The organism is Myxococcales bacterium, from assembly GCA_016712525.1.
Taxonomy (GTDB): Bacteria; Myxococcota_A; Polyangia; order Polyangiales; family Polyangiaceae; genus JAAFHV01.
Genome location: JADJQX010000001.1, coordinates 2,317,501 through 2,432,843 on the forward strand (window position 1 = coordinate 2,317,501; position 115,343 = coordinate 2,432,843).

Consider the following 115,343-nt stretch of genomic DNA (forward strand, 5'->3'; position numbering starts at 1 on the left):
TAGCTGAGCTAGCTCCGAGCTCGAGAGGCGACCGACGTTGGCGCCAAGTGTCGGACTTTCCTCGTGATTGAGAAGCGGGGGAGGGGGTGGGGCTTCGTGTGCGGGTGGGAGGAGCCGCTCTGCTGAGGGACGTCGTTCTCGCGCGGCCGCTCGAGGCAACGAAGGAGCTCCCCCTCCCTCGCGAGGGTGACGTGGACCTCCCCTGGTTCGTATCCTCGGTCGCCTCCGCCCCCGCCGCCGAGCCGACCGACGTTGACGCCAAGTGGCTGACTTTCACCGCGATCAGGATCGCGGGGCGTGGCGGGCCCCCCAAGCTGGCGAAGGCCCACCCCTCCCTCGCGGCGGGCGAGCCCCCGCTCGCCGAGAGGCCCAAAATCCCGAAGCGTGACCTTCGCAGGGCTTCGCGGTAGCCTCGTCCTTCTCCAAAGCCCACCCCGAGGGGAACATGAAACGCCTGACCATCAGCGCCGACGCCTGCACCGAAACCCTCGTCTTGCTCATCATCATGGCGTGGGCCGACGGAAAGCTCGAAGACCGCGAGAAGGAGGGCGTCCGCGCCGCCGCCAGCGTCTTCAATCTCTCGAAGGAGCTCCGCGGCCGCCTCGACAGCCTCATGGAGAACCCGCTCCCGGTCGACGAGCTGCTCGTCGAGGCCCTCTCCGATCGTGAGCGCGCCTTCGCCTACGTGGCGGCGGCGTGGGTGTCGGGCGTCGACAACGACGTCGATCCGAAAGAGAAAGAGCTCCTCGATAGGGTGGCCGATCTTTTCGGCTTCGACGACGTCCGCAAAGACGAGCTCACCACCATCGCTCGCGACCTCGAGCCCGGCCGCGCCTCCGAGGTGAACTGGGCCGCCGAGATCGAGCGCCTCTTTCGGGCCATTCCCCCGCGCCTCGAGCACAAAGCCGAAGGCGAAGACGTCGAGGTCGCGATCGGCTGACCGTTCCTTCAATCTTTTCGACGTGTTACGGGCGTGCCACTCGCAACGGGGGGGCGCGCCCGTTTCCTTTGGATGCACGAGGGCCGCGCCTGCTCGACCCGCCGAGAAATTCGATCCCGACCCGCCGAGCGTTATGCTCTCGCCGCCGTGAAGCTCCGCCTGTCCCGTCGCTCGCTGGCCATCGCGCTCGGGGTCGTCCTCGCGCTCGGGGGCATCGGCCTGCTCGCTACGCCCCCGATCGCGCGGGCCAAGGCGCGCAAGGCCGCCGAGGCGCAGCACCTCGACGTCACGATCGGATCGGTGAGGCCGGGTTTTTTCGCGGTCACGCTGAAGGACGTGCGTGTGGCGCCGGTGGGCGAGTCGGGCATCACCGCCACGTTCCCCGAGGTCCGAGCCTCCCTCTCGGCCGGGCTCTCCCTTCGCCGCGTCGAGGTCCACGGCGGTGAGGTCCAGCTCGAGGGCCCCCTCGAAGACCTCGAGAAGAAGCTCTCTCGATGGCGCGAGGCGCGTCCGAAGCCGACCCACGAAGCCGAGAAAAAGGGGCCCGAGCGTGAGGTCGTGGTCGACGGGCTCGCGCTCACGTGGGGCTCCCCTTCGACGGGCCACGACCTCCGCGTTCGTGGGGCGAGCGTCGTCGTCGACGGAGAGCGCCTCGAGGTCCGGGCCGAGTCGATCGAAGCGAAGGCCGCCGAAGGAGAGCTCGTCGTGTCCGGTGCGACCGTCGAGCTCGACGGGCAGCGCCGCTTGAAGCGCGTCGAGAGCTCCAAGGTCCTCGTCGCCGTCGTCGGAAAAGCGGCCAAGCCCGAGACCCCTGCGGCTGCGGTCGGAGCCGTCCCCGAGCCACCCCCACTCCCCGTCGTGCCCCCACGGAAGCTCGCCAAGGGTTCGAAACCATTGCCAAAAGCGGCTCCGGTCGAGGCCGGGCCGTTCGTGCCTTTGGTCCCGTTTCCCGATCTCGAGGCGCTACGCGCGAAGGTCGGTCTCGTCACCCGCACGATCGCGGAGAAGCTCCCCGAGGGGAGCGAAGTGAGGCTCCCGCAGGCGACGTTCGAGATGCGAGGCGCGACTCCATTCTCCGTGGGCCCGGGTGCGTTCACGCTCTTGCGCGGGAAAGAGTCGGTCGTCTTGGCGTTCCGCTCCACGGGCGAAGGGTCGGGGAGCACGCCGCTCTCGATCGAGCTCGTGTCGCCGACGGGGACAGGCGAACCTTCGCTCACGCTCGCGGGAGGGCCGATCCCGCTCTCGGTCTTGGGGCTCCGTGAGGGCGCGCTCGGGCTCGTGGAGACCTCGCGGGCGATGCTGTCGGCGAAGGGGAGGCTCGCGCTCGACGCGGCGGGCAAGAGCGCCACGTTCGACGGGGACGTGAAGCTCTCCGACGCCTCCATCAAGCAGCCGAAGCTCTCTCGCGAGACACTTCGCAAGGTGACCGTGGGCCTCTCGGGCAAGGGGCTCCTCACGAGCCAGGCGCTCCGCGTCGACGATGGTCGCATCGAGGTCGGCACCACCCACGTCGGACTGCGGGGCACGCTCGAACAAGACGCCTCGCACCTCGTCGCGAGCTTCTCGTTCGACCTGCCTACCGTGTCCTGTCAGGATCTCGCGCAGAGCGTGCCCGAGGGGCTCATGCCGACCGTGCGCGCGATGCGCTTCGCGGGGGCGTTCGGTGGGCGTGGGCGCATCGCGTTCGACACCAAGAACCTCGACGCCCTCGACCTCGACTACACCATCGACGATCGCTGCCGCGCCACCGAGGTGCCGAGCACGCTCTCCCGCGAGCGGTTCACCACGGCGTTCACACACACCATCACCCACCCCGACGGCACGCTCGGCGAAGCGCGCACGGGGCCCGGGAGCGGCAATTGGACCGAGCTCGGCGGCATCAGCCCGTACATGCCCGTGGCCGTGCTCACCACGGAGGACGGCAGCTTCTTCCGCCACCATGGCTTCAACCACACGGCGATCAAACAGAGCGTGGTCGCCAACGTGAAGGCCCGCAAGTTCGTGCGCGGCGCGAGCACGATCACGATGCAGCTCGCGAAGAACTTGTTCCTCGTGCGCGAGAAGACGCTCTCTCGAAAGCTCGAAGAGATCGTGCTCGCCGACTACCTCGAGCAGATCTTCCGCAAGGACGATCTCATCGAGCTCTACCTCAACGTGGTCGAGTTCGGCCCCGACGTGTACGGCATCACGCAGGCCGCGGCGCACTACTTCGGGCGTACGCCGCTCGAGCTCACCCTCTCGGAGTGCCTCTTCCTCTCGTCGGTGCTGCCCTCTCCCGTGCGCTCGCACCACCTCGCCGAGCACGGTGAGCTCCCGGAGCACTGGGGCAAGCACCTCCAGGCGCTGATGCGGATCGCCGAGCGCACACGCCGCATCTCGCCCGGCGAGCTCGAAGAAGGCCTCGCCGAGACCGTCGTGTTCCACAAGGCGGGGACCCCACGGCCGCCGCCCCGAGCGCCGCGCAAGATCCGGGGAGACCGAGATGGCGACCCCGAGCCCGAGGACGACTGGCACCGGCTCGACTAAGGCGATCTGGAGATCATGGATATTATGAGGCTTTTCGCGGCAGTCCTTGGCGCTGCCGTGCCCCGCGAGAGAAATCGTTGACACGGCGAACGAGGAGAGTATTCTCCGCCGCGCTCGATCACCAAGGTCGATGCACCCATAGCTCAGCTGGATAGAGCACTGGTCTACGGAACCAGTTGTCGGAAGTTCGAATCTTCCTGGGTGCGCTGAACGAAGAACCGAATCATGCGCGGCCCCAAAAGGCCGCGTTTTTCGTTTCGAAGGACACGCATGACCGACCTTCTCTCCGACGTCGACGAGGCCATGATGGCGCTCGCTCTCGCCGAGGCCGACGTCGCCGCGGAGACGGGCGAGGTGCCCGTCGGGTGTGTCATCGTGAAGGATGGCGTGGTCCTCTCGCGTGGGCACAACCTGCGCGAGGCTCTCCAAGATCCCACGGCCCACGCCGAGATGATCGCCATCCGTGCGGCTGCGTCGGAGCTCGGGACGTTTCGCCTCGAGGGCACGACCGCGTACGTGACCCTCGAGCCGTGCGCGATGTGTGCTGGCGCGCTCGTGCTGGCGCGGGTGCCGCGTGTGGTCTGGGGCGCCCGTGATCCGAAGGGAGGCGCGGTCGCCACCCTCTTCGGCGTGGGGACCGATCCCCGCCTCAACCACGTGTTCGCGACCCGGGAGGGCGTGCTCGCGGACGCGTCGGCCGCGCGCCTCCGAGCCTTCTTCGGGTCGCTTCGGGCGCGGGGCAAGAAATAGCGTCGAGAGAACCATGCCAACCTCGCAAAGTTTGCGATCTGCGCGGTCTCCCTGACCCGTGTGTCCGGTGGTCCCCGCCGGGAAACGACCGACGTTGACGCCAACTGATGGAAATGACTGAGTTCTTGGTGGTGGTACGCTCGGTGCTAAGGGGAGGGCACCGCACGACGCTTGCTTCGTAGAGCTTCGCTTCGTCGTCTTTCGTGCGGTCCTAGAACGAGCTTCGCTTCGACTTCTTTCCGCCCCGCTTCGCTTTTCTTGGTTTTGCGGTCGGGCTGGCCGCGTGTGCGTCGCCATCGTGTGGCGCCTTGCCTTGCTTGTCTTGAGGAGCTTCGGGCCGTGAATCGTGTCCTTCGGGGCGCGTCGAGCGTGACGAAGCCGTGGGAGCGAGCTTGACCGTGGCGTGGCACCGACGAGGGTCGCCGCGCCACGTTGCTTTCGAAGGGCAGCGGCTTTCGTCGCGAGGCACGGACCGCTACCTTCGAGGAGTGCTTCGACGCGCTCTTCGACCTCTCGTGATGTCCTCGGCTCTGGCGGTGCTCGCGACGCTGCCCTCGGCCGCGTCCGCCGTCGAGCGCCCGGGATGGCTCGGTGTCGCCATGGACGAGACGACGACCGGCGTGCGCGTGGCCCACGTGGTGCGAGGCTCCCCGGCCGCGCAGGCGGGGCTGGAGCGGGGGGATAGGCTCGTCTCGATCGACGGGGCGCCCGTGAAAGACGCCGCCGAGGTGGTCCGCGCGGTCTCGAGCCACGCCGCCCAGAGCGTCGTGCCCATCGTGGTCGTGCGCGCCGACAAGCGCCTCACGCTGCGCGCCGAGCTCCGTGAGAACCCGGGCTCCGAGAACGTCACGCGCATGGAGCACGTGGGCGCGCAGGCTCCGCCGTTCGACGGCGCGATCCCCATCGGCGCCGCCCCGAAGACGATCGCGTCGCTGCGCGGCCGCGTGGTGCTGGTCGATTTCTGGGCGTCGTGGTGCGGCCCGTGCCGCATGATCGCGCCGCGCCTGTCCGCCCTCCAGGACAAGCTCGGCGCACAGGGGCTTCGCGTCGTAGGCATCACGTCGGACCCCGTCGAGAAGGCCGCGACCTACGTCGAGCTCGCGGGTCTCAAATACCCCACGCTGGCCGACCCGGGCTCGTTCGTGTCCCGCGCGTACCACGTGAACGGGATCCCCTCGCTTTTCGTCATCGATCGGCGCGGCGTCGTGCGCGACGTGATGGTGGGCTTCGATCCCTCGCGCGACGCCAAGCTCGAGGCGTTGGTCACGGCGCTCCTCGCCGAGCCCGATCCCGGGGAGCCGCCCGCGAAGACGGAAGCTCCCTCGAAAGCTCCGTAGTGGCCGCCGACACGAGGGCGCTCGTTCGTGTTCTGAGTGAGCTCTCGTGGACCCTTCGCCGCGAAGGGTTCGCGATCGCGCCGAGCCAAGCGGTCGACATCGCGCGCGCCGTCGTCCTCCTCGGGTTCGAGCGAAAGAGCGACATCCGCGACGCCATGGCCGCGATCGTCGGCGTGCGGCCTCGGGAGCGGGCGCTCTTCGACACGACGTTCGACGCCTTCTTCGACGCAGGATCGCGCCTCGGCCTCGACGAGCGGCTCGTGCGCGCGGGCGCGACCCCCGAAGAGCGCGAGATGATCCGCTCGTTCCTCGATGTCCTCGCCGACTCGCACGACGACGCCGCCCTCGTGGCGCTCCTCGAAGGAGGAGGAGAGCTCTCGCGCCTCCTCTCTGCGAAGGGAACGCGGGAGCTCGTCGCGACGGCCGACTCGTCGCTCCGGTCGGGCGTCGTGCTCCATCGTGTGATCGAGCGCCTCGGGTACAAACGGGCCTACGACGAGCTCACCGAGCTCAAGGCGCGGATCTCGGGCGCGTTCGGTGAAGATCGCGCGGCGTTGCTCGACGCGGCGCTCCGCGAGGCCCTCGCGCGGACCCAGGCCGAGCTCCGCGCGCACGTGCGCTCTCGAGCCGAGCGCGCCGAACGAAGGCGCGTGCCGACCGGCCTCGACGACACGCCGTTCGAGGCCCTCGACGCCGCCGAGGTCGACGAGGTCCGGCGCGCCGTGCGAAGGCTCGTCGAGCGCCTCCGAGGGCGGAACGAGGTGCGTCGGAGGCGCGCGCGTCGCGGACGGATCGCGTCGGGGCCCACGGTCCGTCGTGCGTTTCGTACGCTCGGGGTGCCGGTGGCGCCCGTCTTCCGCGCCCGAAAGCTCCGCAAGCCGCGCCTCGTCGTTTTGTGCGACATCAGCGAGTCGGTGCGCGGAGCTGCCCGATTTCTCTTGGAGTTCTCGTATCTTGCGCAGTCCCTTTTCGAGGACGCGCGTTCGTTCGTGTTCGTCTCGGAGCTCGGCGAGACCACGCGCCTCTTCCGCGAGAAACCCATCGCCTCCGCGCTCGCCGAGGCGTTCGGTGGAAGGGTCGTCTCGGTCGCCTCGAACTCGAGCTACGGCCGCGTGCTCAAGTCGTTCGTCGCCGCTCACCTCGACGCCGTCGACCGAAGGACCACCGTGGTCGTGCTCGGTGACGGGCGCACGAACTACCTCGACGACGGCGCGCCCGAGCTCGCGCGCATCGCGGGGAGGGCGCGGACGGTCCTATGGCTCTGCCCCGAGCCTCGCGCGGCGTGGGCCCAAGGGGACAGCGCGATGGAGCGCTATGCCAAGCACTGCGCCGCGGTGCTCGAGGTGCGGTCCGCGAGCGAGCTCGAGCTCGCCCTTCGTCGTGTGGTCGGCTGAAGGACCGAGCTTCCCGCGCCGTTTTTCATCACGCTCATGGGCCATCGGTGGGGGGCGCGGTGAGCCGAACTTTTCCTTCGAGGCGCTTCGAGATCCAGAGGTGGTTGTGCGCGTCGACGATGACCGCCCCGACGCCCTCGAGGCTCTCGACGAGCGCGAGCCCCTTCTCCGGACCGAGCACGAACACCGCGTCGTCGATCTCGTCGGCGAGGAGCGCGGTGGGGGCCCAGATCGTCACCGAGCGGCATGCCTTCGCGGGGTATCCCGTACGAGGATCGATGATGTGATGGTACCGGCGCCCGTCGATCACGTAGCTCCGCTCGTAGTCGCCCGCCGTGCTGAACGCGTGGTCCGTCAGCGGGAGGAGCGCGAACGAGCCCTTGCCTCGAGGATCGCGGATGCCCGCCGACCACTCGGAGCCGTCCGGTTTTTTCCCTCTCGCGAAGAGGTCGCCGCCGGCCTGAACGAAGAACGACGTGAGCCCCGCCTTCTCGAGCACGGCGACCGCCTTGTCGACGGCGTACCCCTTCGCGATCCCGCCGAGGCCGATCTTCACGCCGGGCTTGGCGAGCCCGATCGTGCGCTTCTCGGCGTCGAGCTTGATGTGCCGGTAGTCGAGGAGCGGGAGCTTGGCCTTGATCTGGGCCTCGGTAGGGGGATGTGGGTCGAGGTCCTCGTCGAACTTCCAGAGGCCGTGGAGGCTTTCGAAGGTGATGTCGAACGTCCCGGAAGAGAGCTCGGCCGCACGCACCGACTCCTTCACGAGGTCGAAGGTCTCTTGGCTCACGGCGACGGGAGCCGAGCCCGCGGAGGCGTTGACGCGCGTGATTTCGCTGTCTCTCCATGTGGTCATGAGCCCTTCGACGCGCTTGATCTCGGCGAGCGCTTGTTCGAAGGCCCGGCCCACTCCCGCCTTGTCGACCTTCGGGGTCGTGTAGGCGGCCACGCCGATGTGGGTGCCCATCGCGGTCCCTTCGTTCCAGACCCGCTCGGGGACGAACGGCGCCGGCGGCGGCTCGGGAGCGCGAGGCTCGGACGCGGTGGCGGCGGGTTGCGGGCCGGCCGAGGCCACGGCTTGAGGGGGAGGCGGTTGGGTCTGGCAGCCGGAGAGAAAAACGACGAGCGCGGCGAGGGACCCTAACGCCACACGCACCTTCGAGGTCATGCGCCGATGGTAGTCAAACCTGCGCGAAAGTCGCGAGGTTATGCCGCTGGGCGCGGCGTTGTGAGATACTCGACCGGTGACGTCCGAAGAGAAATCGTTGGCGAAGGGCTCCCTCGAGGGAGATGGCGGTGGTGGGGCCGCGGCCGTCGACGAGCCGCACGCCCCTTCGCTCGCGCTGACGATCGGCGGCGGAGAGCTCGAAGGGCCCTCGCTCGCCCTCCAGCTCGGTGGTGGTGAGCTCCCTCACGACGTGCACCACGGCCTCGAGCCCGACGAGCGCGGCTCGATCAAAATCGAGATCCCGGCGGGGCTGCTCGCCGAAGGGTTGCCTGGGCCCCTCGCGCTGCAGCTCGATCGCGAGGCCATGAGCGAGACGCTCACGGGCGCGCTCCCTCCCGCCGACACGGAGGCGCCCCAGCTCAAGCTGCCGACGGGCCCCGAGTTCAAGGTGCGCGGCGCCTTGTGGAAGGCCTCGAACAACGTCGACGCGGCGAAAAAAGGCTCATTTTTGGGCGAGATCCTCGTCGCCATGGGCGCCGTCACCACGGCGGACGTGGACCGCGCGCTCGCGGCACAGGAGGAACGCGGCGGGCAGCTCGGGCGCATCTTGGTGTCGTTCGGCGTGTGCACCGAAGAGCAGATCTCGAAGGCCGTCTTCGAGCAGGTGCGCCTGCGCGCCGAGACCGGGTTCGCCGACGTGTCCACCGCCGCGCGCACGAACCCTGCCGCTGCGGGGCTCAAGGTGCTCTCGCGGCCGTGGCTCACGTCCCTCGTGCTCTTCGGCGTCGACGCGTTCTCGCTCGTTCTCGCCGCGTTCCTCGGCGTGGTGGTCGACTTCTTCCTCGCCGACGGGTTCGTGCTCTGGCGCGAGCTCTACGTCGTCGCGCCGACGCTGCTCCTCTGCCTCGTGGTGTACGCGTTCCTCGACCTCTATTCGCCCCTCGCGAAGAGCGCGCCGGACGAGCTCCGCGAGATGGTCCTCGGGACGTCGCTCGTGCACGCGGCGATGTTCATCTTGTCGGTGAGCGGCAACCTCGCCACCCGCTGGCACCTCTCGTCGAAGCTCGTGTGGTGGGGCGCGACCCTGGCGCTCGTGCCGCTCGTCCGGGCGATCGTGCGAGGTCGCCTCTCGCGCACGGGGTGGTGGGGCATCCCCGTCATCGTGCTCGGCGCCGCCAAGACGGGGCGCCTCATCGTGCGGACGCTCCACTCGCAGCCTCGCAACGGGCTGAAGCCCGTGGTGCTCCTCGACGACGACCGCGCGAAGCACGGCACGCTGCTCGCGAGCCAGGTGAACGGCCGCGACGTCGACGTGCACTCCATCAACGTGCATGCTGCAAGCTTCTTGACCGAGGCCTCGCGCGCGCGCCTGGCCGACGAGCTGCTCGGGCCCGACGAGTCCAAGGTCCCGAGCCCGCGCGTCGTCGGCGAGGACCTCGGCGAGATCGGCTCGTACCCGCCGCCGAACGCCCCGATCGACATCAAGACGCCGGGCCAGTCGATCCCGGTGAAGAGCTCGATGTGGCCCCGCGGGAAGTTCGCCGAGGTCGAGGGCGTGCCCCTCGTGGGCGACCTGTCGCTCGCGCCTATCTTGGCGAAAAAACTGAAGATTCCGTACGCGATTGTGGCCATGCCGGGGCAGCCCTCCGACACGCTGCTCTCGGTCGTCGAGCGCGTCGGCGGTCAGTTCTCGCACCTCCTGGTCATCCCGGATCTGTTCGGGTTCGCCACGCTCGGCGTCCCCGCGAAGAGCGTGGGCTCGGTGCTCGGCGTCGAGGTGAGGCAGCAGCTCCTCTTGCCTTGGCCGCGCCTCGCGAAGCGCATCCTCGACGTCAGCTTCACCGCGCTCGGAGGGCTCTTCGTGCTGCCCTTCCTCGTCATCATCGCGCTCCTCATCAAGCTCGATTCGAAGGGGCCGATCTTCTACATGCAGAAGCGCCTCGGGCGCGGCGGCAAGTACTTCAAGGCGTGGAAGTTTCGCACCATGCACGGCGACGGCGAGGCCCGCCTGAAGCAGGTGCTCGACTCGGACCCGGCGCTCCGCGAAGAGTACGAGGTCTATCACAAGCTCCGGAAAGACCCGCGCGTCACGCGGATCGGTCGTGTGCTGCGCAAGTACAGCCTCGACGAGTTCCCGCAGCTCTGGAACGTCATCAACGGCGACATGAGCCTCGTCGGCCCGCGGCCCTACATCGAGCGCGAGATCCCCGAGATGGGCGGCAACGAGAAGCTCATCTTGCGCGCGACGCCCGGCATGACCGGCATGTGGCAGGTCTCCGATCGCAACGCGTCGTCGTTCGCGTGGCGCGTGCAGGTCGACGTCCACTACGTGCGAAACTGGTCGCCCTGGCTCGACATTTACATCTTGGCGAAGACCGTCGGGGTCGTCGTGAGAGGATCGGGGGTGTGATGGCGAACGTGCTCTCCAAGGTTATCTCCGATGCGGTGGAGCTCACGCGTGCGGCGCAAGGCCAGACGGGGCGCGGAGGCGCACCCGACACCAAAGAGGTGCTCAAGATCGCGGCGAGCCAAGACGGCTACCGCGTGCTCTTCTTGAACCGCCTCCGCGAGGCCGCGCGAGGGCGTGTGCCGGGCGTGAACCACACGCTCCGCATGGTGCAGACGGCGCTCTTCGGCATCGAGATCGGCAAGGACGTGACCTTGGGTGAGGGCGTGAACTTCACCCACACGCTCGGCATCGTGATCGGGGGCGACGCGAAGATCGGCGCGCGCGTGAAGTTCATGGGCAACAACACCGTCGGCACCGCGAAGGACAACGGCTATCCCATCATCGAGGACGACGTGGTGGTCGGCTGCGGCGCGCGCATCCTCGGGCCCGTGCGGGTGGGGGCGAGGTCCGTCATCGGCGCCAACGCCGTCGTGCTCTCGGACGTCCCCCCCGACACGGTGGTGAGCGGTATCCCCGCGAGACCACACAAGAAAAAGCCAGACGCCTGACCTGGGCGCGTTGCCTGCGAAGCACGCCGCGAAGTCGCCCTGGCCGAGCTTTGGTGCTAAGCCTCTGCCGATCTAGCCTTCGTTCGAGGAGAGCCATGAAGACGTTCGCACCGCTGCTTTTCTTGTCGCTCGTTCCGTTCTGCGTCTACGCCTGCTCGAGCGACCCCGAGGGGACGACCGACGGCGGCGTCGACCCTGGCGTCGACTCGTCGACCACGCTCCCCGATGGCGCGACGCTCGAGGACGGCGCGGTCGCCGACACGTCCATCCCCCCCTTGCCCGACGGGGCGCCGCTCCCCGACGGCGCACCCGATCCGAACCCGCTCGCCGGCGTGACGCCGGTCGTCCACCTCGCCGCGGCCGACATCCAGCTCATGGGTGCACAATACATCGATGGCCTCATGTTCGGGGACGGTGCGCTCTTCTTCACCGATCCGTTCGCCGAGGCGTCGACGGGGCACATCTGGCGTCTCCCGCGTGTGGGCAACGCTCCCGCGACGGTGCGCCCGTCGGCTCGCACCGTCGGCCTTTGCTTCGACAAGGCGAACGGCGGCTCGATGGTGGTCACCGAGACGTCGCCCTCGGCCATCGCGCGCCGCAAGCCCGACGGCACGACCCGCGAGGCCATCGCCGGGACGTTCAACGCCCTCGCGCTCAACGCTCCGAACGACTGCGTGGTGGTCGCGAACAAGGGCATCTACGTCACCGATCCCGACTACCTCGGCGCGACGCAGCCGAAGGAGCGTGTGTACCGCATCACCGGGACGCCCGCGGTCGTCACGTCGGTCGCCGAGTACGATCGGGGCAAACACCCGAACGGCATCGCGGCCACGGCCGACGGGAGCACGCTCTACATCGGGCTCACGGGCGAGGCCGAGATCGTCAAGGTGGCGCTCGGCGCCGACGGCACGCCCATGGGCGCTCCGGTCGCCTTCGCGAAGACGGGCCCCGCGCCCGACGGCATTGCGGTCGACACCGAGGGCAACGTCTTCGTGGCGACGCAGGCCGGCGTCGAGGCGTACTCGCCCGCGGGGCAAAAATGGGGCACCGTCGTGCTCCCGGGCACGCAGAAGGCCACGTCGATCGAGTTCGGCGGCGCCGACAACAAGACGCTCTACGTCGCGTCTCTCGCGAACGGCCTTGGGGGTGCGGGCAGCCCCGCGATCCACAAGCTCGAGCTGCGTGTCGCGGGCGTGAACTGAGGGTTTCGTGGGGTCTCCCCCGCGGCGAGCTTGCTCGCCGTTTGGGGGAGACCGCAGGCGCGCAAGGCGCGGAGCGCCGAGCACCTGCGAGTGGGGGCACCCCTGCTCGTGGCTCGAGCGGCTTCGTCGGTGACGCGCGCGCTTCGAGGGGAGAGGGGGATTGGCTCAGAGCTTCGAGAAGAAGTCCCAGGTGGCCTTGTGGGACTCGGGCCAAATGGTGTGACCGAGGCCGGGGACGAGGCACCACACCACGGGCTTTCCTGCGGCGCAGCCATCGACCGACGCGCAGGGAGAAGGGGCGACGGAGGTCGTCTTGGTTTTGTCGGGGCACTCGTTCGCGCGGGCGAAGTGATCGAGCGTCTTCTGGCCTTCGGTGGGGCTGTCGTTCTGGCCGTGGAAGATGATCGTGGGCACGCCCGGCGTGGGGCAGGCGAGGTTGCCCTTCGCGTCGTATTTGGCGCCCGCAGCGCCGTAGGGGCCGCCCGAGCCGTTCGACGCGGCGGCGCGGATGACGTCGCCTTTCCAGCACGCGAGCTGGTTCGCGAAGTATCCGCCGCGGCTGAAGCCCGTCACGAAGATGCGCTTCTTGTCGACGCAGTGGGTCTCCGAGATGGAGGTCACGAGGGCGTCGAAGAGGTCGGCGTCGGGATTGTCGGTGGGGGCCGAGTCGAGGTTCCAGGTTTTGTTGAGGCCGTCCGGGTAGACGACGATCGCGTTGCCGCCCGAAGCCTCTTCGAGCTTGATCGACGATCGGATCTGCGCGCCGGTGCCGCCGTCTCCGTGGAAGACGAAGACGAGAGGGTAAGCCTTGGTGGCTTCGTAGGTGTCGGGCACGCCGACCGCGTACGTTCGCGCGCGCGAGGTGACCGTGAGCTTGAGGCCCTGAGTGAAACCCGGCGTGACACCGGACTTGCCGCAGCCGATGGAGCCGTCGGTCGGGACGGTGACGACGCCGGTCGCGGTGGACGTAGGCGCGGTGCCGTCTTGGCCTGCGTCCGTCGGGTCGGCCGGAGCAGGTGTGGTGCCCCCACACGCGAACACGACCGCGACCGCGCCGAGCACAAAAAGCGGATAGGTTACGCGGGCTTGTCGCATCATTCGACGACGATGAGATCGCCGGGCTGGAGGGTGACGTTCGTGGTCACTCCCGAGCGCAAGTCGGAGAACTTGAAGCGCACGCGCTGGGGGAGGCTCTTGCGGACGAGGAAAATCTTGTCGCCGTCGGCGTAGTCGTTGAGGCCGCCGGCGCTGGCGATCGCGTGCAGCACGTTGGTGCCGGGCTCCATGTTGAACGTCCCGCTTTGGCGGACCTCGCCCGTGACCGAGACGGGGATCTGCACGGGCTGCTCGAGCACGATCGTGACGTTCGGCTCCTTGAGCATGTTCTTGAGGCGCGTCTCGATCTCTTTCGCGACCTCGTCGGGGCGTCGGCCGCGGGCCATGACCTCGCCGACGACCGGGACGGAGATCTTGCCGTCGGGGCGGACGTGCTCGCGCGTGGAGAACGTGTCCTCGCGGAAGACGCGCACGTTGACGATGTCGGTGCTTTGGATGGTGGTGACGTTGACCGTCGGGGCCTCGGGCGGGAGCGTGGACGCCCACACGAACGGGCCCGTGGAGGCGCATCCGGAGAGCGCGAGACCGAGAGCAACGAAGGCCGAAAGCCCGAAGATCCTCATGGTGGACATCACCCCCAGCATACACGCATTCGTTTCCCTGGTGGAGACGAGTTCGAGGGCCGTTTTTGCCGAAAAAGTGGCGCTCATGGGCGCGCCTTTCGGGCGGTGACGTCGGGCTTGGGGGCCGCGACGAGCGATCGCGGCGGCACGCTCTCGGAGAGGACGCACCCGGCCATGATCTTGCTGCTCGCTCCGACGGTGATGGGGCCGTAGAGCGTCGCGCCGACGCCCACGTGCACGTTCTCTTCGAGCGTGGGCGCGCCGGCGGTTTTTCCCTCGGCGTCGAGGCCGTAGCCGAGCGTCACGTGCTGGAATAGGATGGATCCGCGGGCGACCTTGGCCGAGTGGCTGATGGCGAGCCCGAACCCGTGCACGATCATGACCCCCGGCGCGAGCTCGGCGTCCCAGTGGATGTCGGACGCGTAGAGGTGGCGCATGAGGCGGCTCGTGAACTGGGCTGCGAGCAGGTTCCCGCGGGCGCGGAAGAGGCGCATGAGGCGGTACGCGACCAGGATCTGGAGGCCGATCTTCTTGACGCTGTCGGCCGGCAAGCTGCCCCCTCCGCCCTCGCCTTGACCGTATTTTCCCTGGTAGGCGCGCATCACGGCGTGATCTTCGCGAACGGCCGCGACGAACGAGGCGTAGGTCGCTTCGCCGGGCGACGCGCTGCCCGAGCCGTCGTTCTTCACGTCGCGGAGGGCCTCGCGGAAGGCCTTGTACTCGGCGACCACTCCGCCGAGGCTCCCCGACTCCTCACGGACGCCGCGGTAGAACTGGATGCCGTACACCAGTGTGGCGCCGGCCACCGCGAGGCGCTCGAGCCCGAGCTTGTCTGCGCCGATGGCGGCGGTGACGGCGAGCTTCGCGATCGGCTCGGCGAGCTTGGGGAGGCCGAGGCCGAGGCCCAGGAAGGGCATCGACACGGGCGAGATGTGGGCGATGTGGCGGAAGGGGCTCGCGTCGGCCACGTCGCGATGCTTGCGCCCTACACGTACCGCGTATTTCCCGTCATTTTGGCTCCGCGCGAGCCATTTTTCGACCTCGGTCTTGTCGGAGCCGTGGATGCTCTCGCCCTTGTCGGAGAAGAGCAGCGTGGCGCCGGCCTTCTCGAGGCGGATGCCGAGCTCCTCGTCCTCGAGGGCGCGGAAGGCCGGATCGAAGCCTCCGACGCGCAAGAAGAGCTCGCGATCGACCGACACGTTGCCGGTGTAGACGCCGTGCCCGCGGAGCTTCGCGCGCCCGGCAAAGAGCTCGTCGGCTTTGTTCGAGAGCATGCGCGCGAAGAACTTCTCGAAGAGCGGCATGCTCGCGATGTCGGCGTCGGGTCGGAGCTGGCCGAGCACGACGGTGCCGGGCTTCTCGTGGTGCGCGAGGTGGCCTTCGAGGAAGCCTTCGCCGACGCGCATGTCGTCGTCCAGGAAGACGACCACCTTGCCTTGGGCGAGCTCGGCGCCGCGCTGGCGCGCTTTGGCGGCGCCCGCGTTCTCTTGCCGGTGCACGACGAGAGAGAACGGGTAGGCCTTCGGATCGAGCACGGTGCGCACGTCGACCTTCGAGCCATCGTCGACGACGACGACCTCGAACCTCGTAGGCGAGAACGACTGCGCCGCGAGGTCGCCGAGGAGCCGCTTGACGAGATCCGGGCGGTTGTAGTTCGCGACGACGACGCTGGCGACGACGCCGTCACCCAGGAATTCTTCGGCAGTTCGGGGGAGCATGGGCCTCGAGATCAGCGGTTCAGGACGTACGAGCGCACGAAGCTGCGAGGGTGCTTCGCGAAGTGTTTGAGCCACGCGGCCGCGTCGACCACGGCGGGCATGCGGTCTTCGCGGTCGAGCACGGCGTCGGTCACGCGGGAGCGGTTGTCGCGCAGCCACGTGCGCCACTTGTGGACCTCGTCGCGGGACATTTGGCCGCTCATGCCTTGGAGCGACAGGACGAGGTTCAGCATCATCTCGTGGCAGTACACGTAGGTGCCTTCGCCGCGCCACGCGGTGGCCTTGGCGAGCTCGCGCGACGCCTCGTCCGTGCGGCCCTCGCACACGAGCGCGATCACGTACGGGAGCGGGTTGCCCCGGGCGATGTCGAAGCCCATTTGGCTGTAAAATCGGGGGTTTACGTCGATGAGCATGCGGCGGTCGCCGTCGGCGATGAACTCGGCCTCGAACGCGCCGCGGTAGCCCACCTTGGTGAAGAGCGCGCGGAGCTGCTCGAGTACACGAGGCTCGGGCTCGCGCCCTTCGAAGCACAATCCGATGCCCACCTTGCGCGGACGTTGGAGCACCTTCATCGCCGAGCGCGTGACGAGGTGGTCGTCGTCCACGTACCCCGAGACGCTGAAGATGCTCGTCTCGGCGGCCGTGTGGTACGCCTGCAGCATGGGCCGCGTGACCTCGGGGTGAGGCTTCGCGAGGGCCGGGTTGAACCGGACGAGCGCGTTGTACCGCTCGAGGGTCTCGGCGAGCGCGGCGTGGGTCTCGACGAGGGAGCCCTTGATGCCGCTCTCGAGGTAGATCTGCGTCCGCGGCTTGATGAGCATCGGGAAGGTGCCCTTCTCCTTCGCGAGGGCGACGAGCTCCGCGTCGGTCTCGGCGTAGAGCGTCTGGGGCACGTCGATGCCGAGCTCGCTACACACCTCGGTGAGGCGGCCTTTGTCGAGCAGCGAGAGGGTGACCTCTTCGCTCGGGTGCATGACGCGAAAGTGCCGCGAGAGCTCGGTCCGGTGCGCGGCGAAGAGCCACGCGAGGTGGTCGTTGGTCGGGTAGAGCACCGTCCCGGGGTGCTCGGCGCCGAACCGGACGAGCCAGCCGAGCAGCGCGTCGACGTCCCCGAGGGGCGGGTGGACGAGCTTCTCTTTGACGTACTTGGAGTAGAGCGCGCGCCCGTTCGTGGATTCGTCGGCGACGTAGACGGTCACGCCGCGCTCCCCGAGGCAACGCACCGCGGCCAAGGTTCCGTAGTAGTCCGCGCCGAGCAAGAGCACCTTCATGACGCCCCATGAGACGCGAAACCCGCGCGCGGGGGAAGGGGCCTCGTCGCGGGCGACGACCCTTGCTAGCGTGAGAAGATGGCGTGCGGGCTTCGGAGCATGGTCCTCGTGGGCGTCGCCTTGGGCGCGGTGGTCGTGGCGTGCACCTCGTTCGGGTCCGACACGGGCGACGCGCCCGATGCCTCGGCCGACGCGGCGGTCGGAAGCGATGGGGGCGTCTCGCTGCCCGACGGGAGCTCCTCCGACGCCACGCTCGAAGCGGGCCCTCGGCGAGCGTGGAAGGCCATCTTCGTGAGCCGCGGCACGACGACGGGCGACTTCGGCCTCCGAGAAGACAGGTTCGGTCGCGCCGACGCGATCTGCCAAGGCGAGGCCAACGACGCCCGCCTCGTCGGCTCGTTCGTCGCGCTCGTCCGGCCCGGTCCGAGCGGCGCGCTCGTCGATCGCGCGAAGGTAGGGAATGGTGAGAGCGGAGAGCGCTTCGTTCCACTTCCGGGCGCCGAAAAAGGTCGACTCGGGATCCGGCTCACGCCGCTCGACGTCCCTTCCTTCCAGGTGCGCGCCTACGCCGACGGTGCCGAAGTTCGCGAGCCGATCTTCGTGTGGACGGGCGGGATCGACCCGCAGAGCCGCCCGGGCACGTGCCGCAAGAACGACGCCGAAGACTGGCGCGACTCGACCGAGGATGGGTTGGGTCTCGTCGGCGACCCGCTACAGAACGGTAAAGCGGCCCTCGAGCTCGCCGGAGACTCTGGCTGCGACGAGTCGCATCACCTCTACTGCGTCGAGCGCTGACGCGGGCGGGAGACGAACCTCCCTCCCGCGCGCGTGTGTGCGGCGTCAGCCGTGGAACTTCTCTTTGAGCTTCAAGAACGGGCTCTCGAAGAACTTGAAGCTGAGCTGGCCCGCGCCCCAGATGAGCGTGATCGCGACCGTGATGAAAGCCACGTTGAGCCCCACCTGCGCGCCGACGCCCATCTTCTCCTGCGCCGCCTTCAGGTAGGGCACCGCGAAGGCGAGCAGCGGCCAGTGGAAGATGTACATGCCGTACGACACCTTCCCACACGACACGAGCACCTTCGACGACAGGAAGCGGCGCATGCGATCGGAGATGACGTCGTCCGAGCACATGGATACGGCGCTCGCGAAGAAGAGCGAGAGCAAGAGGTAGCCCGCGGCGATGACGCGGCGATCGTAGCCGTTCAGCCCCTTGGCGACGACGTGGAGCCCGAGGATCGCGAGCCCGGTGAGCACGAAGATCGGGAAGCGGAGGCGCCGCCACAGGTGCGAGAGCGAGTGGGACGACTCGCGCTGCAAGATCGCGACGAGCGCGCCGAGGAGGAGCCCGTCGGCGCGAGAGAAGGTCGCGCGGTAGGCGAACTTCACGATGGTGAGCGGATCCCACATGTGGCTCTTCAGCGTGAAGCCCGCGCGGAACACGATGCAGGCCACGATGAGCCCGACGGTGAGGCCGATGAGGCGACGCTTCGGCGTGAGCAGCGCGATCGCGGGCCAGACGAAATAGAACTGCTCCTCGATCGCGAGCGACCAGAAGTGAGCCGTCCAGCGCAGCTCGTGGTCGTCGAAGGCGAGCGTGTAGTTCTGCATGTAGAGCCAGTAGGCCGGCCCCGGGATCCACCCGCCGAGCGCGAGCCCGATGATCGAGCCCACGATGATAAATGCATAATACAACGGAAAGATACGGAGCACGCGCCGCATCCAGAAGAGCTTGAGGCGCGTGCCGATGGGCTTCTTGGACGGGGCGACGAGGCCGCGCGTGATGAGGAACCCCGAGAGGACGAAGAAGAGGTCGACGCCGATCCAGCCCGTGAAGAGGAGCCGCTTCACCTGCGTGACGACGAAGCCGCCCTCGGGGAACTCCCACGCGAAGTGGAAGACGAGCACGAGGAGCACGGCGATGCCGCGGAGGCCGTCCAAGGTCTGGATGTGGTTGTGCCCGTCGGCGCTGGGCCCGGGCGTCGGCTCGGGGGCGTTCTCCTCGAGGGAGGCGAAGCTCTCGCCGTCCTTCGAGGTGGCGAAGACGAGCCCGAGCGCGAGCAGCGAGAGCACCGCGGCGATGCCGAGGTCGTTGCCCTTTACGGGCTCGGGGAAGGTGAATTTGGCCTTGGTGAGCACCTCTTCGAGCTCGGCTACCGTGTCGACCGTCGCGCCGACGAGCGCCGGGTCGACGCCGGGGGCGCCGTCACGGAGGAGCATCTCGTTCGGGAGCTTCTTGAACCCGAGATCGTCGATGTACTTCTGCTCGGCGTCGTTGAGATCGACCGGCTCGACGATGAGCTGCGATTTGCGGGTCCCGAGGCTCCACTCGTAGTCCCACTTGTCGTGACCCGGGGAAAATACACCCTTCGGGAGGAGCCTCGCGATGTGCTTGTCGTTCTTGCCGAGCAGGTCTTCGGTCGGCCTGCGCGAGAAGTACGGGGTGGCGCCGGCGGCGGCGACGGCGATGCGGTGATCGTCGGGCGTGGTCGCGCGGAGGAGGAAGCCGAGGCGCGTGTAACGAGCCTCGTCGAGGTACTGCGCCGCGTTCTGCGTGGCCCAACGCCCGAGCGCCGTCGCGTGCGACGGGAACCACACGAGGGCGACAGCGACGAGCGTGGCCGACACGACGGTGGGCCGCGTGGCGACCCGTGAGCGCAAGAAGCCGAGCGCCTCGACGATGCCCACGCGCAGATCCTCGAGGAAGTAGAACGCGAGCCCGAGGCCCACGAAGGCCCCGCCGAGCGCGAAGGGCGTCTTGCTGAAGTAGATGGTGCGCGCGACACCTACCTCGGGGCGCAGCTTGCCGTAGACGTTCAGGGCGACGAGCACGAGGCCCATCGCGGCGATGCCGAGAGCGAAGCGCTTCGCGGCCTTCTCGTGCTCGTCGGCGCCCTTCTTGACGAGGTCGTCGATGCACACCGCGACGAGCACGATGAGCGCCGGCATGCCCACGCACGCGTAGCGGTTCGCGTAGAGCATCCACTCCCACGCGTCGCCTCCGACGTACGTCGCGTAGCCGATTTGTGCGAAGAAGAGGGCCCCGAGCAGCACGCGGCGGCGCGTCGCCTTGTCCTTGTAGAAGGCTTTGTCGGGAGCACCGAGCCGCGCGGCCACGATCGCGAGCGGGACGGCGAGGTGCATCGCGAGCACCTCGAGCGCCACGTACACGCCGCGCTTGATGCGCGCCGAGAGCGGGATGCCGATGAGCTTGAGGTACGCCGTGTTCGGCAGGCGGTCGTGGAAGTACTTGATGCGGAACGCCGTCTGCGCGCCCACCGCACCGCCCGCGCCGGCGGCGAGCGCCACCGCGAAGAGCACGCGTTTTTCGGCCGTATAGAGGCCGTAGAGGCCGATGAGCCCGATGGGGACCACCGAGTCCGAGCGCAGCAAGAGCGCGCTCGCCGTGAGCACGCTCATGAGCACCGTCCGGCCCATGGAGAACTTCTCTTCGTTCTCGAGCACGAGCCAGAGGAGCGTGTTCACGAGCAGCGTGAGCGCGCCGACCTCCATGCCTCGGAGCGTCCAGAAGACGAGGGGATAGTCGAACAGCGTGGCCGCGAGCACGGCGAGGGGCACCCAGGACGCGTCCGTCAGGCGCCGCGCGACCTTCGCGACGACGAGGCCGTTCGCCAGCAAAATGCACACGCCCGTGAGCATGATGAAGAGCGAGATCTTGGCCTCGGACAGGCCGAGCTTGTGCCCGACGGCCATCCAGAGCACCCAGAGAAGGTTCGTGAACCCCTCGATCGGCTCCTCGCCCACGTTCCACACGAGGCCGTGACCCTCGGCGAGATTGCGTGCATAGCGCATCGAAATCATGGCGTCCTCGAAGAGGACGAAGATGCGCGTGCCGGCGAGGACGAAGCTCGTGCGGTAGAGGAACACCGCGTAGAAGACGAGCGCGGCGAGCGCTACACCGAGGCGACTTTTGCGACTATCCACTGTGACGCGAGAATAGACCACCTCGCGAGCGCGTGAACCCGCTATGTGCCGAAGGGCCTCGTTTCGCGCCGAGCGCCTACGGCGTGCGCGTGGCCTCGCGCGGGGAGATCCCGAGCGCGTCGCGGAGGACGCCCTGCGCTTTCGCGAGGCCATGCTCGCGCTCGAGGAAGTCGAACGCGTTCTGCCGCAGTGTGCGTTGAAGTGCGACGTCTCCGAGGAGCGTAGCGACGTGCCGCGCGAGCTCCGTGGGGTCGTCGGACACGAGCAGCTCGCGACCCGACTCGACCGGGAGCCCCAGCGCGCCCGCGGTGGTGGTGACGAGCGGGAGGCCCGCGCGGAAGCCCTCGAGGAGCTTGATGCGCACGCCCGAGCCCCCGAGGATCGGCGCCAAGAACACGCTCGCGTTCGCGTAGTGCGGAGCGAGCTCCTTCGCGAACCCGTGCACGACGATGCCAGGCGCGAGCCAGTTCTTCGGCACGATCTCCTTGCCGTTCGCGTCGCGGGGCAGGCCGGAGCCGATGACGTCGAGGACGACCTCGGGGACGAGCCGCCGCACCTCGGGCCACGCTTCTTTCACGAACCAATCGAGGCCCGCGACGTTCGGGTGCCACGAGAGGTTGCCCACGTAGACGAGCCGCGGAGAAGCTTTGGGCTCCCACTCGGTTCGCTCGAAGCGAACGACCTGAGGCACGACGTGCGCTCGGATGCCGGCGAGCATCTCGAAGGCGTCGCGGTCGGTCGACGAGATCGCCACGACCGCGTCGGCCCGCCGCATGGCATCCCGTTCGAAGGTGCGCGCGCGTGCCGTCTCGAGCTCGGCCACGAGCCTCACGATCCCCCGCTTTTTCTCGGCAAATTGGGCAAAAAAGTCGCTCTCGACGTTGTGCTGGCCGAGCACGATCCGGACGCCCGGGACGAGCCGCGAGAGGAGCCGCTCGTAGACCATCATGCCCAGGTGATCGACGTAGACCACGTCGGGTCTTCGGGCGCGGCACGCCTTCACGATCGCCTTCGCCACGGCCACGCTCGCCCACTTGCCGGCGAGGTACGGGTACCCGGGCACGACCCTGAGCGCGGCGACGAGCGGCAGGTAGTGGGGGAACTTCTTCAGGTGAATGGGGTGGAAGATCGGGCCGAGGAGCCGAGCTTTGGGGAGCTTCTCCGCGACCTCGCGCAAGGCCTCGGGCGGAGAGGGCTCTTCTTCGAGGCAGAGGAGATCGACCGAACGAACCTCGGGGAGCGACTCGAGCAGCGTCAGGTCGGCGGCGGTGCGTACGCGCCCACCGCTCACGGCGGGGAACGGTAGCTCGGTGGTGAGGTAGAGAACGTGCATGGCGAACCGGCTCCTCGAGCGTGAGATCGAGGAGCCTACCTGGCTCGCGAGGCCAAATCAGCGGTCATGACGTCGGAAGGCCGTGGGCACCCCGCACGACCGCCGCGCTCACGTGGTGCGCTGGCTCGTCGGCGGCGTGCGCGGGATCTGGCCGAGGGCGTCGAGCATCTCTTGGGCCGTGCCGTAGCGGTCTTGAGGCTTTCGCATGAGGCCCTTGGCGATGACCGCCGCGAAGGCCATGGCGGTCGCGTCGGTGCGGCCCGTGGGCACGGGGGCGGCTTCGTCCGTGAGCTTCTGCCGGAACGACGACATGTCGAACGCGGGGTGACCGGCCACCGCGTTGAAGAGGATCGCGGCCACGGCGTACACGTCGGCGGCCTCGTTGGCGCGCCGGGCATCGACGATCTGCTCGGGGGCCATGAACGGGATCGTGCCGATCGCCGAGCCCATGGTGGTGAGCGCGCCTTGGGGCTTGCCGGTCTCGTCTTTGCCGTCCTTGAAGCGGCTCAGGTTGAAGTCGAGGATCACGGCGCGCCAGCCGTTCTGGATCGGGCGCAGCATGACGTTCGCGGGCTTGAGATCGCGGTGGATGATGCCGTGCGTGTGCATCTCGGCGACGCCGCGGAGCATGTTCTGCCCGAGGTAGATCGTGTCCTCGACGCCGAGCTTCGTGCGCTTGAACACGTTCGAGAGGAGCTCCCCCTGGATGTACTCCATGACGAGCGCGAACCCGAAGGGCGGCCCCACCACGAACTCGTACATGCGCGCGATGTGCGGGCTCGAGAGCTGCTTCAGCGCGCGTGCCTCGCGGCGGAAACGCTCGACGCTCTCGTGGGAGACCGCGGCCTGAGGGTGGAGCACCTTGATGGCGACCTTCTGGTCGAGGGCGCCTTCACGGCCCGCGAGCCACACGACGCCGAATGCCCCGACGCCGAGGGGGCGTTCGAAGACGTACGAGCCGAGGCGAGCTCCGGGGACGATCTGCACGACGAGCCGAGCTTATCGCGAAGCGCGTGTTTTTACCTGAAAAAAGCGCCGTCGCTCCGTCACCAGCCGACGATCGGGGTCAGCCAGCGAGATTGCGCCGGTTCCGAATCATGCCGATCACGGCTTTCACGTCGGCGACACGGACGCCGCGCGTCGCGAAGAGCACGATCACGTACACGAGGCCGTCGACCACGAGGGTCGCGTCCTTGAGGTGCGGCGTGAGCGCCTTGTGCGTGCCGTAGGCGGCGCCGTAGGCCGCGAGCGAAGCGACGAGGGCGAACACGAGGCGTTTGTCGATCGCGCGTCGCCCGAGCGTCGCCAAGAAGACGATCGACACGTAGAGCTCGAGGAACGTGAAGCAGAAGGCGTCGCCGATCCCGGCCCCGCCGACGCCGAGCTTTTTGTGAGCCCACGGCACCACGAGCCACATCAGGATCGGCTGCAGCATGAGCCGCGAGAGCGAGATGAGCGTCACGCTCCACGAGCGCTTCATGATGATGAGCGCCGTGGCGAAGAGCACCGCCGCGTACGTGAAAACGAAGGAGGGGGCGAGCTGCTGGAGCGCGGCGGCCGCGTCGAGGTATTTCGAGCCGGTCGTGAGGCGCACCCAGAACGGCGCGCCCAGGCTGATCATCATCGTGGCGGGGATCGCGACCACGAGGATGCCCTCGACCGCGCGCCGCAGGATCGCGAAGAACTCGTCTTCGCTGCGTTTGAGGGCGCGTGTGAGGAGAGGTGTGATGACCCAGCTCTCGAGCGGGGCGAGGAGCATGGCGAGCGAGGCGAGGTTCTGCGCGGCGCCGTAGAGGCCCACCTCCACCTTGGCGGCTTGCGCGGCCTCTTCGACGCCTTTGGTCGCGTCGGTCGCGAGCGACTTCAGGAGCGCCACGTCGAGCTTGTTCCCCATCGTGTACGAGATGGTGTTCACGAAGAACGGGATGCACGTGATGAGCACGGCCTTCGTGACCTTCGCGTCGACGCGGAGCTCGAGGCCGACCTCTTTGCGCACCGAGGGCCAGAGCACCATGGCCTTGAGGAGCTCCGAGAGGAACATCGGCAGCGCCAGGAGCGGGTACCTGTGCGTGACCTGCACGACCGCGACCACGCCCACGCCCCACACGAGCTTCGCGGCGACGTTGGCGACGGCGAGCTTGCCCACCTTGGTGCTCGCCTGGAGCAGCGCCGCGAGCGACTCGTTCGTCACCATGAGGGCTTGCGTGAGCCCGAACACGACGACGGCGAGGTGGACCTCCGGGTCGCGCTCGACCCCGAGCGCGTAGCCATAGAGGCTCAAGAAGAGCAGCGCCATCACGGTGAGCCGCGCGACGAGCACCCCTCCGAAGAAGTCGGACGCGTGCGACGGCTTCACCGACACTTCGCGTTGGATGTACGTGTTGAGCCCGAGGCCCGCGAAGATGAAGGCGAGCGCGGCCGTGCTCTCGGCCCAGGTGTACTGACCGAAGCGCTCTGGCCCCAAAAACCTGGGCAGAATGAAGCGAACACCGAGCGCCACGGCCCACGTCGCCATGAGCGACAGGCCGAGCTTCACGGCGTTTCGCATGGCCGTCGCCACGTCTTTTCGGGCGGCGTGCTCTTCGTGATCGTGGTGCTCGGCGCCCGCGGTGCCTTCGGGCTCGGCCTCCGTCGGTGCGCTCGCCGCGGCCCCGGTGGAGGCCTCGGGCGTGTCCTCGCTCATCGAAACCTCAGAGGCGAAGGGGCGGATCGCTCGCGACGGTGATCCCGCCGAAGAGCATGATTTGCTGGGTGTCGAAGCGGCGCTGCGCGTTCGAGAACGATTGGCTCGTGAGGCGCACGCCGATGTCGGCGGAGACGTGACGGGTGAGCTGGTACGCCACGCCCGTTTGCCCGGTGGCGAGCAAGTAGGTGGAGATCACGTCGGTGTTGCCGACGATGCCGCCCACGGTCGCTTGGGCGCGCAGCGTGGTCTTGTCGATGCGGTGGTTCACCGCGAGGATGCCCTCGGTCTTCTGCTCTACGTCGCCGGAGAGGAGGTTGATCCACGGGCCGAGCCGCCCGACGACAGCGAACCGCGTCTCGGACGTGCGGTGCTCGACGCCGTACGTGGTGCTCACCTCTCCGCGAGGGTAGAGGCGCGCGCCGAACGTCGGGTTCTGTGCCGTCTCCGCGCCTGCGGCGATCTCGCTCGTGGCCTTCTCGGACCACTTGTGGACGAACCGCTCCTCGGCCTCGACTCGGACGGTGGGCGAACCCTCTCGGCCGCCGTCGAAGAGCGCCGGAAACGTGTATCCTCCACCTATCGACGTCTTCACCGTGTCGACGGCGGAGGTCTTCACGTCGAGCGTGAGGCGACCACCGGGGCCGTACGTGAGCGGGATCTTGCCGCGGGAGACGTCGTCCGCGCCACCGAAGGCGCCCATCGTCGCGAGCGGCGTGAGCGTGACCCGCGGGGTGAGGCGGATGTTCACGAAGGCCTGCGTCTGCAAGAAGAGCAGGTTGAAGCTCGCCGCGCCGAGCGTGGGGATGATGGGGTACGGCGGCGCGGGTAACCCCTCGCCATTCCAGGGTTTTTGGACGAGGAGGGCCGTGTTCGAGATGGGGCCGTAGCCCCCGAACTGGTAGAGGCCCCAGTGGGTGCGCTTCTCGTCGTGCTCGAGCCCGAGGCCGATGTTGTGGAACGCGCCGAACTGCTGGGGAGGGTTCGTGTTGTTGAGGAACGCGTTGTTCACTTCGTCGGCCGTGGGGGTCGAGAAGCGGAGCGAGCCGATGTCGGTCGTGTCGGGGACGATGAAACGCGGCGAGTAGATCGCCACGAAGTGCGAGAACCCGTGCCGCCAGATGAGGTCGTAGCGGAGCTGCGGGGCGAGCTCGCTCTCGAGCACGGGCTTCGTGACCGGCTTGACGGCGAGGCTCGTGGTCTCGTTCGTGAACCTCCCGCGTTCCTCCACGCGGACCTGCGCGGCCACGGTGCTGAGGGTGTCCATCGGAGGGAGGAACGCGAGGGGAAGCATCGGGCGAGCTCAGTGGCCCCGGGCCGAGAGGCGCGAGGGGCCACGTCTTTTCAGCGATATCACGAGTCGCACGCCGTGTGTCGACCGGTTTCCAGCGCGTGCGCCGTTACCACTTCATCGTGCCGAACACCGGGATCCCGAGGCGATCGCGGACGTGGCGGGGCTCGAAGAAGATGCCCGAGAACCGATCGGCGATCGCCGCGGTGGCGAGCGCCGCGAGGACGGTGAGCGCGAGCCCGAGGAGGGCGGCGATGAGGCCCGATGGGCGCTTCGGCCCCGGGGGGAGCTCGGCCGGGCGCGTGACCGAGTAGCGGCGCTTGAACCCGGCTTCTTCGCTCTGGGCCTGGATGCGCGCGGCCTCGAGCTTGGTGGTGAGCTGATCGTACTTGTTGCGGGCCGTGTCGAACTCGGCCTGCACGTCGCTGATCGACTTGGGCCGTGCCGGGATACCCGCGTCGACCGCGGCCACGACCGGGATCGCGACTTGGCCGCCGGTGGGCTTCGGAGCTTCCTTCGGGGCCGCGTTCTTCTGCGCCTCGATTTGGGCGAGCACGTCGGCTTCTTGGGTCTTCAACGCGCTGAGCGCGGGCGGGTCCGCCTCGGCCGCGCGGATGCTGTCCTTCATCGCCTTCACGGAAGGGTGACCGTCGGCGTACTGCTGCTGGAGCTCTTGGAGCTGGTTCTTGAGCTGGCCGACACGTTGGGCGCGTTGGTCCTCGAGCGCCTGCTTTTCACCGCGAATCTGCTCGAGCTTCTTCACGAGCGCGGGATCGGCGCCGGGAGGGGGAGGAGCGGCCGCGGCGCGCGAGATGTACTTCTGGACGGTGGCGTCCGGCGCCTTCGTCGTGTTGATCTCGCGCTGGCGAATCGCAAGCTCGGTGGCCGCCGCGGCGACCTCGCCCTGCGCGCGGGCGACGTTCGACTCGAGGATCTTGAGCTGCTCGTTGATGGCGCCGATCTCGACGCCGTACCGCGCATCTTGGAAGTTTTTGATCGCGTTCGCGACGATGTCCCGCGCGGCCGTCGGGTCGGACCACTCGACGAAGATGCTCACGGTGGCATCGTCGACGTTGACGCGGAGCTTCGCGTCGAGCGTCTTCATGAGCGCGTCGAACTTCTGCTCGTCCGTGAAGGGCGTCCCGCCGAGCTTCGAGCCGAGCTGGTCCATGATGCGGCGGTGCGGCTGGCGCATCGAGTCCCACCGCTCGACGAGCTGCGCCTGCTTGATGAGCGCGAGGATGTTGTCGCGCGACTTGACCTGCTCCTCGAACTGCTTCGCGGTGGCCTTTTGCTCTTCGGGGCTCACGTACGCGGCAGCAGCGCCGATCAGCGTGGCGCGCGTGACGAGCACCTTGCCTTCGACCTCGTACGATTTCGGGGCGAAAATGGCCGCGACGACCGTCATCGCGAGACAGATCGTGGACACGAAGGCCGTGAGCGCTTTGCGCCGCCCCGCAGCCTTTGCCGCGTCGCGTGCGCGATCCATGAGGCTCGTCTGCTCTTCGTCGTCCTGCCGCCCGCCGCCACGACGACCTCCGCCGCCGCCGCGCCCAGGGATGTTCAGCTTGTCCGCGGTCTGGAATAGGGTTCCGTCTTTCGCCATCGCTCGGAGAGACCTCCGCGATCACGGTACCACACGCGATGACGCGCCTGGAACTTCCTCGCGGGTCGCGCTCCGCCAGCTGGCGTCACGTCCTCGGGCCCCTCACCCCGCCACCGGGAGGCCGCGGTCGCGCGCGCTCGCGGTTCGATCCACGCAGCGATAACCGCGCGAGCCTATTCGATGATTTCGATGTCGGGTGGGGTGGGACCCACGGGCTTCGGCAGGTCGGCGGGCTTCAGTGGAGCTGGCGCAGACTTGCTCGGTGCCGGCGCGGGCGCGGCGCCTTGGGGAGGTGCCCACGTGGCCTTGGGGGCGGCGGCCGTCGTGGCAGCGGGCGCGATGGGAGCGATGGCCGATGGCAGCGCGGACGGGGCCTTCGGCAGCGCCGTGGCCGAGACGCCGAGCGGCATCGGAGGCACGCTGGCCGACGCGGACGGCACCGTCGCCGAGGGATGTGAGCCGTCTCCCGCGGCGCGGCTCGCCTTCATGTACACGCCGGCACCGGCGACGAGCGCGACGAGCGCGGCGAGACCGAGGGCGACGGGCCACAAAGGACGCCGCGGAATCCCATCGGGCTCGATGGGCGTCTCGGCGCCCGAGGGGTACGAGCCATTGCCCGATTTCCCCCACTCGCCTGACTTGTCGAGGCCGGTGATGTCGATGTTGCTGCTCGAGGGAGGCTTGTCTTTCCCGTAGAAAAAGCCCGCGCGGCCCGAGTCGCTCACTTGCGGTACGGCGAGGTACTGGCCGCTCGCGGTGGCCATGGGCACCTGCCCCTCGGAGGTGCTTACGGTGGGGGCCACGAGGCCGTACGGGTTGTGCACGCCGATTTGGGTCGTCTCCAGGTCGGTCCGACGGCCGGGGACGATGTCGGGCGGGCCCGGCGGCGCTGGTTTGGCCTCGTACGCGGAGATGCCGAGCAACGTCTTCACCGGGATGCCCGGCTCGGGGACCGGAGGAGGAACGGCGCGCATCGCGGGCTCGGACGGGGCGCTGTCCATCGTCGGCGCCTCGACGTTGACGAGCGTCCCGTCGGTGTTGCGCTCGGTGGAGCTGAGGCGCGTGGTCGACGGCGGCGGCGGGCGCATGCTCGCGTTTCGCGCGAGCGAGGACGCCTCTTTCAAGGCGTTTCGCATCTGCGTGATGGTCTGCCAGCGATCGTCTTTTTTGAACTGGAGGGCCTGATCGACGACGGCGACGATTCCGGGGGGGAGCTCGGGCATGACGCTCCCGAGCGAGCGCGCTTTGGCCGTGGCCGCCGCGAGGAGCTTCTGCTGCGTGCCCTCGACCGGGTGCACGTGCTCGCCCGTGAGCATCGTGAACATGATCGCGCCGACGGCGAAGATGTCGGACCGCGAATCGACCGCCTCGCGCGCGCCGAGGGCCTGCTCGGGAGCCATGTAGGCGGGCGTGCCGAGCACCATGCCCACGAGCGACAGCTTGCTCACAGACTTCTTGTCGGAGAGCTTGGCGACGCCGAAGTCGAGCAGCTTGATTTGCCGGTCGGCGGTGAGAAAAACGTTCGACGGCTTGAGATCGCGATGGATCACGTTTCCGGCGTGCACGGCGGCCAGCACGTCCATGATGGCGTCGATGATGCTGATCGTGGTCTCGAGGCTGAGCTTCGGGCCCGCGGCCTCGCGGTAGTCTTCGAGGGTCTCGCCCTCGAGCATCTCCATGGCGAGGAACGGGCAGCCCTCGTCCGTCATGCCGTCGTCGAAGACGCGGACGATGCCGGGGTGCTTCACGACGTTGGCGAGGTACCCCTCGGAGAGGAAGCGCTCGACCACGGCGTCGTCGTTCGCGAGCTGGCCGTGGAGGATCTTGAGCGCGGCACGGGACCCGTTTCGGTGGGTCACGGCATACACGGCGGCCATCGAGCCCGCTCCCAAGAGGGAGTCGACTCGCCATTTGCCGATGACCGTTCCTATCCGCCGCTCTTCGAAGCCCATGACTTGAGGGAGACTGCGAGGGTACCACGGAGCGCCTTGACGCGCCGCATTCTCGCGGGCCTTCACAGTGACAATTCTGCAACGCCTGCGCCCGAGCTCTCTCGGACGCGCGTCAGCCTACCCCAACCTCGCCCGACCTCCAAGCTCGTGGCTGGCGAAGGTGAGCGTTTGGCTTAAATCGCTTCGCTCGGGTCGCGTTTCAGGCCGGAGCGTCCTGGCCCTTGGCCTCGAGGCGCGCCGCCGTGGCGAAGGCGAGCGAGAAGAGAATGAGCGTGAGGTAGCTGTTCCAGCCCTGGTCACCCCAGATTTGGGCGAGGGTGGCGACTACCACGCCGATCGAAGCGAGGGCCGCGGCGCGCTCCACGGGTTGCTCCGCGGTGCGGTACGCGCGGATGCCCAGGGTCATCGTGGCGGGGTAGATGACCCACAACGCGGTGAACCCGACGACCCCGCCGACCGACCAGATCCAGAGCACGCCGTTGTGGGCGATGTAGCGGTAGAGCGCGAAGAGCTTCGAGATGTCGTAGACGAGGAGCTTCTCTTTGTACTCCCAGCCGAAGCCGGTGCCCACGATGGGGCTCTGGCTCATCGTGTAGATGAGGTTGTAGTTCTCGATGTCGCGTGACTCGCTCGAGTTGTCCTTCTGATCGAGGACGCTCATGGCGAGCTTCGCGGGCTTCCACAGCGGAGAGTCGCCCTCGGCTTGGCTCCCCACGATGGTGTAGGCGAGCACGAGGCCCGCTACGACGAACGCGGCGCGCGTGACCTTGGCCTTCGTCGCGCTCGGCTTGAGCGACAGGTACATCATGGCCGGCGCGGCCCCGAGCGAGACGAACGCGAGTCGCCGGTTGTTGAGCGCCACGCCCACGAACACCGCCGCAGCGAGCGCGAGGCACCGGGTGACGACCCGCCGCTGCCGATCCTCGATCGCGTACGCAATGAGGCAGAAGATCGCGGTCGAGAAGAGGACCGTGTCGGCGTGGGTGGTGACGAAGAACCCCTCTTCCGTGCGGAATTTCCAGGCGAGCAGGAAATACGTCCCGAAGCAGAGCGCGCTCCTCGCCACGGCGACGGCCACGATGATGGTGCCGATGGCCGGCAGATCCTCGGTGCCGCGGAAGGCGTAGAGGAAGGCCATGGCCACGATGGGCAGCGTCAGGAGGTGGAGGATCTGGAAGAAGGACGGCTGGAGATTTCCGCCCCGCGCGAGGCCGAAGGCTTCGAGCGCGACCACCGCCACGAGGAAGGCCGTCAGCAGGTTCATGGCCTGCTTCGGCGGAGGCACGATGTCCTCGTTCCGGCGTGTCTCTCGCCTCGCTCGGTAGAGCAGGTAGAGCGCCCCGAAGAAGAAGAACGGGAGCGACATGCCCGGCACGCCGGCGAAGTCCTTCAGGGAGGCGTAGAAGGCCACGTCGGCGAACGCGAGCGGTGGCTTCCAGAAGGTGGGGATGTCGGTCGCGGCCTCGAGGAAGAGCGCGGCCGCCAAGAAATGACGGGCGCTTATGTGCACCGGGTAGCGCGTGAGCGCGTGCGAGAGCAGGCCTCCCACGACGAGCGCGGCGACGATGTTGAGGATGCGCGACTGCGTCCCGATCGTGTAGGTGACCGCGGCCGAGACCACGAAGAGCCCGGCGATGATGCGCAGCGTGGGCTTCAGGTGGTTGTCGTCGAACGGGTCGACGTCCTCGGCGGCGGCCTCGCGATCGCCGAACTCGCCGAACCGTTGGCCGATGCGCCGCTGCATCGCCTCGAACTGGAGCTGGGAAGACGACTTGGGGCGCTGCGGGCCGGGGCGGTAGTTGCTCACGAGCTCACCAGCACGTCTTCGATTGGATGGCCCGGACGAGCTGGCGGCCCGTGAGCTCCTGCGTCGTGGGGCTCGGGTGGCCGTCGCAGCCGAGGCCGTCTCGGGCGCTGCGCTGCTCCGAGAACTGCATGTAGTACACACGCGAGTCGCCCGAGCCCTCGACGATCGATCGAAGCGAGGCGTCGGCGCGGGTACGAATGTCGGGCCCGTTCGTGTTGCTGATCATCGTCGAGAGGGCGAAAAAGATGTGTGAATCTGGGTACTTGCCGCGGATGGTGCGGACGAGCTCCCGGCCCCTCGTGACGAACGTCGCGTCGTCGACGCCGAAGAGGTAGTCGTTCGTGCCGAGGTTCACGACCACGACCTGCGGCGCCGACTCTTTGGGGAACGTATAGGGGAGGGCGACCTCGGGGCCGCCGGGCACGCCGCGCGGGATGGTCGTCGCGAAGATCTCGGGCATGGCATCGGCGATGGTCCCCGCGACCTTCTTGGAGGGCTGCCCGCCGTCGTCGCCGTCGTCGTTGCGGGAGAGGCCCTTGCCCGACCAACACACCGTCGAGAGCTCGGCGTCGAGCGTCTCTGCGGCGATCGCCGCGTACGTGCGCGAGTGGCGCTGGGTCGCGAACGTGAACGGGCAGGAGCCGTCACTGCCGAGCACGCCGTAGCCGCAGGAGATCGAGTCGCCGATGACCTCGATGCGCCGCGGACGAACGCGCGCCGGCTCGTATTTTCCGCCTGCCGCGAGCTCGAAGCCCTCGAACCGCGCGAGCCCTCCGTTGGCCTCGAACTCGCGACGGACCTCGACCTCGTGGACGGCCGTCGGGTCGAGGCCTTCGGCGAGCACGTAGCGCGACCGCCCGGGGCGCGCCGCGAGCTCCGAGGTGACGCCGTCGACCTTGACCGTGAGCACGCGGGGCTCTCGCGCGGGGTTGAACGTGTCGGCGCCTTCGGGGAGCGCGATGTTCGCGGCCACGCCGCTGCCCGTGAACCGCGCGGTCATGCGCGAGCCGGAGTAGACGAACTCCCCGCGCGGCGAAAAACGGCCGACGAGGTGCGGCGCGGCGGGTCCCGTGAGCGTGCTCGGTCCTTCTTTGGGGCCCGCGGAGCAGTCGGCGGGGGCGCCCGTCACGTCGCCGTCGGGGCCGGGCTCGTCGGGGTCGACGATGTTCAGCACGCAGGCGCTCGATCCGAGCGCGGCGGCGAGGAGGAGGGGAAATGCGCCTGGGCGAAACACGTCTCTCGTACGTTAGCAGGGTTTCCCCCTTGCCGATCGAGCCAAAAAGAGGGTCCTATTCTCGGGGAGCGTCCGCACGCTCGTTCTCTCTTCCCTTCGGAGCGCGTCCATGGCCCATCGTATCGTTCGAAACGTCGGTCGCTCGGCGGCGGTCTTCGCCCTGGCCTCGGCGCTCGCGGCCGCCTGCTCGTCCACGCCCGACCCGGCCCCCGCCGACGCCGCGGCTCCCGATGGGGCGACCAGCTCGACCGACGCGTCGAAGCCCGACACGAGCGTGGCCGACACGGGAGCTCCCGACACGAGCCGCCCCGACGCCTCCGCCTCCGACGCGAGCGACGCCGCCCCGACGGACGCCGAGGTCCCCGACGCTGCCGACGCAGCCGATGCGGCCCCCGCGCCGATGGTGCTCACGAGCCTCACGCTGACGAACGGGGGCCGTTTCCCCGCGGCCCACACCTGCAATGGCGCCAACACCTCGCCGGCCCTCTCGTGGACCGCCGGCCCGCCCGGAACGCAGAGCTACGCCGTGGTCATGAAGGACCTCACCGTCCCGAACCAACACTGGACCCTCTACGATATCCCCTCGACTACGCTCGCGATTCCGGCGGGTGTGCCCTTTGGTTACATGCCCGGCGCCCCGGCGCCCGCGGGCTCCAAACATGGGTTCGTCACCTTCTCGACCTCGTCGTACGGGTACCTCGGGCCGTGCCCCCCGCGGCCCGGCGACCACGACTATGTCTTCACCGTGTACGCCCTCTCCGGCGCGACGCTCTCCGGCGCGGCCATGGGCGACACCCCCGAGTCGCTCGAGACGAAGATCAAGGCGCAGAAGGTGAACGCCGGCGCCGAGGCCTCGCTCGCCTCGAAATACAAGCAGCCGTGACGCGGTTCGTGCCGAGCCGAACGGCAAGTTGTCCTTTGGATGTCGAATTCCGGTAGAGTGGCGAAACCCATGACGACCCCGGGCTCCACTGGCCAGGCCGCAGCAGCGACTCTCGGCAACCCCGTCTGGCAGCGACTCTGGCTCCGCTGCCACCAATCCGACTGGCAGTCGCTCGCCCTCGTCGGCTCGAGCAAACGCGACCCCGAGGCCATGCTCGAGATCGCCCAAGGCCTCGCCCGCATCGGCAAAGAGCTCGGGCAGGAGCTGGCCGTGTTCGACGCGCGTGCCATCGGCCTCGTCGACATGGACGGCACGCTCCAACAGATCAAGGCGCTCACGGTCAAGGGCAAGCGCTGCTTGGTCGTACTGAACCTCGTCTCCGAGAACGCGACCACGGTGCCGATGGTGCAGAGCCTCGACGCCGCCTTGCTCGGGGTGTTCATCGGGGAGACCACGGTCGTCGCCGCCTCGCGCACGATCGACGAGTCCGGGCGCGCGAAGTTCCTGGGCTCGATCGTCCTCGAACAGAAATGAGCGCGGCATGAGCGCGACCCGCATCCGCATCGGGAGAGTGCCGATCGACGTGCTCTCGTTCGAGGCCGCGCTCGACGCCGTGCTCACGCTCTCGGATCGTGGCAAGGGCGGCTTCGTGGTCACGCCCAACGTCGACCACGTGGTGCTGGCCGAAGAAAACCCAGCGTTTCTCGCAGCTTACGAGGCCGCGAGCCTCAGCCTGGCGGACGGGTTCCCCGTCGTGGTCACCTCGAAGCTCATGCCGACGCGCCTGCCCGCGAAGGTGTCGGGCTCGGACCTCGTGCCCCCGCTCATGGCGCTCTGCGAGGCCAAGAAGAAGAGCGTGTACCTGCTCGGCGCGGGCCCGGGCGTGGCCGAGCTCGCGGCGAAGAAGCTCGTCGAGAAGCACCCGTCGCTCGTGATCGCCGGCGTCGACGCGCCCATGGTCGATCTGTCGAAGCCCAAAGAGTCGCGGGCGGGCATCGTCGAGAAGGTCGTCGCGGCCAAGCCCGACATCGTGCTCGTCGCCTTCGGCGCGCCCAAACAAGAGCTGTTCTGCCACGAAATCGCCGAGGCCGTGGCGCCCGCGGTGCTGCTCGGCATCGGGGCGACGCTCGACTTCATCGCGGGGACCGTGAAGCGCGCCCCGGCCTGGATGAGCCGCGCGGGGCTCGAGTGGGCCTACCGCCTCGGCCAAGAGCCACGGAGGCTCGCGCACCGGTATTTCGTGAGAGATCCGCAGTACCTCGGCATCGTCCTCCGGCAGTATCTCGGCGATCGTAGGGCGGGGCGGGGCTTCGGAGAGGTGCCCTGACATGCAGAAGCTCCTCCTCTTTTCGCTGCTCGTCGTCACCCTGCTGATCCCGCTCTTCGCGTCGAACGGCGTCACCACGAAGCAGGCCATCCAGCGCAGCGTCGGCGCGACGATCGCGATGTGCCTTCTCTACATGCTGGGCCTGCTCTTCGTGTACCCGGGGCTCGAGAAGCGCCGCCGCTGAGCCGAGCGGCCTCGCGCCTAAGCCCTTCGATTTCGCCCTCGAGCGCGAGCACCGGGCTTTTTCGGCGCGTCCCTCGTGGCTCGGCGCACCGCATTTGGTAGGCTCCGAGCCATGCTACCGCCCGATTTCGGGGCCGCGATCGACGCCGTCGTCGATCGCGAGGCTCCCGCTCTCCGGAAGCTCTGCTCCGACATCCACCAGAACCCCGAGCTGCGCTTCGAAGAGGTGAAGGCCGCCGCGTGGATGACCGATCTGCTCGCGTCGCGCGGGTTCGACGTCACGCGCGGGCTCGCAGGCATGCCGACGGCCTTCGCGGCCCGAGCCGGGCGACCGGGTGGGCCGAAGGTCGGGGTGCTCGCCGAGTACGACGCGCTGCCCGAGATCGGTCACGCGTGCGGTCACAACCTCATCGCGACCGGGGCGATCGGCGCGTTCCTCGCTGCGGCGAGCGTGGCCGAGCGCGCCGGCGGCGAGGTGGTCGTGTTCGGGACACCGGCCGAAGAAGGCGGCGGCGGAAAAATCAAAATGCTCGAGGCGGGCTGCTTCCAAGACCTCGATGCGGCCATCATGTTTCATCCCTTCGACCGCGACGTGCTCGCGCACCCCGCGCTCGCGTCGCTCTGGCTCACGTTCACCTTCCGCGGCAAGCCCGCCCACGCGGCGATCGCCCCGCACGACGGCAAGAGCGCGCTCACGGCGTGCCTCGATACGTTCCGCCTCGTCGACGGGCAGCGTGTGCACTTCCGCGACGGGGTACGCGTGCATGGCTTCGTCACGAACGGGGGCCAAGCCGTGAACATCATCCCCGAGCTCGCCTCGTGCGAGTTCGCGGTGCGCGCGCGCGACGGCGCCGAGCTCGAACGCGTCCGCGGGATCGTCGAACGGTGCGCGCGGGGCGCCGCGATCGCGAGCGACGTCCAGGTGGAGGTGGCCCTTCGAAAGGGCTACCGCGACATGCGCAACAACCTCGTGCTCGCGCGGGCGTTCGGCGCGCACCTCGCGGCCCGTGGCCGTAGGGCCGTCGAGACGACGAGCGCGGTCGGGGCCGGGAGCACCGACATGGGCGACGTGTCGCACGCCGTGCCCTCGATCCACCCGTGGCTCGCGATCTGCGACGAGGGCGAGAGCCTCTGCCACGAGCACAGGTTCGCCGAGTGCGCCGGCAGCGAGCGCGGGCTTACGACCGCCCTCGACGCCGCCAAGGCGATGGCCAAGACGGCCGTCGAGCTCCTCGTCGACGGTGAGCTGCGCGCCGCCGTGCGGGCCGAGCTCGCGGGCTAACGAGAGATGGGGGCCACCCGCGGCGGGCTCCCGACACCGGCCTCGCGTCGTGTGAGGTCTCTGTGGGGGAAGGTGGGTGTGGCATGGGCGATCGCGGCCTGTGCGCTGCTCGATTCGGGCTCCGCGGCCCGCGCCGACGAGCCCGCGGCCTCTCCGGGCACGGCGAACGTCGCTCCGCCGCGGCTCGTACGTGGGGGGGAGGTGCCTTACCCCGAGGGCGCGCACGGTGACGTGGAGATCGTGCTCGAGCTCGTCGTCGACAAAGACGGACGCGTGCAGGATGCACATTCCGTGGCCGGTGACGAGCCGTTCGCGAGCGCGGCCACGAGCGCCTCGCGCGACTTCGTCTTCGAGCCTGCGAAGCGCGGGGGCGCGCCGGTCGTCGCCAAGATCCGCATGAAGGTCGCCTTCGTCGAGGCGCACGAGCCGAGCGCGTCACCCGCCGGCCCGGCGCCACCCACGAGCGCGCCGAGGGCCGCGAAGCCGACCCCGATCGAAGAGGTCGAGGTCCGCGGCGTGAAGCGTGAAGCCGGCAAGACCACGCTCGGGCAGGCCGAGATCCGCGAGCTCCCCGGGGCCTTCGGCGACGCGTTCCGCGCGATCGAGATGCTCCCGGGGGTGGTGCCCATGGCGAGCGGGCTCCCGTTCTTCTTCGTGCGCGGGGCTCCTCCCGGGAACACGGGCTACTTCCTCGACGGCGTGCGCGTGCCGCTGCTCTACCACCTCGCGCTCGGCCCCGCCGTGATCCACCCGGGCCTCGTCGAGCACGTCGATTTCTACGCGGGGGCGCCCCCTGCGCGGTTCGGGCGCTTCGCGGGCGGGTTCGTGAGCGGCGAGGTCCGCGAGCCGGCGAAGCGGTTCCACGGTGAAGGCAACATCCGGCTCTTCGACACGGGGCTCTTGGCCGAGGCGCCCTTCGCGGGCGGGAAGGGCACGTTCCTCGGCGCCGGGCGCGTGAGCTACACGGCGCTGCTCTTCTCGGCGATCGTGCCCGAGGTCCGCCTCGACTACTGGGACTATCAAGGCCGCGTCGCGTACGACCTCACGCCGCTTGATCGTGTGTCCATCTTCGCGTTCGGGAGCCACGACTTCTTGGGCGAGGTGAACGAGGACACGGGCCGCGTGAAGACCGTCTTCGCGACGCAGTTCCACAGGCTCGACACCCGCTACGACCGCAAAATCTCGGGTGGTCGTATGCGCCTCGCCGTCACGCTGGGCGTCGACGAGTCGAGCCTCGGCGACGAGGTCGTGTCCCGCGATCGTATGCTCGCGACGCGCTTCGAGCTCGAGAAGAAGCTCTCGGACGACGTACTCTTCCGCGCCGGCGCCGACGGCACGTTCGATCGTTACGATCTGCTCGACGAGACGACCGGCTCGCGTGGCACGAGCGACTCGGTGCAGACGATCTACCCGCCGCGGAGCGATTTTGCCCTCGGAGCGCGCGCCGACGTCGTGTGGCGCGTCCACCCGCGGGTCGAGGTCGTGCCCGGCGCCAGGTTCGATCTCTTCGGCTCGGCGATCTCCGACGACGTGGTCGTCCTCGGTCCCCAGGCGGCGCGCACCACGGTGATCCCCGCCGTCGACCCTCGCCTCGCCGTGCGCACCAAGGTCTCCCCGAGCGTCACCCACGTCTCGACGCTCGGCCTCCAACACCAGACGCCCTCGTTCGTCGTGCCCATCCCCGGCCTCCAGGTCGGGCGCCTCTCGGAGGGGCTCCAGTCGGCCGTGCACGCGAGCCAGGGCGTCGAGGTCGCGCTCCCGTGGAAGCTCTCCTTGGCCCCGACGGTGTTCGTCGCGAATTCGTTCGGCCTCACCGACGCCGTGTCGACGTGCGGGACCGATTTCGACGTGGACGACCCTCGCTGCGTGAGGCGCGTGAGCGGGCAGACGTACGGCCTCGAGCTCTCCCTGCGGCGGGCCTTCGGTGAGCGTTTCACGGGGTTCTTCTCGTACACGCTCGCGCGCTCGACGCGCCTCACGCGGCCGCTCGGCTTCCGTCAGCGCGGAGGCGTGAGCTCGCTCGGGCAGCTCGGTTCGACCTTGCGCATCGCCGGCGAGTTCGATCGCACGCACGTCATGAACCTCGCGGCGTCGTACCTGCTCGGCGCGGGCTGGCGCGTGGGCGCGCGGTTCTACTTCTACACGGGGCGCCCATATTCCGAGGAGATACGCGGGGTTCCGATACCTCCCTACAACGGCTACCGGTACCCCGATTTCCACCGCTTCGACTTTCGCGTCGAGAAACGGTGGACGTTCGGCCAAACCGGCTACGTGGCCTTCGTGGCCGAGTGGCTGAACGCGACGCTCCGAAAGGAGGCCTTCTCGCTCGAGTGTGCGTCGTTCGGTGACAGCCCCGATCTCACGACGTCGCTCCCCGGCTCGCGCTGCAAGCCCCAAGAGGTGGGCCCGATCACGATCCCGAGCTTGGGCGTCGAGGGGGGCTTCTGACTACTTGTCGCCGAGGGGGCGGAGGCGCGTGACCTGCTTCTCGCGGCCTGCGGCGAGCGCTTCGAGCAGATCCGCCAGGCCTCGCTGGTCGGCGACGTCGGGGAGGCGCTCGTACTGACCGTCCCACAGCTCGAGCAAGACCCCGCGGTCGTCGAGCACCAGGCGATCGATCTGAGGCCAGGCCCAGCGCTTGAGGCGTGGCAAGCCGAACATGAGCACCTCGCGGGTCTCGATGCCCTCGTTCGTGACCACGACGCCGCGCATCCACGAGCGCGCCACGGTGCCGAGCGCAGAGACGAGGATGAGCATCGAGAGCGGCTGCGCGCCGAGCGGGCGGTTGCGGTCGCCCTCGACGATCCACACCCAGAGGCGGCTGTTGGAGCTCCCGTTGTAGGCCGCGACCACGATGGCCGCGACGACGAGCGCGAACGCGAGGTAGGCGAGCGAGGGCGCGCGCGCCTTGAACGGCGCGATGAAGGCACGCCGGACGGGCTTGTCGGGCGCGTAGGCCATGTCGAACCGCGCGACCGTGCCGTTCACCTCGGTGATCGAAGGTCTGTCGTCCTCGATGACGTCGGCGAGGTCGGGGAGATCACGCGGGGGAGGTTCTGGCGAGGCTTTTTCGCTCACGAGCTGCATCCAGGGGGGAACACGACGATAGCGCCCGGGCTTGGGTCGAGCGAGAAGGTACCGCGGAGGCGGAAAAATCCAGGGTTTCGCGCGACTCGTCAGGCGCCGTGGTCTTTGCGGTCGTGCTCTCTCCGGTGCTCTCGGACGCCGGCGATCTCGCTCTTCGTGGGGTTGATGACGAAGAGGCCGTGATCGGCGTCGATCATGGCGATGTCGCCGTCGGACGCCCAGCGGAAGAGCCCCTTCACGCCGACCACCGCGGGCACGTCGAGCAGCGTGAGGAGCGCCTTCGTGCGTGGGCCGAACGCGCGCTCCGAGAGGGCCACGCCCGCGGGCTGCGTGCGCGCCGAGACGAGCAGGTCGAACACGGTGAGCGCGTCGCCGACGAGGATCGCCTTCGACGGCAGCTCGGCGCGTTTGTCCGACACGGCGAGCATGGTGACCGCGTCGCACAGGTCCTCGACGTCCTTGGCGCGCTCCTCGAGGAAGGCGTCCCGCGTGAAGCTCGCGGCCGTGCGCGTCACCTCGCGGGCGACACGCGCGAGGGCCTGGGGAATGCCGCCGTCCTCGGCCACGAGCTCGAGCGAGCGCTCGCGGAACCGCATGTCTCCGAGGATGTCGAGGTAGGTGGAGAGGAAGCGCGCGCCGTCGCCGAGCCCCGTGACCCTCGCTTTGTCGGCGAGGGCCGTGATGGCCTTCTCGGCCACGTCGAACGAGGCGCGCAGGCGCCGCTGCTCGAGCTTCGACTCGCTCTTGTCGAGGGCGCGCTCCGAGGGCCGCGCCGCGGGGCGACGGAGGGCCGCGACCGCACCGAGCGCCTTGCCACGGACGAACGGGAGCCCGGCCAAGGTGACCTTGCGCGTGCCTCCGCCCGCCTTGCGATCGTGGCGCTCACGGCGCACATCGAGGAGCTCGGCCTGCGAGATCCCCGCCGCGAGGAGGCCCCCCATGAGCGACAGCTCGGCGATGTCGTGCTCGGTGAACGCGCCCGATCGTCGCTGGAGCACGAGCGCGCCGAGCGGCCCCCGCCGGCCTCGCACGGGCACCGCGACGAACACCGGGAAGCGCTCTTCGCCGAGCCCGTCGACATGCTTGTAGGATGCATGCGTGTGCGCCACGTCGGCCGAGATGGGCCGCATGTACTCGACGGCGCGCCCGGTGATGCCCTCGCCGACGGAGAGCCGCACCTGCCCGATGGCGCGCTCGAAGCCCACGTTTCCGCGCATGACGAGCTCGGCCCCCTCGCCCTCGAGCACGTAGAGCGAGCACACGTCGGCCCCGAAGATCTTCGCGATGCGCTGGGGGCCCTCGTCGAGCAGCGTGCCGAGGGGCATGGGGCGCGCGGCGAACGCGACGAAATCGAGCACGCCGTCGAGCCTCGCGTCTCCGCGGGCGTGGACCTTTTCGGTTTTTGCCATGGTGCGTCAATCTTCGCCCCGAGGGCGAGCGGCGTAAACTCCTAGCCGTGGTCGCGCCGCGAGGAAAGGGGCTTCGCGAAGGCCTTGCGCGGGGAGGAAAGCCGCTTCCAGCAGGCGATTTTCCCCGGTATACCGCGGCACATGTACGACTTTCCCTCGAACGAGTGGGCCCAGGCCTACAAAGACGCCATCAACGCGAACCCCGAGTACAAGGTTCACGGCAAAGACTGGACGCACGGCGTCGTGGCGTTCGTGGTGAAGGCCGATCCGGCCCTGCATATCGACCACGACACGGCGCTCTGGCTCGACGTGCACGGCGGCGAGTGCCGCGAGGTGAAGCTCATGACCGCGGAAGAGGCCCAGGCCGCCGCGTTCGTGATCGTGGCGCCCTACGCCATGTGGAAGACGATCATCAAGCGCGAGATCGATCCCATCAAGGCGATGATGCAGAACAAGGTCAAGCTCACGAAGGGCCACATGCCCACGATCGTGCGCTACGTGAACTCGTCGCGTCAGCTCGTCGAGTCGACCTCGCGCGTACCCACCAAGTTCCGCGACGAGTAAAGCGCCGAGCGTCCGGTCGCGCGCGGGATGCCAAACGGCGCGCTCGCGTGCGACCGACCTTGACCTTCGAGCGAAAGAAAACCGAAGATACGCACCATGCCAACGTCGAATCCTCTCGTGCTCATCGCGGACGACGAGCCGTCCATGCTCGAGCTGGTCGCGCGCCACCTCACGACCATGCGCGAACCGAAGCTCGAGGTGATCCAAGCCCGCGACGGCGAAGAGGCCTGGAAGCTCGCCCGCGAGCACCTGCCCGACCTCGTCGTGCTCGACGTCATGATGCCGGGCATGAGCGGCTGGGAGGTGTGCCGAAAGATCCGCGAGGACATCGCGCTCGCGCACACCGGGGTCGTCATGCTGACCGGCATCGGCGAGAACCTGAACCAGCTCACGAGCCCGCTCTACGGAGCCGACGCGTACGTCGACAAGCCGTTCGAGTTCGAGGAGCTCGACGAGAAGGTCCGCGAGACGCTCTCGGCGCGCGCGTCGCAGCGCGAGGGGATTTCCCGTCCGTCGCTGAACGGCACCTCGGGGGGCGCCAAGCCCGCACCGACCGAGGACGAAGAGGCTCCGGCTCCGAGGAAGAAGGCCGCACCAGCCAAGCCCAAGGCCGCGCCGAAGAAGGCCGCGCCGAAGAAGGCCGCGCCGAAGAAGGCCGCGCCGAAGAAGGCCGCGCCGAAGAAGGCCGCGCCGAAGAAGGCCGCGCCGAAGAAGGCCGCGCCGAAGAAGGCCGCGCCGAAGAAGGCCGGGCCGAAGAAGGCCGCGCCGAAGAAAGCCGCGCCGAAGAAAGCCGCGCCGAAGAAAGCCGCGCCGAAGAAAGCCGCGCCGAAGAAGGCTGCGCCGAAGAAGGCCGCGCCCGCCAAGAAGAAGAAGTAGCTCGTCCCCACGAACGAGCCACGAGAGCCCCGCGCGCTTCGGCCCGCGGGGCTTTTTCGTGGGGCCAGGGTCTTGCGTAGGGAAAAGTTTCGTGTACGAAAGATGTCCGGGGTGCGACCCTCGCGCCCACCCGAAGGAGTCTTTGAGCCATGTCCCTCTCCCCGTTCCGCGAAGAGCACGACCAGTTCCGCAAGACCGTCCGCACGTTCGCCCAGAAGGAGCTCGCCCCCTTCGTCGACGAGTGGGAAAAGAGCGAGTGCTTCCCGAACGAGGTCTTCAAGCGCGCCGGTGAGCTCGGGCTCTTCTCGGCGCACTACAAAGAGGAGCAGGGCGGCCTCGGCGGTGATTACTGGTTCAGCATCGCCAAGGGCGAAGAGCTGCCGCACTGCAACTCGGCCGGCGTGTCGATGGGCCTCCTCGTCCAGGGCGACATGGCCACGCCCGTCATCGGCGATCTCGGCACGAAAGAGCAGATCGAAGAGTTCTTGAAGCCGGCGCTGCGCGGCGAAAAGATCGCGGCGCTCGGCGTGACCGAGCCCAACGCCGGCAGCGACGTGGCCGGCATCCAGACGTGGGCCCGCAAAGACGGCGACGACTACGTCATCAACGGCGCGAAGACCTACATCACGAACGGCACCCGCGCCGACTTCGTGACGCTCCTCGCGAAGACCTCACCGGAGCAGGGCGCGCACGGCTGCAGCTTCTTCCTCGTGCCCACGAGCACGAAGGGCTTCATCGTGTCGAAGAAGCTGAAGAAGGTCGGAAACCACGCGAGCGACACCGCCGAGCTCGCGTTCGACGAGATGCGCATCCCGAAGCGCTACCTGCTCGGCGAAGAGAACATGGGGTTCATGTACCTCATGCAAAACTTCCAGACCGAGCGCCTCATCGCGGCGACGAGCTGCTGCGGCGGCATGCAGATCGCCCTCGACGACGCCGTGGCCTACGGCCGCGATCGCAAGGCGTTCGGCAAGCCGATCATCAAGCGCGAGTACTGGCAGCACAAGTTCGTCGACCTCTACACGAAGCTCGAGGCCGGCCGCGCGCTCTCGTACAAGGCGGCCGAGTCGTACAACCACGACAAACACGTGACCGGCGGCCAGGTGAGTATGGAGACCGTGAAGCTCATCAGCATGGCGAAGGTCTTCGTGGGCGAAATCTCGAGCGAGATCATCGACCAGTGCATGCAGTTCCACGGCGGCGCCGGGTACATGGAAGAGTACAAGATCGCGCGCGCGTTCCGCGATCAGCGCCTCCTCCGCATCGGTGGCGGCACCACCGAGACCATGCGTTACTACCTCGCGAAGCTCATGGGGCTCTGAGCCCCGCGCGTCGACGCGCTCCCTTTCACGAGCACCCCTTCGCCCGCCCTCCGCGCTCCGGATCGGCGGGCGAAGCCGTGATCTGCGCATGAGATGGAGCCTTTGGCCCTGGCGACGGAGCCGCGCTACGCTCTTGGAATGCCGAGTCGGAACGCGCTCGCGGTGCTCGATAGGCCGCTCTCTACCCTGCCGAGGTTCGTCCTCTTGAGCGCGTTCGGCCTCGGGCTCGTCGTGGCCAGGGTGGCCTCCACGCACTCGCCCGCGTACTCCTTCCTCGCGTGGAACCTCTTCCTCGCGTGGATCCCGTACACGCTCTCGCGGGTGCTCGTGTGGGTGCGCGCGAAGAATATGCATTCTGCATGGGTCGGCGCCGTGGGGCTCGCGTGGCTGCTCTTCTTGCCGAACGCGCCGTACCTCGTGACCGACGTGATGCACCTGCGCACGGCCCACGGCGCGCCGCTCTGGTTCGACGCCGTCATGCTCATGACGTTCGGGTGGACGGGCCTCGCGCTCGGCATCGAGTCGCTCGCGATCGTCGCGAAGCTGGTCGCCGCGAAGGCCGGCGTGGCGATCGCGCGCACCTTCGTCGTAGTCGTCGCGCTCCTGTCGGGGTACGGCATCTACCTCGGACGCTTCGTCCGGCTGAACTCGTGGGACGTGGCGCGCCACCCGGGGTGGTTCTTGCGTGAGGCCGCCGAGCCCCTCGTGCACCCGCTCGACACGATGCGCGCCTGGAACGTGACCCTCGTCGTGGCGGGCCTCTTCGTGCTCGGCTACGCGACGATGCGGCGACCCGCGGCCGAGCCCGCGCCGACCGACCCTCCCGGGTGACTCAAGAACGCGAGCCGGGGAACAGGGCCTTCGCGTCGTCCCGCGTGAGCACGACGAACGTGAGCACGCCGAGCAGGGTGCCGAGCGGCATGTTCGTGCAGAGGATCCCTGCCAAAATATAGATGAATGTCAGGTGTTTACGCTGCGCGATGCATCGGCCCGCGAAGATCGTGAGGCCGCCTATCGCCGCGACGACGACGAACGCAAAGAGGCCCATCACCACGAAGACCCACCCGAGCGCAGCGGGCGGCGGGGGGCCGGCGTCGTCGAGCGCGCCTACGACGATGCTCGCGCCGAGCGCCACGTGCACCATGAACAAGAACGAGAACAGGATCGTGAGCGCGCCCATGACGTAGTACCCCACCGCGAGCTGCCCGAGGTGCTGCTCGGCTCGGGATGGTGCGAAGGGAGGCGGCGAGGGAGGGAGGGGACGAAACGGGGCCACGAGGATGAGCGTAGCCGAACCGTGAGCGCGGTGCGATTCGGCAACGACGTCCGATTTGTCGGCGCGAGGGCAGGAAGGCTCGCTACCGTGGCGTCGCCATGGATTGGATCGTTCCGCTCGTGTCGCTCATCGCGATGGAGATCGTGCTCGGCATCGACAACATCGTCTTCTTGTCGATCCTCGTCTCGGCGCTCCCCGAAGAGCAGCGCAAACGTGCGCGCGCGATCGGGCTCGGGCTCGCCCTGGTCGCGCGGCTCGTGCTCCTCCTCGGCATCCGCTGGGTGATGGGCCTGTCGACCGCGATCTTCCACTGGTCGAGCCTCGGCTTCGTACCCGAGGTGTGGGTGCAGAACCACCACGTCGACGCGGTGACGGGGCGGGATCTCGTGCTGCTCCTGGGAGGCGCGTTCTTGGTCGGCAAAGCGACGACCGAGATCCACAAGAAGATGACGGGCAACGAGGGCGAAGAGGTCGCGGCGAAGGCGAAGGGGGCGAGCTTCGGCGGCGTCATCGCTCAGATCATCGTGCTCGATCTCGTGTTCTCGCTCGACTCGGTCATCTCGGCGATCGGCATGGTGCAAGAGGTGTGGGTCATGTACGTGGCGACGCTCGTCGCCGTGGGCTTCATGGCGGCGTTCTCGGGCAAGGTGTCGAAGTTCATCGAAGAGAACCCCACCTTCAAGATGCTCGCGCTCGCGTTCCTCGTGCTCGTCGGGGTCATGCTCGTCGCCGAGGGCATCGGGTCGCACGTGGGCAAAGGGTACCTCTACGCGGCCATGGCGTTCTCGTTCGTGGTCGAGCTCTTGAACATGCGCATGCGCAAGAAGGCCAAGGTGCACGCGCCGCCGCCGGCCGAGAGCGGCTCCTGAGCGCCTCGATCGAGGTGGCCACGAACGCGCGGTGAATGGGCGAAACGCGCGGTATCCTGGGGCGCATGTCGTTCTTCCCGAAGTGCACCTTCCAGTACTTCCTCGACGGCGGCCCCGAGCTCGTCCCCGGTGAGCGCAACCAGGGCCGGCTCGTGCTGCACGTACCCGAGCCGATCGAGCGCGCCGAGCGACTGCTCATGAACCTCCGCACGGAGGCGTGGGCGGGGTACGGCTCGGGCAAGAACCGCCGCGTCGTGAGGCAGCAGCTCCTCTTGATCCCGCTGCGCGTCGATCTGCCCCCGGGCGGCATGCCCGCGGGCCGCCACGAGTACCCGTTCCACTTCGACGTGCCCGCGTGGATGCCTCCCGCATTCGATGGAAATGATTGTGGAATTTACCACGAGCTGACCGCCGAGCTCGACGTCGACTGGGCGTTCGATCCCGTGTCCAAGCTGCGCCCGGTCGTGCGCCTCAGGCCGGCCCGCGGGCGGAGGGCGCCCGTGATCTTGAGGTCACCGAACGGCTTCCACGAGAGCATCGTGCTCGAGGTGAGCCTCGACTCGGCGGTCGTCGCGGAGGACGAGCCCCTCTCGGGGAAGATCGCCGTGCGCGCGGGTCACGAGGCGCGCTGGGACGGGATCGTGCTCGTGCTCTCGCGCATGACGACGGTGGCCATGGGCCACGGAGATCGCCGCGCGCAGGACGTCTCGAGCGTGCGCATCCCCAAGGCGAGCTTGCTCTCGGGCGAGGCCGTCCCGTTCTTGTTCCCGCCCGACCCGACGAACGTCCCGACGTTCGGCTCTCCTCAGCTCACGGTCGACTACGTCGTGCGCGTCGAGGTCGACATCCCCTGGGCGATCGACCCTCAGATCGAGGTGCCGTTCACCGTCCTGCCGCGCGGCTCGGAGGTCTCCGGCGAAGGGAGCGAGCTCGAGGTCGGTGGAGCCCGCTTGCGACAGATGGCGCACTACGTGGCTCAGCAGACCGGCCTCTCCGAGGGAAAGTCCCCTGTCATCGTGCGCGGGCGTCAAGGGGCGGTCGACTTCTGGCTGACCGACGCGCCTCGCGAGGGTGGGCTCGGTGTCGACGTGTCGCTCGTGTTTCCTGGGGTCGGAGTGGACGTGCGCATGCGGCCCCTCGGTGTGCTCGACGGCTTTCGCGAGTCTCCGCTCCTCCCACGCGAGCTCCGCGACAAGGTGCTCCTTCGTGTCGACGCGCCGGAGGGGCGATACGCACGCGCGCCGCTCGGGGAGGCCGAGCTGCACGCCATCCTCGACGGGCTCGGTCGGGCCGACGCGGTCCGCATGACCGACCATAGCCTCGAGTTCCACGTGCCGACGACCGACGACGCCGAGCGCCTCGTGGAGCTCGCTCGGTTCGTCGCGCACAAGGCCGAGATCGTGGGGCGCGTGCTCGCGAAGCTCCCGTTCCCCACCGCGCTCGAGGCGCACCGTGCCGCATGGGAGAGCGCGGCGGCCGAGCGTGGTGCGTTCCTCGTGCCAACCGGGCCTCATCTCGTCGGCATGCCCATCGGGGTTCGGACGCTCGGCGGAGAGGAGCGGACGTTCGTAGTGAAGATTGGGACCGAATGGGGGGGAAAGCCTCATGGTTTCATAGAGATAAGCTGTGTCGCTGCGCCACTGCCCGGTCCCGCCGCGGCCATGCTCGAGGGGCAGGTGCCGCACGCGTTGCTCGCGCCGATCCGTGGTCGGCTCACGAGCCTCGCGCAAGAAGGGCCACACACCGTCCGTGGCCACGCGCCCGAGATCTTCGACGACCCTCGCGCGGCGATGCCGACGGTCGATGCCCTCGTCGCGTTCTGGCTCGACGTGCGCGGCGAGCGCCGGGTGGATGCGCCGTACCGGTGACAGGGTGCGCCCGGGTCTCGGTGCGCGGGTGCTCGGCGCCATCGGGGGCGCGTGAGCCTCTTTCGGCCCGAGTGCCGGCTCGCGTTCCTCTTGGACGATGGCCCCGTCATCACGCCCGGCACTGTCGTCCCGGGGAGGATCACGATCGTCGCGCCGAGGCCGATCTCGCGCGCGACGGCGCTCACCGCGAGGTACCGCTCGTACGCCTGGCTCAACGACGAGGGGGAGGGCGGGCGCCGCGAGGTGGTCCTCGCCGAGCGAACGATCCGGTTCGACCTTCGCGAGGGCCTCCCCGAAGGCCGCACCGAGCGCGCGCTCACCTTGGAGGTGCCGCGAGGGCTGCCCGAGGCGGCCGCGGGCTCGCAGTGGGCCATCGTCCACGAGCTCGCGGCGCGGCTCTCCGTCTCCTGGGCGCTCGACCCGAAGCGTACGTTCGTGATGCCGATCCGGACGCCGCCGGCCCTCGTGGTTCGCCCTCCGGTGCTCGTTCGTTCGCCGCCGGGGTTCGATCGCGACGTGGTGCTCGACGTGTCCCTCGGCGCGGGCGCCGTCGTGGTCGGAACGTCCCTCGAGGGGCGGGTCGCCCTCCGCGCGGGCGCCGAGGCAGCGTGGGAATCCGTGGTGATCGTGCTCTCCCAGGTCGTGACCGTCGACGGTGGCCTCGTGCGGCGGCGGTTCGATCTCGCGGAGGTCGAGCTGCCCCGCGGGCGCTTCCCGGCCGATCGCACGTTGATGTTTCGATTCGTGATCGACTCGGACGTCGCCCCCACCGTCTCCGACGCGCGAATAAGTGTAAGCTACATGCTTCGCTTCGCGATCTCTCGCAGGTGGTCGCAGCGCGCATGGATGGAGCTGTCGCTCGAGATTTTGCCGAAGGGCGCCGACCTGCGCGGTCAGGCTGACGTGCCGGAGCTCGGCGATGGCCGGAGGCGCCGGCTCGCCGAGGTCATCGCTCACGAGACCGGCCTCTCGCCCGGCGAGGGGGACGTGCTCGTCGAGGGGCGCGAAGGTCCCGTCGAGATCGAGATCCGTGACGCCCCGGAGGACGGCGAGCTCGGCGTGGAGGTGGCGCTCGCGTTCCCCTCGCTCGGGGTGGCGGTGCGCACGCGGGCTCCCGGTCTCTTCCGGGGGGGGCGTCGTGTGCCGCCCGAGCTCGATGGAAAGATGCACGTGACGGTCGACGTTCCTCCGAGGCGCTATGCCCGCGAGCCCCTCGGAGAGCCTGAGATCTTCGCGATCCTCGAGGGGCTAGGTGGCGCGACCTCCGTCGACCTCGCGAGCCGTTCGTTGCGGTTCCGTCTCCCCGCCACGGACTCCGTCGAGAGCCTCGTCGCGGTCGTGAGGCTCGCCAAAGCGAAGGCCCAGGTCCTGTCGAGCACGATCTCCGCGCTGCCGTTTCCCCTCGCGTTCGAGCCGCATCGGGCCGCGTGGGAGGCCACGGCAGCCGAGCGCGACGCCCACCTCGTACCTTCGGGCCCTCACCTCCTCGGCGCGGTCGTGGTCGTGCGCACGCTCCTCGGCGAAGAGCGCCGCTTCGTCGTGAACGTGAGGACGCTCTGGAAGGGCGAGCTTCGAGCGATGGTCGAAGTCTCGTGCCCCGGCCTCGGGATCCCGGCCCAGGCCTACGCGGCCCTCGACGGGGCGACTCCTCACGCGGCGCTCCTCCCCGCGCTCGCCGTCCTCGAGGGCATCCACGCGCGCGAAGAGCTCGGCCTCGCGGGCCACGTCCCGGGGCTCGTCGCCGACCCGCGGCGGCTGCTCTCGGCCGCGGAGGACCTCGTCTCGTTCTGGCTCGAGGTCCGCGGTGAGCGCCGCGTCGACGCGCCCTACCGCTGATTTCCCGGTCGGGCGACGGTCGCGCTCCGAGGCCCAACGTGTCCTCGGTCGTGTATCGTGAAGACCTCACACGTTGATCTGGGGTGCCCGAATGACGCGATCCGGCGACGACGAACACGCGCGGGTGACGAGCGAGCTGGCGTTCGCGGCCACCATCATGCCGACGGTCGAGTCCGTGAAGCCATGGACGTTGGGCACGCTCGACCACCTCCGGTCCGCTTCACCATCGGACGGCGTGGTCGCGGGCGTGGAGCTCGGGCCGGTCTTGGGTGAGGGTGGCATGGGGATCGTCCGCGCGGCGACGCAGCGCTCGCTCGGGCGAGACGTGGCCGTGAAGACGCTCCGCGACGACCAGAACCACGGGCTCGCCGTGAGCAAGCTGCTGCGCGAGGCGCTCATCACGGGGGCGCTCGAGCACCCCAACATCGTGCCGGTCTACGATCTCGGGCTCGACCCTCGTGGCACGCCGATGTTGGTGCTGAAGCGCATCTCGGGCGTCGCGTGGCGCGAGCTGCTCGAGGCCCCGGAGCTCGTGAAGCGCCGCTTCGGCGCGGCCGACCCTCTCGAGTGGCACCTGCGCATCCTCATGCAGGTCGCGAACGCCGTGCACTTCGCGCACTGCCGCGGCATCGTCCACCGCGACATCAAGCCCGACAACGTGATGATCGGCGAGTTCGGCGAGGTGTACGTGCTCGACTGGGGCATCTCCGTCTCGCTCCACGACGACGGCACGAGGCGCCTCCCGCTCGCCTCCGAGGCCACGGACATCGCCGGCACGCCGCTCTACATGGCTCCGGAGATGTTCGGGGGCGAGCCGCCCGACGAGCGGACCGACGTGTACCTACTCGGAGCGACCTTGTACGAGGTCGTGGTCGGACATCCTCCTCATCGCGGGGGCTCGATCGTCGAGATCATGTCGAGCACGATCACGCCCGCGCCGGCCCCGGAGCACGTTCCTCCCGAGCTCGTGGCCGTGTGGCAGCGCGCGATGGCGTACGAGCGTGCCGACCGGTACGCGAGCGCCGAGGAGCTCCGCCTGGCGCTCCAGAGCGTGCTCGACCATCGGGCCTCGACGCGCCTGTGCTCCGGGGCCGCCACATCTCTCGCCGAGCTCCTCGGCGAGCTCGAGAAGGAGAGCTCGGCCGAGCGCCGCGAGGCGATCTACAACTCGTACGGTGAGTGCGCCTTCGGCTTCCGCCAAGCCCTCGAGGACTGGCCCGACAACGAGGTCGCCCGCCGCGGGCTCCGCGAGGCGACCGTGGCGATGGCTCGCTACGAGCTCGAGCACGAGGACCCTCGCGCGGCGCGCGTGCTCTTGGCGAAGCTCGACCCTCCTGCCGAAGACCTCGCGCAGCGGCTCCGTGAGCTCGAGGAGCGCGTGCGTCACTCGGCCGAGCGCATCGAGGCCCTGGAGCGACTCGATCGCGAAATGGACCCGAACGCGGGCTGGCGCGGTCGCGCGGCGCTGCTCGTCGTTCTGGGCGCGCTGTGGGTCGTGGTGCCGCTCCTCGTCGGCTCGTTCTACGCGGCGAGCCCGGACTACGCGTCGCTCTTCCCCGTCCCCGCGACCATGCTCGCGGTGGTGCTCGTCGGTGCGTTGACGCTCCGGCGCTCGATGATGCGCACCGCCTTGAACCGGAGCATCGTCGGCGCCGCGGCGCTCGCGTTCTTCGCGCAGATGGCGGTCCACGTCGGCTCGTGGCTCGGGCACGTCCCACCCGACGAGAGCCAGCGGTTCATCCTGTTCAACTGGTTCCTCATCAGCGCGATGATGGCCATCACGGTCGCGCCGAGGCTCGCGATCGGTGCCGTGGGCTACCTCGCGGCGTACGTGCTCGCGTCGCGGTGGTTCGGCCTCCGCTACGTCCTCATGGCGGGCTCGAACGCGCTCTTGCTCGTCGCGGCCTTCGCGGCCTTCGGGCGCAGGCGCCCCCCGCACGACGGGCCATCGAGGCGCGGCGAAGGCGCTCGCGAGGCGCAACCTCGCGCCGCAACGGATCGCGGTTAGGCGCGCAGGTCCCGCAGGACACCGCACCCCCTCATGGGCGCCTTCCGTCCGTGTGGCTGGGCCTCGAGCCATCGGTCGGGCCTATGGCACCCATAGGGCCCACCATCCTTTCGCAACGGGGAGGTCGTCGTTTCCCTATCTCCCACGCGTCCGAGCGGTCCGCTCGCGCGTAGCCCGAGAACCTTCAAGGAGACGACCTTCATGCACGTCCGCGCCGCCACCTTCGCCCTCTTCGCCCTCCCGTTCGCGCTCGCCCCGCTCGGCGGTGCCGGTTGCTCGAGCGACGCCTCGACCTCGGACGCCGGGACGAGCTCGTCGAGCACGGGGACCACCACGTCCACGGCGACGTCCACGACCCCGAGCGCGACGGGTACGGGGACGACGCCTCCACCGGGCCCGGCGCTCAACGGATGCACGACCTACTCCGACCGCACCGGTGACGCCGCGAAACGCGAGATCGCGTGGGGGTTCTCCGTGTCCTCGACGCCCGAGGCCTGCATGAGGATCAAGGTCGGTCAGACCGTCACCTGGAACGGTGACCTCGGGAGCCACCCCCTCGCCGCGAAGGGAGGCGACTCTCCGTCCCCGATCACGAACGCCGCGACGGCGAAGTTCGACAAGGCGGGCACGTACGGGTTCGTGTGTACTCTGCACTCGTCGATGCAAGGGGCCATCGTCGTCGTGGAGTAAAGAGCGCCCGAGGAGCGCAACCCGGTGCGTCGTACGATCGGGCTGCCTCTCTTCGTCATGGCTACCTGCCTTGGGCCCCGAGCGCTCGTAGCAGGTCGAGGTCGACGCCCGAGAGGTTCGTCATGAGCCGCGCGCGGCGCGGAGCTTCTCTTCGAGGCCCATCTCGAAGAAGGCGCGCAGCTCCTCTCGCATGGCCAAGACGCGCGAGGTGCCCACGTATTTGCGCTCGATTCGCTCCGTGAACCTCTGCGCGGCGCCGTTGGCCAGGCGGTACCGCTCTCCCTCGTGGGTGCCCTCGTCGTGCACGTAGGACACGCCCTCGTAGAGCCGCCGGCGGAGGCGCTCACTCGACGCTGCCGAGAAGCCGGACACGCCGTGAGCGAGCACCACGTACTTGTCGACCTCGGCCTGGATCTCGAGCTCGAGCTGGGTCGTCTCGCGTTTTCGCTCGGCGCGCGCGGCCAGGTACACGAAGTGGCTCACGCCCTCGATGATCTGGCAGAGCGGGTCGAGCGCGCGGGTGTCCGAGTCCGCGGCGAGCTTGGGGACCCGAAGCTCGATCTCGAGGGCGTCGCCTGCGTCGCGAACGAAGACGGCCTCGCGCTCCTCTCCCTCGGCGAGGGTCACGAAGTCGCCGACGTGCGGCAGCTCGCCGAGCCGGTAGAGCCGCGAGAGCCCTGCCTTGACCCGCTCGGCGAGCGCGATCTCTCGGATGAGCCCGGCGCCGTAGCCGTCGAGCCTCCGCACGTCGTCCGTCACTGGAAGACCTTCTTGCCCTTCGGGGTAGTGAAACCGTGGGCCGACAGCGCCGAGGCCAACGTCTCGCTCTGGGTCTTCTCCCAGCGCTCGTACATCTTGAGGATCCCGGTGACGCCCTCGGCGCCGCGCGCGAGCGTGAGGTTCGCGACCTCGCCGACGAGCGCCACGAACACGTCGAACTTCCGCGCGAGCTCGGCGAAGATGTTCGGCCCCGCGTCTTCTTGGCCCCGGGTGAGGAGGCTCCCAGCCGACTCGTACGCGCGCGAGCCGATCGTGACGATGTACGTCTGGTCCACGCCCCGCCGCTCGAAGTGGTCGAGGAAGAAGCCGCCCGTGTAGAGAGTGCCGTCGCCGAGCGCGCGCAGCTTGGCGAATCGCTCGGCGAGGTCGTTCGTGTGGAGCGCCTCGTCGAGCAGGAAGGCGAGCGGCCGATCGAGCGTGGCGCCACGTTGGGCGTCCGGTTTGGCGAACTCGGAGAGCACCCCCGCCAGGTAGTGGGTGGTGCCGCTCGACGCTTCGACGCGCCGCGCCTTCATGGCGTCCTCGAGCGCGCCTTGAAAGAACCCTTCGAGCGAAGCCGTGGCCAGGATCGTCATCGCAAACCTCCTCGTGTCTCCGGCGCTTCCAGGGCGAAGCCCGGCTCCTTCGAAGGTACGGTGCGGCGCGTCGGCCGGCAATTTCGTCAACGTTCTCGATGGTTTGCCGGTGCTTTGATGGTGGCGCTCGGGTGTCGCCGCTGCCAACGGGGGCAGGGCACACACGTTCAGCCCTTGGATGGAAGAAAAGCGCAATATTTCCGACTGGATAGAGAAATCGCCCGCGCTTCGGCCGGGGTCCCTTGACGGTTCTGCGCCAGCGATTACGTTCGCGGCGCTGTCAGCACTCACACATCTCGAGTGCTAACAAACGTCACCGGCCGCTCCCGCGGGCGGGGCAACCGTCACGCTGGGAGCCGAGACCGCCTTTTTGGTGGCCGCGGCCACCGCAAGAACCCGAAACTCTCAGGAGTCACGAACATGGCCATTCGTCCCCTTCAGGACCGCATTCTCCTCAAGCGCGTGAAAGAGGAAGAGAAGACCAAGGGCGGGATCATCATCCCGGACAGCGCCAAAGAGAAGCCCATCGAGGGCGAGGTCGTCGCCGTCGGCAACGGCAAGGTGCTCGACGACGGCACCGTCCGTCCGCTCGACGTGAAGGTCGGCGACCGCGTGCTCTTCGGCAAGTACTCGGGCACCGAGGTCAAGATCGACGGCGAAGAGCGCCTCATCGTCCGCGAAGACGACATCTTCGTCGTTCTCGAGAAGTAACTCGCCCCTTCGCCGCCAGGAGGCCGTTCGCGTGCTCAGCGTACAGAAGTACGCTTCCGGGCGAAGACCTCCCCTTCCTCCCAGACTCCGTGGGCCGCATGCGCGAGGGGGAGCGCTCAAGGCTCAACAAGTTTCAGCAGAGGTATCGCACCATGGCAGCTAAAGAGATCGTCTACACCGAGAACGCTCGTAACCTCATCCTCGCCGGCGTCAACGCCCTCGCCGACGCGGTGAAGGTCACCCTCGGCCCCAAGGGCCGCAACGTCGTCATCGAGAAGAGCTTCGGCTCGCCCACGGTCACCAAGGACGGCGTCACCGTCGCCAAGGAGATCGAGCTCGAGAACCGCTTCGAGAACATGGGCGCCCAGATGGTGCGCGAAGTCGCCTCGAAGACCAGCGACGTGGCCGGCGACGGCACCACGACCGCCACGGTCCTCGCCCAGGCGATCTACCGCGAGGGCTCGAAGCTCGTCGCCGCCGGGCACAACCCGATGGAGATCAAGCGCGGCATCGACGCGGCGGTCGCCACCCTGACCGACACGCTCAAGAAGATGGCGAAGCAGACCAAGGATCCCAAGGAGATCGAGCAGGTCGGCACCATCTCGGCGAACGGCGACAAAGAGATCGGCGAGAAGCTCGCGCAGGCCATGGAGAAGGTCGGCAAAGAGGGCGTCATCACCGTCGAGGAGGCGAAGAGCGCCGAGACCACGCTCGACGTCGTCGAGGGCATGCAGTTCGACCGCGGCTACCTCTCGCCCTACTTCGTGACGGACCCCGAGCGCATGGAGGCCGTCCTCGAGGATTGCTTCATCCTCATCTCCGAGAAGAAGATCTCGAACATGAAGGACCTCCTCCCGGTGCTCGAGGCGATCGCGAAGCAGCAGAAGCCGCTCCTCATCATCGCCGAGGACATCGAGGGCGAGGCGCTCGCGACGCTCGTCGTCAACAAGCTCCGCGGCACGCTCCACTGCGCCGCCGTCAAGGCCCCCGGCTTCGGCGACCGCCGCAAGGAGATGCTCAAGGACATCGCCACCCTCACGGGCGGCCAGGTCATCGCCGAGGAGCTCGGCCTCAAGCTCGAGAACGTCACGATCTCGGACCTCGGCCGCGCCAAGCGCGTCTCGCTCGACAAGGACAACACCACGATCGTGGACGGCGCCGGCGAGAAGGACAAGATCACGGGCCGCATCTCGGAGATCCGCGCGCAGATCGAGGCCACCACCTCGGACTACGACCGCGAGAAGCTCCAGGAGCGCCTCGCGAAGCTCGTGGGCGGCGTCGCCGTCGTCAAGGTCGGCGCGGCCACCGAGACCGAGATGAAGGAGAAGAAGGCCCGCGTCGAGGACGCCCTCCACGCGACCCGCGCGGCCGTCGAAGAAGGCATCGTCCCCGGCGGCGGTGTGGCGCTCATCCGCGCGCAGGCCTCGCTCGACAGCCTCAAGCTCTCGGACGAGCAGATGTTCGGCGTGAAGATCATCCGCCGCTCGATCGAGGAGCCCCTCCGCCAGATCGTCGGCAACGCCGGGCTCGAGGGCTCGATCGTCGTCAACAAGGTCAAAGAGGGCAAGGACGACTTCGGCTACAACGCCGCGACCGACACCTACGGCAACCTCCTCGGCATGGGCGTCATCGACCCGGTCAAGGTGGTCCGCACGGCCCTCCAGAACGCGGCCTCGGTCTCGAGCCTCATGCTCACCACCGAGTGCCTCGTCGCCGAGCGCCCCAAGGACGAGAAGCCCTCGGCCGGTGGCGGCCACGAGGGTCACGGCCACTTCTGAGCCGCACGTAGGCCGTAACGCCTACGCGTGACCTGCGAGCCCCGAGAGAGAAATCTCTCGGGGTTTCGCGCATTTGTGGACCACGAAGAGATCCGTCGAAGATGTTTGTCACCTGTGGTTGACAAATGTGGGGTGGCGGGCCAGATGTTTGTCTATGAAAGGTGACAAACATGCCATCGGTCGGCGACGGTTCGTCTCGGGTGTGTGTGGGGCGCTCGGGCTCTTCGGGGCCGGCTTCGTCGCGCTCCCCGGGTGCGGTGTGTACGCGGCGGAGGAGGGAGAGGCGTTCTCTCCGTGGGACTTCCCTGGGGGTGAAGCCAGCCCCGAGCGCCTCGTCGCGCGCGCGGCCCTCCTCGCCGCGAGCCCTCACAACACGCAGCCGTGGGGCATCTCGATCGGAGAGGGGCGCCTCGGGGTCCGCGCACGCCTGGACCGTCACCTCGGCGCGATGGACCCGCTCCGCCGCGAGCTCCACGTCGGGCTCGGGTGCGCCGTCGAGAACATGGTCGTCGCGGCGAGCGTGGTGGGGCGCCGCGCCGATATCGTGTGGCTCCCTCGGCCCGAGGACCCCGCCCTCGTCGCGGAGGTGACGCTCGTCCCGGGTGCGCCGAGGAGCCCGTACGTCGATGCCATCGCGCGCCGCCACACGAACCGAGGGGCCTACCTCGACGTGCCCTTCCCGCGGGAGCTCGAGGGGATGCTGCGGGCGCTCTCGGACGATCCGGTCGTGGGGCTCCATGTCGTCTCGAGCCCCGCGGACCGTGCGCGCTTTCGCGAGGAGACCGTACGCGCGACCGAGGCCATCGTGGCAGACGCGGAGATGCTCGCCGCGAGCGACGCGTGGTACCGGCACTCGGCCGACGAGATCGCCGCGCACAGGGACGGCGTGACCCTCGACGCCACCGGGAACGGCGCGTTGACCCGCACCTTCGGGAAGGCCTTCGCGCGCCCTCGGCGGAGACCGCGGCGTCGTACTGGCTCGACTCCACGCGGACCTCGCACACGACCGGCTCCGCGTTCGTCGTCCTCTCGACCCCTGCGCCGAGCACGCGCGAGGTCGAATTACGTGTAGGACGCATCTACCAGCGGATGCACCTCGCGGCGACCCTCGAGGGGCTCGCGATGCAGCCTCTGAATCAGCTCGCCGAGCGGCAAGACCGCGAGGAGGAGCGCGGGCTCCCGGCGAGGTTCGGTGGGTACCTCGAGAGCGTCGTCGGGCGCGGACGTCGTGCGCAGATGATCTTCCGGATCGGGTACGCGTGGGACGACGCTCCGAAGAGCCCGCGCCGTCCGCTCGAGTGGGTGCTCGCGTGAGGCGCCTCGTCGCCTTGGGGTGCGCCTCCGTGATGGTGATCGTCGCGCGCACGGCGTCGGCCGATCCTGGGGATGCCCCGGTCCGGGACGTGCCGAGCGCGCCGCCCGCGCGAAGCTTCGTGCCCACGGTGGGGGTCGGCCTCGGTGGGCTCGCGGAGACCGCGAAGGTCGACGTGTTCGGGACCGAGTCCTCGGAGCGACGTGGGGACACACGCGCCGTCGTGAGCCTCGGGCTCGCGCATCGAGTCGTGAGGCTCGGCGCGCGTGTGCGGCTCGACGGGCACGCCCAGATCGGGCTCGGGCCGACCTTCTTCGGGGGGCGGTATCAGGTGCCCCTGCGCGAGGACGTGACGTTCGTGTTCGACGCGACGTCGTTCCTCGGCCTTCGTGCGGGCCTCGGGCTCGGTGTGGTCGTCGACGCCACGCGTGCCTCCATGAGCTACGGCGAGGTCGGCGTGCCCGTCGGTGCGACGTTCTTCGAGGCGATCGAGCTCGTCTATCGGCCGTACCTCGGCGTCCCCTTTTCGTCCGACGATCGCGCCACGTTCGGCGGGACCCGCGAGGTGTCGGCCGCGCTCGCCGTGGTGCCGTTCGATCTGACGCTCCGGTTTCGGATTTCGGCGCTAGGGTTCTGACCCGCGCATGGCTGCCAAGAAGAGGCCCCCTCCGAGCGTCGAGCCTCCCGTCGAGACGGACGGGCGCAAGCTCCGGCGGCTCCGCACCGAGGAGCGCCTCGTCTCGGCCGTGGGAGAGCTCCTCCGCGAAGGGGGCGTGGCCGCGCTCGGCGTGAACGCGGTCGCCGAGCGTGCCGAGGTCGAGAAGGTGCTCGTCTACCGATATTTCGGCGGCATCGACGGCCTCATGGCGGCGTACGCGGCGAGGTCCGACTTCTGGCCGACGCTCGACGAGCTCTTGGGGCCCGGGCGCGAGGTCTTGCGTGACACGGACCCAGCGCGCGCGGCGGCACGCGTGCTCGGCAACTATGCGCGTGCGCTCCGAAAACGAAAGGTCACGCTCGATCTCTTGGCCTTCGAGTGCAGCCAACGAAACGCGCTCACCGTGGCGCTCGAGGAGGTGCGCGAGCGGCGCTCCGAGGAGCTCTACGCGGCCCTCGCCGGCGCGGGGTTTCCAGTGTCGGGCCCCGTGGGGGCGGTGGGCGCCCTCTTCTCGGCGGCCATCAACTACCTCACCGTGCGGGGCCGCGACATCCGCGTGTTCGGCGGGCTCGCCGTCCGCACGGAGAGCGATTGGGACGTCATCGAGGGCGCGATGGAGTCCGCCTTCCGCGCGCTCCTCGTCGCGCGCGCCTGACCGTCGCCGCAGGGCCGTTCTCGTGCGCCGCCCGGAGCGGACCATGGATAAAATCGTCCATAGTTTCCTATATTTGTCGACGGGTTGAGGCGTCGCGCGGAGGTGCGTCGCTCAGCGCGCGCGGCGCTTCTTCTTCGGCTCTTCGCGTGTCGTCGCGATGTCCGTGTCGGCGTACTCGTCGTGGTGGCGTGCGGTGCTGCCCGAGGCCACGCGCACCCGGCCGTCGCGTGCGTCGACCCGGACGCGCTGGCCGAGCTCCGGGCGTAGCGACGAGCGCGCTTGTGCGCCGCCGAACGTCTCGATGAGGCCGGGCATGCGCCGGAGCATGGCGCGCAGCACCGCGCCCTTTTGCCACGTCACGAAGAGGATCGCCGCGAGCGAACCGAACATCACGAGCGGGATCTGCGCGTGCAAACCGAAGGGCCGGAGGAGGAGCGGGACGAGCACCCACCCGAGGCCCCACATCGTCCACATGAGGCGACGGAGGCTCTTTACGGCCGCGTCCTCGGCGGAGCGATCGATCGCGACGAGGCTCGTGGGAGGGGGAGCTACCGACGGCGCGCGCCCGCCCGCGTGCAGGGCCTCCCCGATGCTCTTCGCGCGCGTGCGTGGGTCGGGGTCGAGCATCTTCTCGAGCGCGGCGACGAGATCGGGGCTCACACGATCCCCGAGCGCGCCGCGGACGTCGACCCGTAGCCCATCGTGAGGCAAGGTCTCTGGCTCTTGCCCGGTGAGGGCGGCGAGCGCGGTGGCGCCCACGGCGTACACGTCCGTGCTGGCCTGGGCGCGCCCCTGGAACTGCTCGGGCGCCATATACCCCATCGTGCCCACGACGGTGCTCGCACCCTTGCGCAAGAGGAGCTCGGCCACGGCGCCGAAGTCGACGAGCACGTAGCTCCCGTCGGGCCTGCGGACCACGTTGCGCGGCTTGATATCGCGGTGGACGACGGGCGACGCGCGCCCGTGCAGGTACGTGAGCGCGCTGTCGGCGCTCGCGAGGAACCGGCGCACCTCGGCCTCGGAGAGGGTGCCGTCGCGCTGGCGCATGGCCTCCATCGTCTCGCCTTCGACCTTCTCCATGACGAGGTAGAGCGAGCCCTCCTCTTCGAAGTGCTCGATGTAGGTTGGCACGAGGGGGTGATCGAGCGTGGAGAGAACACGGGCCTCGCGCTCGGCGAGCTCGACGTCTTTCCATCCCCGGGCCCCGCGCACGTCGAAGCGCTTGATGGCCACGGCGCGGCCGTTTTGCAGGTCGGCCGCGTCATAGGTGACGCCCTGCGCCCCTTCTCCCAAGAGCGCGTGCGGAGCATACCGCCCACCCCGAAGCCGCTCCGGAACGTCCATGCCGCGGGCAATAGCAAACGCGGCGCGCGCGAGCTAGGGCACGCGCGTCAACGTGCCGTACGCGGGACTGCACTCGGTCGCCGCGGTCACCTCGGCGCGCATGGACACGTCGATCGTCCAAGCGCCCGCCGGTGAGGCCGGGTAGCGCAAACGGAGGACGTCGCCGGTCACGGGGGCGGGCTCCGCGCTCGTGTCGTAGCGGACCGTGACGGTCCCAGGCCCGCGTGTGTCGCCGAAACCCCCATCGACGGCCGGTTTGGCCTCTGCGGGCCGCTCTTCGACGGTGATCGACGTGCGCTTGGCCACCTCCCCGCCGCACGTGGCGCCGAGGCATACGTAGAGCTGGCTTGCGTTCGTGAACGTGACGATGGGCACGGTGAAGGTGCCCGTCAGCTCGGGTCGGACGTAGCCGCCGCTGCTGCACTCGGGGGTGGTGCTGCCGCAGCCCGAGAAAACGAGGGGAGCCAGCAAGGCGACGAGAGAGAGGAGGGGAGCGCGCACGGTGACCTTTCGCGGGCACGGAAGGAAGCCCCGCCTCGTGCGGAGCCCCTCGTGATCCTCACGTCGTCGATTCTATCCGTAGTCGCGCTGAACAGCTAAGCCGAATTGCGTAGCTCGTTATCCCAACACGGCGAAGGTCTGTTGGTTGAGGCCGACGAGCTGCCCCGATTCCGTGTAGAGCTCACGAATCTCGGCCACGTAGCCGTCGTCGTTTCCGAGCGCGCGCGCCGCGTGGAAGAGCGGCGCGTCGGGGTCGAGGGTGCGCGGGTCGACGAGCGCTTGGAAGGCGAAGGTGATGGTCGCCATGGGGCGCGGCGCGGCGAGCCGGGTGAAGACGGCGGGCCAATACGCGTCAGCGAGGCACACGAGGTCGGCGAAGCGGAGGACGGCCCCGCGCTCTCGTACCCTCACCCACCCTTCGCACACGGCGGGCTCGACGCCCGTGAAGGGCAGGGGGCCCGTGGGGCGGTACTCGAGCATCGTCGCGAAGCGTGGCCCGAACGGCGGCCCGACGGGGACCTCCTGGGCGCTCGCGAACGCGGGTGGGGGTGGCCTCGCCGGCGCGAGCGTCGCTTCGAACCCTCGCCCGCGACCGAGCACGCCCGTGGCGACACCGCACACGACCCCGTCCGCCTCGATGCGGGCCATGACCGTGGAGGCGCCGCTCCCGCGGCGAACGGGGCTCACGACGATCGTCGCGCGGCCCACCGGGAGGGGCGCGGGGATCTCTCCGGTGAGCGATCGGAGGAGGCGTGTGTCGTCGTTCTCGGAGGCCACCATGGCGTTCGCCAGCGCGCCGAGCACGAGCCCGCCGTATGCGCCGCGGCCTTGCTGGAAGCCGTCCGGCACGTCGATCGTGAAGGTGCCGTCGGCCTGTTTTTCGGGGGTGATGACGTCGGCGAGCGTACGCAAAGAGGGCTCTCGGATCTCTCCCCCGCGCCCTACATAGGGAAACGCGCCGTGTGCGTCGAGCCCCGCGTTCCTCGCTCGTGGCAGGCGCTCACACCTCGAGCCCGATCACGATCTTCGTCGTGTAGCCGTCGCCGGTCTTGGTGGGCGTGAGCAACAGATCGCTTCCCCCGTCGCCGTAGATGGAGTCGTCGGTGTTCGGCGTGTCGGCCTCCCCTCGGGCCGCGTAGGCGCCTTGCGCGTACACCTCGCGCTGCACGGCCTCGTCGAAGAAGAGCTGCGACGTGTACTCGAGGCCGGCCGACGTGCGCAGCTTGAAGTGCACGTGCACGGCGCGCCCGCGGTACCAGCCGGGGAAGATCGTGACGAACCTCACCGTGCCGTCCCCGCCGGTGGTTTGGAAGCCGCGGAGGTACTTCTTGCCCTTCTCGCCCTCGACGTCCGAGTACGAGCCGGCGGCGTCGCAGTGCCACACGTCGACCATGACGCCGGCGAGCGGGGAGCACTGAGCGCCGGCGACCTTCTGCACGACGAACGTGAGCTCGAGCGGCGTACCGGGTCGCGCTTGACCCGTGGTGGGATCGGGGCGAATGTCGGAGCGCTCGAGCTTCTCGTCGACGAAATAAGGGCCTTCGGTGAGCTCGGGGCGCACGACGCACGCGAGCGGGTCGGCCGTGGCCGAAGAGCCCGCCTTGCACGCTATCTCGGGGATGAGCGCGAGCAGGCCCAGGCCACCGAAGAACCGAAGGGCATCACGACGAGGAACGGAAGGGGGCAAGTCGACACCTCTCCTCCCTACGTGTCGAGGCGCGCGAAAAACGATCACCTCCGCGCACGGCCATCGCGATAGGTCTGCGCCCCGGCAGCGCGATCCCGAGGCTCAGCCGCCGCCGCCCTCGACCACCGACGAGGTGGGCGCCTTGAGGTTGGACTGGGTCCAACCCGGGTAGAATACACGCACCCCGTTGTCGTCGAGAGAGACGGCGGCGCGCATGATGACGCGCTGGGTGGGCTTCGCGACCTCTTGGTACGTGCCCGTCGTGTTCATGAAGTAGCGCACGCGGCCGTCGGGGGAGGTGACCTCGAGGGCGACGGGGGTGAGCTGGCGCAAGAGGCCGAGCACCCGGACCTGGGCGGGCATGACGCTCTTGAAGAAGCGCTGGGGCGGCGAGCCGTTCGCGAAGAAGTTCGCCACCGCGATGTTGAACGCCTTGAACGACATGTTGAACGTGTCGCGGAGGAGGCGCTCGTTCTGCGGGTGCACGTAGCCGAACGAGCGCGAGCGGACGATCGCGAACGCTTCGTCGGGGGTGCGGCCGTCGAGGCCTCGGACCACGCGAACGTCGTTCGAGGTGGGCGGGCGCCCGAGGTCGTCGGGGATCTCGAAGAGGCCCTTGTCGGGGGCGACGTACGGCCCCGTGTCCATGTAGCCGTTCGCGCGCGCGAACGTGATCACCCGCGAATAAAAGAGCTTCGTGGTGCCGGCGAGCTTGTCGAGCTCGGCGAGGGTCGTCACGTAGCCGTCGTCGGCCGGGTCCTCGGTCGGGCCGTTGCGGAAGGCGAAGAGGGACTTTCGCACCGTCGAGGTCGCCTTGATCTCGTTCTTGAAGCGCGCGTCGGTGAGGGCGCGGTCGTTGGCGATGATGAGGATCGACTCTTCTTCGGGCGAGCCCGCGACGATGCCGGCGGTGTCTTTGCCGGTGATGAGATCCTCGCTCTCCCCGAGCTCTTCTTCCTCGCCGGTCTCGCCGGTCTCGGCCGAACAGGCCCCCAGCGCGAGGACGGTAAGGGCAGCGAGCGGGAGGCGGAGGAGCCAGCGCGACGGGGTCTTCATCGACCTTTGTTCGTACCCTCTCCGCCCGCGCCCGGCAAGCCGCCACGGCGCCATTTTTCCCCGGATCGTGCGCGCCCCAGTGGGCATCGGGGCCTTTTCACGGCACGCGCGCCCGCCCCGTCGAACGTGGCTCGCGGGTGCCGTCGGGGCAAGCTCTCGCGTCAGACCTCGTAGAGGACCGGGTCGCGGTTCTTTGTATACTGCACCAAAAGGGGGCGTGCCTCGGGGGAGAGCTCCGTGAAGGTCACGCCGTACCCGGCGGGGCGATCGCCGTCCTCGTCTTGGACGAAGGCGACGAGCCCCTTCGCCGCGGCCGTATGGTTCCCCGGGAACACGAGCTGGAGCTGCACCTCGCTGCGGAGAGGAGGGGCCTTCGCGTACGTGCCCACGAAGACACCGCTCACCACGCCGGCCGCGTCGCAGACGAGGTTCGTCGCGTCGCGCTTTCGCAGGTCGACCTCGGCGATCGGTCTCGCGACCGAGCTCCTCCGCTCGAGCATGGCCTCGAGCTCGGCGAGCTTCTCGACGATCGCGCGCGAGGCCCCCGAGTCGGGGCCGGAGACGCGAGACACCGCGTTCGCCATGGCCTGGCCGAGCTGCACGATCGCCTCGAGCTCGACGACCTGAGGGTGCGGGTTCTCGAGCGTCACACGCACGTCTTGGCGCTTCCCGGTCGTCTCCCCGAGCTTGGCGAGGGCCTCGGCGAGCGCAGCGTCCGTGTCTCGCCGGCCCTCGGCGAGGCTCGTCTGGGCCTCCCCGAGGCGCTTGACCAACGTCTGGAGCTGCTCCTCCAGCCCGGCGATCGAGCTCGTGACGCGCGACACGGGGTCGTCTCCCTCTTTGCCGCCACGCCGGGTACGAACGAAACCCTCGCGGATCTCGCGCAGGCGGGTGGCCTCGGCCTCGGTGAGCTTCCCGCGCAGCTCGGCGAGCTTGAGGAGGTTCTGCTCGGCGCCGGTGGTGAGGGTCTGCGACTCGGCCGCGTAGTGCTCGTCGATCGCGCGGTCGAGCTCCTCGACCGTCATGACGGGCGCGAGCTTCTGCGTGATCTTGTTCATGTTTCGGTAGCTACCCTGGAGCTTGAAGGGCGGCTCGGTGCGGTAGGCGTCCTCTTGGGAGGCCGACCGGATGTACGTCTGGTTCACGCGCATGAGGACGTCCTGCACACGCGCCAGGAGCTTCAACATCGCTACGATGTCGCCGAGCTCGGCCGCCGAGTACCCGTACGAGAGCTCGCTCGTGGGGATTCCCTCGCCCCTCGCGATGCGCACGAGCTTCTCGAGGTCCTTCGGATCACGACCCGAGAGCGCGGCGAGCACCGGGTGGGACGTGAGGGCGTTCTCCAAGTACGAGAGCGAGAAGAGCTCCTCTTTTCCTCCCAACACGTCGCCCAGGTTGTACGTGTCGGCGCGGTTCGCGAGCATGTCGGGGATGCGGAAGCGCGCGCCGGTCTCGGTGTAGGGGTTCGCCGCCATGACTACGCAGAAGCGCTTCCCGCGAAAGTCGTAGGTGCGGCTCCGCCCGGCGTAGACGCCCTCCACCTTTCGCTGGGCGTCGCACAAGCTTATGAATTTCTCCAAGAATTCGGGCGACGTGTGCTGGACGTCGTCGACGTAGAGCATCACGTTGTTGCCCATCTCGAAGCCGAGGTTGATGCGCTCGACCTCTTGGCGCGCGGTGAGGCTCTTGCACTCGGCCGGGTCGAGCGAGGTGACGTCGTGCCCGAGGGCCGGGCCGTTCACCTTGACGAAGACGAGGCCGAGCACGTGCGCCACGTACTCCATGAGGATGGTCTTCCCGTAGCCCGGAGGCGACACGAGAAAGAGGAGCCCCATGCGATCGGTGCGCTTGGCGTCACCGAGGGCGCCGATCTGTTTGGCGAGGTTCGCGCCCACGAGCGGGAGGTACACGTCGCTGATGAGGCGGTTTCGCACGAACGACGAGAGCACCTTGGGGACGAGCTCGGAGAGCCGGAGACGCTCGCGTTCCTTCGCGAGGATGTCGGCGCGGCGAGCCCGGAACGTGCGGAACCGCTCGGCCGTGACCACCTCGAAATGGCGAAGGCGCACCAGCATCTCCGACAGCTCGAGTGTCAGCGCACCGTCGCGCACGCGCTCGTGCGTGCCGAGGAGCCCCGAGAGCTCGAGGCGCGTCTCTGCCGAGAGGACCTCGCGGTTCGCGCCCAGCGTGGCGTCCGTGAGCAAGATGGCGGCGATCTCGTCGGCGAATGCCCCGAGAGGGGGCGCGAGCTTCTCCACGGCGCTCGCGTAGTGCCTCGCGATCGCGACTCGGTCTTTGGGTCGGCCGGAGAGGGCGCGCAGCTCGTCGTCGAGGTCCCGGAGCTCGCCCGCCTCGTCGAGCTTGCGTCGGAGCATCTTGGCGCCCTCGTCGGACGCGCGAGCCACCGGAAATCGCGGCACTTTCGCGCCGAGGGTCTCCACGAGCACGAAGGCCGCGTCGGCTGCGTCCGAGGGGCCGAGCGCGAGCTCGAGGTCGTTCGCGTAGGCCGCGAGGGCGGGGCCGAGCTCGTCGCGGAGGGCTCGCTGCCCGCGGGGATCCCCGAGCACGGCTCCGAGTCGAGAGACGCTCTGCGCGCGCTTCGCGAGCACCGAGAGCTCGATCTCCGCGAGGCTCGCCGCGTAGAGGAGCGCGAGCGCTCTCGCGGTCGGCGTGAACCTCAGGGGACCTGCGGCCTCGAAGGCCGGCAGGAGCTGGGCCAGGATGGTCGTGGCGTCGGCGTCGTGTACGCCTCGCTCGTACCCCTCGTCGAGGCGTTTCGCGGCCACGTCGGCCACGAGCGCGCCGAGCGCACCTTCGCGCGCGGCCTCCCGCAGCTTGCCGAGGTCGAACGATCCGGTGCCCGAGATGGCCTCTTCGAGCACCACGAACGCGAGGTACTCCGCGCGGTACACCGAGCTCGACTCGGACGCGAGCGACTGCTCCCACACGTCACGGAGCTCGGCGAGCTCGGGGGCGTCGAGCGGAGAGAAGAAGTCCGTGCCCGTCAAGTGGAGCGACAGGCCGCCCTCGCGAGGCACCATCACGAGGTCGATGGCGCTCTTCGTGACGGAGAACGTGAAGCCACCGAGCTTGACGCCGTCGCCGTCCGACAGCTCGCGTTTGTCGCGGAGCTTGCGGACCGCGTCTTGTTTGACGACCTTGAGCTTGGTGGCGAGCTCGTCGGCGCGGACGTTCTCGCCCATCTTGGCGAGCTTGTCGGCCGAGTCGGCGACCTTGTGCACCATCGGGTCGCTGGCGAAATAGGCAAGGAGATCCACCTCTTCGGAGAACGTCCCTGCCTTGCGCTCGATGCCCTGGAGCATGCGCTCGGCGGCCCCTGCGAGGGTGCCGGCGCGTTTGTGGCGCTCGTCGGAGAGGGTCTGCCTCCGGGACCCGAAGGTCTCCGAGACCTCTTCACGCTTCTTCTCGATCTCGATCGCGAACTCGTCGAGGTCGCCGAACCTGCCCGAGAGCTCCTCGAGGCGCAGCATCAGCTTGCCGAGCTCCGCGTCGCATTGTTCGGGGGTGCTGCACGCCGACACCGCAGCGCCCACGGCCTGCGCGAACACGCCAAGCTGAACGGCGAGCTCGGCGCGACCTTCTCGGCCCACGAGCTCCTTGCGCTTCGCCTCGAAGGCCGCGCGCACGCGGTTCAAGACGGCGAGCGCCTTCGAGAGCTGCTCGAGCACGCGCGTGCGCACGGTCGGATCGTCGACCTCGAGCCCCGAGACGGTCTCCCCGAGCAAGAGGAGCTGGGCGTGGAGGCCGTCGAGACGGTCGCGATGAGGGCCGAGCTCGACGCCCTTCGCCGTCTCCGCGATTCGTGCGGCGAGCTCGTCGAGCCCCATGAGCACCGGTCCCCAGGCGGTCTCCGACTCGAAGTAGCCGACACACGACGTGCGCACCTCGGCGAAGCGCGCGTCGACCTCGCCCTCGAGGACGTCGATCGCCTGGAGATCGACGTAGCGGAGCTCGCGGAGCGTCACGAGCTTGCCTCGCTGCGTCCGCAGCGCCGAGAGCGCAGAGAGGTAGGTCTCGGCCGAGGGGGAGTCCTCCGGGCGCTCCTTTCCGAGCAGCTCGCGCTGAGCCGCGCGGGCCTCGATCACGGCCTTCTCGGCGCGTGCCCGGTACGCCTCGACCTTCTCGAACTCCTTCAGGATCGCGTCGGCGCTCGCGCGCACGTCGCGGAGGGCGCTCTTCAGGTCGAACGCCTCTTCGTGGCCGAGCCAGTAGTGATCGTCGAGCGCACGCGCCGCTAGCGACACGAGCTCCTCGAACGTCTTGCGTGTCGGCGCCTCCGTCAGCACAAGCTTCCGGATCGCGTAGACATCGCCGATCCCGCGGACGAGCGCGGGGTTGCCGACCTTGGCGAGGTACGAGCTCGAGCCCCGCTGCGCGCCCGCGCGCTCCGCGGCCTCGAGCGTCGAGAACGGCGTCCGCCAGAGCTGGAACGGGTGGACACGCGTCGTCTCGGCCCCCTCGGGCGAGCGGAACACGGCGAGCGTCCCGTCCTCGAACAGGCTGTACCCGTGGCAGCGAACCGGCGCCCCGAGCTCCTTCGTGATGAGGTTGTACGGGAGCGCCAAGTAGAGCCCCTCGGCGTCCTCGTGGAAGACGTAGAGCGCGTCCTCGCCGTTCGGCGCGCGCACCGTGCTCTCGAAGCGCATGCCCTCCGTGTCGGGGTCGACGATGCGCGCCTCGTCGGCCGCGACGTAGTGCCCTCCGGGGAACAGGATGCCCTGATCTTCGGGGAGCGCGAGGCACGCGCGGCCGATCGCATCGATCCGCGTGACGCTCTTCTTGAGTGTATTGTACACAAGGTAGCGCGTCTTCTCCTCGCGGTACGGGAGCACCTTGAGCAGGATGAGCGCGCCCACGCGGGCGAACGAGATCTCGGCGTCGTCGAGGGTCTGGTTCGAGTCGACGACGGGCTCGCGCCAGATGCCGAGGCCGTCCTTCGTGTTGTTCTCGATCTTGACGGTGAGGTCCCCGTTCACCGTCTCGACGAAGACCTCGTCGAGCACGTTCACGTGCGGGTGGGGCCCGATCACCTGGTGCTCGCGGCCCGTGCGCGTCCAGGAGAACGCGAAGCCCGCGGGAGGCACATTGTCTTCCTCGCCACGTGCGTCGATGTAGGTGACGCTCCCCCTTGCGTCGATGCCGAACCGGAGGACCTTCACGTCGCGCAGCTCGTCGCCGACCTGGATGACGATCAAGAGTCGCGTGTCCGTGCGCTTCAGCCGGAGCACACGCGGGTTTTTCCCGTAGCGGAACGTGGTCGTGAAGTCGCTGACGAAGGCCTGTTGCGAGAGGAACGTGCCCTCGAGCGATACGGGCTCGAGGGCGTCCCCCTCCGTCTTTCCATCGAGCTTGTAGAGCGCGAACACGTCGCTCACGCTCGGCGTGCTCTTGAGCCCCAGCGTGACGTTGAACGCGAAGAGCAGGTAGCCCCCGACCGACACCATGTCGCGCGCGGAGGCGAGGTTCTCGGTGCGGACGCGCGTGGTCTGCACGAGCTCGAACGCGGACGATCCGAAGATCGCCTTCCTCGACTCGTTCAGGCGCTCGGCGCGCGTCGCGAGCTCGCTCGTGTGCCCGACGAGCCGCGAGCGTACGACCTCGTAGCTCCCGGCGTCGAGCCCGGCCGTGCCGGTCCCTTCCGTCGTGTCCTCGTTCGCCATGGTGGGCGCTCCTCGCGTGGGCCGTATGCGGCGTGCGGCGCGTCGCGATCCCAGGACCGCGACGCGCGCCGATCATGCGGGCTCGAATGCCCTTAGGGGGCGTCCTTCTTGACCATGCCGAGGAGCTTCTTTTGGGCGTCTTTGTCGCCCTTCGCGAAGCGTTCGACGAGCGCGGCCATCTCGGGATCGAGGGACGTGTCGTTCGTGAAGTCTCGCGCGATCTTCCGAAGCGTCGGGCTCTCGCCGAGCGCGCCCTCGATCGACTGTCCGACGCCGATCGCCTTCACGTAGCGGTCGAAGAAAGCTCCGTCCCCGCCGACGATGTTGAACTTGGCGTTCGCGAGCGACTTGCCGAGCACGTCGGCTTGAGCCTGCGCCTGCTCCTTGCGAGCCTTGATCGTCTCGAGCTCCACCGTGCGCTCCTTCTCGAGCGTGAGGCGGAACTCTTCGTGCTCGCGCGACCGCTCGTCGAGCACTCGCATCGCGTCGGCCTTCTCACGGATACCGGTGGCCTCGGCCGTCATGCGCTCGCGTACCACGGTGGCCTCGGCGAGCCCCTGCTTCTGGATGGCGTCGGCCTCGGCCTGCCGTACGGTCACCTTGGCGAGGCCTTGTTTCTCCTCGCCCTGCGCGACCGCCGTGGCCTTCTCGAGCGAAACGCGCGCCTCGACCATGCCTTGTTTCTCGAGCGCCACGGCGTCGGCCTCGCGGACCCGCGCCTGGGCGAGGCCCTTGGCGGCCTCTTCGGCTTGTACACCCTCGGCCATGCGGATCTTCGCGCGGGCGATCTTGTCGGCGGTCTCGAGGTCGGCGTCGGCCGAGATGACCTTCTCGCGGGCCTTGTGCTTCGCGGCGGCCTCTTGTGCTTCGGCGGCCTTCACGAGCTTCACGAGGGTCTCTTGGGCCTGAGCCTCGGCGGCGAGGCGGACGACATCCTTCTCGCGGTTCGCTTGGGACATCGTGCGAAGGTCCTTGATCTGCTCCTCTTCGGCGGCCACCGTCTTGTCGACGGCGATGCGCGCGCGCACCACGTCGGCGATCTCCTTCTTCTGGGCCTCGAGGTCCCGGTCGCGTGCGAGCGTGGAGATCGACACCTCGCGCTCGCGGGTCACCACCTCGAGCTGGCGGGCCTTCTCGACGCGCTCGGTCTCGATGGCGATCTCGCGCTCGCGGTTCTTCTGCGCGATCGACACGCCGCGGGCCTTCATTTCGGCGGCGATGAGCGTCTCCTCTTCGTTCTTGTGCTTGAGGAGGAGGGTCTTCTTCTGCTCCTCGATCGTGACGCGCGCGGCCTCGTTCTGCTCGCGCGCCTGAGCGATGGCGATCTCTTTCTCTTTCTTGGCCTCGGCCTCGGCCTTGCGCTGCTCGAACCGGAAGATGGCCTCGTCGGCCGAGAGGTTCTGGCTGCCGACCTCCATACGCTCCTTCTGGCGGAGCTCGTTCGTCATCACGTTGCGCTCCACGGTGAGCGCGGTGATCTTCCGGATGCCTTCGGAGTCCATGATGTTGTCGCGGTCGAGCGCCTCGAGGGGCGTCTGCTCGAGGTAGTCGATGGCCGCGTCGTCCAAGATGAAGCCGTTCAGATCCTTGCCGATCACCTTGATGATGGCGTCCTTGAACTCGTCACGTTTGGTGTAGAGCTGCTCGAAATCGAAGTGTTTTCCGACGGTCTTGAGGGCCTCGGAGAATTTTGCGTTGAAGAGCTCGACCAAGGTCCTCGCGTCGGACGCGCGCGCGCAGCCGATCGACTGCGCGACCTTGAGCACGTCCTCGGCCGTCTTGTTCACGCGAACGAAGAAGGTCACGTTGATGTCCGCGCGGATGTTGTCGTTGCAGATGAGGCCCTCTTTGCCGCGGCGATCGATCTGGATCGTCTTCACGGAGAGGTCCATGACCTCGGCGCGGTTCACGACGGGCAGCACGAGGCGCCCGGTGAAGGTCACCGCGGGCTCCGATCGCGACGTGTTCACGATGAGCGCCTTGCCCTGCTCGACCTGGCGGTAAAACCGCGCGAAGAGCGCGCCGACGCCGAACAAGATGATGAGGCCCGCACCGAACGCTGCGATGAGAGGGATGTATTCCTGCATGTCGCTTCTCCCCGAGGGCCACTCGCGCCGCGCCTCGACCGAATGGTACGAGGTGCGGTCACCGGGCTCCGCGGGGAGGATCGTGGCACGCCGCCCCTCGAGCGGAAAAACTTATGACGATTTTCGACGGCCCATGGCCTCGTCCATCGACGCGACCACGTACTCCTCACGCTCTTCGTCGAAGCCCACGATGAGGCCTTCTTCGCCGCGCTTCAGCGCGCCACCCTCGACGCGAACGCGGAGCACGAGGTCGGCCCCCGTGTCCTTCACGACGGCCTCTCCGAAGGCGTGATCGGCCGTGCCCGTGCGGATCGTGCACGTCTTGCCGACGAGGTCCTTCGCGGACTTGGCCTTCTTGGTGGTGAGGAGCGGCGCGAGCGGCAGCGTCGCGAGCTTCGCGAGCGGCCACGCGAGGAGAGGGGCGACGCCGAACGCGAGGACGGCCTTCACCCACGTGGCGAGCTCGACGCCGGCCTTGCTCGCGCCCCAGAAGCCGACCAAACACGCGACCCACGCGAAGAACGACACGAGCGAGAACGACACGGTGACGGGCACGTCGCGCATGCGAAACGCCGCCAAAAAGCCGTGTAGCGGGCCTCCGTCGCCGTCCACGTCGAGGTCCGCGTCGGGGCCGTCGAGGTCCGCGTCCGCGTCGAGCTCGGGGCCGTGCCCACCTGCTCCCTCGAGCGCTCCTTTGATGGCCCCCGCCGTGCCTTCCGCTGCCCCGTCGGCGCCGCCGTCGACGCCCTCGCCGAGGTGCACGAGGCCGCTCATGACGAAGATCCAGTAGACGAGCGAGATCGCGACCAGCACGGTCCACACGGCCGTCGGGAACACGAGCAGGGCGCTCATGGGCTCCTCACGTCCTCACGGTGTCGGGCGCGCCCTCGACGGCGGCGTTCGCCTCGAGGAGCTCCGCGATGCGATCGAGCTTCTGCAAGAGGAGGGCGTGTTTCTCGTCCCTCGCGCGGTCGGTCTCGCGCTTCTCGGCGGCGGTCGCGTCGAGCGCGCGCGCGGCGAGGGCAGGGCCGAACGTCATGAGGAGGGTGCCGATCTGCTTGCCTCGCTCGGTCATCGCGAAGATGTCGCAGTAGCCGACCGAGAGGTTCGTCGACACGTACACGAGGGCGTCGTTCAGCGTGCGCACCTTCGGGTTTGTGCCCTTCTCGGCCTTGTAGAAGGCTTGCGCGCCGACGAGCACGGTCCACACGATGGCCTTCGCGGGGTCTTCGTCCGAGGTCTCGCGCACGAAGGCGGTGGCCTCGTCGAGGAGCTCGGGCGCGAAGAGACCCAGGAGCATGGACGACGTTCCGTTCACGGTAAGGCGACCGTAGCGCGCGCGTGAACGTCGAGTCAAAAAGCGGGAGCCCTTCGGCCCTTGACACCGCTTTCGATGAAAGGTCTCGTTGTGGCGCCGCGCGGGGCCCCTCGCGCGAAGTCGAACGAGACGGAAGGGGACGATTCCTATGTCGATGACCGAACAAGAAGCGGTGGCGAGCCTCAAGATCCTCGTCGCGGTGGCCCAAGCCGACGGCACCATCCACGACGAGGAGCGCAAGTCGATTGTCGGCGCGCTCGAGGGCATCACCCTCCCCGAGGGCACGACCGCCGACTCTCTCCTCGCCGAGACGATCGACGTCGACGCCGAGCTCGCGAGGCTCACGTCGCAGGTCGCGCGCGCCGAGATCTGGAAGAGCGCCTTCGCGATGGCGAACGCCGACGGCTCGTGCTCCCCCGAGGAGCAGAAGCTGCTCGACCTCATCGCCGCGAAGACCAACGTCTCCGAGGCCGACAAGTCCCTCTTCAAGCGGCTGGTCGCCGAAGGCAAAGACACCGTTTTGCCCAGCAACATCGCGAAGATCGACGATCCGGAGAAGCGCGCGAGGGAGGTCCGCAACGACATCCTCAAGTACTCCGCCTTCACGGCCATCCTGGGCGCGTTCCCGCTCCCCGTCGTGGGCGAGATCGCCGTCCTCGGCATCCAGCTCAAGATGATCCGCGACATCGGCCAGTACTGGGGTCACACGGTCGACAAGAACGCGGCGAAGTCGATGCTCTACGGGCTCGGCCTCGGCACCGGGGCGCGCATGGCCGTCAATAGCCTCGCCAAGCTCGTCCCCGGCTGGGGCAGCGCCGTCGGCGCCACCACGTCGTTCGCGGCGACGTTCGCCCTCGGAAAGGTCATGGAGAAGTTCTTCGCCGAGGACGCGAAGGGCGACGTGGCCTCGCTGAAGACGTACTTCAAGTCGGCCGAGAAAGAGGGCAAGGCCGCGTACGCCGAGCAGAAGGACGAGATCGCCAAGAAGGGCGAGGCGAACAAGGCCGCCCTCGACCAGCTCTCCGCCGATCTGAAGGACGGTAAGATCGATCAGGAGGCGTTCGACAAACGCCTCTCCGAGCTCAAGTAAACACTCGAAATCGTTGTAAAAAGAGCGCCCCGGGGGCTTCGGCTCCCGGGGCGTCTTTGCGTGCGGCTCGCCGAGGTCAGAGGTAGCGCGCGAGGAAGGGGCGGAGCTCGGCGATGCGGGCCTCGGGCCACGCGGACTTGGGCGTGAGGATCGCGTTCGCGAGGGCGTCGTGGGCCTTGGTGCTCTGCCCGAGGGGCACGCGCGAGATGGCGAGGGCGAGGGCGGCCTGGGCTTGTTTTGCGTTCGCGTGGAGCTGCGCGACCACCTGCTCGACGTGCACCTCCTCTTCGCTCCACGCGTCGAAGTCGGTCACCATGGCGAGCGTCGCGTAGCTCATCTCCGCCTCGCGACAGAGCTTGGCCTCGGCGAGGTTGGTCATGCCGACGACGTCGCAGCCGATGGACCTGTGCCACTCGGACTCGGCCCGCGTCGAGAACGCGGGGCCCTCCATGTTGACGTACGTCCCGCCCAAGGTCGCCTTGGCGCCGGCGTCGCGCGCGGCCTCGTGGAGGACCTTGGCGAGGGTCTCGCACACGGGCGAGCCGAAGCTCACGTGCGCCACGATGCCTTTGCCGAAGAACGTGTGCTCGTCGCGCTGCTTCGTGCGATCGAGCATCTGGAGCGGCACCACGAACGCCCCGGGCGGGTACTCCTCGCGGAGCGATCCCACGGCGCTCGCCGAGAGCACCCACCGCGCGCCGAGCTGGCGGAGGGCGTGCACGTTGGCGCGGTACGGGATCTCGGAGGGGAGGAGGCCGTGAGCGCGCCCGTGCCGCGCGAGGAACGCGACCTTTCGCCCGCCGAGCGTCCCCACGCGGATGGCGTCGGACGTGGGGCCGTACGGCGTTTGGACCGTGAGCTCGACGACGTCGACGAGGCCCTCCATGGCGTAGAGGCCGGTGCCTCCGAGCACCGCGATGGATACGTCGTTCGGCAACGTCATGGTGTGGCGTCCTCGAAGAGGTAGAGCGTGTTGCCGTCGAGGTCGTCGAACGTGGAGGCCGCCGTGCCCGCGTGGACCTCGCTCCGGAAGACGATCCCGCGGTTCTCGAGGAGCGAAACGGTGCGTTCCACGTCGGCGACCGCGAGCCCGATGGCCACACGTCGCGCGCCGTTCGCGACCTCGACGAGCCCGAGCCTCGCACCTTGACCTACGTCGAGCACGGAGCAGCCCGGCCGCTCGGCGACCAGCTTGATGCCGAGCGTCTCGACGTAGAAGCGCAGGGCGCGCGCGCGGCTCGCGACGGGCACCTCGATCATGCCGCCGCGGATCACGACGCGTGCCCCAGCTTGCGAGGGCCGTCCTCGAAGAGCACGTTGACCTTCTGGCCGTCGACCTCGGTCACGACGCCCTTGCCGAACTTTCCGTGAGCGACGAGCGCGCCCACGGCGTAGCGCTGGCTCAGGGTGTAGGGCGCGAAGTCGGCGTCGGTCTTGCCGCTCGTCTCCTCCGCCCAGGTCTTGGCCTTCGGTTTCTCCTTCGAGAAGAAGCCTCCGTCGTCCGAGCCCGTGTCCCTGGAGCCTGAGCTCTTGGCCTTCGATCGCTTCATCGACATGAGCGCGACGCTAAGCGAGGACTATGGGCGAAGTCTACGGGGCAGGTGCACCCTCAGGCTCACGGCGCGTAGATGGCCGCGCCGCGCCCCTCGAGCGTCACGGTGATCTCGCGCCCGCTGACCGTGACCTCGCCCGGTCCGATGCGGTTTCGGAGCTTCTGCCCGCTCGCGAGGCCCGTGGTGACGGGGAGCGTGACCGTGGCCGTTCGGCCGGCGGGGTTCGTCGTGAGGGCGACGACGGCGCTCTTGCCGTCGAGCGTGGTGCGCGAGAAGACGAGCATGTCCTCTTCGGCGAGCACGGTGCGGTAGTCGCCGCGGCGGAGCGCGGGCAGCTCCTGCCGCGCCTTCCCGAGGGCCTTCGTGAGGGCGAGGGTCTTCTGCTCCTCGGCCGAGAGCGTGCCCTTGCCGCGCCACATGGTGCGGTTGTTCGGATCGGAGCCGCCGAACTCGCCGTACTCGTCTCCGTAGTAGAGGAGCGGCGCGCCGGGCTGGGTGAGGAGCCACGCGAGCGCGAGCCTGTGCCTCGCGAAGGGCTCGGCGTCTCCCGGGGGGCCCGCCGGCGAGAACCATTTGTTGCCTGGGATTCCTCGATCCCATTGAGCGCTCTGGCCGCGGTAGCTCGCCGAGGTCACGAAGCGCGACGTGTCGTGGCTCCCGATGTACGGGGTCATGACCGAGCCTTGGACGTACTGCTCGAGGCTCATACGCGACCAGTAGTCGGCGTGGATGAGCCCCTTGTCGCTGTGGCCAAAGGTGCGAATCGGCACCGCGTGGTAGAGCACGAAGTCGAACTGACCGTCGAGGCCGAGCGGCCCCATGTAGCGGTTGATCGTGCCGTATTCGCTCGCGTTGCAGGCCACGCCACAGTCGTTCCAGCCCATGGCCGTCTCGCCCGTGAGGAACACGCGCCTGCCCGAGGCCTCGAGCTCGTGGTGGATCTTTTCGCGAAGGTTGTAGACTGCAACGTCTTCGACGTGTTTCACGGCGTCGACGCGGAGGCCATCGATGTCGAATTGGTCGAGCCAGAACACCGCGTCGTCGGCCATCTGCTCGGCCGCGGCGGGGACTTGCCAGTTCACGTCGGGGAGGTAGTCGGCGAAGAGGCAGTCGAGCCTGCGGGCCGTCCAATCGCAGTTGTTGGTGCCGCACACGCAGCCCGTCCGGAACCAGTCGGGGTGCTGCGTGAAGTACTCGTGCTCTTTGTGGATATGGTTGACGACGAAGTCCTGGAGGACGCGGATCCCGTGCGCGTGGGCCGACTCGACCATCGCCTCGAGCGCCGCTTTGCCGCCGATGCGTGGGTCGACCTCGCGAGCCTTCACTGGCCAATACCCGTGATACCCCATCACGTTGGCCACGCCGCCGTCTGCCGGGAACGAGCCCTTCGGGTTCGTGTGGAATGGCGAGAGCCAAATCGCCCTCACGCCGAGCTCGTCGAGGGTGCCGTCGTCGATGCGCGCCTTCACGCCCTGGAGGTCTCCGCCTTTGAAGTCGGCGCGCGGGTCGACACCCGGGGTGGGGGCAGGATCGTTCGACTTGTCGCCGTTCTCGAACCTGTCGATCATCGGCATGTAGATGAGCGCGTCTTTCCAGTCGAAGACCTCGGCCTCGACCCAGAAGACGAGGCGGAGCGGCTTCGTCTCGGCGCCGTTCTTGTCCTTCGCGCGGAGCACGATCGTGTACTTGCCGTCGTCCAGGTCGGAGAGCGCGACCTTCACCTTGCGGGTGCGGGCGTCGACCTGCGCGTTCACCTTGGTCACGGAGCGGCCCTTGCGGAGCTCGGCGGTCACCGTCTCGGGGGAGAGGCCCTGCCCCTCGAAGCCGCGCGTGAAGATCGCCTCGGCCGTGACGGTGCCCTTCTTGGGGGCCGGGCGCGTGACGGCGACGTTGCCGACGACCTCCAACGTAGGGATCTTGCAGTCGGCCACGCGGACCGCCGAGTTCTCGACGCCGCCCACGTACTTGCGGAGCTCGGCCTTCGGGTCGATCTCGTATTCGCCGTCGAGGAGGAGCTTGTAGCCCACGATGCCGGGCGCGAGCTTGGCCTTGCCGGTGAAGGCGCCTTGCATGTCGGGGCCTTGGAGCGTGACTCCGGGCTTGGCGAACGACGTCCACTCTCCCGTCACGGCGACCTGGCGCACGGTCTTTCCGGGGGGCGGCACGTAGCGGAACGTGGTCTCGCACGAGACCTCGGGGCCAGGTTCGACGGGGCCTCCGGAGTCCGGCGCTTGCCCATCGCCCGTCACGACGGACGGGCCGTCGCCGCCGCCGTCGACGGGGTCGTCGCTCACCTCTCGCGTGGTGGACGAGCAAGCCGCCGCGACGAGGACCGAGCCGAAGAGGAGCGAGAGACCAAGGGCGCGCATGGACATCTCGCTAGCACGCGCCCGAGGTGCCGCCAGGTCAAAAGTCACTCATGCATGCGTGACGCGCACCGCGTCATACGAACGATGCCGCGGGCATGCGCTCGCGCTACGGCACGTCGCGTCAGGGGAGGAGCGTGATGCCCGCGATCGCCCCGCGCTCGCCGAGGCCGATGCCTTCGCCGTAGATCGAGAGCTGGTCGATGATCTTCAGGCTGAGGCCGCCGCCCACTTGGTAGTGGTAGATGTCCTGGCCGACCTTCGACTCGCCGTTGAGGCGCCAGAAGACGGGGCCCCCGAAGACGCTGCCCTTCGCGTACACGGTGAGGTGCTCGAAGAAGGTCTTGCCGAACATCACCGAGGCGCGCGCGTCGAGCGCCGTGTACCCGGCCGACTCCTGGAAGAAGCCCGTCTCCGGGCGCGACTGCGCGTGCATGAACGACGCGGCGAGGGCGAGCACGCCGAAGAAGCCCTTCTCCTTCTCGCGGAAGAGGCTCAGCGCGTAGCCGAACGAGAACGCCGGCCCGCTCGACATGACGTGGTTCGTGCCATTTCGAAGGTTGCCGACGAGGAGGCCGCCGCCGGCGAACGTGAGGGCGGTCGTCTCGTTCGGGCGGTACTCGAGCGCCACCATCGTCGTGTGGCGGTTCATGTCGAACTTGAGCGACTCGCCGTTCGCGCCCTCGCCGAAGGAGAGGCGGGTGTTCGCGTAGCCGTACGAGAGGAGGCCGCGGAAGCGGTGGTGCTCGAGGGGCTTGTCGTCGAGGCCGCACATGCCCTGACCGACAGGGCCGCCGGGGCCCGCGCCGCAAGCGGAGGCTCGCCCTTCCGTGAAGAGGAAGAGGGCGAGCGCGGCGGACGAGACGAAGCCGAGGGTGCGGAGACGACGCATGGTGGGCCGCTTTCTTGCGCACTTCCGACGTGTTGACCAAGGAAATTCCGCGTACCGCGCGAAGGCGGGCGCCTCGTCTCGTGGACGCCTGCCCGAAGCGCGGGTTTCCACGGGGTTTTTGGGCCGAGATCGTTCCGGCGCGGTGCGGCGCGCGCAGGGCCTTACGCAGGTGTCAGCTCGTGGCAGCGGTGGCGGCCTTCGCTCGTGGGTCGGGTCTCGCTCCTCGATCGCGCCGCCGGAGTGCGCGGCTCACGAACGCACGAGAGCGCGCGGAACGCCCGCCGGTCGAGTGTAGACCCCATGGAAACTCGCAGGTAGTCTACGAAAATGGGCTCAGAGTCCCACGACCTCGCCTCACGGCGCGCGGCGCTCGCGATGCGTATCGGGTACGCGTTTGCGGGCGTGGGGGTCGTCTTGGCGGTGCTCGGGCAGACGCCCTACGCCGTGGGCGTCCCGAGCGCGACGTTGCTCTTGCCGCTCTCCGTCGTCATGGCGCTCTCGGGTGAGCTCGCGCGGCGCCGGGTGAAGCACGCGCCGCTCCTCCTCCCGTGGATCGTGGCGTGCACGGTGCCGTTCGTGATCGTCGAGCCCGAGATCAGCACCATGCCCGACCACTCGATCTTCTTGGCGCCGGTCGCGGGGCTCGTGCTGGCCGACGCGCGCACCCTCTGGGGCACGACGGCCCTGCAGATGGTGATCCTCATCGCGCGGTGTCCTCCAGGGACGCGCTCTCCCTACCTCGAGCCGAGCTTCGTCGTCGTGGCGGTCGCCCTCGTCGGGGGGATGGCGCTCGCGCAGCGCACGCTCGTGGGCGCGCTCGTCGACGTGACTCGTCACCGCACCATCGAGGGCGCCGCGGCGCGCGCGGGCAACGAGATCCTTTTGTGGGCGCCGGCGAAGAAGGGGCTCGCGCGCGTGGTCGACGTGAGCTCTTCGGTCGAGGCGCTCCTCGGGTACGCCCCGGGAGACGTGGTCGGGCGTGAGACGCTCTCGTTCGTGCATCCCGAGGACGTCAAGGCCGTCCGCACGGCTTTCGTCCGCGCCGTTCGCTCCGAAGAGCGCAAGGGCCAGGTCGAGTGCCGTCTCAAGCACGCGGATGGTCGGTGGGTGTGGTGCGAGGTGCGTATCTTCGACAGTCGCCGTGACCCGAAGGTCTTCGGGCTCGTCGCTGCCGTGCGCGACATTCGTGTGGAGCACGGGCGTCGGCAGGCCCACGCCGCCGAGCTGCTCTTCCAAGCGCAGCACGACCCGCTGACCCGCCTCCCGAACCGCCGCAAGCTCGAACGCGACCTCTCGCTCGTCGCGGAGGAGAAGCCCACGCGGGCGTGGCTCTTCTTCTGCGACCTCGACTCGTTCAAGCACGTCAACGACGGGCTCGGGCACGACATCGGCGACGCGCTCCTCGTGGCCGTCTCGAGCTGGCTCCTCGACGTGGCCGGGCCGTACGGCCTCTATCGCTTCGGGGGTGACGAGTTCGTGGTGCTGGCGAAGGGCCTCTCGGAGAGCGAAGCGCAGAAGCTCGCGGCGCGGGTCCTCGAGCTCGGGAGCGTCCCGTTCGAGGTGCTCGGTCATCGCCTCTTCGTGACGGTCAGCGTCGGCATGACCGAGATCTCGTCGTTCGACGACCCACGCGCCGCCCTTCGCTCCGCCGACATGGCCATGTACTCGGCGAAGGCCGCGGGGCGAAACCAGGCGCGGCTCTTCGACCGCGCGATGCGCGAGACGAGCGAGCGAAGGCACGCGATCGGCCAAGCCCTTCGAGACGCCCTCGGCCGCGGCGAGCTCTACCTCGCGTACCAACCCAAGGTCGACACGCACACGCTCCTTTGTGTGGGGTTCGAGGCGCTCATGCGCTGGCGGTCTCCGGAGCTCGGCAACGTGTCGCCGGGGGAGTTCATCCCGGTCGCGGAGGAGACGGGCCTCGTCGCCGACCTCGGAGATTTTGCCGTTCGCGAGGTGTGCCGGACGATCGCCGAGTGGTCGAAGCTCGGCGTGCACGTGCCCATCTCCGCCAACGTGTCGGCGTCCCAGCTCGCCGACCGCCGCCGCACCCTCGACTCTCTCTCGGCCGCGCTCCGCGAGAGCGGCATCGCGCCCGAGCTGCTCGAGCTCGAAATCACGGAGAGCGCGCTCGTCGGTGATGCTGAGCAAGTGGCCGGATTGCTTAAGGAAATCCGCACGCTCGGGGTGTCGATTTCGGTCGACGATTTCGGCACCGGGTACTCGTCGCTGGCGTACGTCCGGAGGTTCCCGGTGTCGAGCCTGAAGATCGATCGCTCGTTCGTGATCGACCTCGTCGAGAAGAGCGAGGCCCGGCACATCGTCGCTGCCGTGCTCGCGCTCGCAAAGAACCTCGGCCTCGAGACGATCGCCGAGGGCGTCGAGACCGAGGCGCAGCGCGTGGTCCTCTCCGACCTGGGCTGCGACATGATCCAGGGGTATCTCGTGGCGAGGCCGCTCCCTCCCGAGGGTGCGCTCGAGTTCGTGCGCCAGAACGCGCTCGCCGAGTCGCAGGAAGCCCCCATCGTGCGTCGCCGTGTCGAGGCCATGCGCCGGACGATGGCGTAGCTCCCGAGCGTCGCGTCGCGCGTCACGCAGCCTTCATGCGGTCCTCGAAGGCCGAGAGCGCCACCTTCGCGCCTTCGCCCATCGCGATGACGATCTGCTTGTAGGGGACGGTGGTCACGTCGCCCGCGGCGTAGATCCCGGGGGCGCTCGTCCGGCCCTTCGTGTCGACCTCGATCTCGCCGTAGCGGTTGGTCCGCACCACGTCGGCCACGACCGCGCTGTTCGGGGAGAGCCCGATCTGGACGAACACCCCGTCGAGCGCGAGCTCCCGCGCCTCGCCCGTCCCACGATCTTGGAAGGCGAGGGCCGTGACCTTGGCGCCGTCGCCGCGGATCTCCGTCGTTCGCGCCGACAGTACGACCTCGACGTTCGGGAGCGCACGAAGCTTCTTTTGAAGGACGTCGTCCGCCTTGAGGCTCTCGGCGTACTCGAACAGCGTAACGTGCGCGGCGATGCCCGCGAGGTCGATCGCCGCCTCGACGCCCGAGTTTCCCCCTCCGACGACGGCGATTCGCCGCTTTGCGTAGAAGGGCCCGTCGCAGTGCGGGCAAAACGCGACGCCTCGCCCGAGGTACTCTTTTTCGCCGGGCACCCCGAGCTCACGCCACTTCGCTCCGGTCGCGACGATGACCGCGCCCGCGAGGACACGCTCGCCGCCCTCGATTTCCAGGACCTTGGGCTCACCCTGGACGACACGCACGACCTTGCGGTGCGCGAGCACCTCGACGCCGTACGCGCCGACGTGCGCTTCGAGATCGGCCGCGAGCCTCGCGCCTTCGGTGCGCTTCTGCCCGATCATGTTCTCGATGCCGAGCGTCTCGCGGAGCTGCCCTCCGACGTTCTCGGTCACGATGGCCGTCTTGAGGCCCTTTCGCGCGGTGTAGATCGCCGCCGACGCGCCCGCGGGGCCGCCTCCGAGCACGACCACGTCGTAGGTACGCGCCTCGCGAGGGGCGAGGGCTCGTGCGCCGAGCGCCGCCTCGAGCTTCGACACGAGCTCGGAGAAGGTCGCTTTGCCCGAGTGCACGAGGGTGTCACCGACGTACACTGCGGGGACACCCTGGATGCCGAGGCGCGCGACCTCGTCCGGAACGAGGGCGCCGTCGACCATCGTGTGACGGACCTCGCCGTGCGTGAGGGCGACGAGGCCCAACGCCTGGACGACATCGGGGCAATTTTCGCACGAGAGCGAGACGTACGTTCGGATCTCGGCCGGCCCCGCGAGGGCCCGCACACGATCGAGGACCCCCTCGTCGGGGCGCTTTCCCAGGCCCGAGGCGTGCAAGATCGCGAGCACGAACGAGGTGAGCTCGTGCCCGCCGGGGACGCCGCGGAACACCACGGGCAAGGTCGTACCGGAGCGCTCGAGGTACACGCGGATACCCGGGTCGGGGTCGCCACGCTCGACGACGGACAGCATCGGAGAGGCCCGAGCGATCGCCTCGAGGAGCGCCATGAGCTCGGCGCGCGCGGCGTGGGTCGTCGGCGCGACGACGATCGTGATGGGCTCGGGGAGCTTCGCGAAGACCTGTTCGAGCTGAGCGGAGACGGATGCGTCGAGCATGGCGGGACCCTTTCTTCGGAGCCTTCCGGGGTGCGAAAACGGTCAGATTTTGCCGACGAGATCGAGGCCGGGCTTGAGCGTCGCGGCGCCCGGGGTCCACTTCGCCGGGCACACTTCTCCCGGGTGCGAGGCGACGAACTGCGCCGCTTGGATCTTGCGGACGAGCTCGCTCGCGTTGCGCCCGATGCCGTTGTCGTGCACCTCCGCGATCTTGATCTTCCCCTCGGGGCTCACGAGGAACGTGCCGCGGTAGGAGATGCCCTCCTCGTCGATGTGCACCCCGAACGCCTTCGAGAGGTGGTGCGTCGGGTCCGCGAGCATGGGGAAGCGGATCTTCTTGATGGTGTCCGAGGCGTCGTGCCACGCCTTGTGGACGAAGTGCGTGTCGGTGCTGACCGAGTAGACCTCGACGCCCATCTGCTGGAGCGCCTCGTAGCTGTCGGCCATGTCGCCGAGCTCGGTGGGGCACACGAAGGTGAAGTCGGCCGGGTAGAAGAAGAACACCGCCCACTTGCCCTCGAGGTCCTTGCGGGACACGGTCTTGAAGGCGCCTTGGTGGTAGGCCTGCACGCTGAAGTCGACGATGCCGTCGTTGATTTTCATGGCTCTTGTCTCCTTGGGGGCGAGCCCGTGGGCTCCCCGGGTTGCGCGGTCGGTGCCTGAGGGGCCTCGTGAAGCCACCAGACCGCGGGTTCGGAGATTGGAGTTGCAGCGGCCGTGCCAAGGTCGCGAGCTGTTTAATATCAGGTATTTACCGTCAACGTCGGTCGGGTCTTCACCGGTTTATCGGTGAAGAGACCACCGATGTGTCGGTGGCTTTGGTGTCGTGGCCACCCTTCTATCGGTGGCACCATATTCACCGAATATCCGTTGCATGGGCGTCGTCGCGGCCTTACGAAAGGAGGGATGACGGAGTCGAGCGCTCTCCGCGATCTCACGGATCTCGCCCGGTACGCGACCTCGCCGGGGGCCCTCGAGCGCACGTACCGGCACGCGCTCGTGGCCCTCAAGCGGGTCGTCCCGTACGACCTCGCGGCCCTCTACGAGCTCGACGGAGACAAGCTCGTCCTCCGCGTGGCCGAAGGTCGCCTCGCGTCCAAGGTTGTGCGTCACACGCTCTCGCTCGCGCGGTTCCCGAGCATCGAAAGGACGCTCACGGTGCGCGAGCCGACCGTGTTCGCCGAGCACGACCACGCCGGTGCCGAGGGGGACCCGTACGACGGCGTCCTCGATCTCCCGCATGGTCACTCGTGCATGATCGTCCCGCTCTACTCGGCCGAGCGGCCCTTGGGCCTCATCACGCTCGACGCGCTCGCGTGCGGCCACTACGGGGAGGACACGAAGGCCCTCTGTCACGTGTACGCGCAGGTCGTGTCCATGGCGATGCTCTTCGCCAAGAGCTCGCTCGAGCTCGAGTCGGCACGTGCGCGCCTCGAGGAGCAGAACCGAGCCCTCGTCGACGACGCCGGGGGAGCGGACCTCGCGTGCCGAAAGCTCGAGGCGAGCGCGTCGCCCGCCATGAGGCGCGTCGTGCAGCTCGCGAAGCAGGTCGCCGTCACGGACTCGACCGTCGTCATCCACGGCGAGACGGGCACCGGCAAGGAGGTCCTGGCGCAGGCGATCCACGCCTACAGCGGGCGCGCGAAGGGCCCCATGGTGAAGCTCAATTGCGGCGCGATCCCGGAAAATCTCGTCGAGTCCGAGCTCTTCGGTCACGTGAAGGGGGCGTACACCGGCGCCGTACGCGCGCGGCCAGGCCGATTCCAGGCCGCGAACGGCGGCACGCTCTTTCTCGACGAGATCGGTGACATGTCGCTCTCGGCGCAGACGAAGCTGCTCCGCACCCTCCAGGAGCGCGTGGTCGAGCCGGTCGGCGCGGACGAGCCCGTCCCGGTCGACGTGCGGGTCGTCGTCGCGAGCCACGTCGATCTCGAAGAGGCCGTCTCGGCGGGGAAATTCCGCGAAGATCTCTACTATCGCCTCTCCGTCTTCCCCATCGAGATCCCGCCGCTCCGCGATCGCCCCGAGGACGTGCTGCCCATCGCCGAGGAGACGCTCCGCGAGATCGCGGCGAGGACGCGCCGCGGGCCGTGGACCTTCACGGACGACGCGAAGGAGGCCCTCGCGCGCGCGCCGTTCCCCGGCAACGTGCGGCAGCTCGTGAACGCGGTCGAGCGCGCGTCCATCGTCCGCGAGAGGGGGCCTATCGATGCACGCGATCTCGCTCTTCGGGGCGGTCGCGAGAAGCGAGGCGAGAAGGTCGAGCGAGGGGCCCTCGAGAACGTGAAGCTCGAAGAGCGTCGCATCGTCGAGCGCGCGCTCGAGGAATCACGGGGGAAGATCTACGGAACGTCTGGCGCGGCCGCGAAGCTCGGCATTCCTCCGTCGACCCTCCAGAGCAAGATGAAGCGCCTGGGGATCGCGTAGAGGTTCACGGGCACTTGTAGGCGGTGCCGCTCACGGTCGCCGTGGTCGTGGTGCCGTCGGCTTGACCGAGCTGAGGGGGATCGGTCTGGAGGTAGTTGCCTCCGAGCTCGGCGGCGAGGTTTCGCGCGTCGTTGGTCGCGTACTCGATGAGGTCTTCGTTGGCGACGAATTCGCCGCCGAACGACCCACCGCCACGGCCGACGACTCGGTCGAGGCGCGTGCAGTTGGCCGCGGGTGGGTTCGGGCTCGCGATCACCTTCTCTCCGCCGGGGGTGAGGTCGGGCGTGGAGCAAGCGATCGTCGAGAGGGTGGCGAAGGCGAGGGTCGACGCGAGGAGGAGGGAGCGCATGTCCGGCCGGGTTGCACCGCGCGTGCCGGCTCGGACGATGGAGACGAAGCGCCGATTCTCCCGCGCGCCGAAGGGGTGTGGCCCCGGGGTGGAGCGCGCCGTTCACGCGCCGACGGAGCGTGGCGTGCGCACCGCGAAAGCCCTTGTTTTCTCGATTGAATCAGGTCGCGACGAACGACGTCCAAGCTCGTTCGGGGCCGCGATCGGGTCACGTCGAGCGGCTCCGAAAGAGCTCGGGAGCTCCCGGGACGTGCGCGACGGCGAGCTTGTGCCGGCCGTGAGTTTGGGTAATGCCGGGGGTAGTGCGCCTCACCCTCCACACGGACTACGGCCTTCGGACGCTCGTCTACCTCGCGACCCACCCGGATCGGCTCGTGCCGACCGTCGAGATCGGTCGCGCGTACGGCATCTCGAAGAACCACCTCGTGCGCGTCGCGCAGTCGCTCCGCGACGGAGGCTTCGTCGCGCTCCACCCAGGGAGATCCGGAGGGCTCTCGTTGGCCATGCCGGCGAGCCGGATTCGGGTGGGGGAGGTCGTGCGCGCGCTCGAGCCGGACCTTCGGCTTGCCGAGTGCTTCGACGCCCGCGAGGGTGCGTGCCCCATCTCCCCCGTGTGTGCGCTCGCCAACGCGCTCGACTCCGCGCTCACGGCGTTCTTGCGCTCCCTCGACGAGGTGACCATCGCCGACGCCGTGGCCCGCTCGGGTCCGAAGCTCCAGAGCTATTTTTTGCCCGTGAGCGCCCTCAAGACACGGCGCTGACCGCGGCCGATTCGGGGTCGCGCTACTCGCTCTCGGCGGCGCCGCAGGTGTCGGCGGAGCGAGCGACTCGGGCCAGCTCCTTCAGCGAGTCGCGCAACCGCACGAGATCGGGCATGCCGTCGCCCATGGCGCACACGAGGGCCTTTGGCACGCCCTCGGCCTTCTTTTTCAGACGCTTCCCTGCGCTCGTGAGGGACACCACGACGACCCGCTCGTCCTCCGTGCTTCGCGCCTTCTGGACGAGCCCTTGCGCCTCGAGTCGCTTCACGAGGGGCGTGAGCGTGCCCGAGTCGAGCGCGAGCCGTTCCCCGAGGTGCTTCACGGAGGCCTCGCCCTCTTCCCACAGGACGAGCATCACGAGGTACTGCGGGTACGTGAGCCCGAGCGGCGCGAGCAGCGGACCGTACGCCGAGGTGACGGCCCGCTGCGCGGAGTAGAGGGCGAAACAGAGCTGATCGTCGAGGCGGAGGCTCATGGGCCGGTACGACGAGTCATAGCACTCGGACCGTCACCGGGATGTTGCCGCGCGTGGCGTTCGAGTACGGGCACACCTGGTGAGCGGTGCGGACGAGCGCCTCGGCCTGCTCGCGGGGCAGCTCGGGGAGCTTCGCGTCGAGCTCGACGGCGAGGCCGAACCCCTCGCCGACCTTGCCGATGTCGACGCGGGCGGTGATCTCCACGGGGCCTGGGGTGATCTTCTGGAGGCGCGCCACGTGCGCGACCGCGCTCCCGAAGCACGCCGCGTACCCGGCGGCGAAGAGCTGTTCGGGGTTCGTCCCTCCGCCCTTTCCTCCGAGCCCGGGCGGGAGCGCGACGGTGAGGTCCAGCGTGCCGTCGTCGGTCGCGACGCGGCCATCACGGCCGGCGAACGCGGTGGCTTTGGCGGTGTAGAGGACGGGGGAGGGGGCGTTCTGGGACATCGGGGGTGGCTCCTTCGAGGTGGCCGACGACGCGTCGGACCCAACGAAGGACAACCTAGCGCCAGTTTGATTGTGTGCAAGTTAATTGCGCACAATGGATATAGCGGCGAACCGGTCGAGCTCGAGCCGTGTGAGGTTTGTCGTTCGATCTCGGAGGGTTGGCGAGCCGGTGTTGCCGGTGCCCCCGCGCGTAGGGCGACGCCGTCGACGACGAAGCCCCGGGCTCCGCGAGCGGACCGGGGCTCCACGGCGTTTCGGCGCGCTCGCCTCAGAAGGACTTGAGATCCGTGATGAGGCGCTTCGAGATCACGATGCGCTGGATCTGGCCCGTGCCCTCGAAGATGTCGTACACCTTGATGTCGCGGAACCACTTCTCGAGGAGCTGGTGGTCCTTCTGCAAAGTGCCCTCGACGCCGCAGATCTCGATGGCCTCGATGCACGCCTGAATCGCGGCCTGCCCGCCGAGGGCCTTGGACATGCTCGCCTCCTTGGCGTTGGCGATCCCCTGATCGGCCATCCACCCGGCCCGCCACGTCACGAGGCGCGCGGCCTCGAGGTTGCGGCCCACCTTGGCGAGGCGCTCGGCGATCGCCGAGTACCGGGGCACGTGGCGGGAGAGCGCGTAGTTCTCTTTGACGAAGTTCCTCGCGTACTCGTAGGCCGCGCGGCCGATGCCGATGGCCATGGCCGCGACGATGGGGCGCGTGTTGTCGAAGGTCTTCATGGCCGTCATGAATCCCTCTTTGGAGCGGTACGAGTCCTCTCCGCCGAGGAGGCACTCGTCGGGGACGTGGCAATCCTCGAGCACGAGCTCGGCCGTCTCGCTGGCGCGGAGGCCCATCTTCTCTTCGATGCGCCCGACCGAGAAGCCCTTCGTGCCCTTCTCGACGACGAAGGCCCGGTGCCCAGCCCGGCCGAGGCTCGGATCGATCGTGGCGAACACCACGTTCCACGAGGCGCGCGCGCCATTCGTGATGTAGCACTTTCGCCCGTTCAGGACCCACGTGTCGCCCTCTTTGCGGCAGCTCGTGCGAATACCCGCCACGTCGCTCCCCGCGCCCGGCTCGGTGAGGGCATACGCACCCCACTTGAGCGACTCGCTCATGTCTTTGAAGATACCCAAATAGCGGGCCTTCTGCTCGGGGGTGCCGGTGCCGATGACCGGAGGGCCGCCGAGTCCGGGCCCCGGCATGCACAAGGGAAGCGCGGCGTCGCCCCAGGCGAGCTCCTCGGTGACGATGAGGGTGTCGAGGTTCTTCATTCCGGTGAAGTTGCCGGTCGTGTCCTCGCCCTTCGACGACTCCCCCTTTGCGCTCTTCTTCTCTTCTCTCATCCCCTGGGTGAGGGCCATCATCTGGCGCAAAAAGGGCTCGGGGATGCCGTGCTCCTTGTCCCACGCGAGGCTCTGCGGGCGAATGACGTATTTGGTGAGGTTCTGGAGGCTTTCGCGGAGAAACTCTTGTTTCTTGGAGAGGGTAAACTCGATGCTCATGGCGCGCTCCGCTCAGACGAGGGTGGACTGGGTCTCGGGGGTGGGCAGCACGAGGCCGAGCGGAATGGGCCTTCCGACCTCGACGGCGGCGGCGAGCTGGTCGGCCTGCGCCGAGGTGAGCACGCAGAGCTGGAGCTGTTTGGCGTCCCTCATGAGCTTCTCTACGGGGTAGTCGCGCATGAAGCCCGCGCCGCCGTGGAGCTGCACGGCGGTGTCGCCCGCGCGCATGGCCGCCTCGAGGGCGAAGCTCGTCGCGAAGGCGGTGCTGCGGAGGCACTCGGGTGCGCTCGCGCCGGTGTCCCAGGAGGCCGCGGCGCGTTGCACGAGTGCCCGCGCGGCCTCGACGTCCATGGCCCGATCCGCCACGGTGAAGGCGACCGCTTGGAAGTGGCCAATGGGCTTTCCGAAGGCCTTTCGCGTGTCCACGTAGTCGCGCGCGATCGCGAAGGCCTCTCGCGCGAGGCCCACGGCGCGCGCCGCCACGAGCAGCGACTCTTTCGCCACGAAGCGGAGCAGGGCGCCCGCGAAATCTCCGTTGCCGAGGAGGCGCGCCTCGTCGCTCACCTCGACGCCGTCGAGCACGACCGAGCCCACGCTCACCGCGTCGAGCCCGAGCGTCGTCTCCCTCGGGCCCACCGAGACACCCTTTTGGTCGCGCCTCACGACGAACGCGCCGAGCCCATCCCACCCCGCCGAGGCGTCGACCTGCGCGAGCACGACGAAGACCTCGGCGCGGTCGGCGTTGCGCACGTAGGCCTTTTCGCCTGAGATCGTCCACGTCGAGCCCTGCTTCGTCGCCGTGGTCGCGAACCCTGCCCGGTCGGCGAGGGCCTTCTTCTCTCCGAACGCGACGGCTCCGAAGCGCGCGTGGCCGCCATCTCCGGCGAACGGCGCGAGCAAGGCAGCAGCCTGGTCCGCGGTGCCGAGCTCGACCACCGCCGTCCCGAACGCGCCCGGCCCCGCGAGCGCGAACGCTGCGGCAGGATCACCGGCCGCGACCTCCTCTTCGAGCAGCACGGCCGTGCGCATGCCGAGCCCCGCGCCGCCGGCGCTCTCCGGGATCGACAGGAGGCCGAGGCCGAGCTCGAACGCGGCGCGCCTCACCTCTTCCGAGATGGCGCGGGCCTTCTCGTGGTCGCGCAGCTTTGGCCGAAGCGCTTTCTCGGCGAGCTCGGCCACGGAGGCCTGCATCAGGGTTTCGTCTTCGGTCGGTGCGAACGAGATCATGGGCACGCTCCTCGAGGCGAAAGGTTTACGTGCGAAAGATTCGCGTGGCAAGGAACGGTCTGGTCCTCGCCAGAGGCGTGTCTGTTGTCGAGGTGTTTCATTAACGAATCCAGACACTTGGCGCCAACGTCGGTGCCCCGACCGGCGTCTGCGGCCCGGCCGGCGCCGGGTCTGCCCAGCCCCGTGCGCGACGCTCTCCAGCAGCCTGTTGATTTTCGGGGCGGGGGCGTGGGGCGGCCGCGCCCGGCCGGCGGGGGGGGCCCGGGGGGGGGGGGGGCGGCCCTCCCTCGTCAGGGACCCCAGGGGTCGGAGAGAACACGGAGGGGGGATGCGGCGCAGCGGCGACGAGAAAATCAACGGGCCGCTAGAGACCGCCCGCCATGCGCTTGGGCCTGAACGAATCGTCGAACAGCGCGACGGCACCCCCGAACGTCGACCGTGCACGAACGGGGTCCAGGCACAGCTCGATGAGCGGGGCCCGAGGAGAGGTCCCCCGGCCCTTCTACTTGCAGGCGTGCTCGGCGACGGTCACCTGAGGGAGCGCGTCGCCCGGCTTGACCGCCACGAAGACGCAGGTGTCCGTGGAGGGATCGAAGGGTTGGCGGATCGGGGAGGTGATGGTGCCCGACATGCGGGCGCAGGACCGGGCTTGGTCGAGCTTGCCGTCGAGCGCGAAGCCGTCGACCGCGAGCTCGCGCGCCGAGATCGGGTTCGCCGTGGCCGGGATGATGAACGGCGTAGGGAACGAGAGGGTCGTCGTCTGGCCGGTCGTGCGCTCCGTGGCCTTCGTCGCGCTTCCGACCGCCTCGGCGAGATCGACACGTGTGGCCGAGGTCGGCAGCGCACGGAAGGTCCGGCCCGTCGTGGCGATGAAGTTGAACCGCTTCGCCGTGTCGCCTGCGGAGAGCGCCGTGAGGCACGTCACGAAGTAGGTGGCGTCGGGCCCGACGGTGCTCGCGTCGCTCCCCGCGTCGGTTCCCGCGTTGCAGCCCGCCTTCGCGCGCGCGTCGGTGCACGCTCCCTCGCACAGGGCCGCGGTCTCGGCGTTGGCCCAGCATCCGCTCTCGGGCCCGTAGGCCCCCACCGCCGGCCCGACGGCCTCCGGCGCAACGCTCGCGAGGCAGCGGAGGTACTCTTTGCACGATGGCCCCTGCGCGACCCTCCCGGCCTGACCGTCCGGGGCGGCTGCGTCGGTCTCGCTCGAGGGCGGAGTCGAGGTGGAGGAGCACGCGAGGAGGACGAACCCGACCGAAAGGACCCAACCCGACCGTGCGACGACCATGGCCTGCACCCTAGCAGCACCCGCGCTCGTTTCTTTGGGTCCCGAGGGGCGTCCCCCGACCGTGCCCGCCTTCTTAGGCGCAGGCCCCCATGGCTGCGCGGCCGTGCAGGGGGGTATCTGCGCGGCCGTACAGGCGATTTTCCCAGTTGTCGCCGCGGGTTCGAATGAGGGGGCACAGCGCGGGGATGGATGCTAAAGCGGCCCCGCATCTCCGCAGCACTCGCTTGGGGAGCACGAATTTGCCCGGGTCGGGCGTGGCAGGCGCTTTCCGCTTGACACGGCGAAACGGGCCTTCTAGGTTCCCGCCCCCCCGAGCGCCCCTGTGCTCGGACACGGTTCAAAAGGACTTCGCATCATGTCGACCACGCCCGAAAAGGCCGGCCCCAAGAAGCTCGCCGGCCGCACCTACTCCGCTACCAAAGAGCAGGCGATCGCCTCGCGCGCCTGGTTCGTGGTCGACGCCACGGACAAGCCCCTCGGTCGCCTCGCGAGCGAGGTCGCGCGTGTCCTCCGTGGCAAGCACAAGCCCACCTACACGCCCCACCAGGACACCGGTGACTTCGTCATCGTCGTCAACGCGGGCAAGGTGAAGCTCACGGGCCAGAAGCTCGACAAGAAGTTTTACTACCGTCACTCGGGCATCCCCGGCGGCTTCCGCGCCGAGGCCTACCGCGACCTCCTCGACCGCAAGCCGGAGTTTCCGATCGAGAAGGCCGTGAAGGGCATGCTCCCGAAGAACGTCCTCGGCCGCGAGATGCTCGGCAAGCTCAAGGTCTACGCTACGCCGGATCACCCGCACGCGGCCCAGAAGCCGCAGGCCCTCACCGTCAATCTCTGAGAGAAGCACCATGGCACAGGCTCAAAACCGCACGTACGCCACCGGCAAGCGCAAGACCGCGGTCGCCCGCGTTTGGATCTCGCCCGGCACGGGCCAGATGACGGTCAACACCAATAGCGCCGACTCGTACTTCGAGCGCGAGACCTCGCGCATGATCGCGCGTCAGGCCCTCGAGCTCATCGAGGCGCTCGACCAGTTCGACGTCATCGCGACGGTGCGCGGCGGCGGTCACTCGGCCCAGGCCGAGGCCGTTCGTCACGGCGTCTCGCGCGCCCTCTGCCTCCTCGACCCCGAGAAGCGCACGGTGCTGAAGCGCGCCGGCTTCCTCACGCGCGACGCGCGCAAGAAGGAGCGCAAGAAGTACGGCCAGCCGGGCGCCCGCAAGCGCTTCCAGTACTCGAAGCGCTGATCGCTCGACACCATCTTTGCCCGAGGCCACTTCGTACGCGAGGTGGCTTTTGGCTTTTTGTGCGCGCGTGGTCGGCGAGCTCTGGGCCGAGGCCCGTGTCACCCGTTCGTAGACCTCGAGGGAATGCGAGTGGTCCGCGAAGTCGGCGCTGCTACGGTCGTTGGCTATGCGTTCGAACATGCCGCGTGGGGGATATGTCGGTCGGGTGGGTGGGCGGAGCGTGACGGCGCTCGCGCTCGGGCTCTTCGTGGTTGGGGGAGCGGCCTGCACCGTGATCGAGGGTGTGGGCATCGACGATCCCGAGACACCTGACGCCTCGCCCACGAGCACGTCGACGACCCCGGTGCCGACGGGAACGGCGACGGGGACGGGCGCACCGGACGCTGGCCCCGCGCCCACGGACGCAGCGGCCGACGCGACGCTCGCCGACGCCGACGTCGACGCGGCGACCGACGCTTCCCTCGACGGCGCCTCGGACGGCGCGACGGACGGTGGCGCCACGCCCGTCATGCCCGGCGTGGATGGAATCCTCCGCGGCACGGTAGGCGGCTTGGTCGAGCACAGCTGGGTCGGCACGATCCCCCTCCCAAACGCGGGCTGCCCCGCCAGCGCACAGACGGTCACGATGGGCCAGATCTCGTGCTGCCGCTTCAGCGGCTCGTTCCCCAACGCAAGCCGGGTCCCTGTCGAGTTCGACCTCGCGACCGGGATGGGCACGCTCGCAGGCGCCCCCATCGGCCCCTTCGGCGCTGTCATCGTCGAGGGGGACGGCACGATGCGCTTCCGCCAGCCCACGATCCTTCACGCGCAGAAGGCATGGACGGCTGGGGTCGAGATGGGGCGCCACATGATGGCGCCGGCGAGCGAGATCGAAGAGGCGACGAAGCTCCTCTCTCTCGGCCTCGTGCGCCCCGTGTCGGACTCCCTCCGAAACATGCAGGTTACATGGAACCCGACCACCAAGGTGTTCCGGATCACGATGGACCTCACGATGTACCAGGCGAACGCCGCGGGGACCTGCAATCTCCCGTCCGGTAACTCCAGCGGTCGGCTCTTCTACGACCTTCGTTGAGGGCGCATGTCGAACGGGCACGCGCATGCGAGGAGCTTCCTCGGCCTCGCGTCTGCGCGCTAGCGTGAGAGAGAGATGTCGGACTCGGCTTGGATTTTGGCTCGCGTCGAGGCCCTCGAGACCGAGGTGAAGAACCTGCGGGCCGAGCGCGATAGGCTCGTCGCGGAGGTCGAGCTGCGCCAAGGGGCCGCTCGTCGACCGCGCCCACGCGGCAGCGGTCAGGCGTGGTGGCTCGTCGTCTTCGTGTTGGGCCTCACGGGGGCGTGCACACGATCCATGTTGGCCTCGAGCGCCGTTCAGGCCGAGGCCGACCGCGCCGCAGGGCAGCTCTGATGGATCCGTTTCGTGGCCTCCATGGGCTCGAAGAACGGGAGCGGCTGCTGCTCGAAGAGAAGCGCACCCTCGAGCTCGAGCTCGAAAACCTTCGCCGGCTGGCGCCACCGCGGGAGCCGACGGGATCGTGGGTGACGAGGCACCCTCCGATCGCCGTGGTGTTGTGCGGGCTCGCCCTGCAGGCTGCGCTGCTCCTCGTCGCGCACCTTCGGCGTCCGCCGTCTCCCCACACCCTTGGCCCCAAGGTGGCGCCGGCGTCGCAGGTGGGGCCTGGGCTGTAGGGCCCTTTCTTAGAGTAGTTCCGAGGAGTTACGCCCCGTAGTCGAGGGCCGCCTCGACCATGCCTCACGGCGGAGACATGGCCGACGCTCGTCGACGATCAGGCCTTCTTCTCTTCGCAGTTGAACATCCAGCGCACCCCGAACTTGTCGACGCAGGTGCCGAAGTACGAGCCCCAGAACATGTCCATGAGCGGCATCTCGGCCTTGCCGCCCGCGGAGAGCTTGGCGAAGAGCGCGTCGGTCTCGGTGCGCGTGTCGGGCGCGAGGTTGATGCTGAAGTTGTTCCCGGCCACGAGCTTGTGGCCCATGCTCTCGAGGGCGTCCGTCCCGTGGAGGACGTGTCCCGCGAGGATCGGGAGCGCGACGTGCATGACGAGCTTCTTCTCCGCATCGCTCATGGGGGGCGCGCCGGGCATGGGAGGCGCGTCGCTCATGCGGTGGATGGGCCCGACGTACTCGGTGCCGAAGACCGACTTGTAGAATGCAAAGGCCTCTTCGGTCGTGCCCATGAAGTTCAGGTACGTGCTCACGCTCGCCATGACGTCGTCCTCCCTCGTGCGCGCGGTCCATCCGCGCGGGCGACCGTGCTACCTCAACCTTCGGGCGGAGGAAAGGCGCGCTCGACCCTGCTTGCCGAGCGCGCACCAAGAAGCCGACGACGAATCGTCGGCCTCTTTTCCTATCCAAGGCGCTCGCGGCAGCCGCTCGCGCTCCCCACTGTGTTTGCCTCGCGTCAGCGCGCGCGGCGTCGGCGGACGACTCCGAGCACGAGGGCAGCGAGGCCGAACGTGGCGAACGCGCTCTCTCCGCGACTTTCGGCCGTGTGGCAGCCGCAGCCTCCCGACACGGTGGGCACCGCGTCGAGCGTAGGCGACACCGTCACGTCCACGCGTGAGCCCGCGCTAAGGAGGGCCCCGTCGTGGGCGCGGAGGACGAAGGTGAGCTTCGTGTCCGCGGTGACGTCCGGAGAGACGAACACGAGGTTCGCCGAGTCTTTGCCGTCGAGGGTCACTTCGGGCCCTTCGACCTGCGACCACATGTAGGTGAGCGGGGCATTCGTGGGGTGTGTGCCGGTGCCCGCGAGCGTGACCTGGGTGCGCGGGGGTACGGTCTTGCCGGCGCCGGCGTTCACCTTGGGGCCGTTCTCGTCGCACAGATCGCGGTGCGCGACGAACGCGTAGAATGGCTTGGAGGCCACGTCGGTGAGCTCGATGTCGTCGATGTCCCAGCCCTTGTCGACGGCGTTGTCGTCGGCGCCGTGGCGAAAGCGGATCTGCACGGCCTCGGCGGGCCCCGTGCGGAGCTTGATGACCTCTTCGCGCCAGACGTCGGGATACCCCTCGCTCTTGTTGCCGAAGGCCTTCCTGCCCTTCAGGGGGTTCGTACCCTGCGTGTCGTTGTCGAGCGTGACGTTGTAGTCGACAGGGCCGTACTCCGACGCATCCTTCCAGGTGGTGCCTCCGTCGAGGCTGACCTCGACGACGCCGCCGTCGAAGTCCTTCTTGCGTCGCGCGTCGGACTCGAACGCGAACCTGTGTTTGAACTTGAGGCCGAACGCGTCGCCTTCCACCTTGAACGAGGCGGAGGTGAGCTTGTGATCCGCCGGCTCGCCCGCGTTGGGGATGCTCCAGTACGCGTTCTTGCCGACGTAGACGCGCGACCACTTCTGGCTCGTGCCCGTGCGGTCCTTGCCCGCGACGACCCAGCTCGTCCCCTTGGTCTGCACTTCGTCTTTCGTCGACGCGCCGTCGGCCTCGTCGGCGTCGCGCACCGTGGGGACGCGGACGGGGATGGTGCGGGGAACGGCGAGCGTCGGATCGTCGATCGCGATCTCGACCTCGACGTCCCCGATGGGGCGAACCCCTCGCGCGGTGACCTTGAGCTTGGCCTTGCCGATCTCGAAGGGCTTGAGCTTCGGCATGACGAGCTCGCCGCCGTCGGCGAACGCGACCCCCTCGGCCTTGGTCGACAGCTTGGCGCGGGTCTTCTCGAGGGTCCCGGCGCCGGCGTTGCGAATGGTGAGCTCCACCGAGCCGACCTCGTCGGCGTCGAGGATGCCGTCCTTGTCGCACGTGATGGCGTCGTCCGTGAGCACGGCCGACACGACCTCGATCTCGTTCCCGACGACGAAGCTCTCCTTGGTGCCCTTGTTGTCGAAGCTCGTTTTTCCGGGGCCCGTGGCGCCGACGCCCGCGCCGCGTTTGGCGAAGGCCTTCCAGAACGCCTGGAAATCGCCCTCGTCGGTCGCGTAGGCCACGGCGATGAGCGCGTCGCGCGCCTCGAGCAGCGTCGGGTCGACCGGGGTCGCCTTGAGGCTCGCGACGAGGTACTTCTTCATGCGCTCTTGCGCCTGCGCGAAGGTGTAGCGCGGGTCCGACAGCAGCGCGGCGTAACACTCCCAGAGCATCTGGGCCCACACCTCGCCCGTCGCGTGCACCTCGGAGTTGTTGCTCCCGTCCTCGCCGAACGAGGTGGGCACGTCCTTCGGGAGGGCCTCGCCGTCCGAGATGTGACGGAACGTGAGCCCGTTCTTCTTCATGTCGGTCGAGTAGGGCTGGCGGCGGATCCCGAAGTACGCGTCGTCGCCGGAGCCGCTCGTCGCGTAGGTACCTGTGGGATAGGCGCCCGCCCATCCCGCGCCCTGAGGGGCGCTGAGGTCGTCGGGGCGCACCATCAGGAGCTGCGCGACGAAATCGCCCCAGCCCTCGCCGAGGCCACCGGCTTGGTTCGTCGTGAGGCCGTCGGCGTTCCCCACGAGGCGGTTCGAGAGCACATGACCCCACTCGTGCGCCACGATGGCCGTGTCGAGCCCGCCGTCGAGATCGCTCGTGCCCTGCCTTCGCATGGTCACGGTGACCCCTTGGGGGATCGCCGCCTCGAGGGCCTGGCCGTCCGCGAGGTTCAACGAGAGCGCGGGGATGGTCACGTCTCCGGCCTGACCGCCCATGTAGGGCGCCGTCCCAGGGGACGAAGAGCTCGCCACGTTCGCGACGATGACGCCGATGGCGCCGGCGGCCTGGACCTTCTGCGCCTTCTGCGAAAACGAGCAATTTCCGCGGTGAACGAGGGCGATTTTGTCTTTGAGCTCGGTCGCGTTGAGGATGTTCTCGCAGCCGTCTTTGTCGTCTGCGCCGGAGTCGAGCGCCATGACCACGGGGCCGTTCGTGACGAACTTGTCTTTGCCGAACGCTCCTGCGATGCCGACGTTCTTCGTGCCCGCTACGCTCGCGGGCGCCTCGACGACGAGGCTGCCCGTGGTCTGACCGGCGAACACGTACATCTGCACGCGCGGAGACGAGCCGTCGGCGGGAGTGGCCGCGTTGGCGTTGTTTCGCCCGCTGTAGTCCTGCGCCTCGATGAGGAGGCGATCGTTGCCTCGGCCCCCGCGGCCGAGGTTGTCGGCCTGGTGGTTCCCCGACTTCTCGTCGAAACCTGCATCATACATCCAGTCGTGCATGAAGTTCGCGACGTAGAAGAGGTGCGTGACGGCGCCGCGCACCGACTCGGGCGTCGCGTTCGGCGAGGCCTGCGTGTCGTACGTGTAGTCGAACACTCCGGGCGCGGTAGCGGTGGCGCGGGTGTCCGCGGAGCTCGCGGAGAAGCCGTTCGGGCTCACCACGTCGGAGTAGGCGTCGACGTTGTTTCCGCGGGTCTCGGTGGCGCCGGCGGGGAGCCATGGGTCGTTCTTCGAGAAGGGGAAGTTCTGGAGCGTCACGAGCTGCGGCGGGACGTAGGTGATCTTCGTGCCGTCGGCGCGGCCCGTCGGGTGTGGCGCGAACCCGTTTCCGTGGGGGCCGTCCATGGGCATCAGCGTCTCGGGGCTCGCCCAGACGCGGTACTGGTTGGCCTCGTAGCGGCGGAGATCGTTCGTGAAGAGCACACGCCCGTCCTCGGCCGAGACGACCACCGAGCGCGACTCGCCCGAGGCGAGCAAGAGCTCCACCCGGTACGCCGGCTCGACGCGCCCCCGCTCGGGGAAAAAGACCTCTTTCACGCGCACGGGCTGGGCAAAGAGCGGAGACTCGAACGTCGTGGTGTCGCCGTCGGTCGAGGCCTCGAGCACGCGTGACGTGTCGAGGTCGTGCCCCACGACGGCGCGGAAAGCCAAGGCGAGCGCGGGCTCGCGCCCCACGGTGAACGGCGTGAGGCTGCCCTCGAGCGACGGGGCGAGCTGCCCCGAGAACGACACGGGCTCGAGGTCCCGACGGAGCACGACGTTCGCGGCGCCACGGAACACCTCGCGCCCGTTCACGCGCTGGACGACCTTCGTGACGATGGCGAAGCCCCCCGCGTCGTGCACGACGGGCGCCTCGATCGCCGCGAGCGCTTCTTTCGAGAGGTGGAGCTTCTGACGGAGGGCGAGGAGGGTGGCGGTCGTCGCGGCTTCGGGCGTCGCGAACGGAGCGCTCGCGCGGTCCTCGGCGCTGCGGCTCACCCACACGAACGAAGGGGCGTCCACGCGGCCGTCGTCGTGCGCGACGTGAGCGACGAGCCCACCCGTCTCGGTCGGGGTGTTCGTGCGCGCGGCGCCGCGATCGGGCCCCTCGGTGGTGGCACAGCCGACGAAGGCGAGGAGCGCGAGGAGGGCGGCGGAGCGGACGATGCGCGGCTTCATGAGGCGGCGGAGGGTAACGGGCCCTTCGCATGCCGTCACGGCCAACGTGCACGGATTTCGCGCACGCTCGAGCTGCTACAGAGAGGCGCGATTTTTCCGCGCGCGCACGGCCGACACAACGAGCGCCGCGAGGCACGCGCCTACCGCGTTGCGCCACACGTCGGCGAGCTGCGTAACGCGCTCTTCGGTGAGGAGCTGCAGGAGCTCCACCGTGATGGAGAGCGCCGCACCGAAGGCGAGCGCGGAGAGCGCGTCACGACGCGGTCGCGGGGCCGCCGCGCGGGCTCCGAGGCTCGCGCCGAGCGGCATGAAGAGCACCAGGTTCTGCAAGAGATCGCGGTCGATCGACACGTGCCCGGGGCGATCGGTGTAGTAAATCTCCCACTCGATTTCTCGAGACTTTTCGAGAAGATGCGCCAGATCGAACCGAAAATGGAACGGGAACAGGGTGGCCGCGAGCACGAGCGCCACCGACGCCGCCACCATCACTTCGGCGCGGCGCGCGAGTCGCTTTCCTGGATCGCGGAGCCTCGTCTCCATGAGAGGGGGGAAGCGTAGCTCACGCATCGCGAGGCGGAGAGCGCGTCATGACGGGCCCTCGGCGTGACGGGCGAGTCTCCCTACGGAATCGTGAGAAAGAGCGGCCCGGGTGCGGACAATGTGAAGGCACCGAGGGCCGCTCGGTAGGGGCGCAGGCGGCACGACGAGGATCTTCGCCCCGGGTCGCGAGGGGGGAGCACGTTGCGCGGATCGGTCACGGTCGTGCGCGAGAGGATCGTGTCGGGGCCGAGCTTGCTCGCGTCGACGCCGTCGCGCACACGGCGGGCCTCGAGGTGGAGGTGGACGAGGTTCGGCGAGTCGCTGTCTCCGACGAGGCCCACGAGCTCGCCTTCGCGCACCTCGTGACCGCGTCGCATCGCCGGCGCTGCCTCGCTGAGATGACCGAAGAGGAGCACGTAATCCCGTTGTCCGCCGCCCTCGCGCAGCCTGTGGCGGGTGACCACCGTGTTGCCGAAGAGCGGGCCCACGTAGACCACCACGGCGTCGCCCACTTGGTGGGTGAGGGGCACCATGGTGATCGGGGCCCCCATCGCTTGGGCGAGATCCACGCCTCCGTGACCCACCGCGTGCATCGTTCCGCGCCGCTGCATCGCGTTGGGGAGGTCGAGGTCGTACCCGGAGATGACCGAGGGCCAGCCGGGCACACGGGCGACGGGGTAGCGGTAGCCCTCGTAGTCGGGGTCGACGTCCCACCGCCGCGGGATCTGCTCGTACGGTGTCTCGACGCCGTGTGCGTCGATGTGCGAGCCGCCCAGGACGAGAGCCTCGGGGAGGCCGAGCCAGGGGGCGTCGAGCCAGTCTCGGCGAAAGAGCTCGCAACCGTCGTCGTCGGTCTCGGCGCGAAGACGAGCGGGAGGCTCGGGCTCGCCGTGGGCCCGGTCGGCGAAGAGGCCGAGCGTGTCGATGGCAGGCGTGGACGAGAGGCTAGTGAGCTCGGGAGAGTGCCCCAAGACGACCAGGCCCAGTGCGACGGCGCTCCACATCGGTCGGACTCTCCTCGAACGGGGATGGGACCCCTAACCTCTCGCCGGGCTTGGGCCGTCGCGAGGAGAGCGCCCTCGGGAGGCGCGATCGAACGGAGAACCCCCCAAGGCGTCGGGCCATTCCCGTCGGGCGCTCGTTCCTGCGCCGATCGAAGGTGGCGCCGATTTTCGCGAAGGGCTCGCCCTCCCGACAACGACCGCGCGCGCTACGTTCGGCCAGGCGAGATCGCCGCGGTCACTTCGGTCGCGTGCGCCGCCACGAAACGAGGAGAATCCGAATGCCGTACGACGTCGTCATCGTGGGTGGGGGGCCTGGGGGCCATGCGGCGGCGCTCGCCTTGGGCCGCGCGCGAAAGCGAGTGTTGCTCTGCGACTCCGGGCCGCGAAGGAACGCGAACGCCGTGCACCTCCACAACTTCGTCACCCGAGACGGGACACCCCCCGACGCGTTCCGAAAGATCGCGCGGGCCGAGCTCGCGACCTACCCGAACGTCGAGCTTCGTGACGCGCTCGTCGAGGAGATCTCGGGCCCACGCGGCGCCTTTCGGGTGCGGCTGCCCACGGTCACGGTCGAGGCCCGGCGAGTCCTCTTGTGCACCGGGATGATCGACGAGACCCTCGCGATCGATGGGTTTCGCGAGCACTGGGGACACTCCATCTTCCAGTGCCCGTATTGCCACGGTTGGGAGGCGAGAGACCGCCGATGGGGCTACTTGGCGCGCGCGGAGCACCTAGGGCATCTCGTCCCGTTCGGCCTCCAGCTCCGAGGGTGGACGTCGGAGGTCACGGTCTTCACGAACGGAGAGGTCGAGCTCGCCTCCGAGGCCCTGGAGAAGCTCGCGGCCGGCGGGGTGCGCGTCCAGACGGCGCCGATCGCTCGGCTCGAAGGGGCCTCGGGCAAGCTCGCGTCGATCGTGCTCGAGGGGGGCGTGACCATCGCCTGCGACGCGCTCTTCGCGCACCCTCCCCAGCGCCACGTCGACGTCGTCCGCGCGCTCGGGCTCGCCCTCGACGACGACGGCTACGTTCGCGTCGACCCGATGCGCAAGGAGACGTCGATCCCCGGGATCTTCGCCGCGGGAGATCTCACCACGCGGATGCAGGGCGCGATCTTCGCCGCCGCCGCCGGTGTGCAGGCTGCGAGCATGATGAACCTCGAGCTCACGATGGAGAGCTGCGGCGCAGCCTGAGGGAGGCGCGCACCGAGCCTGTCACCTATCGCCGAACGCCGTCGACGCGCGCCCTCCGGACGCTCGGAAGGTGGCCGGCGTGACGCCGTGGGTGCGGCGGAACATCCGAATGAAGTGGGTTGCGTCGGCGTACCCGACACGTTCGGCGACGATGTCGATCCGCTCGTCCGAATGGAGCAACAGGCGGCGCGCTTCCGCCATCCGTCCTGCCAGGATCCAGGCGCTCGCCGAGCGCCCCGTCGCTTTCGTGAGCGCCGCCGTGATGTAGGTTGGTGTACGCCCGACGGCAGCGGCCACGTCGCGTGCGGTGAGTGGTCCGAGGCACCGCCGTTCGATGAAGCGCAGCGCCTCTCCCACCACGCCGCGACCCGCGACCCTCGGCCGCGGGTCGGCCACGTGAGCTCGGTGGACTTCGGCCAGGACGAGGGTGAGGAGGCTCTGCTGGATCGCCTCGAAGCCGACGTGAGCTAGGCCAGGCTCTCGGCCGAGGCGGTCGAGCTCCACGAAGAGGCCCTCGAGGTAGGCGTGGCGTGATGGCGGCACTCGCACGACGGGCGACCCACCATCACGGACGCGCTCGAACGGGGCGAGGAGCGCCGCGGAGCCGTCCGCGATGAGGCCGGGCGTCTGGAACGCGAGCCCCCAACACTCGGGTCGACGAGCCTCGAGCATCCGATGGGGCATGCCCGCGGGCACCAGCATGACGTCACCCTCGCGGAGGACGTTCTCGCCGTTCTGCTCCATACGCGCGCTCCCGCTCGTGACGAACGACAGCGACGCGTAGCCGTGAGTGAAGGGTCTACGGCTCGGCGTGACCGACGGAACGTGAGCCCAGCGGGAGACGCGTAGAGGCGCGTTCATGGCGGGGGCATCGTGGGCGACGGGGCGGGGCGACCTCACGTACGAGGCGTAGCACACGTCCCTCGGCCCACGCGCACGCGCCGCCCTACTTCAGGTCGACGATGCCCTTCCAGAAGAGGCCTCGGATGCCCTCGTGGCCCGGGGTGTTCGGGTGGATGCAGTCTTTGTAGAACCAGTTCGCCTCGGCGGGCTGGTTCACGTCGTGACCCTTGTAGAGGGCCTTGAGGTCGAGGAGCTTCACGCCCGGGTACTTCGCGGCTTCGGCCGTCATGGCCGCGTTCCACTGGACGAGCGCGGGCTCGGTGGGCTGCCCCTCGGGCCAGAGCGAGAACGAGCCGGTGCACTTGCGGTTCTCGGGGGTGAAGCGGAAGCGCCCCGTGCCGTCGCTCGGATCGAAGATGTTCGTCATGAGGACGTCGACCTTCACGCCGGCGCCGAAGCGCCCTTCTTTCGTGAGCTCCTCCATCGCCGCGCCGAAGCCCTTCGCGTACGCCTCGACGTCGGCCTGGGCCTTCGCCGTGTCGCCGAAGAGCACGTTTTGAAGGCCCGCGAGCACGTCGTTGCCGCCGATCGAGCCGACGACGAGCACGGGCCCTTCGAGCGTGGCGGGCAGGCTCTTCACCTGGTCGAAGAGGATGGAGCGGTTGCCGTCCGACTTCTGGGTGGCGATGGCGCCTCCCTTGGAGACCTTCACCACGGCCGTCTTCGGGTCGATCTTCCAGCACGTCGCGAGATCGAAGCCCTTCCAGGCGGGGTAGCGCTCGTCGTCGTTCTGGGCGAGCAGCGTGCGGTAGAACGGGGTCTGCTGGTCGAGCGTCTCCCCGCTCCCGACGTCCGAGATCGAGTCGCCCACGATGACGACGGTCTTGTGCACGGCCGTGGGGCACGTCTTCGCGGGGCCCGTGCTCGAGTCGCTGCCTCCGTCGGGCGTGGTCGCGTCGGCGGTCGACGCGTCCGTCTCCGGGGTGGTGGTTGTGGTGCTGCTGCAGGCGCCGAGCGCGAGGGCGACACCCAGGGTTCCGAGGACGAGACGAAGCGACATGAACGAGACCTCCTCGTTTGCCTCTAGCTCGGAACGTGGGCGTCCGAAATGTCCGGATGTCGGATGGGCTTTCGTCGCCAACGTGGGCGCGTCGGGCTCGAGCGTTCGCGTCGTCGACCGAAGAACTGAATGGACGTTCATGTCCGCAGCGGACGTCTCGGTTCTCGGCTCGGGGCGTTCGTGCTAGGTCCGACCTCGGTATGAAGCGCTTCGTTCGTTGGATGGTCGCCGGGGCCCTCGGGCTCGGGCTCGCGGCGTCGGTCGGGGGCGGTCACGAGCGTGTGGCCGAGGCCGCCATCGTCGAGCGCGTCGTCGCGGTCATCGGCGACAGGCCCATCTTGCTCTCGGAGCTCCGGCACCGCGCGCGCCCGCACCTCATGGCCATCGCGGCCCAAAACCCGACGGCCGCGCAGCAAGCCGCCGCCGAGTCGGACAAGATCCGCGAGCTTCTCACGCGCATGATCGATGACCGCCTCGAGGAGATCGCGGCCGACAAGGCGCGCATCTCCGTGTCGGCCGAGGAGGTCGACAACGGCATCAAGAACGTCGCCGCCTCGCAGCGCATCAGCGTGCCCGATCTCTTGAACGAGGCGCAGCGCCAGGGCCTCTCCGAGCAAGACTACCGCGACGAGATTCGCCGCCAGCTCCTCGAAGGAAAGCTCATTCAGCTCCGCGTGCGCGGCCGCGTGCGTGTCACCGAGGCCGACGCGCGCGCCACGTACAACCGCTGGATCCGCGACTCGGGAGGCGACGCGGTGGCCGAGCCGAGGATCCTGGCGCTGCGCATCCAGCCCGGGGCCACCGACCAGGACATCCAGGTCCGCGAGACGTTCGCCCGAGAGCTCGTGACGCGCGCGCGCCGCGGCGAGGACTTCTGCAAGCTCGTCAAAGAGTACTCGGACGACACGCAGACCAAGGCGACCTGCGGCTCGCGCGGGCCCCAGCCGCTCCAAGCCCTCTTTCCGCCGCTCCGCGAGATCGTCCAGAAGCTCAAGGCCGGCGAGACGGGAGAGCCGCTCCGCTTCGGCAACGAGGCGATCTTGATCGTGCAGCTCCGCGACGGCGCGCACATCCCGCAGTACGACGAGGTCAAAGACGCCATGCTCGACCGGGCCTACGGTGAGCAAATGGAGCGTCAACGCAAGCTCTGGTTGCAGGAGCTCCGGCGCGGCCTCTACATCGACGTGCGCCTCTGAATCTCTCGTAGAATCGAAGAGATAGCCGCCTTCTGAGGAGGCATGGGACGTTCGCCCCATGGACCTCGGCGCCCGGAGGGTGCAACGCTGCCCGTGCAGAGGACCATGACCCGTCACGCACCCGACAGCACCGCATGAGCCTCCGCCTCGCCGAGGTGTTGGGGGCGCTCGCGTCGGCGACCGATCTCGCCGCCGGTGTCCCCATGGGGACTTCGGTGCGGACGTGCCTCGTCGCCACGCGCCTCGGCGAGCTGCTCGGGCAGCGCGGGGACGCGCTCTCGACGACGTATTACGTGGCCCTCTTGCGCCACCTCGGGTGCACGGCGTTCTCCCACGAGGCCGCGCACCTCGGCGCGGGAGACGATCACGACGTCCTTCGTACGTTCGAGGGCACGGATCCTCGCGACACGATCGGGGTCGCGACGCGCAGCTTGGATCTCCGCCGAGACGCGTCGTTCGGTGCGCGTGCGCTCGCGATCGGCCGCGTGCTCTCGTCTCCGAGCGCGGGTCACGAGCTCGCCGCGGCACACTGTGATCAGGCCTCCAGCTTGAGCGCGGACCTCGGCCTCGGTGACGAGGTGACGCGCGCCCTCTCCCAAATCTACGAGCGGTACTCGGGCGGTGGCTCGCCGCGTGGTCTCACGGGCGACGGGATCGCCGTCTCGGCTCGGCTGCTGCACGCGGCGCAGGGCCTCGAGATCGGCGCGCGTCGAGGGGGCTTCGTCTCCGCGCTCGAGGGCCTCTCGAAGACGTCGGGGCGCACCGTCGATCCCGAGATCGTTCGCGTGGTCCTCCGCGAGCCGGAGCCGCTCGCCAGCGTGCTCGCGCTCGAATCGACGTGGGACGCCTACCTCGACGCCGAGCCCTTCCCGCGCGCGCGTGTCTCGGACCTCGACACGATCGCCGTGGCGTTCGCGCGGTACGCCGATCTGAAGTCGCCGTGGTTCCTCGGGCACTCGGAGGGGGTCGCGCGGCTCGTTCGGCGCGCCACCGAGGCGTCGGGAGAGGGTGAGCTCGAGGGAAAGGTGGCTTACCGGGCCGCTCTCCTGCACGACATCGGGATCGTAGGTGTGCCGAACGGGATCTGGGAGAAGCGAGGGCCGCTCGACGCCGCCGAGAGTGAACAGTGCAAAATGCATGCGTTTCTCTCGGCGCGCATCCTCGCCAAGGTCCCCGGTTTGTCGGCGGAGGCGCGCGCGGTCGGGCTGCACCACGAGCGCTGCGACGGGAGCGGGTATCCGTCGGGGCTCGTGCCACCTGCCGCGGAGCGCCTCGCGCGCAGGCTCGCGGTGGCCGACGCCTACCGGGCGATGCTCGAAGAGCGCCCCCACCGCGCGGCGCTGGGGCCCGCCGCGGCCGAAAAGGAGCTTCGGGGATGTGCGTCACGAGGGGAGCTATGCCCCCGCGCCGTGGCCGACGTGCTCGCCGCCGCGGGGCACACGCAGGCGAAGAGCGAGCCCCCGTCGCACGGGCTCACGGCGCGCGAGGTCGAGGTGCTCGTGAAGCTCGCCCGTGGCCTCACGAACAAGGAGGTCTCGGCGGCGCTCCGGATCGCCCCTCGGACCGTGCAGCACCACGTCGAGAACATCTACGCGAAGATCGGCGTCTCGACGCGCGCTGCGGCGGCGCTCTTCGCCGTGCGCAACGAGCTCGTCGTGCCCACCCTCGAGGCTTGAGAGGCGACGGCTCGACCCGGTCGACCCGGGGGCCTCGGTCGTGGCCCTGAGAGCACCCCGCATGGGTCATTCGTCCCATGGTGGCTCGCGCCGCCTCGGCGAACAGTGTCCCCCGCGGAGACGGCGTCGGTGCCCGGCGCCCCGCGAGAAGGAGCCGGCGGCGATGAGATTGCGAAAATACGTATCGATTCATGGTGTTGCGGTGCGAGCGCGGGGCTTCGTGCTCCCGGCCTTCGTCACGCTGGCGGTCGCTTCGAGCGTGGTGGCCTGCTCGGCGGAGTCGGCAGGCGACGACTCCGAGACGAGCGACGACGCGCTCACGAACATGACCGAGGCGACCTTCTGGGACACGCTCGCGCGCAAGGTCGGGACGATCGCCGACGTCGTGGGAGGGCCCGACACGTGGACCCGACCGGACGCCCAGAACCGCTGGAGCTCGGGATTTCGCCCCACGAAGGCCGGTCAGGAGAACGTGCTCCCGGGCGAGGCCGAGCAGTTCGGGAAGCTCGCGAGCGACATGCAGTCGATCCAGAAGCGCCTCCTCGAGCAGAACGACGGCAAGCTCGAACGCGCCTTTCACGCGAAGCCGCACGCGTGCACCAAAGCCAAGATGTACGTGGACGTGCCGAGTGATCTCGCGTCGCGCTCGAAGCTGCCCGAGGGCACGAGCCTCGCGTCGCTCAAGGTCGGGATCTTGGCCGACCACCCGGAGCCCTACGACGTCTGGGTGCGATGGTCGAACGGTGTCGGCGGACGTACGCGGCCCGACGGCGAGGTCGACGTCCGAGGGCTCGCGCTCAAGATCCTGGGCGTCTCCGGGCCGAGGCTCCCGAACGGTCCCAAGTTCTTCGTGCAGGAGCGCGACACGCAGGACATTCTCCTCACGAACGGCGCGACCACCCCCGCGCCGAGCTCCGAGGCGTTCGCGGCGTTCGGCGTCGCGCAGGCGAACATGGCGTCGGCGAAGGGCACCGCGAAGCTCGGCGCCCTCAAGGGCTTCTTCACGTACCTCGTCGCGAACCCGCGCGTCGCGTCGACGCTGGTGCACAAGGTCGTGACGAGCACGAAGTCGCACGACGGCGTCCTCGCGCAGACGTTCTTCTCCGGCGGGGCGATCGCGCTCGGCACGGAGGCCGATGGGAGCCCGCGCGAGGCGATCAAGGTCTCCATCACGACGGGGCGGTACTCGGGGCAGGGAGGGAAGGGGACGTGCACGCCGGTGAGGGGCGGCAAACAAGAGCTCGCCGACTTCGTCTTCCCGGGGGGAGAGCCCCTCGGAACCCCCGGGAAAAAAGGCGATCCGAACTACATGTCGACGGGCCCGCGCGGCGTGAAGAAGGCGCTCGCCGAGGGGCCGCTCTGCCTCGAGGTGCGCGTGCAGTTCCAGCGGCACGACGCGGCGATGCTCGCCGCGCAGGCGCAGCCGATCGAGGACACGTCGGTCGAGTGGCGCGAGCAGGACTCGCCGTGGACGCGGGTCGCGATGGTCGTCGTCGACCGCAACGCGACCCCCGACGAGGAGGCCACGTGCGACGCGCTCTCGTGGAACCCGTGGCACGGTGTCGCCGACCACAGGCCGCTCGGCAACATCATGCGCGTGAGGCAGGAGGCGCTCGCCGCGTCGGCGAAGCTTCGCGGCGCCAAGTAGCGGGACCGGCGCGCCGATCGCCTCAGAAGCGGGCGCCCGCCGAGACGAAGCCGCCGCCCTGGGCAGGCACGACCCCGAACGAGACGGTCCGGGGCGCGCCTGCCGAAGGCCAAAAATAGAGGAGCGCGCCGCTCACCATCGCGCTCGCGCCCGCCCCGAGGAAGATGGCCGTGAGCGCGTTGTCGCGCGCGATACGGTCGTTCTCGGCCACCACGTCGACCTGCGTCGCCCCGGGCGGGACGCTCGCCGAGCCCGCCGAGACGGCGAACGCGACGCCCGTTCCCGTGAGCAGCGTCCCGAGGGCGAACGTGCCGAGCCCGAGGGCGCGCCGCGTCTCGAGCCCACGCGCGGGCGGGGCCTCGTCGACGTCGGGGGGAGGCAGCGGCGGCTCCGTGTACGAAGCGACGACGGTCGCGTCGAAAGGAAGGGAAAATAAGGTCGAGAACGCCTCGTGGGCTGCCCCACGGGAGGCGACGCGGGGAGCGTCGACGACGAGCGACGCGACGTTCACGGCGTCGTCCCCGGGAGGCAACGCGAGCTCGCGGTCGTCCGACGTGCGCCGGAGGTACGCGCGCCCCGTGGGCGCCGGCCGCACCAAGTAGAGGTCGGTGCCGCGCGTGTTGTGCACGTCGGCGAGGCGCACACCCCGTGCATCTTCCAAGTAATAGTGCCCGGCGTGCGTCCCGTCGATCGTGAGCCTGCGGCCTCGCGCGGCGCGCAGGTCGACGAGCGCGTCGGCCCCGGCGGGGGCGCGGGTGTGCACCGCGGGGCGAAATTTCTCGTTTGGAATCGAGATGTTGGCGCGTGCCACGAAAGCGGCGAGCTCGCGGTACGTGACGCGACCGTCGCCGTCGGCGTCGGCTGCGCCGTAGAGCCCCGAGCGCACCTCGTGGCTGAAGACGCCGGCCTGGAAGGCGTCCCACTCGTGGCTCTCGCGCGCGGAGGACGTGGAGAGCACGAAGCCGATGCGAGGATCGGCTGCGAGCTCTCGGTCGGCCGCGAAGGACTGCACCGCGCGTCGCTTGCCCCCAGGGCCCCGCGCGTACGCGAGAAAGTACGACGAGCACGCGTCGACGACGAGATGGATGTGCTTTGCAGGTACTTTGGCGAGCGCCTTCGCGAGGTCCGTGCCGGTCAGCCGAGCGTCCTCGAGGGTGACCTGGCCCCTCCCCTGATCGACGCTCCCGTGCCCGGCGTAGGTCACGTACACCGTGGTCTCGACGCCACGCCCGTTCGCACGCGCGACGTCGTCGGCGAGCTGCGTGAGCGCCGCGTCGAGCTCGGCTCTCTTCGGCTCGCGGGCCTCGGCGGCGGCCTGCGGGTGGAGTCGCTTGGTGTTGTCGTCGAGGCGCGCCAGCACCGTCGTGCGTGCGCCCAAGAGGCGGAAGAGATCGAAGTACCTCGCCGCGTCGTCGTCCGCGTATTTGAGAGGCGCGACGTCCTTGTCGAGCGACGTGTTGACCCCGACGACGAGCGCGAACGTCGCGCTCTCGGGTTCGGCCGCGTGCGCACGAGATGGCGATCCGGCGAAGAGGGCCAGGCCAAGGAGGGCCGCGAAAGCCCGTGGTGCCCTCGCCCTCACGGCGCGACCTCGACCTTCACGACCACGTCCGTGGTGTCGGGGAGCGTGAGCGGGCCGAGCGGAGCCTTCCTCCCCCCGAGGGCGCCCTCGATCGCCTTCACGGTGCGCGGTGCGCTCGAGAAGAGCGCGTGGATCTCGAGGGTGCGTCCGTCGAGCTCGTGGGCGATGGCCTCGCGCAGCGGGTGGAGGCCGCGCCCGGTCTCGATGGGAACCGACCCGGGATCGTCTTTCGGGTCGTTCCACGCCGGGTGGTACCAGAAGACGTGCCCGTGCTCGTCGACGCCGAAGATCATGAGCTGCCCCTTGCCCTCCACGCTCTCGTAGGCGAACCCGAGCTCCGCGTCACGTCGCACGGGGCCCGCGCCTTCGAGCGGGGTCGGGGGGCCGCCGGCGCTCGTGTACACACGCACGTAAGGTGGCCCTTCGGCCGGAGCGCCACGCGACGCGAACCCATCGTCGGGCTTCTTTCGCCCTGCGAGCACGAGCAACACGATGGCCGCCGCCGCGACGAGCGCGAGCCCCACGAGCCTCGCCCGTGTCAGACGCGGAGGCGTGGCCTCGGCACGTTCGGTCACGAGCCCGAGGCCTCGGCCGAGCCGCTCCTCGAGAGAGACCGCCGTGGGATCGAGCGAGGCGAGGAGCGCGCGTCGCTCGTAGTGGTCGGTGCATGATGCACACGTCGGGAGGTGCGCGCGGAGGCGTGTCTCGTCCGCCGGTGAGATGCGCCCCTCGAAGTGGGCGTCGACGAGCGCCTTCTCGATGCACGTGGTCATGATTCCCCCTTGGGGCTCGTCGTGAGCAAGAACGTCGTGAGGAGCTCGCGCACGCGAGCTTCCTGGTAGGCGAGGGTGGAGCGGCTCATCCCGAGCCGGTCGGCGGCCTCGCGCTGCGGGAGCTGCTCGAGGAACCGCGCTCGAAAGAGGGGGGCGTACTTCTCAGGGAGGATCTCGGCGCGAAATCGCTCGACGAGCCGTTTGGCGTCGCGTTCTTCGTCGTCCCGGGCAGGGTCGGGGGTGACCCACGTGTCGTCGTCGGGCGCGGGCTCCTCACGGCGGCGCTTTCGGAGCAGGTCGATGGCCGCGCGACGTGTGATGGTGCGGAGCCACGCCCCGAGGTTCCCCCCACGGAACGACGCTCGCATCGACGCGTCCGCGAGCATGCGGCAAAAGACCTCGTGCGCCACCGTCTCGGCGTCCGCCGTGCGGAGGAGCTTCTTGGCCTCGTCGACCACGGCGCGCACGTGCCCCACGTACGCCTCTTCGAGCGCGCGTCGCTCCCCGGCGTGGAAGGAGAGGACCCACGCGTCGTCGGTCGCGCGGGCCTCTCCCGAGGGGCGCAAGAGCGCCATGAGGTAGGCGAAGATCACCGGTGCGAAGCCTACTTGGATCCCGAATACAGGTTTCCGGCACTGTCGATCCAGTAAGTGCCGAGCTCGTCGACACCAAGTGAGAAAATTCCACGTGGGATCTTGTGGATTGTCGTGGCTCGACCGTCAGTTGGATTTACGCGTACGAGCTCCGAATCCGGCCCCTCCGTGTAGAGAGCCTTGTCGTCGGAAGCGATGGGGACCGGATAGGGGGCGGGCCCCGCCCATACGGTGCGAGGTGGAGTGTAGGGTAGCTGAAATATTCCCTCTTTCGTGCGATAGTATGCGCTTCGATGGAGCTCGACGACGCTTCCGTCCCCATCGAATACCGTCGCCGAAATGCCTCCCATTGTGAAGGGGACGTTGTCCAGGTTGGAGCCGAGAGTGAAGGCGTCTTGTGGGTTGTTGAGAGAAATCGACTTTATGGCCCATCTGGCCCAGGTGGATGCAGGCGATTGTTCCTTGACGTATACTCTCTTGTCGGCAACTTTCACTCCGGCCGGATCATTCAGGCCGGTGGCAATCACGACGCCCGCCTGTCCCGAGCCCCGCTGGAATCGAGTGATGCGTCCCCCTCGGCCTCTCCCGTGACGACGTAATCTTCGGATATCGAAAACGAGCTGGGAACCGACGGCAGCTGGTGCAGTATCCATGGGTCCGACGAAGATGAGTCGGTGCTCATCTCGACGACGCCTGGGGTAAGGAAAACGTACGAGCGCTCGACTGCCACGAACAGCCTCGTTCCGTCTACGGCAATGCTGCAGCCGGCATACGGGATCGCGCTTAGGCGGCGAAGAAGAAGTCGCTCGTCCCCGGCTCCGTTTCGCAGCGCGCTCACTACGGTCGTACCGTTGTCCCAGTAGAGGCGATCGCCCGACGCTGCTACGCACCCGCCAGAGTAGGTCCTGGCAACCAGGGTCGGCTTGCCTTCGCTGACCGCGCCATCCATTGGGGGGGCGTCGCTGAGGTCGCCGGAGTCGGTTGGGAGAGCGTTTCCCCCTCCGTCACTGCCGAGCGCGCCGAGGCCCGAGCCGCAGGACTCACCCGGGCCGACACACACGTTGCGCGAGGGGCAGCACGTCCACCCTTCGGCGCACGGGCAAGCGCGCTCCTCGAGGGCGAGCTGGGCCGCGCAACCCTGTGAAAGGACGATGGAAAGTGTGGACGCGAGCGCGAACGTGAAGAGCGGCTTGGTGGTCATGCCGAGGGAACGTGCGGGCGGGGCGGGATGGACGAATCGAGCGTCGATTTTTTTCGGGCGGCACGCCGGGGCGCACCCCCGATGGAGGTGAGGCCATCGCGCAGCGCCTCCGCGAGCAGCGTCGCATCCTCCGAGGTGGGGAGACCGAGCCACGCGCGTGCCCGTGCGGGGAGGCCCACGCCGTGAGCGACGAGCTCGTCGAGAGCTGCCTCGTAGGCACGTGTGACCTTTTGCCTCTCGCGGGGCGCGAGCTTCGTGAGCAGGAAGGTGTGCACGTCGTGCGAGAGGGCGGCGTGGCGGGTCTCGTCTCGGGCGATCCGCGCGAACGTCGCGCGGAGCTCGGGGCTCGCGTGCGCGGCCTGGAAGCTTGCCACGAGCGCGGCGAAGGTCTCTCGGGCGCACCCCTCGACCGCGTTCTCGGTGGCGATAGCGACGACGCTCCGTGAGGGTGGCGCGGCTCGCCAGCGGCGCGCCCGTGGGAGCCTTGCGCCATGGGCTCGCGCGAGTCGACCCACGATCCTCGCGTGGGCGCGCTCGTCGGTGATCGCCCGCTTGGCGCGCTCGCGGAGCGACCGGGGTGCGCCGAGCTGCGAGAGATCGGTGTAGAGTGCACGAAACGCGGGCACCGAGGCACGCTCGAGGAGCGCCATCTCGGCGTAGTAGGTGCCGAGGGCCGACCGGGCCTCGAACGTCTCGGGAACGTACCCTGCCGGTCGCCTTCCAGCGCCACACTCCGAGCGCTTCGTGCACTCGACGATCGGTGTGCCCGAGATCGTTTCGCCCGTGAGCTTGCACGACGAGACGTCGCTGCCGCACTGCCGCCGGCAGTCGAGCTCGTCGATCGAGCCAGGGCGACCCTCGGCCCCCGCGTCGGGCCCGTTTCCGTCGGGGAGATAGGGCACGAGCGTGGTCGTCGGGCCGGGGCAAGGGCCGCACCCGTACGCCCGCCCCGCCGCCAGCGAGACGGCGAGTTGAAACAGCGCGCGGAGATGGTGGTAGCGGGTGCGATGCTTCACGGGGAAATCTCCACGAGGACGGTGCGGATCTGGGCCACGCGGATCGCGTCGGGGCCGTCGGCCGCTTCGCGGGTTCGGCTGATGCGCACGGTGAGGGTGCAGGGCCCGCTCCGCGAGGGCAAGTCGGCGGGCGCGAACGTGTACTCCCCGAGGTCGCGGGCGGGTCTACGCACGGCGGGCCCCGTGAGGCACCCCGATTCCATTTCGATGAGGGGCGCCGTCGTCGGGTCGGCTTCCCATCGGAGGGCGAGCGGCTCCCCTCGACGAACGGACTTCGGCGCGTCGATCACGAAGGGGCGGGGGAGCTCGACACGGACCGTGCGGCTCCCTTCGGCCCTCCGATGGTGCACGAGGGCGACGCTGCCTTCCGTGGCCACGGCGGCGATCGCGCGGTTGCCGCTCGGCACGAGCGCGGTCGTCGGTGACCCCGGGGCGTCGACGGTGAGCGACTCGGACGGGGATACGACGAGATCGACGGAGCTCGCCGATCGGAGCCCGACGTCGATGGCGAGCAGGCTGCCGTTGCTTCGTGCGCTCACGAGCATCTTCAGGCCGTCGAACGGCTCGGACGCGCTCTCGGCGGGAGGGACATCGCTCGTGCACCCGAGGCTCCGCAGCGCGAGCGCCAAGAGAGCCGCGCGCACCCACCGAGCGCGGCTCACGGCGTCACCTCGAACGTCGTCGTGGCGGTCTGGGTGGCCGAGCCGCTCGTGCGTACGATCTTCGCGGCGACGGTGCATGGCCCCTTCGTGGTGCGTGTCTCGAGCTCGGCCGGGTTGAACCTGTACTCGCCCGTGTCGGTGGCGAGCACCCTGGCTTGCGACCCCACGCACGGTCCCGTCACCGCGAGCGATGTCGTGCCGTTCGGAGTCGGCGTGCCGGTCCACGTGAGGGTGATCGCCTCGGAGATGCGCGCGCCCACGGGCCCGACGACGGCGAACGGGGCGGCGAGCTCGGCTCTCACCTCGGTATTCCCGCCGCGCCCGGGTGGCCTCTCGAGGCGTACGACGAGGTTCCCGCCGAAAGGGGGAAGCGTGGCCTCGAAGGTGCTGGTTCCGTTGCCGATGCCCGTCTCGAACGTGTCGGTGACGAGCACGAGCCTGTCGCCGTCGACGAGCCGAAGATCGCTCGAGGGGCTCGTGAGGCCGCCCACGACGCGGGTCTCCGCCGGTGTCCCGTTCACGGTGAGCCGGATCTGCATGTCGCGGGTCGACATGTCGCTCGACACGGGGGACGGAACGTCCGAGCAGGCAAGCGAGCCCGCCGCGACGAAGACCATGACGTACCGCGCCTTCATCGCATGATCCCCACGCCGACGAAGGCTGAGAGCTCTTGGATCATGAACGTGCGGCTCGGCTCGCCGAGGGTGTGGAAGGCGTGCGACACACGAAACCCAGCCTGAAAGAGCGACCACCCGAACGCAAGCTCCGACCTGTGCTGCACGACCCGCCCCTCGGGCCCGGCTGACGCTGGGAGGAGCTCGGCGGAGACCTCGACCGTCCGTGAGGGGCTCGCGAAGAGGCGTGCTCGTAGCCCGAGCCGCGGGTAGGCGCGGCCGGCGAATGCGTAGCGGCCCACGTCGAACCCGACGCCGACGAACCCCGTGAGCCCCCCGGGCGCGGCCCCGCTCCACTCGACGAGGCGGACGTCGAGTGAGGTGTCCCCTCGCACATGGGAGTAGGTGTCGTCCTTGACGGGAAACCCCAAGAATTTTAGCTCGAAACCGACGTTCCGGGCGAAGTGGCGGCGCACCGACAGCTCGAGATCGGCCGTAGGTCGCGCGACCCGAGCCACGCTGCCGCGCCCGGTGAGCTCCGTTCCTGCGTATCCGCCCCCCCACATGCCGAGGCGCACGAGGTCGTAGGGGTGGTCGGCGGCCGCGGCCGAGCGCCAGGGGACGAGCCACGCGGCGAGCGCGAGGGCGAGGAGGGGACGTTTCATGCGGAGGGGAGGGTCGCCATCATGCACGCGGAAGGCCAAAACGCGCGAGGTCGCTCCGGCTGCTCCTTGGGGGCTCACGGCTCGCGCGTTTCGGGTACTCTCCGGCGACGATGAGCTTCTTGCAGCCCGGCACCGTCTTCGCGAAGGACTTCCGGATCGTCCGTCATCTGTCGTCGGGCGGGATGGGCTCGGTCTTCGTCGTCGAGCAGCTCTCGACCGGCAAGGAGCGCGCGCTCAAGGTCATGCACATGGAGCTCTCGGCCGACGCGGCCCACCGCGTGCGCTTCGAGAGCGAGGCGCGCATCTCGGCCTCGATCGAGAGCGACCACGTCGTCGAGGTGCTGGCGGCGGGCGTCGATCCCGAGACGAACATCCCTTGGCTCGTCATGGAGCTCCTTCGTGGCGACACCCTCGAGGGGCACGTCGAAGCCCACGGGCCCATGAGCCGCGGCTCTCTCCGCGAGTGTGCGCGGCAGCTGAAACACGTCCTCGAGCAGGCCCACACGCTCGGCCTCGTGCACCGCGACCTGAAGCCCGAGAACCTCTTTTTGGCCGCTGCGCGCCGGCAAGACGTGCCCTTTACGCTCAAAATCCTCGATTTTGGCATCGCCAAGTGGGCGCAAGAAGCGA

At 68.9% G+C, this 115,343-nt stretch carries 99 protein-coding genes, 1 tRNA gene and 1 pseudogene (1 of these 101 running past the window's edge); 45 read left to right on the forward strand and 56 right to left on the reverse strand.

All coding sequences use genetic code 11. The annotated features are described in order from the left end of the window. Positions 1-445 precede the first annotated feature (445 nt). From IPK71_09875 to IPK71_09900, 6 genes are all read left to right on the forward strand, one after another. Entirely contained in the window at positions 446-940 is a 495-nt protein-coding gene (locus IPK71_09875) for a TerB family tellurite resistance protein (GenBank protein ID MBK8214041.1), read from the forward strand. Between the two features lie 147 nt (positions 941-1,087). Next, on the forward strand, positions 1,088-3,466 hold the full coding sequence (locus IPK71_09880) for a transglycosylase domain-containing protein (GenBank protein MBK8214042.1): 2,379 nt from the start codon (positions 1,088-1,090) through the stop codon (positions 3,464-3,466). A gap of 132 nt (positions 3,467-3,598) precedes the next feature. Then, a tRNA-Arg gene (locus IPK71_09885) sits at positions 3,599-3,672 on the forward strand. A gap of 100 nt (positions 3,673-3,772) precedes the next feature. Beyond that, positions 3,773-4,216 (forward strand): nucleoside deaminase, encoded by a 444-nt coding sequence (locus tag IPK71_09890; protein MBK8214043.1) that lies wholly within the window; start codon positions 3,773-3,775, stop codon positions 4,214-4,216. Positions 4,217-4,734: 518 nt separating this feature from the next. Further along, positions 4,735-5,553, forward strand: a complete 819-nt coding sequence (locus tag IPK71_09895; GenBank protein ID MBK8214044.1) for a redoxin domain-containing protein — start codon at positions 4,735-4,737, stop codon at positions 5,551-5,553. Continuing rightward, the gene (locus IPK71_09900; GenBank protein ID MBK8214045.1) at positions 5,553-6,947 is read left to right on the forward strand and encodes a VWA domain-containing protein; all 1,395 of its coding nucleotides are present in this window, start codon (positions 5,553-5,555) and stop codon (positions 6,945-6,947) included. The genes IPK71_09895 and IPK71_09900 overlap by 1 nt, the downstream gene beginning before the upstream one ends. A gap of 34 nt (positions 6,948-6,981) precedes the next feature. Here the strand turns inward: IPK71_09900 and IPK71_09905 are convergent, their stop codons facing one another. Further along, a complete protein-coding gene (locus IPK71_09905; protein ID MBK8214046.1) occupies positions 6,982-8,112 on the reverse strand; it encodes an FAD:protein FMN transferase in 1,131 nt (376 codons plus the stop codon). Positions 8,113-9,085: 973 nt separating this feature from the next. Here IPK71_09905 and IPK71_09910 point away from each other — a divergent pair. From IPK71_09910 to IPK71_09920, 3 genes are all read left to right on the forward strand, one after another. Further along, complete coding sequence (locus tag IPK71_09910) at positions 9,086-10,522, forward strand: exopolysaccharide biosynthesis polyprenyl glycosylphosphotransferase (GenBank protein ID MBK8214047.1); 1,437 nt, start codon at positions 9,086-9,088, stop codon at positions 10,520-10,522. After that, positions 10,522-11,070, forward strand: coding sequence for a serine acetyltransferase (locus IPK71_09915; protein ID MBK8214048.1), 549 nt, complete (start codon positions 10,522-10,524; stop codon positions 11,068-11,070). Before IPK71_09910 ends, IPK71_09915 begins: the two co-directional genes overlap by 1 nt. A 95-nt stretch (positions 11,071-11,165) precedes the next feature. Further along, the gene (locus IPK71_09920) at positions 11,166-12,272 is read left to right on the forward strand and encodes an SMP-30/gluconolactonase/LRE family protein (protein MBK8214049.1); all 1,107 of its coding nucleotides are present in this window, start codon (positions 11,166-11,168) and stop codon (positions 12,270-12,272) included. A 165-nt stretch (positions 12,273-12,437) separates the two neighbouring features. On the opposite strand, the gene IPK71_09925 is transcribed toward IPK71_09920, so the two are convergent. The 4 genes from IPK71_09925 to IPK71_09940 form a co-directional block, all read right to left on the reverse strand. Then, complete coding sequence (locus IPK71_09925; GenBank protein MBK8214050.1) at positions 12,438-13,370, reverse strand: hypothetical protein; 933 nt, start codon at positions 13,368-13,370, stop codon at positions 12,438-12,440. Further along, positions 13,367-13,960: a polysaccharide biosynthesis/export family protein gene (locus IPK71_09930; protein MBK8214051.1), complete on the reverse strand. Its 594-nt coding sequence runs from the start codon at positions 13,958-13,960 to the stop codon at positions 13,367-13,369. The genes IPK71_09925 and IPK71_09930 overlap by 4 nt, the downstream gene beginning before the upstream one ends. A 74-nt stretch (positions 13,961-14,034) precedes the next feature. After that, positions 14,035-15,669, reverse strand: coding sequence for a glycosyltransferase (locus IPK71_09935; GenBank protein MBK8214052.1), 1,635 nt, complete (start codon positions 15,667-15,669; stop codon positions 14,035-14,037). Between the two features lie 11 nt (positions 15,670-15,680). After that, a complete protein-coding gene (locus IPK71_09940) occupies positions 15,681-16,940 on the reverse strand; it encodes a carbamoyl-phosphate synthase (protein ID MBK8214053.1) in 1,260 nt (419 codons plus the stop codon). 78 nt (positions 16,941-17,018) lie between these two features. Between IPK71_09940 and IPK71_09945 the strand changes: the two genes are divergently transcribed. Beyond that, positions 17,019-17,735, forward strand: a complete 717-nt coding sequence (locus tag IPK71_09945) for a hypothetical protein (GenBank protein ID MBK8214054.1) — start codon at positions 17,019-17,021, stop codon at positions 17,733-17,735. Positions 17,736-17,780: 45 nt separating this feature from the next. Here IPK71_09945 and IPK71_09950 read toward each other — a convergent pair whose 3' ends face one another. The 9 genes from IPK71_09950 to IPK71_09990 form a co-directional block, all read right to left on the reverse strand. Beyond that, a complete protein-coding gene (locus IPK71_09950) occupies positions 17,781-20,882 on the reverse strand; it encodes an acyltransferase (GenBank protein MBK8214055.1) in 3,102 nt (1,033 codons plus the stop codon). A 76-nt stretch (positions 20,883-20,958) separates the two neighbouring features. Then, positions 20,959-22,215, reverse strand: coding sequence for a glycosyltransferase (locus tag IPK71_09955; GenBank protein MBK8214056.1), 1,257 nt, complete (start codon positions 22,213-22,215; stop codon positions 20,959-20,961). 108 nt (positions 22,216-22,323) lie between these two features. Beyond that, positions 22,324-23,202, reverse strand: a complete 879-nt coding sequence (locus tag IPK71_09960) for a serine/threonine protein kinase (protein MBK8214057.1) — start codon at positions 23,200-23,202, stop codon at positions 22,324-22,326. Positions 23,203-23,281: 79 nt separating this feature from the next. After that, positions 23,282-24,898 carry an oligosaccharide flippase family protein gene (locus tag IPK71_09965; protein ID MBK8214058.1) on the reverse strand — a complete coding sequence of 539 codons (1,617 nt, stop codon included), beginning with the start codon at positions 24,896-24,898 and terminating at the stop codon, positions 23,282-23,284. A gap of 7 nt (positions 24,899-24,905) precedes the next feature. Further along, a complete protein-coding gene (locus IPK71_09970; GenBank protein ID MBK8214059.1) occupies positions 24,906-26,192 on the reverse strand; it encodes a hypothetical protein in 1,287 nt (428 codons plus the stop codon). A gap of 106 nt (positions 26,193-26,298) precedes the next feature. Beyond that, on the reverse strand, positions 26,299-27,795 hold the full coding sequence (locus IPK71_09975; GenBank protein ID MBK8214060.1) for a hypothetical protein: 1,497 nt from the start codon (positions 27,793-27,795) through the stop codon (positions 26,299-26,301). A gap of 173 nt (positions 27,796-27,968) precedes the next feature. Beyond that, positions 27,969-29,747, reverse strand: coding sequence for a serine/threonine protein kinase (locus IPK71_09980; protein ID MBK8214061.1), 1,779 nt, complete (start codon positions 29,745-29,747; stop codon positions 27,969-27,971). Positions 29,748-29,946: 199 nt separating this feature from the next. After that, positions 29,947-31,554: an O-antigen ligase family protein gene (locus IPK71_09985; protein MBK8214062.1), complete on the reverse strand. Its 1,608-nt coding sequence runs from the start codon at positions 31,552-31,554 to the stop codon at positions 29,947-29,949. A gap of 4 nt (positions 31,555-31,558) precedes the next feature. Continuing rightward, positions 31,559-32,788, reverse strand: coding sequence for a hypothetical protein (locus IPK71_09990; GenBank protein MBK8214063.1), 1,230 nt, complete (start codon positions 32,786-32,788; stop codon positions 31,559-31,561). Positions 32,789-32,897: 109 nt separating this feature from the next. Here IPK71_09990 and IPK71_09995 point away from each other — a divergent pair, with 109 nt between their 5' ends. From IPK71_09995 to IPK71_10020, 6 genes are all read left to right on the forward strand, one after another. Further along, entirely contained in the window at positions 32,898-33,671 is a 774-nt protein-coding gene (locus IPK71_09995) for a YbhB/YbcL family Raf kinase inhibitor-like protein (GenBank protein MBK8214064.1), read from the forward strand. Between the two features lie 69 nt (positions 33,672-33,740). Continuing rightward, positions 33,741-34,205: a hypothetical protein gene (locus IPK71_10000; GenBank protein ID MBK8214065.1), complete on the forward strand. Its 465-nt coding sequence runs from the start codon at positions 33,741-33,743 to the stop codon at positions 34,203-34,205. Between the two features lie 7 nt (positions 34,206-34,212). After that, positions 34,213-34,998, forward strand: coding sequence for a WecB/TagA/CpsF family glycosyltransferase (locus IPK71_10005; protein ID MBK8214066.1), 786 nt, complete (start codon positions 34,213-34,215; stop codon positions 34,996-34,998). Between the two features lies 1 nt (position 34,999). Further along, entirely contained in the window at positions 35,000-35,182 is a 183-nt protein-coding gene (locus IPK71_10010) for a hypothetical protein (GenBank protein MBK8214067.1), read from the forward strand. Positions 35,183-35,293: 111 nt separating this feature from the next. Next, positions 35,294-36,463, forward strand: a complete 1,170-nt coding sequence (locus IPK71_10015; GenBank protein MBK8214068.1) for a M20 family metallopeptidase — start codon at positions 35,294-35,296, stop codon at positions 36,461-36,463. A 78-nt stretch (positions 36,464-36,541) separates the two neighbouring features. Further along, a complete protein-coding gene (locus IPK71_10020) occupies positions 36,542-38,911 on the forward strand; it encodes a TonB-dependent receptor plug domain-containing protein (protein ID MBK8214069.1) in 2,370 nt (789 codons plus the stop codon). Here the strand turns inward: IPK71_10020 and IPK71_10025 are convergent, their stop codons facing one another. After that, complete coding sequence (locus IPK71_10025) at positions 38,912-39,541, reverse strand: hypothetical protein (GenBank protein ID MBK8214070.1); 630 nt, start codon at positions 39,539-39,541, stop codon at positions 38,912-38,914. 98 nt (positions 39,542-39,639) lie between these two features. Beyond that, positions 39,640-40,959 carry a GAF domain-containing protein gene (locus IPK71_10030; GenBank protein MBK8214071.1) on the reverse strand — a complete coding sequence of 440 codons (1,320 nt, stop codon included), beginning with the start codon at positions 40,957-40,959 and terminating at the stop codon, positions 39,640-39,642. A 141-nt stretch (positions 40,960-41,100) separates the two neighbouring features. Between IPK71_10030 and IPK71_10035 the strand changes: the two genes are divergently transcribed. The 4 genes from IPK71_10035 to IPK71_10050 all read left to right on the forward strand — a co-directional run bounded on the left by IPK71_10035 (position 41,101) and on the right by IPK71_10050 (position 44,552). Beyond that, entirely contained in the window at positions 41,101-41,523 is a 423-nt protein-coding gene (locus tag IPK71_10035; protein ID MBK8214072.1) for an SCP2 sterol-binding domain-containing protein, read from the forward strand. A 117-nt stretch (positions 41,524-41,640) separates the two neighbouring features. After that, the gene (locus tag IPK71_10040) at positions 41,641-42,399 is read left to right on the forward strand and encodes a response regulator (protein ID MBK8214073.1); all 759 of its coding nucleotides are present in this window, start codon (positions 41,641-41,643) and stop codon (positions 42,397-42,399) included. Between the two features lie 149 nt (positions 42,400-42,548). Next, positions 42,549-43,721, forward strand: coding sequence for an acyl-CoA dehydrogenase family protein (locus IPK71_10045; GenBank protein ID MBK8214074.1), 1,173 nt, complete (start codon positions 42,549-42,551; stop codon positions 43,719-43,721). A gap of 138 nt (positions 43,722-43,859) precedes the next feature. Beyond that, positions 43,860-44,552, forward strand: a complete 693-nt coding sequence (locus tag IPK71_10050; protein MBK8214075.1) for a DUF1361 domain-containing protein — start codon at positions 43,860-43,862, stop codon at positions 44,550-44,552. A gap of 1 nt (position 44,553) precedes the next feature. Here IPK71_10050 and IPK71_10055 read toward each other — a convergent pair whose 3' ends face one another. Further along, complete coding sequence (locus tag IPK71_10055; protein MBK8214076.1) at positions 44,554-44,997, reverse strand: hypothetical protein; 444 nt, start codon at positions 44,995-44,997, stop codon at positions 44,554-44,556. 98 nt (positions 44,998-45,095) lie between these two features. Between IPK71_10055 and IPK71_10060 the strand changes: the two genes are divergently transcribed. The 5 genes from IPK71_10060 (at position 45,096) to IPK71_10080 (ending at position 52,268) form a co-directional block, all read left to right on the forward strand. Beyond that, positions 45,096-45,866: a TerC family protein gene (locus IPK71_10060; GenBank protein ID MBK8214077.1), complete on the forward strand. Its 771-nt coding sequence runs from the start codon at positions 45,096-45,098 to the stop codon at positions 45,864-45,866. 65 nt (positions 45,867-45,931) lie between these two features. Continuing rightward, on the forward strand, positions 45,932-47,734 hold the full coding sequence (locus IPK71_10065; protein ID MBK8214078.1) for a hypothetical protein: 1,803 nt from the start codon (positions 45,932-45,934) through the stop codon (positions 47,732-47,734). A 51-nt stretch (positions 47,735-47,785) separates the two neighbouring features. Next, positions 47,786-49,570, forward strand: a complete 1,785-nt coding sequence (locus IPK71_10070) for a hypothetical protein (GenBank protein MBK8214079.1) — start codon at positions 47,786-47,788, stop codon at positions 49,568-49,570. A 91-nt stretch (positions 49,571-49,661) separates the two neighbouring features. Continuing rightward, positions 49,662-51,578, forward strand: coding sequence for a protein kinase (locus IPK71_10075; GenBank protein MBK8214080.1), 1,917 nt, complete (start codon positions 49,662-49,664; stop codon positions 51,576-51,578). A 201-nt stretch (positions 51,579-51,779) separates the two neighbouring features. Then, the gene (locus IPK71_10080) at positions 51,780-52,268 is read left to right on the forward strand and encodes a hypothetical protein (protein ID MBK8214081.1); all 489 of its coding nucleotides are present in this window, start codon (positions 51,780-51,782) and stop codon (positions 52,266-52,268) included. 120 nt (positions 52,269-52,388) lie between these two features. On the opposite strand, the gene IPK71_10085 is transcribed toward IPK71_10080, so the two are convergent. After that, entirely contained in the window at positions 52,389-53,027 is a 639-nt protein-coding gene (locus tag IPK71_10085; GenBank protein ID MBK8214082.1) for a hypothetical protein, read from the reverse strand. Beyond that, positions 53,024-53,623, reverse strand: coding sequence for a hypothetical protein (locus tag IPK71_10090; GenBank protein MBK8214083.1), 600 nt, complete (start codon positions 53,621-53,623; stop codon positions 53,024-53,026). Before IPK71_10090 ends, IPK71_10085 begins: the two co-directional genes overlap by 4 nt. Positions 53,624-54,043: 420 nt before the next feature. Between IPK71_10090 and groES the strand changes: the two genes are divergently transcribed. From groES to IPK71_10120, 6 genes are all read left to right on the forward strand, one after another. Continuing rightward, positions 54,044-54,334, forward strand: coding sequence for a co-chaperone GroES (gene groES, locus IPK71_10095; GenBank protein ID MBK8214084.1), 291 nt, complete (start codon positions 54,044-54,046; stop codon positions 54,332-54,334). A gap of 152 nt (positions 54,335-54,486) precedes the next feature. Next, a complete protein-coding gene (gene groL / locus IPK71_10100; protein MBK8214085.1) occupies positions 54,487-56,112 on the forward strand; it encodes a chaperonin GroEL in 1,626 nt (541 codons plus the stop codon). Positions 56,113-56,266: 154 nt separating this feature from the next. Continuing rightward, a complete protein-coding gene (locus tag IPK71_10105; protein MBK8214086.1) occupies positions 56,267-57,184 on the forward strand; it encodes a hypothetical protein in 918 nt (305 codons plus the stop codon). Between the two features lie 17 nt (positions 57,185-57,201). After that, positions 57,202-57,426, forward strand: a complete 225-nt coding sequence (locus IPK71_10110; protein ID MBK8214087.1) for a hypothetical protein — start codon at positions 57,202-57,204, stop codon at positions 57,424-57,426. Further along, positions 57,423-58,061: a hypothetical protein gene (locus tag IPK71_10115; protein ID MBK8214088.1), complete on the forward strand. Its 639-nt coding sequence runs from the start codon at positions 57,423-57,425 to the stop codon at positions 58,059-58,061. The genes IPK71_10110 and IPK71_10115 overlap by 4 nt, the downstream gene beginning before the upstream one ends. A 7-nt stretch (positions 58,062-58,068) precedes the next feature. Beyond that, positions 58,069-58,737 (forward strand): TetR/AcrR family transcriptional regulator, encoded by a 669-nt coding sequence (locus tag IPK71_10120; GenBank protein MBK8214089.1) that lies wholly within the window; start codon positions 58,069-58,071, stop codon positions 58,735-58,737. A gap of 111 nt (positions 58,738-58,848) precedes the next feature. On the opposite strand, the gene IPK71_10125 is transcribed toward IPK71_10120, so the two are convergent. The 9 genes from IPK71_10125 to IPK71_10165 all read right to left on the reverse strand — a co-directional run bounded on the left by IPK71_10125 (position 58,849) and on the right by IPK71_10165 (position 72,411). After that, positions 58,849-60,081, reverse strand: coding sequence for a serine/threonine protein kinase (locus tag IPK71_10125; protein ID MBK8214090.1), 1,233 nt, complete (start codon positions 60,079-60,081; stop codon positions 58,849-58,851). Between the two features lie 33 nt (positions 60,082-60,114). After that, positions 60,115-60,582 carry a hypothetical protein gene (locus IPK71_10130; GenBank protein MBK8214091.1) on the reverse strand — a complete coding sequence of 156 codons (468 nt, stop codon included), beginning with the start codon at positions 60,580-60,582 and terminating at the stop codon, positions 60,115-60,117. A 117-nt stretch (positions 60,583-60,699) separates the two neighbouring features. Continuing rightward, a complete protein-coding gene (locus IPK71_10135; GenBank protein ID MBK8214092.1) occupies positions 60,700-61,494 on the reverse strand; it encodes a thioesterase family protein in 795 nt (264 codons plus the stop codon). 88 nt (positions 61,495-61,582) lie between these two features. Next, positions 61,583-62,269 (reverse strand): intradiol ring-cleavage dioxygenase, encoded by a 687-nt coding sequence (locus IPK71_10140; protein ID MBK8214093.1) that lies wholly within the window; start codon positions 62,267-62,269, stop codon positions 61,583-61,585. A gap of 102 nt (positions 62,270-62,371) precedes the next feature. After that, positions 62,372-63,325 (reverse strand): hypothetical protein, encoded by a 954-nt coding sequence (locus IPK71_10145; protein MBK8214094.1) that lies wholly within the window; start codon positions 63,323-63,325, stop codon positions 62,372-62,374. A gap of 161 nt (positions 63,326-63,486) precedes the next feature. Continuing rightward, positions 63,487-69,006 (reverse strand): DNA repair ATPase, encoded by a 5,520-nt coding sequence (locus tag IPK71_10150; protein MBK8214095.1) that lies wholly within the window; start codon positions 69,004-69,006, stop codon positions 63,487-63,489. Between the two features lie 92 nt (positions 69,007-69,098). After that, entirely contained in the window at positions 69,099-71,093 is a 1,995-nt protein-coding gene (locus IPK71_10155; protein ID MBK8214096.1) for a hypothetical protein, read from the reverse strand. 111 nt (positions 71,094-71,204) lie between these two features. Further along, the gene (locus tag IPK71_10160) at positions 71,205-71,945 is read right to left on the reverse strand and encodes a DUF1449 family protein (GenBank protein MBK8214097.1); all 741 of its coding nucleotides are present in this window, start codon (positions 71,943-71,945) and stop codon (positions 71,205-71,207) included. 7 nt (positions 71,946-71,952) lie between these two features. Continuing rightward, positions 71,953-72,411, reverse strand: a complete 459-nt coding sequence (locus tag IPK71_10165) for a hypothetical protein (GenBank protein ID MBK8214098.1) — start codon at positions 72,409-72,411, stop codon at positions 71,953-71,955. Positions 72,412-72,565: 154 nt separating this feature from the next. On the opposite strand from IPK71_10165, the gene IPK71_10170 reads away from it, so the two are divergent. Continuing rightward, positions 72,566-73,501, forward strand: coding sequence for a TerB family tellurite resistance protein (locus IPK71_10170; protein MBK8214099.1), 936 nt, complete (start codon positions 72,566-72,568; stop codon positions 73,499-73,501). Positions 73,502-73,577: 76 nt separating this feature from the next. Here IPK71_10170 and mtnP read toward each other — a convergent pair whose 3' ends face one another. The 5 genes from mtnP to IPK71_10195 all read right to left on the reverse strand — a co-directional run bounded on the left by mtnP (position 73,578) and on the right by IPK71_10195 (position 78,312). Further along, positions 73,578-74,444 (reverse strand): S-methyl-5'-thioadenosine phosphorylase, encoded by an 867-nt coding sequence (gene mtnP / locus IPK71_10175; protein MBK8214100.1) that lies wholly within the window; start codon positions 74,442-74,444, stop codon positions 73,578-73,580. Beyond that, complete coding sequence (locus IPK71_10180; protein ID MBK8214101.1) at positions 74,441-74,761, reverse strand: VOC family protein; 321 nt, start codon at positions 74,759-74,761, stop codon at positions 74,441-74,443. Before IPK71_10180 ends, mtnP begins: the two co-directional genes overlap by 4 nt. 11 nt (positions 74,762-74,772) lie before the next feature. Continuing rightward, positions 74,773-75,057 (reverse strand): hypothetical protein, encoded by a 285-nt coding sequence (locus IPK71_10185; GenBank protein ID MBK8214102.1) that lies wholly within the window; start codon positions 75,055-75,057, stop codon positions 74,773-74,775. A 59-nt stretch (positions 75,058-75,116) separates the two neighbouring features. Continuing rightward, positions 75,117-77,423: a glycosyl hydrolase gene (locus tag IPK71_10190; GenBank protein ID MBK8214103.1), complete on the reverse strand. Its 2,307-nt coding sequence runs from the start codon at positions 77,421-77,423 to the stop codon at positions 75,117-75,119. Positions 77,424-77,544: 121 nt separating this feature from the next. Then, positions 77,545-78,312 carry a hypothetical protein gene (locus IPK71_10195; protein MBK8214104.1) on the reverse strand — a complete coding sequence of 256 codons (768 nt, stop codon included), beginning with the start codon at positions 78,310-78,312 and terminating at the stop codon, positions 77,545-77,547. A 327-nt stretch (positions 78,313-78,639) separates the two neighbouring features. Between IPK71_10195 and IPK71_10200 the strand changes: the two genes are divergently transcribed. After that, entirely contained in the window at positions 78,640-80,880 is a 2,241-nt protein-coding gene (locus IPK71_10200; GenBank protein ID MBK8214105.1) for an EAL domain-containing protein, read from the forward strand. Positions 80,881-80,902: 22 nt separating this feature from the next. On the opposite strand, the gene ahpF is transcribed toward IPK71_10200, so the two are convergent. Further along, the gene (gene ahpF, locus IPK71_10205; protein MBK8214106.1) at positions 80,903-82,444 is read right to left on the reverse strand and encodes an alkyl hydroperoxide reductase subunit F; all 1,542 of its coding nucleotides are present in this window, start codon (positions 82,442-82,444) and stop codon (positions 80,903-80,905) included. Between the two features lie 42 nt (positions 82,445-82,486). Further along, positions 82,487-83,047, reverse strand: a complete 561-nt coding sequence (gene ahpC, locus IPK71_10210) for a peroxiredoxin (GenBank protein ID MBK8214107.1) — start codon at positions 83,045-83,047, stop codon at positions 82,487-82,489. 303 nt (positions 83,048-83,350) lie between these two features. Between ahpC and IPK71_10215 the strand changes: the two genes are divergently transcribed. Next, positions 83,351-84,871 carry a sigma 54-interacting transcriptional regulator gene (locus tag IPK71_10215; GenBank protein ID MBK8214108.1) on the forward strand — a complete coding sequence of 507 codons (1,521 nt, stop codon included), beginning with the start codon at positions 83,351-83,353 and terminating at the stop codon, positions 84,869-84,871. Between the two features lie 4 nt (positions 84,872-84,875). On the opposite strand, the gene IPK71_10220 is transcribed toward IPK71_10215, so the two are convergent. Next, positions 84,876-85,220: a DUF4156 domain-containing protein gene (locus IPK71_10220; GenBank protein ID MBK8214109.1), complete on the reverse strand. Its 345-nt coding sequence runs from the start codon at positions 85,218-85,220 to the stop codon at positions 84,876-84,878. 302 nt (positions 85,221-85,522) lie between these two features. Here IPK71_10220 and IPK71_10225 point away from each other — a divergent pair, with 302 nt between their 5' ends. Next, complete coding sequence (locus tag IPK71_10225; protein ID MBK8214110.1) at positions 85,523-85,981, forward strand: Rrf2 family transcriptional regulator; 459 nt, start codon at positions 85,523-85,525, stop codon at positions 85,979-85,981. A 22-nt stretch (positions 85,982-86,003) separates the two neighbouring features. Here the strand turns inward: IPK71_10225 and IPK71_10230 are convergent, their stop codons facing one another. The 5 genes from IPK71_10230 to IPK71_10250 form a co-directional block, all read right to left on the reverse strand. Continuing rightward, the gene (locus IPK71_10230; GenBank protein MBK8214111.1) at positions 86,004-86,456 is read right to left on the reverse strand and encodes a MarR family transcriptional regulator; all 453 of its coding nucleotides are present in this window, start codon (positions 86,454-86,456) and stop codon (positions 86,004-86,006) included. A 16-nt stretch (positions 86,457-86,472) separates the two neighbouring features. Beyond that, positions 86,473-86,901 carry an organic hydroperoxide resistance protein gene (locus tag IPK71_10235; protein MBK8214112.1) on the reverse strand — a complete coding sequence of 143 codons (429 nt, stop codon included), beginning with the start codon at positions 86,899-86,901 and terminating at the stop codon, positions 86,473-86,475. A 268-nt stretch (positions 86,902-87,169) separates the two neighbouring features. Then, positions 87,170-88,393: an acyl-CoA dehydrogenase family protein gene (locus tag IPK71_10240; protein MBK8214113.1), complete on the reverse strand. Its 1,224-nt coding sequence runs from the start codon at positions 88,391-88,393 to the stop codon at positions 87,170-87,172. A gap of 12 nt (positions 88,394-88,405) precedes the next feature. Further along, positions 88,406-89,620: an acyl-CoA dehydrogenase family protein gene (locus tag IPK71_10245; GenBank protein ID MBK8214114.1), complete on the reverse strand. Its 1,215-nt coding sequence runs from the start codon at positions 89,618-89,620 to the stop codon at positions 88,406-88,408. Between the two features lie 502 nt (positions 89,621-90,122). Next, the gene (locus IPK71_10250) at positions 90,123-90,902 is read right to left on the reverse strand and encodes a hypothetical protein (GenBank protein MBK8214115.1); all 780 of its coding nucleotides are present in this window, start codon (positions 90,900-90,902) and stop codon (positions 90,123-90,125) included. Positions 90,903-91,257: 355 nt separating this feature from the next. Here IPK71_10250 and rplM point away from each other — a divergent pair, with 355 nt between their 5' ends. The 5 genes from rplM (at position 91,258) to IPK71_10275 (ending at position 93,835) form a co-directional block, all read left to right on the forward strand. After that, positions 91,258-91,740, forward strand: a complete 483-nt coding sequence (gene rplM, locus IPK71_10255; GenBank protein ID MBK8214116.1) for a 50S ribosomal protein L13 — start codon at positions 91,258-91,260, stop codon at positions 91,738-91,740. A 10-nt stretch (positions 91,741-91,750) separates the two neighbouring features. Continuing rightward, positions 91,751-92,149: a 30S ribosomal protein S9 gene (rpsI, locus tag IPK71_10260; GenBank protein ID MBK8214117.1), complete on the forward strand. Its 399-nt coding sequence runs from the start codon at positions 91,751-91,753 to the stop codon at positions 92,147-92,149. A 166-nt stretch (positions 92,150-92,315) separates the two neighbouring features. Beyond that, entirely contained in the window at positions 92,316-93,221 is a 906-nt protein-coding gene (locus IPK71_10265) for a hypothetical protein (GenBank protein MBK8214118.1), read from the forward strand. 75 nt (positions 93,222-93,296) lie between these two features. Next, positions 93,297-93,554: a hypothetical protein gene (locus IPK71_10270; GenBank protein MBK8214119.1), complete on the forward strand. Its 258-nt coding sequence runs from the start codon at positions 93,297-93,299 to the stop codon at positions 93,552-93,554. Further along, on the forward strand, positions 93,554-93,835 hold the full coding sequence (locus tag IPK71_10275) for a hypothetical protein (GenBank protein MBK8214120.1): 282 nt from the start codon (positions 93,554-93,556) through the stop codon (positions 93,833-93,835). Before IPK71_10270 ends, IPK71_10275 begins: the two co-directional genes overlap by 1 nt. A gap of 98 nt (positions 93,836-93,933) precedes the next feature. On the opposite strand, the gene IPK71_10280 is transcribed toward IPK71_10275, so the two are convergent. The 4 genes from IPK71_10280 to IPK71_10295 all read right to left on the reverse strand — a co-directional run bounded on the left by IPK71_10280 (position 93,934) and on the right by IPK71_10295 (position 99,994). Further along, complete coding sequence (locus IPK71_10280; protein ID MBK8214121.1) at positions 93,934-94,374, reverse strand: VOC family protein; 441 nt, start codon at positions 94,372-94,374, stop codon at positions 93,934-93,936. A 194-nt stretch (positions 94,375-94,568) separates the two neighbouring features. Next, positions 94,569-98,450 (reverse strand): M36 family metallopeptidase, encoded by a 3,882-nt coding sequence (locus tag IPK71_10285; protein MBK8214122.1) that lies wholly within the window; start codon positions 98,448-98,450, stop codon positions 94,569-94,571. A gap of 75 nt (positions 98,451-98,525) precedes the next feature. Further along, entirely contained in the window at positions 98,526-98,990 is a 465-nt protein-coding gene (locus IPK71_10290; protein MBK8214123.1) for a VanZ family protein, read from the reverse strand. 80 nt (positions 98,991-99,070) lie between these two features. Continuing rightward, on the reverse strand, positions 99,071-99,994 hold the full coding sequence (locus tag IPK71_10295; GenBank protein ID MBK8214124.1) for a M23 family metallopeptidase: 924 nt from the start codon (positions 99,992-99,994) through the stop codon (positions 99,071-99,073). 278 nt (positions 99,995-100,272) lie between these two features. Between IPK71_10295 and IPK71_10300 the strand changes: the two genes are divergently transcribed. Further along, positions 100,273-101,184, forward strand: a complete 912-nt coding sequence (locus IPK71_10300; protein ID MBK8214125.1) for an NAD(P)/FAD-dependent oxidoreductase — start codon at positions 100,273-100,275, stop codon at positions 101,182-101,184. 21 nt (positions 101,185-101,205) lie between these two features. On the opposite strand, the gene IPK71_10305 is transcribed toward IPK71_10300, so the two are convergent. Then, positions 101,206-102,045 (reverse strand): helix-turn-helix transcriptional regulator, encoded by an 840-nt coding sequence (locus IPK71_10305; GenBank protein ID MBK8214126.1) that lies wholly within the window; start codon positions 102,043-102,045, stop codon positions 101,206-101,208. An 85-nt stretch (positions 102,046-102,130) separates the two neighbouring features. Next, positions 102,131-103,087: an SGNH/GDSL hydrolase family protein gene (locus IPK71_10310; protein ID MBK8214127.1), complete on the reverse strand. Its 957-nt coding sequence runs from the start codon at positions 103,085-103,087 to the stop codon at positions 102,131-102,133. Between the two features lie 200 nt (positions 103,088-103,287). Here IPK71_10310 and IPK71_10315 point away from each other — a divergent pair, with 200 nt between their 5' ends. The 3 genes from IPK71_10315 (at position 103,288) to IPK71_10325 (ending at position 107,607) form a co-directional block, all read left to right on the forward strand. Beyond that, positions 103,288-104,283 carry a SurA N-terminal domain-containing protein gene (locus tag IPK71_10315; protein ID MBK8214128.1) on the forward strand — a complete coding sequence of 332 codons (996 nt, stop codon included), beginning with the start codon at positions 103,288-103,290 and terminating at the stop codon, positions 104,281-104,283. Positions 104,284-104,417: 134 nt separating this feature from the next. After that, positions 104,418-105,959 (forward strand): HD domain-containing protein, encoded by a 1,542-nt coding sequence (locus IPK71_10320; GenBank protein MBK8214129.1) that lies wholly within the window; start codon positions 104,418-104,420, stop codon positions 105,957-105,959. Positions 105,960-106,161: 202 nt separating this feature from the next. Continuing rightward, on the forward strand, positions 106,162-107,607 hold the full coding sequence (locus IPK71_10325) for a hypothetical protein (protein ID MBK8214130.1): 1,446 nt from the start codon (positions 106,162-106,164) through the stop codon (positions 107,605-107,607). A 415-nt stretch (positions 107,608-108,022) separates the two neighbouring features. On the opposite strand, the pseudogene IPK71_10330 reads toward IPK71_10325, so the two are convergent. The 9 genes and pseudogenes from IPK71_10330 to IPK71_10370 form a co-directional block, all read right to left on the reverse strand. Further along, positions 108,023-109,147, reverse strand: a pseudogene (locus IPK71_10330) (caspase family protein). 38 nt (positions 109,148-109,185) lie between these two features. After that, positions 109,186-109,962 carry a zf-HC2 domain-containing protein gene (locus tag IPK71_10335; GenBank protein MBK8214131.1) on the reverse strand — a complete coding sequence of 259 codons (777 nt, stop codon included), beginning with the start codon at positions 109,960-109,962 and terminating at the stop codon, positions 109,186-109,188. Further along, positions 109,959-110,555 carry an RNA polymerase sigma factor gene (locus IPK71_10340; GenBank protein MBK8214132.1) on the reverse strand — a complete coding sequence of 199 codons (597 nt, stop codon included), beginning with the start codon at positions 110,553-110,555 and terminating at the stop codon, positions 109,959-109,961. The genes IPK71_10335 and IPK71_10340 overlap by 4 nt, the downstream gene beginning before the upstream one ends. An 11-nt stretch (positions 110,556-110,566) precedes the next feature. Beyond that, entirely contained in the window at positions 110,567-111,049 is a 483-nt protein-coding gene (locus IPK71_10345) for a hypothetical protein (protein ID MBK8214133.1), read from the reverse strand. 29 nt (positions 111,050-111,078) lie between these two features. Further along, positions 111,079-111,756: a hypothetical protein gene (locus tag IPK71_10350; GenBank protein MBK8214134.1), complete on the reverse strand. Its 678-nt coding sequence runs from the start codon at positions 111,754-111,756 to the stop codon at positions 111,079-111,081. Beyond that, positions 111,753-112,772 carry a ferritin-like domain-containing protein gene (locus IPK71_10355; GenBank protein MBK8214135.1) on the reverse strand — a complete coding sequence of 340 codons (1,020 nt, stop codon included), beginning with the start codon at positions 112,770-112,772 and terminating at the stop codon, positions 111,753-111,755. Before IPK71_10355 ends, IPK71_10350 begins: the two co-directional genes overlap by 4 nt. Beyond that, positions 112,769-113,434: a hypothetical protein gene (locus IPK71_10360; protein MBK8214136.1), complete on the reverse strand. Its 666-nt coding sequence runs from the start codon at positions 113,432-113,434 to the stop codon at positions 112,769-112,771. The genes IPK71_10355 and IPK71_10360 overlap by 4 nt, the downstream gene beginning before the upstream one ends. Further along, on the reverse strand, positions 113,431-114,069 hold the full coding sequence (locus IPK71_10365) for a hypothetical protein (GenBank protein ID MBK8214137.1): 639 nt from the start codon (positions 114,067-114,069) through the stop codon (positions 113,431-113,433). The genes IPK71_10360 and IPK71_10365 overlap by 4 nt, the downstream gene beginning before the upstream one ends. Continuing rightward, complete coding sequence (locus IPK71_10370; GenBank protein MBK8214138.1) at positions 114,066-114,713, reverse strand: hypothetical protein; 648 nt, start codon at positions 114,711-114,713, stop codon at positions 114,066-114,068. Before IPK71_10370 ends, IPK71_10365 begins: the two co-directional genes overlap by 4 nt. A 110-nt stretch (positions 114,714-114,823) precedes the next feature. Here IPK71_10370 and IPK71_10375 point away from each other — a divergent pair, with 110 nt between their 5' ends. Next, positions 114,824-115,343, forward strand: the beginning of a protein-coding gene (locus tag IPK71_10375) for a protein kinase (GenBank protein ID MBK8214139.1). The gene runs 1,904 nt beyond the window's last position; the window shows 520 of its 2,424 coding nt (coding positions 1-520); its start codon is at positions 114,824-114,826; its stop codon lies off the right edge, out of view.

Bases quoted from the DNA above. Each gene is read 5' to 3' on its own strand.
- IPK71_10250 (MBK8214115.1), bottom strand. From the start codon at position 90,902: ATGGTCGTCGCACGGTCGGGTTGGGTCCTTTCGGTCGGGTTCGTCCTC.
- IPK71_10105 (MBK8214086.1), top strand. From the start codon at position 56,267: ATGAAAGGTGACAAACATGCCATCGGTCGGCGACGGTTCGTCTCGGGT.
- IPK71_10160 (MBK8214097.1), bottom strand. From the start codon at position 71,945: ATGAGCGCCCTGCTCGTGTTCCCGACGGCCGTGTGGACCGTGCTGGTC.
- IPK71_09920 (MBK8214049.1), top strand. From the start codon at position 11,166: ATGAAGACGTTCGCACCGCTGCTTTTCTTGTCGCTCGTTCCGTTCTGC.
- IPK71_10275 (MBK8214120.1), top strand. From the start codon at position 93,554: ATGGATCCGTTTCGTGGCCTCCATGGGCTCGAAGAACGGGAGCGGCTG.
- IPK71_10045 (MBK8214074.1), top strand. From the start codon at position 42,549: ATGTCCCTCTCCCCGTTCCGCGAAGAGCACGACCAGTTCCGCAAGACC.
- groES (MBK8214084.1), top strand. From the start codon at position 54,044: ATGGCCATTCGTCCCCTTCAGGACCGCATTCTCCTCAAGCGCGTGAAA.
- IPK71_10065 (MBK8214078.1), top strand. From the start codon at position 45,932: ATGTCGTTCTTCCCGAAGTGCACCTTCCAGTACTTCCTCGACGGCGGC.
- IPK71_10195 (MBK8214104.1), bottom strand. From the start codon at position 78,312: ATGCGTCGTCTCCGCACCCTCGGCTTCGTCTCGTCCGCCGCGCTCGCC.
- IPK71_10285 (MBK8214122.1), bottom strand. From the start codon at position 98,450: ATGAAGCCGCGCATCGTCCGCTCCGCCGCCCTCCTCGCGCTCCTCGCC.
- IPK71_10180 (MBK8214101.1), bottom strand. From the start codon at position 74,761: ATGATCGAGGTGCCCGTCGCGAGCCGCGCGCGCGCCCTGCGCTTCTAC.
- IPK71_09910 (MBK8214047.1), top strand. From the start codon at position 9,086: ATGGTCCTCGGGACGTCGCTCGTGCACGCGGCGATGTTCATCTTGTCG.
- IPK71_09955 (MBK8214056.1), bottom strand. From the start codon at position 22,215: ATGCACGTTCTCTACCTCACCACCGAGCTACCGTTCCCCGCCGTGAGC.
- IPK71_10185 (MBK8214102.1), bottom strand. From the start codon at position 75,057: ATGTCGATGAAGCGATCGAAGGCCAAGAGCTCAGGCTCCAGGGACACG.
- IPK71_10145 (MBK8214094.1), bottom strand. From the start codon at position 63,325: ATGAAGACCCCGTCGCGCTGGCTCCTCCGCCTCCCGCTCGCTGCCCTT.
- IPK71_10080 (MBK8214081.1), top strand. From the start codon at position 51,780: ATGCACGTCCGCGCCGCCACCTTCGCCCTCTTCGCCCTCCCGTTCGCG.
- IPK71_09995 (MBK8214064.1), top strand. From the start codon at position 32,898: ATGGCCCATCGTATCGTTCGAAACGTCGGTCGCTCGGCGGCGGTCTTC.
- IPK71_10000 (MBK8214065.1), top strand. From the start codon at position 33,741: ATGACGACCCCGGGCTCCACTGGCCAGGCCGCAGCAGCGACTCTCGGC.
- IPK71_09925 (MBK8214050.1), bottom strand. From the start codon at position 13,370: ATGATGCGACAAGCCCGCGTAACCTATCCGCTTTTTGTGCTCGGCGCG.
- rplM (MBK8214116.1), top strand. From the start codon at position 91,258: ATGTCGACCACGCCCGAAAAGGCCGGCCCCAAGAAGCTCGCCGGCCGC.
- IPK71_10245 (MBK8214114.1), bottom strand. From the start codon at position 89,620: ATGATCTCGTTCGCACCGACCGAAGACGAAACCCTGATGCAGGCCTCC.
- IPK71_10060 (MBK8214077.1), top strand. From the start codon at position 45,096: ATGGATTGGATCGTTCCGCTCGTGTCGCTCATCGCGATGGAGATCGTG.
- IPK71_10280 (MBK8214121.1), bottom strand. From the start codon at position 94,374: ATGGCGAGCGTGAGCACGTACCTGAACTTCATGGGCACGACCGAAGAG.
- IPK71_09975 (MBK8214060.1), bottom strand. From the start codon at position 27,795: ATGGCGAAAGACGGAACCCTATTCCAGACCGCGGACAAGCTGAACATC.
- IPK71_10155 (MBK8214096.1), bottom strand. From the start codon at position 71,093: ATGCAGGAATACATCCCTCTCATCGCAGCGTTCGGTGCGGGCCTCATC.
- IPK71_10305 (MBK8214126.1), bottom strand. From the start codon at position 102,045: ATGAACGCGCCTCTACGCGTCTCCCGCTGGGCTCACGTTCCGTCGGTC.
- IPK71_10190 (MBK8214103.1), bottom strand. From the start codon at position 77,423: ATGCGCGCCCTTGGTCTCTCGCTCCTCTTCGGCTCGGTCCTCGTCGCG.
- IPK71_10090 (MBK8214083.1), bottom strand. From the start codon at position 53,623: ATGACGATCCTGGCCACGGCTTCGCTCGAAGGGTTCTTTCAAGGCGCG.
- IPK71_10370 (MBK8214138.1), bottom strand. From the start codon at position 114,713: ATGAAACGTCCCCTCCTCGCCCTCGCGCTCGCCGCGTGGCTCGTCCCC.
- IPK71_09935 (MBK8214052.1), bottom strand. From the start codon at position 15,669: ATGCTCCCCCGAACTGCCGAAGAATTCCTGGGTGACGGCGTCGTCGCC.
- IPK71_10030 (MBK8214071.1), bottom strand. From the start codon at position 40,959: ATGGCAAAAACCGAAAAGGTCCACGCCCGCGGAGACGCGAGGCTCGAC.
- IPK71_09905 (MBK8214046.1), bottom strand. From the start codon at position 8,112: ATGACCTCGAAGGTGCGTGTGGCGTTAGGGTCCCTCGCCGCGCTCGTC.
- IPK71_10075 (MBK8214080.1), top strand. From the start codon at position 49,662: ATGACGCGATCCGGCGACGACGAACACGCGCGGGTGACGAGCGAGCTG.
- IPK71_09945 (MBK8214054.1), top strand. From the start codon at position 17,019: ATGGCGTGCGGGCTTCGGAGCATGGTCCTCGTGGGCGTCGCCTTGGGC.
- IPK71_10365 (MBK8214137.1), bottom strand. From the start codon at position 114,069: ATGAAGGCGCGGTACGTCATGGTCTTCGTCGCGGCGGGCTCGCTTGCC.
- IPK71_10015 (MBK8214068.1), top strand. From the start codon at position 35,294: ATGCTACCGCCCGATTTCGGGGCCGCGATCGACGCCGTCGTCGATCGC.
- IPK71_10235 (MBK8214112.1), bottom strand. From the start codon at position 86,901: ATGTCCCAGAACGCCCCCTCCCCCGTCCTCTACACCGCCAAAGCCACC.
- IPK71_10010 (MBK8214067.1), top strand. From the start codon at position 35,000: ATGCAGAAGCTCCTCCTCTTTTCGCTGCTCGTCGTCACCCTGCTGATC.
- ahpF (MBK8214106.1), bottom strand. From the start codon at position 82,444: ATGCTCGACGCATCCGTCTCCGCTCAGCTCGAACAGGTCTTCGCGAAG.
- IPK71_10125 (MBK8214090.1), bottom strand. From the start codon at position 60,081: ATGGACGTTCCGGAGCGGCTTCGGGGTGGGCGGTATGCTCCGCACGCG.
- IPK71_10005 (MBK8214066.1), top strand. From the start codon at position 34,213: ATGAGCGCGACCCGCATCCGCATCGGGAGAGTGCCGATCGACGTGCTC.
- IPK71_10300 (MBK8214125.1), top strand. From the start codon at position 100,273: ATGCCGTACGACGTCGTCATCGTGGGTGGGGGGCCTGGGGGCCATGCG.
- IPK71_10050 (MBK8214075.1), top strand. From the start codon at position 43,860: ATGCCGAGTCGGAACGCGCTCGCGGTGCTCGATAGGCCGCTCTCTACC.
- IPK71_10350 (MBK8214134.1), bottom strand. From the start codon at position 111,756: ATGACCACCAAGCCGCTCTTCACGTTCGCGCTCGCGTCCACACTTTCC.
- IPK71_09980 (MBK8214061.1), bottom strand. From the start codon at position 29,747: ATGGGCTTCGAAGAGCGGCGGATAGGAACGGTCATCGGCAAATGGCGA.
- IPK71_10035 (MBK8214072.1), top strand. From the start codon at position 41,101: ATGTACGACTTTCCCTCGAACGAGTGGGCCCAGGCCTACAAAGACGCC.
- IPK71_10215 (MBK8214108.1), top strand. From the start codon at position 83,351: ATGACGGAGTCGAGCGCTCTCCGCGATCTCACGGATCTCGCCCGGTAC.
- rpsI (MBK8214117.1), top strand. From the start codon at position 91,751: ATGGCACAGGCTCAAAACCGCACGTACGCCACCGGCAAGCGCAAGACC.
- IPK71_10270 (MBK8214119.1), top strand. From the start codon at position 93,297: ATGTCGGACTCGGCTTGGATTTTGGCTCGCGTCGAGGCCCTCGAGACC.
- IPK71_09890 (MBK8214043.1), top strand. From the start codon at position 3,773: ATGGCGCTCGCTCTCGCCGAGGCCGACGTCGCCGCGGAGACGGGCGAG.
- mtnP (MBK8214100.1), bottom strand. From the start codon at position 74,444: ATGACGTTGCCGAACGACGTATCCATCGCGGTGCTCGGAGGCACCGGC.
- groL (MBK8214085.1), top strand. From the start codon at position 54,487: ATGGCAGCTAAAGAGATCGTCTACACCGAGAACGCTCGTAACCTCATC.
- IPK71_10110 (MBK8214087.1), top strand. From the start codon at position 57,202: ATGCACCTCGCGGCGACCCTCGAGGGGCTCGCGATGCAGCCTCTGAAT.
- IPK71_10230 (MBK8214111.1), bottom strand. From the start codon at position 86,456: ATGAGCCTCCGCCTCGACGATCAGCTCTGTTTCGCCCTCTACTCCGCG.
- IPK71_10170 (MBK8214099.1), top strand. From the start codon at position 72,566: ATGACCGAACAAGAAGCGGTGGCGAGCCTCAAGATCCTCGTCGCGGTG.
- IPK71_09930 (MBK8214051.1), bottom strand. From the start codon at position 13,960: ATGTCCACCATGAGGATCTTCGGGCTTTCGGCCTTCGTTGCTCTCGGT.
- ahpC (MBK8214107.1), bottom strand. From the start codon at position 83,047: ATGAAAATCAACGACGGCATCGTCGACTTCAGCGTGCAGGCCTACCAC.
- IPK71_10335 (MBK8214131.1), bottom strand. From the start codon at position 109,962: ATGACCACGTGCATCGAGAAGGCGCTCGTCGACGCCCACTTCGAGGGG.
- IPK71_10315 (MBK8214128.1), top strand. From the start codon at position 103,288: ATGAAGCGCTTCGTTCGTTGGATGGTCGCCGGGGCCCTCGGGCTCGGG.
- IPK71_10240 (MBK8214113.1), bottom strand. From the start codon at position 88,393: ATGAGCATCGAGTTTACCCTCTCCAAGAAACAAGAGTTTCTCCGCGAA.
- IPK71_10320 (MBK8214129.1), top strand. From the start codon at position 104,418: ATGAGCCTCCGCCTCGCCGAGGTGTTGGGGGCGCTCGCGTCGGCGACC.
- IPK71_10150 (MBK8214095.1), bottom strand. From the start codon at position 69,006: ATGGCGAACGAGGACACGACGGAAGGGACCGGCACGGCCGGGCTCGAC.
- IPK71_10265 (MBK8214118.1), top strand. From the start codon at position 92,316: ATGCGTTCGAACATGCCGCGTGGGGGATATGTCGGTCGGGTGGGTGGG.
- IPK71_09970 (MBK8214059.1), bottom strand. From the start codon at position 26,192: ATGCTTCCCCTCGCGTTCCTCCCTCCGATGGACACCCTCAGCACCGTG.
- IPK71_09915 (MBK8214048.1), top strand. From the start codon at position 10,522: ATGGCGAACGTGCTCTCCAAGGTTATCTCCGATGCGGTGGAGCTCACG.
- IPK71_10120 (MBK8214089.1), top strand. From the start codon at position 58,069: ATGGCTGCCAAGAAGAGGCCCCCTCCGAGCGTCGAGCCTCCCGTCGAG.
- IPK71_10310 (MBK8214127.1), bottom strand. From the start codon at position 103,087: ATGTCGCTTCGTCTCGTCCTCGGAACCCTGGGTGTCGCCCTCGCGCTC.
- IPK71_10295 (MBK8214124.1), bottom strand. From the start codon at position 99,994: ATGTGGAGCGCCGTCGCACTGGGCCTGGTCGTCTTGGGGCACTCTCCC.
- IPK71_10220 (MBK8214109.1), bottom strand. From the start codon at position 85,220: ATGCGCTCCCTCCTCCTCGCGTCGACCCTCGCCTTCGCCACCCTCTCG.
- IPK71_10200 (MBK8214105.1), top strand. From the start codon at position 78,640: ATGGGCTCAGAGTCCCACGACCTCGCCTCACGGCGCGCGGCGCTCGCG.
- IPK71_09895 (MBK8214044.1), top strand. From the start codon at position 4,735: ATGTCCTCGGCTCTGGCGGTGCTCGCGACGCTGCCCTCGGCCGCGTCC.
- IPK71_09940 (MBK8214053.1), bottom strand. From the start codon at position 16,940: ATGAAGGTGCTCTTGCTCGGCGCGGACTACTACGGAACCTTGGCCGCG.
- IPK71_10290 (MBK8214123.1), bottom strand. From the start codon at position 98,990: ATGGAGACGAGGCTCCGCGATCCAGGAAAGCGACTCGCGCGCCGCGCC.
- IPK71_09875 (MBK8214041.1), top strand. From the start codon at position 446: ATGAAACGCCTGACCATCAGCGCCGACGCCTGCACCGAAACCCTCGTC.
- IPK71_09965 (MBK8214058.1), bottom strand. From the start codon at position 24,898: ATGAGCGAGGACACGCCCGAGGCCTCCACCGGGGCCGCGGCGAGCGCA.